The organism is Vibrio sp. S9_S30, assembly GCF_014694455.1.
Classification (GTDB): domain Bacteria; phylum Pseudomonadota; class Gammaproteobacteria; order Enterobacterales; family Vibrionaceae; genus Vibrio.
This window is the reverse complement of the sequence record NZ_JAAUWT010000002.1, coordinates 173,014-288,356: the sequence shown is the minus strand read 5'-3', so window position 1 is coordinate 288,356 and position 115,343 is coordinate 173,014. Positions and strand designations below refer to the sequence as shown.

Below are 115,343 nucleotides of genomic sequence, written 5' to 3'. Positions count from 1 at the left end.
ATCTGTTTATCGCTGTAATCGATTTCTTAGTGATAAAATCCCGCAAACTTTCAAAATGGTAGTGAATCATGACTCAAATACTTCAAGGTACTCAAATGCTCTTTGTCGCATTTGGCGCACTCGTCCTCGTTCCCTTACTCACTGGGCTCGACCCGAGTGTGGCCTTGTTTGGTGCTGGCGTAGGCACCCTTTTATTTCAATTTATCACTCGCCGCACCGTTCCCATTTTCCTTGCGTCTTCTTTCGCATTTATTGCCCCTATCATGTATGGCGTACAAACATGGGGGGTAGCGTCCACAATGGGTGGGCTTATGTGTGCAGGTTTGGTGTACGTGGTATTAGGGGCGGTGATCAAATGGCGGGGTGTGGGAATAGTCCATCACCTGCTCCCCCCTGTTGTTGTTGGTCCGGTTATTATGGTGATTGGTTTAGGGCTGGCACCTGTCGCCGTCAACATGGCGTTAGGTAAAACGGGAGATGGTGCGGTTCAACTTGTCGATGGTAATACCGCCCTTATTGTCGCTTCTGCATCGCTAGCAACCACCATTGCAATAAGCGTGTTTGCCAAAGGCTTCTTAAAGTTACTGCCTATTTTTGGTGGTATCGCTGTTGGGTATTCACTCAGCTTATTCTACGGAATCGTCGACTTTACCTCAGTAGCCCAAGCGAGCTGGCTGTCCCTCCCTAACTTCACCACACCGGAGTTCAACATCAACGCGATTCTCTTTATGATCCCTGTTGCCATTGCTCCAGCCGTTGAACACGTAGGTGACATGCTGGCCATTTCCAATGTAACTGGAAAAGATTACCTCAAAAAACCTGGGCTTCACCGCACGATTGCAGGGGACGGAGTTGCCACGATGGCTGCTTCTATGGTTGGCGCGCCACCGAACACAACCTACAGCGAAGTCACTGGCGCAGTGATGCTGACCAAAGCTTACAACCCTGTCATTATGACTTGGGCGGCGGTAACCGCCATTGTGCTTGCGCTGGTAGGGAAACTTGGCTCGCTGCTCCAAACCATCCCTGCCCCTGTCATGGGTGGCATTATGATTTTACTGTTCGGCTCCATTGCCACAGTAGGGTTGAATACACTGATTAAAAATCATGTCGACCTCCACAAATCCCGTAATCTCGTGATTGTCGCGGTGACGTTAGTCTTTGGTATTGGCGGCATGGCGTTTGGGGTTGGCGAGTTCAGCCTACAAGGCGTGAGCTTATGTGGCATCGTAGCCATAGCACTCAATCTCATCTTACCCAAAGACATGGGTGAATCCCATGTTGTGGATAATGCTCAGATGGAAGAAAGTTTGGAAGAGCCCAACAAATAGCCAAAGCCATCCGACTGAACAAGAAAAGGAGGCGCACGCCTCCTTTTCTTTCAGTGATTCACTGTAAATAACCTCTGCTGAGGTTAATCGAGCTCATGTGCTTTTATTTGGTTCCGAAAATCTTATCACCTGCATCACCAAGCCCAGGGACGATGTAGCCCTTATCGTTTAATTTCTCATCAATAGCAGCCGTATACAGCTCCACATCTGGATGCGATTTCTTCAATGCTTCAATACCTTCTGGGGCGGCAACCAGCACCAGAACCTTAATGGCTTTACAGCCTTTCTCTTTTAAAAGATCAATGGTGGCAATCATCGAGCCGCCGGTTGCTAGCATTGGGTCTACTACCAAAGCAATACGCTCATCGATATTTGAAGTCAATTTGTTGAAGTACGGTACGGGTTCGAGTGTTTCTTCATCGCGGTAGATGCCAACAACACTAATGCGTGCGCTTGGCATGTGTTCAAGCACACCATCCATCATACCTAGACCAGCACGAAGGATTGGCACAACCGTGACTTTTTTACCTTTGATTTGATCCACTTCAACTGGACCGTTCCAACCTTCAATCGTCACCCGTTCCATTTCGAAATCCGACGTCGCTTCGTAAGTAAGCAGACTACCTACCTCAGTCGCAAGCTCACGAAAACGTTTAGTGCTGATGTCACCTTCTCGCATTAAGCCCAGTTTGTGTTTAACTAATGGGTGCTTCACTTCAACAACTTTCATTCCCAACTCCAGAAATTTTTAAATAAACCTCGGGATTATACCGAACTGGTCGGAATAGTTACAGAGCTGCAGGTTTTTACTTGCGCCGCTAACTGACTGCAAAAACAATAACTACCCAGCCTTTACAGGGCTTGATTTGAGAGACAAAAACGCGAAGAAAAAAAACTGCGCAAACGTTTTCCTTTTCCTTTCAACCCCTGTTAGAATAGCGCCGTTTTTCACATCCAACCTATGACGAGGACATCCCCGTGAGTGGTAACAACTCTTCTCTAAGTTATAAAGACGCTGGTGTAGATATTGATGCTGGTAATGCTCTGGTAGACCGAATTAAAGGTGTGGTAAAGCGCACCCGTCGCCCTGAAGTCATGGGCGGTATTGGTGGCTTTGGCGCACTATGCGAATTACCAACTAAATACAATGAACCACTGCTAGTGTCTGGAACAGACGGCGTAGGCACGAAACTTCGCCTAGCATTGGATATGAAAAAACACGACACCATTGGCATCGACTTGGTTGCTATGTGTGTGAACGATCTTATCGTTCAAGGTGCTGAACCTCTTTTCTTCCTTGATTACTACGCAACAGGCAAACTGGATGTTGATACCGCAGCAAATGTCGTCGCGGGTATCGGTGAAGGGTGTATTCAAGCAGGTTGTGCGCTCATCGGTGGTGAAACGGCTGAAATGCCGGGCATGTACGAAGGTGAAGACTACGACGTGGCTGGCTTCTGTGTCGGTGTGGTCGAAAAATCGGAAGTGATCGACGGTACCAAAGTCGCGGCTGGCGATGCGCTTATTGCGGTCGGTTCTAGCGGTCCTCACTCAAACGGTTACTCCCTGATTCGTAAGATTCTAGAAGTGGCTGAAGCCGATTTAAGCGAAGAGCTAAACGGGCGTACGATTGGCGAGCAACTGCTTGAACCAACGAAAATTTACATTAAATCCGCACTGAAGATGATTGCCGAGCACGACATTCACGCGATCTCGCACATTACGGGTGGTGGTTTCTGGGAAAACATCCCACGCGTTCTTCCTGAAGGAACCAAAGCCGTTATCGATGGCAATAGCTGGGAATGGCCAGCCATCTTCTCTTGGCTACAAGAGAAAGGTAACGTGGAAACGCATGAAATGTACCGTACCTTCAACTGTGGCGTTGGTTTGATTGTCGCGCTACCGAAAGAGCAAGCTTCAGCAGCCGTTGAACTGCTGAAGGCAGAAGGCGAGAATGCTTGGATCATCGGTGAAATCGCATCAGCAGAAGCTGGTGAAGAGCAAGTAGAGATCCGCTAAACCATGAAAAATATCGTTGTCTTAATTTCCGGAAATGGCAGTAACCTACAGGCTGTGATTGATGCCTGTGAAAATGGAAGCATTGAAGGAAAAGTCAGCGCCGTTTTTTCGAACAAAGCTGACGCTTATGGACTGGAGCGGGCAAAATGCAGCGGGATTGATGCCCGCGCAGTCAGCCACAAAGATTTTGAGTCGCGTGAAGCTTTCGATTTAGCGCTCATGGGCGAAATCGACCAATACCAACCCGACTTAATTATTCTTGCGGGCTACATGCGTATTCTGAGTGAAGAATTTGTTCGTCACTATATGGGTAAGATGATCAACATCCACCCATCTCTTTTGCCGAAGTATCCTGGTTTGCACACTCATCAGCGTGCGATTGATGCTGGCGATGAGGAACACGGCACAAGCGTTCACTTTGTAACGGAAGAGCTCGATGGTGGTCCGGTTATTTTGCAAGCGAAAGTCCCTGTGTTTGAAAATGACACGGCAGATGCTTTGGCAGAGCGCGTTCAAACTCAAGAACACCGAATTTATCCGCTGGTTGCACAGTGGTTTGTCACAAACAGGCTCACCATGCAAGACGGCAAAGCGGTTTTGGATGGGCATATCTTAGGCGAGAATGGCTACGCGGAAGAATAATCAGCGTACCTGTTCGATAAGAAAGTGTGTGATACCAGCCATGCTGGATATAAAAAAGGTGACCACTCGGTCACCTTTTTTTATTTTAACAATGCATCATTCTAGGGGTTCCGTCGGAGCTTGGCATTTGGGTTTCGCTTCGGCGTATGCGACGTGCTCAAGCTCAGCATGATTTCCATCTATGCTTTCACCAAAATGGAAAATATTGAATTCTCCCGGTTTCATACGATGCCATGCCTCATTGTCGGTTAAAGGCTGAGTCGCAATAACGGATACAATATCGTTTGGTGTGGTTTCTTTCTGAAAATCGATGGTCACATCTTCATCGATAAGGCTTGCTTTACCAAACGGTGCACGTCTTGTTATCCAATACAGATGATTGGTGCAATAGGTCATCACATACTCGCCGTCACTGAGTAACATGTTAAACACACCGAGTTTTCTCAGTTCATCGCAACACTCGGCAACAAACCTAAACATGCCAACCATATCCTGCGGTGGTTCAGGATAGCGTTCTTGCAATCGATTAAGTAACCAACAAAATGATAATTCACTGTCTGTTTGACCGACGGGTCGAATGAACCCGGTTTTTAATTTGTCGTATCCACTCAACTGACCATTGTGTGCAAAGGTCCAGTAACGCCCCCATAACTCTCGAGTAAAAGGGTGAGTATTTTCTAAATTCACCCCACCTCGATTGGCTTGACGAATATGACTAATGACGGCTTTACTTTTGATCGGATAATTCTGCACCAGCTCCGCAATTTTAGACTGGCAGCTCGGGTTTGGATCTTTAAACGTCCTAAACCCTTTTCCTTCATAAAACGTGATTCCCCACCCATCTCGGTGTGGTCCCGTGTTTCCGCCTCTTTGCATCAGCCCTGTAAAACTGAAGCAAATGTCCGTTGGCACATTGGCGCTCATTCCGAGCAATTCGCACATAAATACTGGTACTCCTTTATTCCATTTCTTTTTCGATTAGCTGAATCACGATATGGATAATTTTGATATGAATTTCTTGGATTCGATCTGCGTAACCAAAGTGAGGAACTCTGATTTCAATGTCTGCTAAACCCGCCATCTTTCCTCCATCTTTACCTGTTAAGGCGATGGTTTTCATTCCTTTGGCTTTCGCAGCATCTATAGCCTTCAAAATATTGCCCGAATTACCAGACGTCGAAAGACCAAATAACACATCACCTTTTGCACCAACGGCTTCTACATAGCGCGAAAACACCGACTCATAACCGAAATCGTTACTCACACAAGAAAGATGGCTTGGATCTGAAATCGCAATACCTGGGTAACCTGGCCGATTCTCACGGTATCTTCCCGTTAATTCTTCAGCAAAATGCATGGCATCACAATGCGAGCCCCCATTTCCACACGACAATACTTTGCCTCCTTGCTTGAAAGAGTCGGCGATCAATTTGGCTGCATTTTCTATCTGTTTGATGTTTGCGTCATCACTTAAAAATGCGCTCAGTACGTCGGCAGCTTCTTGCAGTTCACTTTTTATTAGGTCTTGGTACATGGTTTTCTCTGAATAGTTGTTTGCTTTCAGGCTTCCAATGTGGAGAGCCAACCTTTTTTATACCCAAACAATCTGAGCAATGGGCGTTCCGATTACCTTTGCCCTCAGGCGTGTAGCCCTAAATTTTACCCATTATTAAATTCGTGTCGATAGTCGAGAGCAGAATCCGCTCAATTGACGTGAGAAATTGTCAGTTGAAATCAAACGAGCGGCTCACACACCGGATCACGTTCAAACCTTGAACGAATAAGAGTTTTACAACCCAGTAACATTTAAGATACAATCAAAATTAACTGGTATGACCTCTTACCTGAGTGCAACGGGCAGCGGTCAATAAAAAGGACAATCATTATGGATATCTTGCTCTCTACAATTGCGTTGGTACTGGCCGTCGGGCTAGTACTCTACCATCGAACTTCACTCGCGGTTTCGTTACTGACCCTCGGTGCCACCCTTATTGGAACCACGGTGCTCGGATGGACGGGCGGAACAACTTGGATCGTATTCATTGTATTGAGTGCCATCGTTACGATTCCAGCAGTAAGACAGTCTCTGTTCAGCGCCAAAGCCCTTAAGTTCTTCAAAAAAGTGCTTCCGACCATGTCTCAAACCGAGAAAGAAGCCTTGGATGCGGGTACCGTTTGGTGGGAAGCCGAGCTGTTTAAAGGCAAACCGGATTGGCGCCAACTTCAATCCATCGAAAAACCTGTGCTAACAAAAGAAGAACAAGCATTCTTAGATGGGCCGGTGAATGAAGTGTGTGCGATGACCAACGATCATCAGGTTACCCATGAGCTGGCGGATCTCCCCCAAGAAGTATGGCAATACCTCAAAGAGCACAAATTCTTCGCCATGATCATTAAAAAGCAATATGGCGGATTAGAATTTTCAGCCTATGCCCAATCTTTGGTGCTGCAAAAACTCACCGGTGTCTCGGGTGTACTTTCCTCCACTGTCGGTGTGCCCAACTCTTTAGGGCCCGGTGAGTTGCTTCAGCACTATGGAACCGAAGAACAAAAAAATCACTACCTACCTAGGTTAGCCTTGGGTAAAGAGATCCCTTGTTTTGCTTTGACTAGCCCAGAAGCAGGTTCGGATGCAGGATCCATCCCTGATTATGGTGTGGTTTGCAAAGGAGAGTGGGAAGGAAAAGAGGTGCTGGGCATGCGCCTAACGTGGAACAAACGCTATATTACCTTAGCACCTGTTGCGACCGTTTTGGGCTTAGCATTCAAGTTACAGGACCCTGATGGGCTATTAGGCGAAGAGCCAGATCTTGGTATAACGTGCGCTTTGATCCCTACAGATATTGATGGCGTAGAAATCGGTCGCAGGCATTTTCCATTGAATGTTCCTTTCCAAAACGGTCCAACCAAAGGCAATGATGTGTTTGTGCCGCTCGATTTCATTATCGGAGGACCTAAAATGGCGGGGCAAGGCTGGCGTATGCTGGTTGAGTGCTTAAGTGTTGGACGCGGTATCACTTTGCCTTCCAATTCAACAGGCGGCATCAAAACCGCAGCCTTGGCGACAGGGGCCTACGCTCGAATTCGCCGCCAATTTAAGCAACCTATTGGTCACATGGAAGGGATCGAAGAGCCTTTAGCTCGCCTTGCTGGTAATGCTTACGTTATGGATGCGGCAAGTAGCTTAACGGTAGCCGGTATCGATATAGGTCAAAAGCCATCCGTTATATCAGCAATTGTTAAGTACCACTGTACCCACCGCGGTCAAAAAAGCATTATCGACGCCATGGATATTGTCGGTGGCAAAGGCATCTGCTTAGGTCCGTCGAATTTTTTAGCTCGCGGATATCAAGGTTCGCCTATCGCTGTGACGGTGGAAGGTGCAAACATTTTGACACGTTCGATGATCATTTACGGTCAGGGGGCAATTCGTTGTCATCCTTATGTATTAAAAGAAATGAGTGCTGCTCATTCAGATCAGCCAGACGCATTAGCTAAGTTTGATAAAGCGATCATGGGACACATTCATTTTACTATGAGCAATTTTGTTCGCAGCTTTTGGTTGGGTTTAACCGATGGCAGGGGCTCGGATAGCCCAACCAGTGATGTTACGCGTCGCTATTATCAGCAACTTAACCGCTACAGTGCAAACATGGCATTGTTATCCGATATTTCCATGGCGGTTCTAGGCGGGTCATTAAAACGAAAAGAACGCCTAAGCGCACGGTTAGGCGATATTCTAAGCCAACTGTATTTAGCAAGCGCGACCTTAAAGCGCTTTGAAAACGATGGAAAGAAAATGGAAGATTTACCATTGCTGGAATGGGGAATGCGAGACTGCTTACTTCAAGCAGAAACGGCAATTGATGAGTTTCTAGCAAACTTCCCAAGTCCTTGGATAGGAGGGATAATTCGAGTCATCATCCTGCCATTTGGCCGAATCCGAAAAGCGCCTTCCGACAGTTTGGATCATAAAGTGGCAGCGATTCTTCAAACACCGAGTGAAACGCGTTCTAGAATCGGGCGCAATCAATATTTATTGCCCACAAAAAATAACCCTGCTGGTAAATTAGAGTATGCGTTGGAAATAATTTTGAAATCAGAACCTTTATTTAATAAAGTTTGTGGAGCTATTGGGAAGAGGAAACCATTTACGCAACTGGATAAAATAGCCAATATCGGTATTGAAAATAATATTCTTTCTCACGAAGAAGCTAACTTATTAATACTGGCAGAGCAGCTAAGGCTAGAAACCATTAACGTAGATGATTTTGACTTCAATGCACTTGCTGCTACCCCACAAATGTCGTCCAAAATAGGCGAGATTGCTTAGTTCAGTACCCCATCCTATTTAAGTAAGTATTAGGGGGAATAAAATCGACCTAATACTTACCCAATACCCTTCTAATCAATTACTTAGCTCCCTTCAAAAAATCTCAAACTTAAGATAACCGCCTCTGTCTCAAAAATAGTACAGACAAGGAATGGAGATCTTCCTCCAAATAATGAACAATACGCTTGACGAATCGAAAGTCTCATCACAGTGCGAATTCTAAACCATTCGATTTGGTCACCAATGTACTGAGATGAATAAAAGTACTGAGATGAATAATTAAAGTACTTAGATGAATAAAAAGTAGTTTATAGGGAATTATATTCACTATCTTCTTCGTTAAAGGAAAGCGAGTTGTAGATTTTAGTGTTTCTTAATTTCATCAAGAATAAATATCTAAATAAGTAAAACCTTAATTTAAATCTAATTAAAAACGTACGTTGTTTATTTATTTCATTAGCTCTCAGAGGGAAGAGAATAATGCTAAGAACTCCATTAATGCTGTCCACCGTAATATTAGGTGTGAGCATCCAGACACCCGTAAACGCAACAACAAACGCAACGACAAGCGCAACTGAAGCGGCGAAAGCGTGTATTGTTAGCCGTGAAACCGGAGCAAAATACTGTTTAGAAGCTGGTCAACGCTCTGGCTACTCTTTGCCATCTTACATCCGTGGTCATGATGTTGATGTCATTGCACCTGAAGGTTTAGGTGTAATGCTCAGCGACTGGGATAACCTTTCCTACAACCGATTAGCGGTATTTGAACGCCATACTCACAACGAAGCGATGGAAAACGTTTTAGCTCGTAATGGGCAGTACCTCGACTTTTCTAACCCTCGCTCAATGCGAGTAATCAGTACTGAAAGACCAGACGAAGCATGTATCGTTAGTCGTCAAACTGGCGCAGAATATTGCTTGAAGGCCGGCCAACGCTCTGGCTACTCTCTGCCTTACTACATTCGTGGACATGAAGTGGATGTCATTGCACCCGAAGGCTTAGCCGTCATGCTGAGTGACTGGGACAACTTGTCTTACAACCGTTTAGCGGTATTCACTAAAGATACGAATAACGAAGATTTAGAGAATGTTCTTGCGTATAACCGTCAAATCCTTGACTTCTCGCGCCCTCGTTCAATGCGTGTGTTGTCTCATGCTACCGTCCCAACGAATAAGCAATTGATTCAAGATTTTGACGATTTTGCTGATCAATATGACAAAGTCTCTTGGGGACTGGTTGAATTTGATAATAATGGTCAGCCTGTTACTGAAGATGACAAAAGCACTTTTGTAGAAGGTCGTGAAATTTTATTCCAAGTAAAATGGACAGAACGCACTCTGCGCAGCCTACTGAGCAATGCAAGCTTCGAAACGCTAAAAGCCAGTATTGGTGTTGACAGAATTCGCGAGCTTGTTGATGAGTACTGCCCTGCCAGACTTGAAGTGGGTACACACGCCACATATCGCCATGTTACTGCCGGAAATACGTCCGAACTTGACTCAGCCAACTACCACTGTCCGCGTGGCACCTCGATTTATGTTGACGGAACAAGATATCCGTTATACTTCGCTCGTAGCCAGGCTTCAACCGTTATCATTGAAAGCTTCTTGCCTACCATTCCTGGTGCAACCTACGAGTTGAATGTGGTTTACCAAAAGCGCAATTACAGCCCTAGAGTAAATCCTGATCAAGCATTCCGTGAGCTCGTTGCAAAAATAGCTGGTAATATCCAAAGTGTGTCTGTATCTGGTCTTGCTGACATTGAACATGATAGCCACACATCGTACCTACCAGTTATACCAATGGTTAATGGTTTAGATGGTGCCTATACACTGACTCAAGTGTTTAACCATTCTGATACCGGTATTGGGCAAGATGGCAGTGCTGTGGGTTACACCTTCACCTTGCCATCGGATTCTTTTTCAATATCGGTTCAAGACGACGATAATCTACTTGAGGACAATAACGGCTCCAATAATGTTGAAGGCTCACAGTCTTTGGATAGAACTGAACAAGGTTTAGCCGTTGAATTTGGGGCGTTCAATAAAGGGGCATACGTTCACTCTCGTGGATACCAAAACGTCGTTAACCTAACAACAGGTCAACAAGGTCGTGTCTACCAGATTCGCATCGCAAACAACTATGACCCTGCAACAGGACGAGTAGCTTGGGGAACAACTCACTGGGCATTCACCAATGATATGATCGTCAAAAAAGGGGATACCATTGAGCTTACTGGTTCATTTACCGCTGGCGGAAATGTAACTTTCGATAAGCTTTACGCTTCAAGCGAAGCTATTGGTGACGGATTCAAGTCTGCCAAGATCACATTCAAAGCCGACCGCTTCTTCACACCTATTAGCCTAGAAGATACAGGTCACCCAGACTCTTGGGGTATCTTGGTAACAAAAGTCGAGTCTAATGAAATTCAGGCAAACCCTTATGAAATGGCATGCCAAATGTTCTACCCGAATGATCCTGAACGTCAGAAAGCGTGTTTGACGTCTACGGGTGAACCTACTGTTCCGGTTGATTCATGTAATTTAAGTATTGATGAAAACTTAGGAAACTTTGTGGTCAACAAGCAGGGTTACCGTGCACAAAATGAACCGTTCCGTTACGTTCCGCAAAATATCTTCGACAGCAGAAATTACTATTCTGTGGGTAAAGGCGGTATCGCAACACTGAACCTTGCATCCAATGGTGTTTCCTCTGGTTGTGATATTCAGGGCAAGACGTTATCTCTTGATGAGTTCACAGGGAATAACTGGAACTATCAACGCTTCGCAGAGCAAGGTTTGACGAAAGTCCTTCTTGCATGTGAGCAGGGCAACGAAACTGTGCTTAACTGGGAAACATTGGAAACAGCGTACCCTGATAACTTATTGATCACTAACCATAAGATCAGTAAAACATTTAACGATGACAAGTATGCTGGCTGTAAACTTCGTGCTATCCGTTTTGTAGACAGAACGCATAAGATCCCATCTTACCAACAAGGTTACAGTGCTATCAGCGATGGCTTCGATATCCGTAACCTAAAACTGGACTAAATAAAACAGTTCAATGAGAAACGGGCTCAATCGAGCCCGTTTTTTTTATTCTAATCTCTCACTAACCTTTAGGTGGCATGGAAAGCTGCATCTCTGGCACTTGCTCTTTCTTCATCCTAATTTTTCGGACGACGAACCAAACAACAATCCCTAAGATAATGGCAATGAGGTTTCCAATCATAATGATCATCATACCTTTAAATCGCTCATCTTCTCTCTCTTGCGCACGAATGGCTTGTTCTTCTAACATACGCTTCTCTTCTTGAGCTTGCTTAAATGCTTGCACAGACGCTTCTACATCCACTTTTTCGACCACACTGAAAGACTGTTCCGCAAAGTAGAAAGTTAACTCTCTACCGGTGGCGGCTTCTGTCGTATAAGCCATGCCTGACCAAGTATGTTTACCTGGCATCGCTGCATTAGGTAAGCCAAAGTACACTTTCAAGCCATCCTCTTCCGCTTGACCTTGCGTAATCATTTCTTTGCCTTCTGGCGTGGTTTGATTAATGCTAACAGCAATAGAGCCTGGTTTAATGGTCCCCTCTTCTCCCTTTATCGTAATGGAATGGCTCATTGATTCGCTTCGCGCTTGCACAAATTCAGCGGACAATGGGGTCGGGTACACCAAAATAGTCTGTTCAATAGAGCGAAGGAAGATGCCATTCCCAGACGTAATACGCGCTCGATATTTTCCTGGCTCAATCTGAATAGGCAGCTCTACTGTAAAAACACCATCCCCGGGATATTCATCCAGCCTTTGCCCATCATCCTCGAACTCCCCCATCACTTGAGGGGTAGGTCGGGCGTCCGAGCTGAGTGATTCTTCATTGGCAACATACTTGGTAAAGGTCACTTTAAGGTTTACCCTGTCCAAAAAATCCCTTAGTACCAATGGCTTATTATTGTATTTGAGTTGAGCCGTAAATTTTATGCTTTCGCCCATGTAAAGGCGCTGAGGGAAACGATCCACATCAAGCTTGAGATTTGAAAGAATTTTGATGTTATTGCTAGGGTGCACTTGACCGACAGCTTGCCATGGTCCGGGCATTGGGTTATCAATTGAAATGATGTCCATTCCTGACTCTTCATACCAACGCACATTTTCAGGATGGTTCCAAGCGTAGTACTTCTGACCGTCCGGTCTTACAAGCACCACTGACTGGCTATTTAGCTTGCGATAAACGATAAAAGAGACTTGCGAAATAGACGGATCGACCCTAAAACGGTTATCTAAGAGTCGAATTGAAGATTCTGATTCTTCGCTGCTTACACCAGCTGTAAACACCAACAACAAGGGAACCAAAATCCGCCACATACACTCTCCTATTGACGCCAGAGGCAAGCGCCAGTTTTTTCTACAATATCAAGACGCGCACCGTGCGCTTCTACTTCATCGGCTGATGCGCGAATAACTTTAAGTGACTTTCTGCCCGTTGCCACACGCTTAATCGCTTCACCAGTGCCATCGCTGTTCTGGTCTCCACTATTAAACTTAAGCGTCGTTTGACCACCAGTCATTAACAGATAGACATCTGCTAGGATTTCGGCATCAAGTAATGCGCCGTGGAGCGTACGATGAGAGTTATCGATACCGTATCGCTCACAGAGCACATCAAGGTTATTCCGTTTACCCGGGAAGATCTTCTTCGCCATGGCAAGGGTATCGGTGACTTTACAGTATTGTTCCGTTTTTCCGATAGATGGGTCGAGCATCTTGAATTCATGATCCATGAAGCCAACATCGAAGGGGGCATTATGGGCCACCAGCTCGGCGCCATTAATAAATTCTAGAAATTCTTTATGGACGTCTCGATATTCCGGTTTATCAACCAAAAACTCATCCGTAATACCATGAACCAATATAGCATCCGGCTGGATTAACATGTCTGGTTTCAAGTAAACATGAAAATGTCGACCAGTGAGCTTACGATTCATGATCTCTACCGCACCGATTTCAATGATGCGATGCCCCATGTAATGAGGTCCGGTTTCTCGGTTCATACCGGTTGTTTCGGTATCGAGCACCACGATTCTCTGGTGCGCAGAATTGTTGCTGGTATTCATAAGGATATATGTCAGACTATGTTCAATAAATTCATTTCGCAATAATAACTAATAGTATCAAATCATGGCGAAACAAGTTGAAGTTTTCACGGATGGCTCGTGCTTAGGCAATCCAGGTCCTGGTGGTTACGGCATTGTGCTCAGATACAAACAAACGGAAAAAAATCTTTCTAAAGGCTACCGCCTCACCACAAATAACCGCATGGAAATGATGGCAGCGGTGGTTGCATTGAAGTCACTAAAAGAACCCTGTCGCGTTATTTTGACGACAGACAGCCAATATGTCAGACAAGGTATCACACAGTGGATCCACAACTGGAAAAAGAGAGGTTGGAAAACGGCCGACAAAAAACCGGTGAAAAACGCCGATTTGTGGCAAGAACTCGATAAAGAAACCGCTCGTCATGATGTCGATTGGCGCTGGGTGAAAGGTCACGCAGGTCATAGAGAAAATGAAATATGCGACGAATTGGCTCGCACTGCCGCAGAAGCACCAACGGAAGAAGATACGGGTTACCAACCTAGCTAAACCTTGGCTAATTAATACCCAAGAACCTATCTCAAGAATCCGGTTATATCGATTTAACCGACCTCGAGAGACCAAGCTTCAACATGAGGTGAATTCATCGCTCAAGAAGACTTGGTCTCCCGAGAAGACACGCCATAATTTACTCCTATTGGCGATAAATTACGCTTGAATCGCCAATGAGGTCTGATGGGTTTAAGTGGGTAAGTGCGTTTTCGAGCGACAATAAAATACAGGCTCCCAAATGGGTTCACCAAATTGCCCAAGGCGTTCTCTGTCCAAGTCCATAAAGGTTGATAACGCTCAAACGGCAATAGTGCGTAACTGTCCAAATGAACTACCTGATAGTTCAATAGCCCTAGCCAGTCTCGGATTCGATTTGGAGTGAACATTCTTCCGCTCCATGGCAGGTTGTTCTTTCTCCACGGCATCAAACTCGATAACCCTGTGGCACTGATAGGATTAAACCCTGTTAAGAGCAGATACCCGTCATCAATCATGACTCTGTCTATTTCACGCAGCAGCCGGTGAGGATCATTGCAGTAATCCAGTTGATGCGCCATTAATACCGCGTCAAAACTCTTCTCGATAAAAGGCAAGTCATACGCATCAGCGATAACGTTATGAAGCGGGTTTTCAATATCCAGTAAAACTTGGTGTTGTATGTTGCAGTTAGAGCTACTTAACTCACAGCTTAGCCCACCGAGCTTCAACATATGGTAACCAAACAGCTTTGGACACCATTCATCTAACCTCATTTGGATCGTTTCTGACACCCACTGACCATTTTTGAGCTGTTCCCAAGAATGTGGCTGTTCTAATTTGCGTGATGTGCGAGCTGGCTTCATAATAATCCGTATAAATATCTGGGGACTGGAGTTCCAAATATGTTAACCATCAAAAGCATACCTGCATTTAGCGACAATTACATCTGGCTCATCCAAAATAACGATCAGCGTTGTGCGGTTGTCGACCCAGGTGATGCATCTCCCGTATTGGAGCATTTACATGCTCATGGGCTTGAACTAGAAGCGATTCTCATTACGCACCACCACGGCGATCACATTGGGGGAGTGTCAGACCTCATAAGAGCGTTTCCAAACTGCAAGGTCGTCGGACCCGCACATGAACCCATCCCTACCCTAACAACACCAGTTGAAGAGGGGGATCAAATCGATCTATTTGGGGAAGCGTTTCTCGTTTTAAGCTTACCTGGTCACACTTTAGGGCATATTGGCTACGTCGGCGATGGTAAATTGTTCTGTGGTGACGTTTTGTTCGCGGCGGGATGTGGTCGAGTCTTTGAAGGCACCTTTGCTCAAATGTTTGAATCACTTAATAAACTGTCTGATCTGGCTCAAGAAACCGAAGTGTACTGTGCCCATGAATATACTTCTGCCAACGTTTCTTTTGCACTCGCCATCGAACCTGATAGCCCTGAACTCCATATCTATCGCGATGAAGTCAATCGCCTAAGAGCGCAAAACTTGCCAACTGTCCCTACCACAATAAGCCAAGAAAAGCGTACAAATCCGTTTCTTCGCTATCACGAAGAAAGTGTGATCAAGGCAGTGTCTCATCGCACTCAAGATGCGTCACCGCTTGCAGTTTTTTCGGCACTTCGTGAGTGGAAGAACGAATTTTAACGATTTGATGCTTGTCACCTAGATAGAGAGGCAAGTATTATCAGCAGCCAATTAATAAAAAGGCTGCATCAATGAGAGTACAGTACAGTTGGGTGTTGGCGTTATTTTTGACGGGCTGTCAGCTAACGTCGTCTGAAACACCCAATCAAACGCCATCGGAAAGTAACCCAAAAAAGGCGAAGGTTACCTCTACCTCTACACCGTCGGTAAACAAACCATCAAGCACCATCACAGTACAAGAAACTCCGGCAGTCACTCCTCAAAATCAGCTGGATGTTTGGCAAAGAATCGCCATGCAGCTTAAAATGCCAATACCCGATCATAAGACCATAGACTACTACCGAACATGGTATCTGAAGCACCCTAGGCATTTGCAAACTGTCGCCAAAAGAGCAGAGCCATTTTTATTCCTCATAACAGAAAAAATCGAAGAACGCGGCTTGCCTTTGGAGCTCGCTCTCTTACCTGTAGTAGAAAGCTCATTCGACCCATTCGCCTACTCTCATGGCAGCGCAGCAGGTCTATGGCAGTTTGTTCCTAATACAGGAAAAATGTACGGGCTAGAACAAAACTATTGGTACGATGGCAGACGTGACGTTATCGCTGCTACCGATGCTGCGTTAGACTACTTAGAAAACTTGAATCGACGCTTTGAAGGTAACTGGAACCATGCCATTGCCGCATACAACAGTGGCGGCGGCAGGGTATCGAGAGCCATTCGGCAAAACAAAAAAGCCAACAAACCTATCGACTTCTTTTCGTTATCTCTGCCTAAGGAAACCAGTAGTTACGTCCCTAAACTGCTCGCCCTAGCAGACATCGTCGCGAACCAAGAAAAATACGGTATCAATATTCCAGCTATTGCTAATCAGCCAGTCTTGGCTCAGGTAGACCCTAAAGAACAGTTGGATCTTGCTATTGCAGCCAAATACGCTGGATTGACGGTCGAAGAGCTTCAAAGCTATAACCCAGCTTACAATCAGTGGGCTACGGCTCCATCAGGACCATACCATTTATTGATTCCTATAGAAAAAGTGGGGCAGTTCAACCAACAAATAGCGCAAAATCGCGGTCAAGGTATGAAGTTGGTTCGCCACCAAGTGAAGGCAGGTGACACGTTAAGCGTGCTTGCCAAAAAGTACAGTACGACGACAAAAGTGATTCAAACGGCGAACGAGCTCTCAAGTAGCAGCATTTGGGTTGGTCAAAACCTGATGATTCCTACGTCGACAAAAGACGACACCATTTACACACTTAGTGCTGACAACCGATTAGCAAAAACGCAATCTAAAGCTCGTGGAAAATACAAATTCACCCATACAGTCGTGTCAGGCGATAATCTCTGGTCGATAGCCAAAAAGCACAAAGTTTCCCATCAATCCCTCGCAAAATGGAATGGTATGGGACCGCGTGATACGTTACGTATTGGTCAAAATCTGGTGGTTTGGAAAAACGCCAATGACGGCGCAATCATCCGCCCAGTTTTCTATAAGGTACGCTCTGGTGACACCATCAGTGGTATTGCTTCTAAGTTCAAAGTAAAGATGGGCGATATCATGAAATGGAATGATTTAAATAAATCCAAATACTTGCAACCGGGTCAAAAGTTAAAGTTGTATGTTGACGTAACGAAGGTAAGTGTATGACACCCTCTAAAAATTCATTGGTTATGTTGGTCGATATTTTCCGTTCACCAACGCAGTGCTTTGCTGCTCTTTACCAAAAAGGGATCTGGGGATGGCAACCTTTCATCGTTCTGCTGATTACGCCCTTCCTGTTTTGGGGAGCTTACTTTGATATCGTCGACTTTGAATGGTTGAAGTCAGAGCTCATCGCCACCATGACCATCCCGCAGGATCAGCACGTCTTACTAAACAGTAATACACTTTTAGCGGGTGAGGTGTTATTAGACATCACTGGCCGAGTATTTGCAGTCTTGCTGTTAGGTTTTTGGTTTACCTTGGCAACAAATCAGAGCCAGTACAAAATGGGGTATTGGAAGTGGGTTGCCGCAAGCTGTGTGATGCTTTTCCCTGCAGTTTTAGGGGATCTCGCAAGCTACGTCAGCCTTTTAGTCAATCACGGACACATAGTGAGTTACGCCGCAGACCTTAACAGTTTAAATGGTTTGATCAAGTTGTCGCCTGATCATAACTGGTATTTCTTTACCAGCACCTTTCCGTTATTGCTGCCTTGGTACATTGTGCTCGGGTATGCCGCTCTAGGCGCTTGGACCGAGTTCGATAGAGGACAGGCACTTGTTATAGCCATTCTTCCATGGCTATTGTTCTTTACCATGCTCATCGGCATTGCTGCCTTTAATTAACCTAAACGTAACCTGCATTGGGTTGTGATCTGAGGCGTCTGAAATAGGCGTCTCTGCTGTTTCGAGTACCAATCCTCGATAATACACATGATCTAACGGCCAACCTGTAATGAACTCAAACCGACTATCTGGTGAAAACTTCGCTTCAACCATTTCCAACGCGGTCATTCTTTCGTTCAATTTCAGTGTACGTTCTTCGCTCCAAGTGTTGAAATCGCCAGCAATGATCATGGGGCCTGCATGCGACTCCACCACCGCTTTTAAAGCGTCGATCTGCGCTTCAAACTCCGTTGTGCCTATTGTGAAATTAACCGCATGAATATTCACGACCGCAAGTGTTTGACCGTTAGACAAAGGATAAGTAGAGTACAAAGCTGATTTCGGCAATCTTAGCCAAGGCTCCATTTGAGTATAAGCACACGCTTTTAAGGGAAAATCAGGGGTCAGGGTCATCACACCAGCACTGCTATCGAAATACTTAAATGCACTCACGTGGCTACTTGCCCAACGATACTTCGACAACCACTTAAGAAGCCCTGTGTTCAGGTTAGCTTCTTGCAATAGTACTAAGTCCGTATTGGCTGAGAAGTTATTGAGCGCCTCAGACCAGCCTTCTCGACCCTGTTTGTATATGTTCCACACCAGTAGACGAATTCTCTCATCGGAATCAAGCGATGCCGCCGCCATATTGGTAGAGCAAGATGAGTCGGTACGTTGGTTTGTCGCATCAAGAGAAATCAGTACTGGTTTTTCCGGTATAGTGAACAAAACAACATAGATGCCCACGAGGCAAAAGCATCCCACGACCACACTGAGTAACCACTTTCTCATATCTTCTCCTAAAGCCCATAGCGACGGAATCGAGTCCCTAAAAAATTATTTGGACGATATACCTAGGAAAATCTTTGATATCACGCCTCACTGATCCCCGCAACAAAAATGGAGCCTAAGCTCCATTTCTTTAATTCTGGTTTTGTTTTTGGTTTAGATTGCGTCTTCGTCTTCTTCACCAGTACGAATACGTACAACGCGCTCAACATCCGTGATGAAAATTTTACCGTCACCGATTTTTCCAGTATGCGCAGTCTCAATGATGGTATCAACACACTGATCCGCGACATCTTCAGAAACCACTATCTCAAGCTTCACTTTAGGCAGAAAATCAACCATATACTCCGCGCCACGGTACAACTCGGTGTGGCCTTTTTGACGACCAAATCCCTTTACCTCTGACACCGTCATGCCTGTGATGCCAACTTCAGCAAGAGCTTCACGAACGTCATCCAATTTGAATGGCTTAATGATTGCTTCTATTTTTTTCATTGTCTTCCCTTCACGTATTCGTTTGCAGATCATTATACCCAAGTGAATTCAAGATGCTACGTTCTGCCGCCAGCGCTAATGGTCAGTTATTCAGAATGTGGTCCTAAGCCGCATCCATCTTCTGCATCAACCCCCAAGCAGCAAATAGGAATAAGCCTATGTTTGCAAGCATGAGAATAAAGTCTTGGAATAGTAATCCACTGCCATCAAATGACAGCACACCAGAAAACAAAGTTAGCGAAGGAATAAAAAAGAGAACCGGTAAGTAGCCCCAAGTTCTTTGACGCCAAAGCCCTGCAACGGCAAGCAATCCACTAATATAGGTTAATGCCATTATGGTCGCCGGAATAAGCTTGAGTACAGTTTGAGAAAGAGCTTGAGTTAGAATAGGTGAATGAAAAGCTAAATAACCAATAAGAATCAGCGCTACGATGCGTTCTGTCGAAATGCGCTTTTTCCCTGACGAATTCACGTTCATGGCAACACTCCTTGTTGTCCGTTATTGTCTTTTGATAGTAACCTTCACGTCCATATAGTTTGATACCATCTCATTTTAGTCTAGTTCGAAATGAGCTCGTTACAATAGAAAGAATGAATATAACGACTTTCCATTGCCTTAATTTATTTATACCTTGTCTTCTATTAATAAAAATAAAATACCCAGTATTGAAGTCAGTACTGGGTATAAGATCACACTATTGTGCTCAAATTTCATTTTAGGCTCGAATAGTAAGCAGCCAAATTATCAATATCCTCATCACTGAGTGCCATAGCTTGTGCCGACATAACCGCTGCCAAGCCGCCGGTGCGCTGATTCGCCTTGTACGCTTTAAGTGCACTGACTAAATATTTCTCATTTTGACCTTTCAAATTCGGATAACCATCAATCGCGGCAATACCACCCGCACCATGACAAGCAGCACACACTGCCGCTTTGGCTTTCCCAGCATTCGCATCGCCTGCAACACTGACTCCACTGAACACCATCATAAGGACCATTGCACATCCTATTGTTACATTTCTCATTGCTTCACCTATATTTATTAGGGTTATAGTTCCCATTAATTGTGGCATATTTTTGGATTAACGGCTCCAAACAAGCTCACAATCCAAAGCTTTATACTCTTGTGTAACAAATAGATTGGCTATCGCAGCAACTTTATCATCGTACATGACTATTGGCATTTGCCTGCGCTTCCAACTTGGCACACCATATTCCTGAAATAACTTTTTGAGTTTTCGGCTGCCTTTTCTGCCTGCGGGTTTGGCGCTGAGCCCTTGGGGACAGAAATGTACCATCACTTTTTCTGATGGGAGCGGTTGGCGCAATAATAGCGGGGATCCTGAAGCGGTTTTACCCAGCGAGGTATTTTGACCGCCAATATTCAGTGTTAATTCACCAAGGTCATAGGGAAGGTGCAATGTTTTCCCTACGCTCAGTTCTTCACGCCAATCTGAAAGATCGTGCTCGGAAGGTGCTAGATAAAGGCGATTATCATATCGACGTATCTCTCCTGATGGTAAAGAGAAACTTGGATTGGCATCTTGTTGGCTGCACGCCACATCTTGCCAGATGACTTGTAACTGCTTTCTAGAAGGCATTTTACTCCCAGACGACGCAAGCCACATTCGGATCAGTTGCGCTCTGGCTAATTCACTGTGCTCCTCAAGCATAGAAATGCTTAAGCTACCATCGTTAAACAAAGCATCAGATAGGCTCTGACTAAGTAGCTCTTCTAGGAGATGTTGTTGTTCAGCACACAATTGGGCACTTCGCTGAACAGATTTTTCAAATCCTGGCCAACGCCTAGACAGTTCAGGGACAACTTGATGGCGCAGAAAGTTGCGATCAAACTGAGTATCATCGTTACTTTCGTCATGATTCCAATTCAGCTTATGGTTAAGAGCATATTGTTCAATATCATGTCGAGAAACGTCCAGCAGAGGACGCAAAATTTCTCCCTCTCCAAATGAAGCAATAGTGGGCATGCCGGATAACCCTTTGGGACCACTTCCTCGTTTTAATGCCAGTAAAAATGTTTCTGTTTGATCGCTCATATGCTGACCAGTTAACAGCACATCGTTATTGCCAATATGTTGACCAAGAACGTTATATCTTGCTTCGCGAGCGAGCTCTTCAAGGCTCCTACCCGTTCCAATGTCTAACACGACTTTTTCAGAGAAAAAAGGAACGTCGGCTTGTTCACACCAAGTCTGACAGTTTTTTTGCCAAATATCGGCATTGCGACTCAAGCCATGATGAATATGAACGGCTTTGGTTTTGATAGGGTGAGACTTAGCCATCTGGCTAAGTAAGTGCAGCAATACGCGTGAATCCACCCCACCACTAAAGGCAAGAACAATCGTCGTCTCAGGAGAAATATGTTTCAGTATTTTCTGATTAAATGTATTTTGCAACACGTTTGTTCCAATAAAAAAGCGAGCCTGATGCTCGCTTTATTCTACCTTAATCTGCTTACTAGCAGTAACCTTAGCTTATTAGCAGTAACCATAACTCATCAAACGTTGGAAACGACGCTCAAGCAAGGTTTCTTCATCAAGGTGATCAAGCTCTTCAAGTTGCTTAACAAGCATCGCCTTCATGTTTTCAGCCATTTGCAACTTGTCACGATGCGCACCGCCTAAAGGCTCTTCAATGATCTCATCAATCAATTTCAGCTCTTTAAGTCGAGGAGCAACCAGCCCCATTGCTTCCGCTGCTTGAGGGGCTTTATCTGAGTCGCGCCACAAGATGGATGCACAACCTTCTGGAGAGATAACGGAATACGTCGAATATTGAAGCATATTAACGTAGTCACCAACACCAATTGCCAGTGCACCACCAGAACCACCTTCACCAACTACATTACAAATAATGGGTACTTTAAGACCAGACATCACTTTTAGGTTTTTCGCGATCGCTTCAGATTGCCCACGCTCTTCTGCACCGACACCTGGGTAAGCGCCAGCGGTATCAATGAACGTGATGATTGGCATTTTGAAGCGCTCAGCTGTTTCCATCAGGCGAAGCGCCTTACGATAACCTTCAGGCTTTGGCATACCGAAGTTACGGATCACTTTTTCTTTTGTCTCACGCCCTTTCTGATGACCAATGATCATCACTGGACGCCCCTCTAAACGAGCGATACCCCCAACGATGGCTTTATCGTCTGCGTAAGTGCGGTCACCCGCAAGCTCATCGAATTCTGTAAATACGTTCTCCACATAATCTAATGTGTAAGGGCGCTGAGGGTGACGAGCTAGCTGAGCTACCTGCCACGCACCTAGATCGCTGAAGATTTTCTTTTTCAGTTCTAAACTTTTGTCTTCTAGTTGTTTGATTTCTTTATCTAGATCAACCGATGCATCCCCGCCATGACGAGATACGTCACGTAATGCTTCAATTTTTGCTTCCAGTTCAGCGATAGGCTTTTCAAATTCAAGAAAGTTTAGGCTCATCTATGAATCCTTATTGGTCAACTGCGCACCATTTCGCAGCTGAATTAGTTAAATTCGAGTTCTACCTGGTTTTGACCAAGCAGCTCCTTTAAATCGTCTAGTAATGTATCGGTTGGCGTTACTCGCCACTCCACGCCCAGTGCTAAACGTGCTCGCGCATCGCTGCGCTGATAATATACATTAACTGGCACTGTTCCCGCTCGGTGCGGCTCCAATATTAGGTTGAAGCGTTCAAAGAAATGTTCATCAATTTGTTGCTCTTGTATAGAAACGGACAAACTACGAGCGTATTTTTCACGCGCATTCCCGAGATCCATAACCTCGCGCGCGGACATTTTAAGCCCACCGTTAAAGTCATCAAAGCTGACCTGTCCGGAAACGACCAAAATTTTATCTTTTTCAAGCAGTTCTGCATATCTTTCGAGCGTATCTGAGAACAACATCACTTCCATGCGCCCGGAACGATCATCCAGTGTCATAAGACCGATGCGCGTACCACGTTTGGTTGTCATCACTCTCGCTGCAATCACCAACCCTGAAATGGTCACCGATTGATCGCGACGAGTCGGCTGTGCATCTTTTAGTCGACAACTGGTGTACTTACCGAGTTCCTTCAAATAGGCGTTAATTGGGTGTCCGGTCAAATAAAGCCCTAAGGTTTCACGCTCCCCCTCTAACCATACTTTTTCTGGCCATGGTGGGACTTGAGTGTATTTTGTTTCAACATCTTCCGGTGCATCCGTTAGAACACCAAACATATCCACCTGACCAAACGATTCCGCTTGATGATGCTGACTTGCGGCTTTCACAGCATCATCAAGTGATGCCATCATGGCCGCTCTATGAGGACCGAGTCTATCTAATGCCCCTGCATATATTAGCTTTTCAATAACACGTTTATTGACTTTTTTAAGGTCGATTCGAGCACAAAAATCGAAAAGATCTTTGAAGTACCCCCCTTTTTCACGCGCTTCAATGATATTTTCAATCGGGCCTTCACCCACACCTTTGATGGCACCAATACCATAAACAATGGCACCCGTTTCATCGACATTGAACCGATAGAGACCCGAATTGATATCCGGCGGTAATAGCGTCAGCTTCATCCTTAAACATTCATCGACCAAACCGACCACTTTTTCCGTGTTATCCATATCGGCAGTCATTACTGCGGCCATGAATTCCGCAGGATAGTGTTTTTTCAACCAAAGCGTCTGGTAAGAAACCAATGCATAAGCAGCCGAGTGCGATTTGTTGAAGCCGTAGCCTGCGAATTTCTCTACCAAATCAAAGATCTTCATGGCCAGTTCGCCATCGACGCCATTTTTTATGGCGCCTTCTTCGAAAATAGCACGCTGTTTTGCCATTTCTTCTGGTTTTTTCTTACCCATTGCTCGACGAAGCATGTCGGCACCACCCAGCGTGTAACCCGCTAAAATCTGGGCAATCTGCATGACCTGCTCTTGATACAGAATGATGCCGTAAGTCGGTTCCAGCGTCTCTTTCAACGTTTCGTGCTGCCAGGTTTCATCAGGGTAAGAGATGGCTTCACGCCCATGTTTACGATCGATGAAGTTATCAACCATGCCCGATTGAAGTGGCCCTGGGCGGAACAAAGCAACTAGTGCGATAATGTCTTCAAAGCAGTCTGGCTGGAGTCGCTTGATCAAATCTTTCATACCACGAGATTCAAGCTGGAAAACCGCGGTCGTTTCAGAGTTTTGAAGCAGTTTGAATGAAGGTTGATCATCCAACGGTATCGATTCTATCCGAACTTTCTCTTTGCCTTCACGTTCCAACCTTGGATTGATTAAGCCCAGCGCCCAATCAATGATGGTGAGCGTTCTCAGCCCCAAGAAGTCAAATTTAACCAGACCGGCTGTTTCTACGTCGTTCTTGTCAAACTGAGTGACTGGGAAGTTGCCCTCTGCATCACAGTAGATAGGCGCAAAATCGGTAATGGTCGTCGGTGAAATCACCACACCACCAGCATGCTTACCCGCATTTCGAGTACAACCTTCTAAAATACGGCACATGTCGATGAGTTCTTTGACTTCTTCATCGGCTTCATAAATTTCGGGAAGTTGGGGCTCTGCAACAAACGCTTTCTCTAACGTCATCCCAGGATCGGGCGGAACCAGTTTTGATATACGGTCAACAAACCCATATGGATGACCAAGCACACGCCCCACATCTCGAATCACCGCTTTCGCTGCCATGGTACCAAACGTAATGATCTGTGATACTGCATCACGACCGTACATTTCCGCAACATGATCAATGACTTGGTCTCGCTTATCCATGCAGAAATCAATATCGAAATCGGGCATGGATACACGTTCTGGGTTAAGGAAACGCTCGAATAGCAAATCGTATTCCAATGGATCAAGATCGGTAATATCGAGGGCGTAAGCAACTAACGAGCCTGCACCAGAGCCTCGTCCTGGTCCAACGGGGACATCATTGTCTTTCGACCATTGGATGAACTCCATAACGATAAGGAAATACCCTGGGAAGCCCATTTTGTTAATAACGTCGAGTTCAACCTCCAAGCGTTCGTCGTATTCTGGTCGACGTTTTAAGCGCTCCTCTTCATTGGGGAAGAGAAAGGCCAGTCTCCGCTCTAAGCCTTCTTGCGATTTTTTAACGAGAAAATCTTCGATCGCCATGCCTTCAGTAGGGAAATTGGGCAAAAAGTATTCCCCTAGACGCACGGTAACATTACAACGTTTGGCTATTTCAACACTGTTTTCTAACGCTTCAGGTATGTCTGAAAACAACTCGCACATTTCCGCTTCACTACGAAGGTACTGCTGTGGGCTGTAGTTTTTGGGTCTTCGAGGATCTTCAAGCGTAAAACCATCGTGAATAGCGACGCGAATTTCGTGCGCATCGAACTGCTCTTCAGCAATGAATACCACCTCGTTGGTCGCAACAACAGGCAGATCCGCTTGCTCAGCAAGTTCTAAAGCAAAATGCAGATAGCTTTCTTCGTCAGGTCGACCTGTACGGGTGAGTTCGAGATAGAAACGATCCGGAAAATGAGTTTGATAAAACTCAACACATTCAGATGCAAGAGCCGCGTTGCCTTTCAGTAAAGCTCGACCAATTTCACCAACGCGCCCCCCCGATAATACAATAAGACCTTCACTGTATTTGGCCAGCCATTCTTTGGCGATAACAGGTTGATGCTGAATGTGACCACGTTGGTAGGCATCGGAAATCAACAAAGTTAGATTTTTATACCCAACGTTATCTGTTGCCAATACCGTCATCTTTGTGAGTTCATCACCAAACTCATCCGACTGCATTGTAAAATCTGCCCCGATGATAGGCTTTATGCCATGACTATGTGCCGCATTATAAAACTTCACTAAACCGCAAAGGTTAGTAAAATCTGTCAGCGCCATCGCTGGCATCCCGTATTCAGCCACTTTTTTGACAATGTGTGGCACTTTTGAAAGACCATCGACCATGGAGAAGTCGCTGTGAATACGTAGGTGTATAAATTTCGGGTCAGACATCAAATTGATCCTGAAAGTGTGGTTAGTTCTTATAGGGTCTCTCGACCTAATGACGTTCTATGATACTTGAAACCAAAGACAAGAGAAGCTATTCGATCCCAAGTGCGCGTTTTACAGGCTTAAAGCTCTTTCTGTGCTCCGCTATCACACCGTGTTTTTCGATGGCTTCAAAGTGCGCTTTTGTTGGATACCCTTTGTGATTCGCAAAACCAAATTCTGGATGCAGTTTGTCTAACGCCTCCATTTCAGCATCGCGGACTACCTTCGCAATAATAGAAGCGGCACTGATTTCCGCCACTCTTAAATCCCCTTTTACGACAGCTAAAGCATCCATCGACAGTTCAGGGAGACGATTTCCATCAATAAGAACGAAGTCAGGTTGCAGTTCAAGCCCAACAATAGCACGCTGCATCGCAACCATGGTGGCTTGCAAAATATTAAGCTCATCGATTTCTTCTGGTGAGCATCGACCTACCGCCCAAGCCAAAGCCTTTTCTTTGATTTCAGGGAAAAGCGCTAGGCGTTTTTTTTCAGACAACTTTTTCGAATCCGTCAGCCCTTCAATAGGGTTGTTTGGGTCTAAAATAACGGCAGCGGTCACAACATCTCCAACCAATGGACCTCGACCAACTTCGTCTACGCCCGCAAAAATCCGATAACCTGAAGGGTATTCAAATGGAGGAAAATCTGAAGTGGCTTTCTTAGGCATGATTATTTCCCAATTAAATTAAGAACAGCAGTAGCGGCTTGTTGATCGGCACCTTTTTTAATCCATTGGTGCATCTCGGTAAATTCGTCGATTAACGCCTGGTTGTTTCCAAATAATATTTGTTCAACTTCAGGGTATAAAAAGTCTGGGTGACACTCATCAAGAATGAACTCTTTCACCAGTTCTTTACCCGCCAAAATATTCGGTAGAGAAATAAATTCCGTGATGGCCAGTTTCTTGACTATCCAACCCGTCAATCGATTCACTTTATAACCCACAACCATCGGGCGTTTCAGTAACATGCATTCCAAACTTACCGTACCCGAAGCGAGCAACACCGCATCGGAAGCAGTAATCACATTCCGAGCTGTATCTTTTACGATAACAAAATTGAGATCAGGAGCAGTTGCTTTCCATATCTGCTCAAATTGCTCTTTTCGCTTCGAATTTACAGCAGCGACAACAAACCCCACATTGGGATGCTTTTGGTTAAGGCGTTTACACGTTTCGATAAACGGCTGCGCGATCAACCCTACTTCCCCGCTGCGGCTACCAGGCAGTACCGCTAACCACGTTTTACCCTGTTCGAGATTAAGATACTCCCTAGCCTCTTTTTTGTCAGGCTGAAGGGGGATCGAGTCAGCAAGCGTATGCCCTACAAATTCGCAGGCGACGTTGTATTTGTCGTAAAACGCTTTCTCGAACGGCAGAAAAGCCAAAACCAAATCCGTTGCGGCATCAATTTTAAAAATGCGCTTTGGACGCCAAGCCCATACGGATGGGCTAACATAGTGGACGGTTTTAATGCCCACTTTCTTAAGGCTTAACTCTAACCTCAAGTTAAAGTCGGGGGCATCTATACCAATAAACACATCAGGTGGGGTTTGCGTAAAATACTTCACGAGTTCCGCTTTTACTTTCAAAAGTCGAGGTAGCCGCCCTAAAACCTCTACAAGCCCCATCACTGCTAACTCTTCCATTTCAAACAGAGAATCACAGCCCAACGCCTTCATTTTTGGCCCACCTATCCCAACAAACTCGGCATCAGGATATTTCCTTTTCACCGCTTCAATAAGACCAGCGCCTAATGTATCACCAGATAATTCACCAGCAACGATGCCAATTCTTAGCGGACCAGTATCTGAAGTCATATTTCACCCAAAGCCAAAATTACATAACCTGAACTCGGGAGAAGAGATGAGCGGATCCATAAAAAGACATGCAGATTCTCAATTGAAGCATTCCAATATGCCGAGTTCAGGTTACATACGTAAAAAATACAAAAAGATCGCCGAAAACAGCGATCCTTTCAAAGGTTAACTCAACCAACGCCAATCAGTGCAACCCTATCGGATAATCCCGCGTTGCGATTTTCCTAAGAAATCCAAAAATTGCTGTACCGACTCAAACTCACTCGCTTCTTTTGCAATCTCTGTTTTCGCTTCTTCAAGTGTCAAACCATTACGATACAAGGACTTGTATGCCCTTCGAATGGCATGGATTTCTTTTTTCTCAAACCCTCGGCGTTTAAGACCTTCGATGTTGATACCAAAAGGTTTACAGTGGTTACCTTGCGCCATCACAAAGGGCGGTACGTCTTGCACCACAATGGATCCACCACCAACAAAGCAGTGCGCGCCCAAGGTGCAGAATTGATGGACCGGAGAAAGTGCCGTTAAGATCACGTAGTCTTCAACCGTTACGTGCCCCGCTAATGTCGCATTATTACCAAGAATAACGTTATCACCGACAATGCAATCGTGAGCAATATGGGCGTTGACACAGAATAGGTTATCGCTACCCACCCGAGTTTCTCCCTTATCTTGCACCGTACCACGGTGCATTTGTACGCTTTCACGAATGACGTTGCGATCCCCAACAATCAGGCGAGTATCTTCACCGCTGTATTTCTTGTCCTGACATTCTTCCCCCAGTATTGCATAAGGAAAAATCCGGTTTTCATGACCAATGATTGTTGGCCCTTTGATGACAACGTGAGACATGATTTCGTTGTTGTCGCCAATGTCGATATCACCTGAAATATAGGTGAATGGTCCTACCGTTGTACCAGCGCCAATGCGAACATTGCCTTCAATAACTGCACTAGGATGAATAGAGGCAGAGTCATGAATCATATTAAAACTCTCTACGAGCACATTTCAGCTCAGCAGAACACACCACCTTGCCATCCACCGTTGCTTTACCGTTGAACGCCGCAATTCCACGACGCTCTTTTAAAAATTCAACTTCGATCAACATTTGATCGCCCGGTATCACAGGGGCGCGAAATTTAGCACCATCAACACTCGCAAAGTAATACAGCTCGTTTTCTGCCGGAGCACCAAATGTTTTAAATGCAAGAAGCCCGGTTGCCTGGGCCATTGCCTCAAGAATTAATACACCTGGAAATACCGGTAATTGTGGGAAATGACCGGTGAACTGAGGTTCGTTCACTGACACATTTTTCAAACCTACTAGGTATTTACCTTCTTCGTAGTCAGTAACACGATCAATCATCAGGAAAGGGTAGCGATGTGGAAGAAGTGTTTGAATCTCCGTGATGTCCATCGTTTTCTTTTCAGTAGTCAAAGTCATATTCCTATCAATTTTTAAATTCAATTCATCGTTAGATAAACGAATGAAAGCCCGCAGTGCGCAGGCTTTAAGTTAAACGTTTCGTGTCAGGATTTTAGCTCTTTCTCGACAGATTTCAGTCTTCTGTCTAATTCTGCAATCTTGTGTACACGTGGCACCATTTTACGCCATTCCTTATTGGGTTGCACAGGGACCCCTGACGAGTACACACCTTTTTCTTTGATGTCTCTCATTACCATGGCCATACCTGTGACAAAAACTTGGTCAGCAATAGTGATATGACCGTTGATCACCGAACCGCCACCAATCTGGCAATATTTACCAATGTGCGTGCTGCCTGCGACAACGGTTGCACCAGCTATCGCTGTGCCGTAGCCAATATAGACGTTATGTGCAATTTGGATCTGATTATCCAAAACAACATTGCCTTCTATTACCGTATCGTCCAGTGTACCACGGTCAATGGTGGTACATGCTCCGATCTCTACACGATCGCCGATACGAACACCACCAACTTGAGGTATCTTTATCCATTCGCCTTTGTAGTTAGCGTTGCCAAATCCATCGGATCCAATAACCGTATTCGCTTGAATCAAACAATCGGATCCGATAGTCACACCGTGATACACACTAACATTAGACCAAAGTTTGGTGTTTGAGCCAATCGAGGAGTTTTTACCAACGAAACATCCTGCTCCAATCACTGCGTTGTCTCCTAGAGACACGCCAGATTCAATCACCGCATAGGCTCCAACAGAGACGTTTTCACCTAACGAAGCCGATTCGTCAATAACCGCTGTTTTATGAATATTAGAGGCCGGTGAAGGTGTGGTATCGAGCACTTGGGCAATGCGAGCGTAGGCTACATATGGATCGTCTACAACGATCGAATTACCCGAGTAATACTCCAAATCAATCTCTCGAAGTAAAATGGCATCCGCTTTACATTCACTGAGTGATTTTCGATACTTGGAACTAGAAAGGAAAGAAAGCTGACCTTGACCAGCTTTGTCCACGGCAGCAAACTCGGAAACGACAATGGTGCCGTCTCCGCGTAACTCACCACCTGCAATTTTCGCGATTTCTGCAAGGGTTAATGTTGTCATATATTCTTATTTAAGTTGTTCAATTACTTTTTTTGATAGATTCAATTCAGGTTTTGCATACTGAAGTGCTGTTGCGTCAATCACCACATCAAACCCTTCTTTTTCTGCCACTTTAGCAATGGTATCTTGAATCAGTTTCAGTAGTTTTTGTCTTTCTTCCGCTTCACGCTTTTGACCACTTTGCTCAAGTGATTGCGCTTTAATTTTATACTCTGCCTGCAATTGACTGATTTCAATCTGCAGTTTGCGGAGACCATCTTCACCTAACAGCTCCCCATCACGGCGACCTTGCTCAATTTTCGTTTTTAGCTTTGCTTCAAGTGATTGTAGCTCCGCATTTTGGTCTTTAAATTCTGCCTGAAGCATTTGTAACACGGATTCACGCTGAGGGAGAGCCTGGAAAATCTGTGCGGTATTCACGTAACCTACTTTTTGAGCCGCTTCCGCTGCATGAGCAAAAAAGGAAGTCCCTAGTACGGCTAGGCTAAGTGCAGCTGCTTTTAACGTTGTTTTCAAAATTCTCTCCTAAATATTAGAATGTATGACCGATGGTAAAGGTAAAGACTTCATCTTTATCCCCTTCGTACATTTTGACTGGCTTCGCAAGTGAGAAGACCAATGGTCCCATAGGTGACATCCATTGTAAGGCGACACCTGCAGACATACGATAATTTGTCGGGTCGGAGTAATCATAGTAATAAGAACCACCCGCACTGACACCTGTGTCTGGATCAAGGTAGTCAAATTCTGTATCCCACACACTTGCCACATCAATAAATGCACTGGTGCGTATTTGACTACGTGCTTCATCTGATGCAAATGGAGTTGGGAAGATCAGTTCCATACTCGCAAGTGCAATCGCATTCCCCCCGACAGCGTCGTCGGTCACTGTATACTGAGAATTATTACCACCCGTTTGGTTTTCATTGTACACAGCCTTAGGACCTGCGCTGTTAGAACGGAATCCACGTAACGAGCTAAAGCCGCCAGCGTAGAAGTTTTCATAAAATGGGAACAAGTTATCATTGTCATCATTCTTACCGTAACCATTTCCATAACCTAACCGACCACGCAATAACAGAGTAAACTCATGCTTCTTTGTCAGCGGGAAGTACTGCCTCACATCGTATTGGAGTTTAAAGTACTGAACATCTGACCCTGGTACCGTCATTTTGAAAAATGCGCGTTGGTGGTTACCTGCTGTCGGGAAGAAACCTCTGTTCAGGTTGTTTCGCGTCCAAGACAAAGAAAAATCAAAGTCGTCCACGTTTAGGCTTCGATCATTTTCATCCAAATTGTCTTTTTGCGCTTGTAAAAACTTTTCAATTTGTACGTATTCATCTAGGTTGGAAATTCGGTTGTGCGTGTAACCGGCACCAATCTCAAAAAAGTTCAGTTCGTCAAATGGGAAACCCCAAGTTAAACGTGTTCCGTAACTTTCGTTGGTGTAGTCAACAATCCCCGCCTCCGATGCTTCGAACTGATTGTAGAAAATCTTACCGCCCAAACTTACCCCATCAAGGTTCCAGTATGGATCACGGTATTCAAGACTCACGTTCTTACGAAATTTGTTCGTCGAAGCGTTAATACCCACTCGGTTTCCACTACCAATAAAGTTATCTTGCTGCAAACCAAGCTGGAAACTGATTCCCGATTCTGTACCGTAGCCAACCCCGAAGTTAATGCTCCCTGAGTTTGCCTCTTTCACGTTGTAGACTAAATCAACTTGATCTTCTGTGCCTGGTACTCGGACCGTTTGAACATCGACCGCTTCAAAAAAGCCCAAACGATTCAAACGACTTTTACCCGTATCAATGGCTTTTGAGTTTAACCAACTGCCTTCCATTTGACGCATTTCACGGCGCAGTACTTCATCACGTGTTGCGTTGTTACCTGTAAATCGGATATCGCGAACATAAATTCGTTTGCCAGCCTCCACATTCACAACAAGGGAAACTCGCTTATTTTCATCGTCAAACTCAGGAATGGTTCTGACTTGAGGATAGGCATAGCCTGACTCACCCAAAATACGTTTGACGTTTTCTTCAAGTGATGTCACCGCGCTACCGTCATAAATATCACCAACAGCAAAGGGAACCATTTCATTGAATTCGGTTTCCCTGTCGATGAGATCACCTCGAAACGTCAGAGACTCAACGGCATAAGGCTCACCTTCATCCAGTGTCAGGGTGATATAAACGCCTTTCTTATCGGGTGAAATTGAAACCTGCGTATCAGAGACTTGGAACTTCAAGTAGCCTTGATTGAGATAAAACGTACGAAGCGCCTCTAAGTCCCCAGCCAGTACCTGCTTTTGGTATTTCTCATCCGCTAAGAAATTCCACCAAGGCACGTCCACTCTTAGATTAAAGCGAGAACGCAGATCTTCATCATTAAATACCGAGTTACCGATGAAGTTAATTTGCTGAATTTTCGCTGAAACACCCTCAGTGAACACAAACTTTAAGTCGGAACGATTCCGCGGCAACGGTGTGACAACGGCTTTTACTTCCGCGTTGTATTTACCCACGCTGTAGTAAAAATCTTCTAACCCTTTTTCTATATTGCTTAGCGTGGTTCGATCCAGTGCTTCACCAATACGAATCCCGGAAGCATCAAGGTTTTCTTTGAGTTGCTCCTCTTTAATGGCTTTGTTACCAGAGAACGAGATATTCGCAATGGTTGGCCGCTCTTTGACCTCGATAACCAGTACATTTTTGTCTTTAAGCACTCGGACATTTTCATAATTCCCAGAGCCGTATAAGGATTTGATGATCTTCGCCACATCTTGCTGATCAACCGTATCACCAATACGAATAGGCATTTTGAGGAGTGCAGCCCCCAACGCTACGCGCTGTAGACCTTCAATTTTGATGTCTTCTACGACAAATTTTTCTGCACCATTCACCACTGCGCTCGATAGCAACAGAGAGGTGAGCAATAAATGCTTGATCGCCATATCTATTCTGATTATTCCTTGCAACTTCTTATTCTTTGCCATCTTCTACCAATCAGGTGATATCAAAGGCGAGTAAAATCATTAAACAATGCAACTACCATAAGAGAGAATATGATCGCGCCTCCCAAACGATAACCGACTTCTTGAATCTTTTCTGGCACAGGACGACGGATAATCGCTTCTACCGCAAAAAATAGCAAATGACCACCATCTAAAATAGGTAATGGCATTAAGTTAATAATACCTAGATTGATACTGATTAACGCAAGAAAACCTAGGAAATACACCAAACCATAATCAGCGGTTGTACCTGCGCCTTTAGCAATGGATATCGGACCACTAAGGTTTTCTATTCCAACGTCTCCAACCACCAATTTCTTCAATAAACTGAAGGTCAAAGAAATCACTTGTCCGGTTTTCTCTACAGCTTTACCTACGGATTCAACAACACCATATTGTAGGTCAAAGCGATAATCTGCTGGCCATTCACCTATTTCTGGTGCAATGCCTGCAAACCCTTTGGTTGTTCCATTTTTGGCGTCCCTAGACTCAGGTACCAGCTCTAACTGAACATCAATACCGTTACGATCCACCAACACTTTAATGGGCTGATTTGGGTTTGCCTGAATGGCATCGACCATTTGTTGCCATGCCGATACGACCTGACCATTGATCTCTAAAAGCTGATCGCCCACTTCAAATCCAGCTTTATCTGCAGCTCCACCATCGCCCACATGTGCAATTTTAGTTGTCGTATCTGGACGAAATGGCGTGAAGCCCAATGTTCTCATTGGCGATTCGGTTTCGGGGTTAAAACGCCACTCGCGTAAATCAAGCGTATACGTTTGTTCCAATCCCACACCACCTTCAGGTGCCACCGTCATCGTCATTTGATCATCACCAATATGGGCGATAAGCTGCATGTTAACGGATTCCCAATCTGCGGTTTTGATTCCTCCGACAGACTTTAGTTCCATGCCACTTTTAATTCCAGCTTGCGCAATGATGGAATTGGGGGCTATTTCTCCCATTACAGGCTTAATTGCAGGGACACCGATAATAAAAACAACCCAATAGGCAAACAGGGCAAAAATAAAGTTAAATGCCGGACCCGCCCCTACTATTGCACTCCTTTGCCACAGCGATTTGCTATCAAAGGCTTGTTCTTTTTCTTCTTCCTTGAGCGAATCAACTCGTCCGTCAAGCATTTTGACATAACCGCCAAGTGGGATAATTGATAGGCTGTACTCTGTTCCATCCTGACCAATTTTGCTCCAGATAGACTTACCAAACCCTATCGAAAACTTATGAACCTTTACTCCACAGCGTCGCGCTACCCAGAAGTGCCCATATTCATGTACAGCAACCAACACCCCAAGGGCGACGATAAACGATACTAAATTCCACAAAATACCCGTCATATTGTTCGCTTACCTACATATTCATACGCAAAAGTACGCGCCATTCTATCCAGCTCTAATAAGCTTTCCAAGCAATCTACTTCAAGGTTTTGCTGCAGACCACATAGCTTAGATAAAACCTGGTCGTTGACAGCAGCTATATCCGTAAATTTAATTCTGCTTTTCAAAAACGCATCCACCGCTATTTCATTTGCCGCATTTAAACCAGTTGTGGCATGTTGCCCCGTATAACAAGCTTCTATGGCTAATTTAAGGCAGGGGTAACGCTCAAAATCGGGCTCTAGAAACGTCAGTTCACCCACTTTAGTAAAATCGAGAGGCTGCACACCTGCGCAAATCCGTTCAGGGTAAGACATGGAGTAAGCAATGGGCGTCGCCATATCGGGTTCGCCCATCTGGGCCAATACAGAACCATCACAATACTGCACCATAGAATGAATAACCGACTGAGGATGTATCACCACTTTAAGCTGTTCGCGCGCGGTGTTGAATAACCACCTAGCTTCAATGTATTCGAGACCTTTGTTCATCATGGTAGCCGAATCAACCGAAATTTTTGGTCCCATAGACCAATTTGGATGCGCAATAGCTTCTTTGGGGGTGACGTTAGCGAGCGTCGCGATATCGGAATAACGGAAAGGACCACCAGAACCAGTAAGCAAAATAGATGAAATGCCCGACTCCGCAAGATTGCATTTTCCTAGTCGAACTTGAACCTCTTTAGGGAGGCACTGAAATATTGCATTATGCTCGCTGTCTACGGGCAACAACTGCGCACCGTACTTCTCCACAGCATCAACAAAAAGCTGACCAGACATGACCAGCGCCTCTTTGTTGGCGAGTAATACCTTCTTACCCGCTTGAATCGCTGACATCGTAGGAATTAATCCAGCCGCTCCAACGATTGCCGCCATGACCATATCCACTTCATTCATTGAAGAAACAGCACAGAGACCTTCATTTCCACTTAGCACTGTCACTTTTTCATTAGAAGCGGACAGTTTCTCTCGGAGCATTTTCGCTGCGTTTTCATTCGCCATAACCGCGTACGAGGGACGCCAAAGAGTGCATAGTTCATGCATTTTTGAAACGTTGCTACCCGCTGCCAAAGCGAATACGTTGAACTTCTCGGAGTTTTGGGCGATGACCTTTAAGGTACTTTCGCCAATTGAACCTGTTGCTCCAAGAATGGTTATATTTTGCATTATAGAAAACCGTTATACAGAACATGAAAAGGCAAGTTTCCTTGCCTTTTAACTACGCTAAAGCGTGAAATAGAGTAAGGCAAAAACAGGAAAAGCGGCCGTCAAACTGTCAATCCTATCTAGCACACCACCATGCCCCGGAATAATATTGCCACTATCTTTAATGCCTGAAACCCGCTTAAACATGCTTTCTACGAGGTCACCTAACACTGAAATAACAACTGTAGTAAAAGTGATGAATATCATTGTGGCATGACTTGGGAAGGTGAGTTCAAACCAGTTTGCCGCACCCCACCCAATGATCAATGCGGTAATAATACCGCCAACTAAACCTTCAATGGTTTTATTTGGGCTTACATTCGGAGCCATCTTACGTTTTCCAAACGTTTTACCTGCAAAATAGGCTCCACTATCAGCAGCCCAAACTAAAAAGCAAACAAACAGTACAAGCTTGGCTCCATAGTAAGGATCGGAATCATAGCCAACACTTCGCAAAAGGATAATGGATGTTAAAAATGGAATCAGTGTCAGTAGACCAAATACATGCCTCAGAGCCTTAGAACCTTGCCACATCGCTGATGATTTCGGGAACGTCATTGCCATCCCACTGGAGGTCAACCACCATATTCCTGCGGCGATCAGAATCAGGGTATGACCACCCGGCACCGTCTGCAAAGCAGTTGTTTCAAACGGCAAAAAATAAAATAAACTCGCAAGCACAGAGAGAGAAGGAATCAATGCTTTAAGGCGGTTTGGTGTTTCAATAAATTGAGTCCACTCCCAAAAGCCAATTACTACAATTGCTGCAATCGCTGCAATAAATAGCGGTATAGAGAGCTCAAAAATCCCTAATACAACTAATGGAGCCAGAATCAGCGCGGTTATAATTCTTTGTTTCAAGCTGATGATCCTTTGTTAGCTATTCATAATTTCTTGAATCTGCTCGCCTGTGCAACCAAAACGGCGCTCACGATTAACAAACCAAGCCACAGCATCTGCTAAGCTTTGTTCATTAAAATCTGGCCAGTGCTGATCAATAAAATACATTTCAGCGTATGCCATCTGCCATAAAACAAAATTACTGATCCGGCATTCACCACTGGTGCGGATGAGTAAGTCAACTTCAGGCAGGTCAGACATTGTCAAATGAGAGGTTACCAAATCTTCATTGATTTCAGCTGGGTCTAGAACACCCTCTTTGGCTTCAGTCGCGATTTTTTGAATAGCTTGGGTGATATCCCATTTCCCACCATAATTGGCCGCCACATTAACAACCATACCTTCGTTGTCTTTTGTCAGGCTTTCTGCTTCTGCAATTTTTTTTTGCAATCGTTGATTAAATCGGCTGATATCACCTATCACTCTTAATCTAAGATTATTCTTGTGCAGGCGCTTTACCTCTTTGGACAAAACCGTAATAAACAGCTCCATCAACAAACTAACCTCCTCTGCCGGACGACGCCAGTTTTCACTACTGAAGGCAAATAGAGTGACAGCTTTGATTCCTAATCGAGAAGCGGCTGAAATGGTTTTTCTCACTGAATCTACCCCTGCTTTATGACCAAAAACGCGAGGCTTACCTTGCTTTTTTGCCCATCGGCCATTGCCGTCCATAATGATCGCGATATGTTTAGGGAATGCGTCTGGATAGACTTGAGTGTTCAGCATAGGAAGTTCATTGAATCTAATGGGGTTGAGATAATAGCATAAAAAAAGCGCTGTGCTGTGAGCACAGCGCTTCGAAAAAGAAAAGTGTAAGTGATATTACACTTCCATCAACTCTTTTTCTTTTGCGGCAAGAACATCATCAACATTCTTAACGGCAGCATCAGTTAGCTTTTGAATTTCATCTTGTGCTTTATGATCTTCATCTTCTGAGATTTCTTTCTCTTTCAGAAGGGCTTTAAGTTCACTGTTTGCATCACGACGGATGTTACGAATAGCAACGCGACCACCTTCCGCTTCAGCACGAACGATTTTTACCAAGTCTTTACGGCGTTCTTCCGTTAGTGGTGGAAGAGGAACACGGATTACGGAACCGGCAGACATTGGGTTCAGACCAAGATCCGATTGCATGATCGCTTTTTCTACTTTTTGTGTTAGCTCTTTATCAAAAACGGTAATAGCAAGCGTACGAGAATCCTCAGCAATCACGTTTGCAATCTGGTTGAGAGGTGTTGGCGCACCGTAGTATTCTACGCTGATGTTAGACAGCAAGCTTGGGTGAGCGCGACCTGTACGTACTTTCGATAGGTTGTTCTTTAGCGCTTCAACGCTTTTATCCATGCGCTCTTGTGCATCTTTTTTGATTTCGTTAATCACAATTTCACCTTAATATTTCTTAATAAGAGTGTTTTTGGCTGCCAATGATTAGATTTCGCTGATTAGCGTACCTTCGGCTTCACCCATTACCACGCGACGTAGAGCGCCTGGCTTGTTCATATTGAATACACGGATCGGCATTTTGTGGTCACGTGCCAGTGTAAATGCCGCTAAGTCCATTACTTTCAGTTCTTTTTCAAGAACTTCACTAAACGATAGGTCATCATACAGCTCTGCTTCAGGGTTTGCCACTGGATCCGCAGTAAATACGCCATCAACTTTAGTCGCTTTAAGAACAACATCCGCTTCAATTTCAATACCGCGCAAACAGGCAGCAGAATCGGTAGTAAAAAATGGGTTACCCGTTCCCGCCGAAAATATCACGACGCGACCTTGGCGTAGTTCACGAATAGCATCTGCCCAATTGTAATCGTCGCATACACCTTTCAAAGGAATCGCCGACATTACGCGCGCATTGACGTACGCACGGTGAAGAGCATCACGCAGCGCAAGACCATTCATTACTGTCGCTAGCATTCCCATATGGTCACCAACAACGCGGTTCATACCAGCTTCAGCTAATCCTGCACCACGGAACAAGTTACCACCACCGATGACCACACCCACTTGAACACCCAGTTCAACCAGTTCTTTTACTTCTTGAGCCATACGGTCTAGTACCGCAGGGTCAATACCAAAACCTTCTTCACCTTGAAGAGCTTCACCACTCAGTTTTAACAGAATACGTTGATACGCTGGCTTAGGGTTAGTTGTCATGGAGTCTACCTTCCAAATGAGAGTTGTTGATTAACAGTCATGAATACAAATTGCATTTACGTTGATTCCAACGTGCATTCATGACGATTCTTCACTCACTGAGTTCGTTTATAACTTAGTATTTTGTTCGTAAAAAGACCGCAGCCTTGGCCACGGTCTTTTTTTATACAATACGCTAAGGATTAACCTTTTTGTACCGCAGCTACTTCGTCAGCGAAGCTCATTTCTTCCGCTTTCTCGATACCTTCACCCACTTCTAAACGTACGAAGTTAGTTACTGTAGCGCCTTTCTCTTTAAGAACTTCGCCTACCGATTTCTTAGGTTCCATAACGAAAGCCTGACCAGTCAAAGAGATGTCGCCAGTGAATTTCTTCATGCGACCAACAACCATCTTCTCAGCGATTTCCGCAGGCTTGCCTTCGTTCATTGCGATTTCAACTTGAACGGCTTTCTCTTTCTCAACTACGTCTGCAGGTACGTCTTCTGGGTTAACGTACTCTGGGCGAGAAGCCGCTACGTGCATTGCAACGTGCTTAAGAGTTTCAGCATCGCCTTCACCTGCAACAACAACACCAATTTTCTCACCGTGACGGTAAGAAGCCAGTGCAACGCCTTCAACGTATTGAACACGACGGATGTTGATGTTTTCGCCGATTTTAGCGACTAGAGCAACACGAGTTTCCTCGAATTGAGCTTGTAGTTCTTCTGCAGTAGCTTTAGAAGCAAGAGCTGCCTCAGCAACGTCGTTTGCAAACGATGTGAAGTTAGCATCTTTAGCAACGAAGTCAGTCTGACAGTTCACTTCAAGAAGAACAGCAAAGCCGTCAGTTTCTTTGATAATGATTGCGCCTTCAGCCGCTACGTTACCTGCTTTCTTAGCAGCTTTAGCAGCACCTGATTTACGCATATTTTCGATTGCTAGTTCGATATCGCCGTCAGTTTCAACAAGCGCTTTCTTGCATTCCATCATACCTGCGCCAGTACGGTCGCGCAGTTCTTTTACTAGAGCAGCAGTAACAGCCATTCTCTATTCCTCAGTTGATTCTGGATATGGTAAAAATCAGGGGCTCGATAACGGCCCCCGATTGTAACTATAACTTAGCTTATATTTAACTTTTTTTGCCTATTACAGCTCGTTAATCTATAGGGCTAAGTGTGACTCAGAGCCGTTATTATTCCGCTTCTTCTACGAAACCGTCTTTTTCAGCAACTGCAGCAGCTACGTCTTGGTTACGACCTTCGGTTACAGCAGAAGCTGCAGCGTTTAGGTAAAGTTGAACTGCACGGATTGCGTCATCGTTACCTGGGATAATGAAGTCAACACCGTCTGGGTCAGAGTTAGTATCAACAACTGCGTATACAGGGATACCTAGGTTGTTTGCTTCGCGAACGGCGATGTGCTCGTGATCAGCGTCGATAACGAATAGTGCGTCAGGTAGACCGCCCATGTCTTTGATACCACCAAGCGATTTCTCTAGCTTCTCCATTTCACGAGTACGCATTAGAGCTTCTTTCTTAGTTAGTTTGTCGAAAGTACCGTCTTGAGCTTGTGCTTCAAGTTCTTTCAGACGCTTGATTGACTGACGAACAGTTTTGTAGTTCGTTAGCATGCCACCCAACCAACGGTTGTTTACGTAGTATTGGTTGCTAGCGATAGCCGCTTCTTTTACCGCTTCAGATGCAGCGCGCTTAGTACCTACAAAAAGAACTTTACCTTTCTTCTCGCCAACTTTGCCTAGCTCAGCTAGTGCATCGTTGAACATTGGTACCGTTTTTTCTAGGTTGATGATATGAACTCTGTTACGAGCACCGAAGATGAATGGCTTCATCTTTGGGTTCCAGTAACGAGTTTGGTGACCAAAGTGAACACCAGCTTTAAGCATATCGCGCATTGATACAGTTGCCATTTTAAATTCCTCTATGGGGTTAGGCCTCCACATACCCCATGCGTCCGACTCAACTTCTTCAATAAAAGTAAGTGAGCACCCCGGATCATGTGTCGGTATGTGTGTGATTTAAAGAAAATATAATTGGACCCAAAAACCGCTTCGCCAAATGGAGATAACTGTTCTTAATTCCGGCGCGCTTTATACCATAAAAAACACTATTTTGGCTAGCAGAAATTTGATTGCCTATCCTTTTGAAAGTAACCATGAGGTCTATGCCCACCAACCTTTGAGCCAAAATTAAACGTTGAATGAAGTGCAATGAACATCACTTCCCCTGCTGTAAACCCAGCGCAACGACCTTTGCGTGTCGGACAACCCACTGATAGAATGCAGCGATTGCATTAATAAGTTCGAGAAAGACGATGTCTATTAAAATTAAAACCGCAGAAGAAATCGAGAAAATGCGCGCTGCCTGCAAATTGGCTTCGAGTGTTTTGGAAATGATAGAGCCACACGTCAAACCCGGTATCACAACCGAAGAAATTGACCGTATTTGTCACGATTACATTCTGGAAAACAATGCGTATCCAGCGCCACTGGATTACCACGGTTTCCCAAAATCTATCTGTACTTCAATTAATCACATTGTCTGCCACGGGATCCCTGCATCAAAAGATGAAATCGGCTCTACGGGTAAGAGCAAGCCAGCCATTTTGAAGGACGGTGATGTCATTAACATCGATGTCACAGTTATTATCCCAGAAGATAAAGATGCCGACTTAAGCGTGAGACCTAAAGGATACCACGGCGATACCTCAAGAATGTTCTATGTGGGCGAAGTTTCAGCCGCCGACAAGCGTTTATGTACTGTGACTCAAGAAGCCCTTTATGTTGCTATGCGCAAAGTAAAACCCGGTACAACGGTTGGTGAACTTGGTACGGCGATCGATAAGTTTATAAAAGACAACAACAAGAAAAATCCTCGTATGAAATACTCCATTGTGAAGGATTTCTGCGGGCACGGTATTGGCAGCGAGTTCCATGAAGAGCCTCAGGTGGTTCACTATAAGAACACCGACAACCGCAAACTGAAAGAAGGCATGTGCTTTACCATTGAACCTATGATTAATGCAGGTAAATTTGGATGCAGTGTTGACTCGGAGGATGACTGGACGGTTTACACTGGCGACGGCAAAAACTCCGCACAATGGGAACACACCATTCTAGTAACAAAGGACGGTTGTGAAGTTCTTACCCTACGAAGTGATGAGAGCATTCCTCGACACATGGTGAACAAATAACTCAAATCCCAGCATCGCTGGGATTTTTCTTTTGCAGAATTCGAAAACTTAAGTATCAATTGTTAAAGTTAAACCATAACAGTTAGCACGGAACGCTTGGATGACATTTCAATCCCCTTTATCGCTTAAAGATTCTGCCATGAATCTTGACAATCTACGCCATGAGCTGGAGCGTTTTTCCAGAGACCAAAAAGAAGAGTTTCTATCGCACCACCCTGTCACTGACCTGGTTCTCGGTCGCAGCGAATATATGGACATGCTGCTTACTCGCCTTTGGGAGTACTATGGTTTCGATCACATAGAGAAACTCAGCCTCGTCGCCGTTGGCGGATATGGTCGTGGCGAATTACACCCGCTTTCCGATATCGATATTCTGATTTTGAACGGCTCTCCACTTCAGGATGAAGTAAAAACGAAAGTCAGTGAATTCATTACACTGCTTTGGGATTTACGATTGGAAGTCGGTCACAGCGTAAGAACCGTAGCCGAATGTGAAGAAGTAGGGAAAGGCGACTTAACTGTTGCCACAAACCTGCAAGAGGCAAGGCTAATTTGCGGCTGTGAAGACGCATTCCACCGCTTAAAGATGCTTATTCATTCCGAAACCTTTTGGCCTAGCGAAGTCTTCTATCAAGCGAAAATTCAAGAGCAGAAACAACGGCACGCACGCTTTCACGATACCACCTATAACCTAGAGCCCGATATCAAATCGAGCCCCGGCGGGCTTCGTGACATCCATACGCTAAGCTGGGTGGCTAGGCGTCACTTTGGTGCGACTTCGTTATTCGAAATGAGCCGCTACGGATTTCTCACCGACGCTGAATATCGTGAACTATTAGAGTGTCAAGATTACCTATGGCGAGTGCGTTTTGCATTGCACATAGAGCTGAAACGCTACGATAACCGTTTAACGTTTGCTCACCAACTCCAAGTTGCTGAACATCTAGGATTTACGGGGGAAGGCAATAAACCCATCGAAATGATGATGAAAGAGTTCTACCGCACATTAAGGCGCGTAGCGGAGCTCAACAAAATGCTGCTCAAGCTTTTTGACCAAGCGATCATCAACAAAGGCGAGCAGCTTCCCGCAGACATTCTGGATGCCGATTTTCAACGCCGAGGTCCCCTCATCGAAGCCCGAAAACCCGCATTATTTCAAGCTCGCCCTGAAACTATTCTGGATATGTTTTTGCACATTGCGAATGATTCCTCCATTGAAGGCGTCGCCCCCGCAACCATGCGCCAGCTTCGAACCGCTCGCCGCCGATTGAACAAGTTTTTGCATACTATTCCCGAAGCGCGTGAAAAGTTCATGGACTTAGTCCGCCATCCGAATGCTTTACATAAAGCGTTCAGTTTAATGCATCGGTTAGGCGTGATGTCAGCTTATTTGCCACAGTGGAGCCAAATTGTTGGGCAAATGCAGTTCGATTTGTTCCACGTCTATACGGTAGACGAGCACAGTATGCGGTTACTCAAGCATATCCACACCTTTAGTTTTGCCAAAAACCACGCGAAACACCCTATTTGCTGCGAAGTGTATCCGCGAATACAGAAAAAGGAATTGCTGATCATTGCGGCTATTTTTCACGACATAGGGAAAGGGCGTGGAGGCGATCACTCTGAAATTGGTGCAGTAGAAGCGTACGATTTTTGCATTGAACACGGATTGTCGAAACCGGAATCCAAGCTGGTTTCTTGGCTGGTCAAGCACCATCTATTGATGTCTGTCACTGCTCAAAGACGCGATATCTATGACCCTGAAGTGGTCACAGGATTTGCAAAAAAAGTTCGCGACGAAGAGTACCTAGAGTTTTTGGTATGTCTAACGGTTGCAGACATTTGTGCAACCAACCCCGAACTTTGGAACAGTTGGAAGCGGACACTGCTTGCTGAATTGTTCTACTCTTCCCAGCGAGCGCTTCGTCGCGGTTTAGAAAACCCTGTCGATGTCCGAGACCGAATCCGTCATAACCAACATTTAGCGTCTGCTATGTTAAGAAAAGAAGGCTTCACCGCCCGAGAAATTGAGGTGTTATGGCAACGTTTCAAGGCAGACTACTTCCTTCGCCACACCCATAAACAAATCGCTTGGCACGGAGAGCATCTTCTGAGGTTAGAATCTAAAGAACAACCGTTGGTATTACTGAGTAAAGAAGCCACTCGTGGCGGTACAGAAGTGTTCATTTATTCAAAAGATCTCCCTAACCTTTTTGCCAACGTCGTTGGCGAGCTCGACAGACGTAACTTTAGTGTTCATGACGCGCAAATTATGACAAGCAAAGATGGTTACGCTCTAGACACATTTATTGTATTAGACCACCATGGTGAGTTAATAGATGAAAATCGGCACGCCAATATGGTTCGTCATTTAGAAAATATCCTCAGCGAAAACGACGTGGCGAACTCAAAAGCTCGCCGGACGCCAAAGCAACTGATGCATTTTAATGTCAAAACCCGTGTCGATTTTATTCCCACCAAAACACGAAAGCGCACATTGATGGAATTTGTCGCCTTAGACACACCGGGTTTATTGGCGAACGTTGGTGCCACCTTTGCTGAATTGGGAATAAACCTTCACGCGGCTAAAATCATCACCATAGGTGAGCGAGCAGAAGACTTATTTATTCTCACCTCACCCAATGGCGGTCCTTTAAGTGAAGAAGAGCAAAACGAGTTAAAAACCAAGTTGATAGAAAGCGTGAGTGAGCTTCAGCATCACTAACTAAAGCGATAAAAGGGCGAGATTTGGTTTATCGCGATCTCGCCCACACTCTCTACCCAAACGTCTGTCTGACCTATCAATAGCTGCTAAGGTTGAACAGGACTCAATCAGTTTATTCATTCTCTAGCTTGATGAATATTGAACTGATTTACTATTCATTGGCTATCACGAGGTGCTCTATGTATCCAAACCTCACTGGATTAGGTATTCAAGATCCAAAACAGATCGAACGTTACTCTCTTCGACAAGAATCGCAAAAAGATATACTTAAGATCTATTTTAAAAAGCAAAAGGGCGAGCTTTTTGCTAAAAGCGTTAAGTTCAAATACCCAAGACAGCGTAAAAATGTGTTGATCGACAGTGGGAGTCATCAATACAAAGAAGTAACCGAAATAAATCGCAACTTAACGCTCGTGATTGATGAGTTGAATACCATCACTAAGCCTGAAAAATTGGTTGAAGTGGATGTGAAAGAGAAAATCTTATCCGATCTTCGTCACTTAGAGAAAGTGGTCTCAAGCAAAATCGCTGAAATCGAAGCCGATCTCGATAAGCTAAAGTAAACGACAAATGCATGTCAAATAAATGCATGTCAAATAATAGTCAACAAAAGATAAGAGGGATTGCTGCCCTCTTATCTTTTTATGCACTGCTTGTAGAGTGCAGAACGGCTGTACAAACAAATCAAACGAACAGCTCAGTCCAACCAAACTCCGCTAATAACCTTTCCCAAACATCATCAAACTTTGCCTTTAACACCAGTTTTTCCTTGGTATAGGGATGAACAAACGACAACTCGGACGCATGAAGAAGCAGGCGATGCGCATCATAATGATCTCGAAATAGGCGGTTATGTTTGCCGTCGCCGTGGGATGTATCGCCCACGATCGGATGTCTTAAGTGCGCCATATGACGGCGCAGCTGATGCTTCCGACCTGTTTTAGGTTTCATTTCTACTAGCCCATAACGAGTGGTTGGAAAACGCCCAGTCGAAAGCGGAATGGCTACTTTGCCAAGTGGTCGATAAACCGTGATCGCCTCTTTGGCTTCTTTGTTTTTATCTGCAAATTTATCCGCAATTTTGTCCAGTTCTTCTTTCAGAGGGTAATCCAGCGTGTCGCCCTGCTCTATCCATCCTCGGACTATGGCGTGATAGGTTTTTTGCATTTCATGATTTGCAAACATCGGCATCATTTCAGACGCCACATCACTAGACAGCGCAAACACCAACACACCAGAAGTCGGTCTATCGAGTCGATGCAATGGAAACACATGCTGTCCAATTTGATCTCGTAGTGTTTGCATCACAAATTGGGTTTCGTGTTTATCTAACCAAGAGCGGTGAACCAACATTCCTGCTGGTTTATTGACAGCAACCAAATATTCATCTTGAAATAAAATCTCTAGCACGATGCAAATGCCTCATCAATGTCAGAAATAACCGTTAACACTTTTATTTTTGATGCGTCTTCTTTCCAAACCTCCTCGAAATACGGTAAAAGCTGTACCGTAGAAGGTAAAGGTTGATTAGAGGCAATCATAGCCTCGAACCGAGTAACGAATACCCACTGCAACCACTGCTGTGGCTCCAATGTGTCGTAGGCGAAAGGTTGCTGGCTGGCGAGCGTCTCAGTCGAAGGAGGCATCGAATCCCAAAGGTTTTCTTGTTGCAGAGCGGATTTAAGATTCTCGATAAGGATCGATATTCGAGCAGTATTCATCTATTTCGTTTCAAATGGCCTTGAAAATTGCCCATAGAGTACCATCTATTGGCTAAAGACATACAGGATAACAAGTCAGTCCATGGACACCATTCATACCCTTACCCAGCTTCTCAACAACAGTCATTGTGAGTACCAAGTTTTCGATTTAGGTCGCCGCATTACTAAAATCGAGCCCAGCACATTTGCGAAAGCGGAATTGGGACAGCAAGCCTACCCTTTCCCAATGCAGCGCAAGGCCCATATTGCGATAGCCTACTGGAATGAATCGAAACAGCCTTGGATTTGGTTTTTGAAGTTTGAATTGGATGAACGAGGGCTACTCAAACAGGCTGATGTAGGTCATTTCATTAAATACGTTATTGAAGCCATGGGAACACGGTTGGGAGGGGATCTGAGTGAAGAGCAACAGGAAAAGCTTTCTAACAATCCCTACACCTTCAAGCCTTCAGAAGACAAAATGGCGGTTTTTCACAGCCAAGTCCGAGCCAAACTGTCAATGCCAACAAGCCAATACTATGAACATGCGCAGCACTACTTCTCGGGTGGATTAGGCTGGAATAACTGGCAAACAATTGGATTACAAGGCATCGCAGACATCTGCGCTCGGCTTGGGACGGGTCAAAATGGGGTGATGCTTAAAAAAGCGCTTCACCAGTTACCTAGCGAACCCCTTTATGCCTTGTTGGGTGTACTTGAGCACTGCGAGCTTCCTGATAACCTTGGAAAAGCTTTACAGGAAAAAGCGCAGTCTGAATGCCAGTCGGACACGCCAGACTTATTTCTAATATCGGCCCTCGTGAGATCGCTGGCTGGGTCTTCAGACTCACTTGGCTTAGTTGTCGACTGTATTTTGCAAAGCCCTAGGTTAAGCCATCAAGAGGTGTTGGTGGGGATTGCGGGAAGAAGTTGGTCTTCATTAGCGAATACAGAAAGAGCCAGTCTTTTTTTGCTAAGGCTAGCACAAACCGGAAATCAAAATCTGTTCAATCAACTATTTGCTGATCTCGTCATGTTGCCTGAACTTCGAATGGTCTTGCTGCCTTTACTTCACAATGCACCCTCTCAAGAATTGGCAACCGCATTACTGAAGCTTCAGCAAAGCACACGTTCTCAATAAGCAGAGCTAAAGGATGAAATAATGATAGGGAATCTGTTCGCAATCATATTGGTGACTCTTTTTTGCTTGTTGTTCTGGCAACAACGCAGACAGTCTGAACTGGCAAAACAGATGGTTGCCCATCGCTGTAAGCAACTAGAGATACAAATGCTGTCTGTTTCTTTCAAAGGGCACAAGTTTCGCCATAAAACAGGCAAATTTGGCTGGCACACCATTTACCAGTTTGAATTCTCGGCACTGGGGGACGACTGCTACATTGGAGAACTCACTATGGTGGGCTTTCATGCAAGCCATTTTGAGATCCCGCCCTATAGGATGTAACGCCGCAGTATACCCATTCTCACCAAGACTCGAACTTTACCTTGAAACAAAGAAAAGCCCCGATACTCGCGTATCGGGGCTGTAGTCTTACTCGCAGCAATCCGGCTACTAATAGTGCTCCATGCATCAAATCCTTGATAGTATGCTGTGTTCCTTCAGCTTAGTCCTTTCATCGCCATCCTAGCGGTGTCCATGATCTTATCCTGATCTGCTAATCTTCCTGATTAGCGCACTCACTTGTTCCCTGAGCGGTGTCCCTTACATCATCCTGATGTTCGTTCCCTGCCTCTTCCTCGAGGTGTCCATTGTCTTTCCTTTGTCGTCATCTTCCTGATAACGATTGCGTCCATTCAATGTCCTTTCGCTCCATGCTGATCATTCATCCTGAATAATCAAATCTTCTTCCTGAAGATAACCGAGTCCTTGGTTGTGTCCTGTTCCGTGTCAGAATCCTTCCGACAGAGAACAGATTACGACTATCTCTTTTTAGAACAACTTAGCTATCTCACATTTCTTTATGAGAAGAAATATCATTAAATTAATTATCAATTCATAACAATATGTTAACAAAAAATAAGGATAATACTCTATTATAAATAGTAAGCATTTCCTACACCTCTTGTAAGAGATCTCTTACAAACTAACAAGCAAATCACTCAACCACCTTCATTACACTTGCGGTAAATAACCAGTGCTGGCGCACACTTCTTGGAACCGATACTATAAGCGCATAATCATTCAGGTCTGTTGACCTATATGCCCAGTGCAATTTAAGGATCTCAAAATGAAAACTCAGGACATTACAGCGGAATTGGAAGCCGCTATTCAGTCTCTGGCAGACCAAGGCAAAGACCCTACTGTCGCTTTAGTGAAAGCGAGAATGAAAACACCAGTTCCTATGCCTGCTATTATTGCTGCGATGAAAAGCTGGAAATCTTCATCTCACGTTCCAAAAGTTGAAGTTGGGATCAGTGAACCGTCTAGCGATGATCGCGTTGCTATATTAGAGGCGCAGATCGTTACGTTTTCTAAGCAAATTGACGATCTGACGATACGAATTGAAAAATTAGAGAGCCAATCATCATGAAAATCTGGGTAGACGCCGATGCCTGTCCCAAGGTCATCCGAGACACACTCATACGCGCCGCAGAAAGAACAGGCATCACCACGACTTTCGTTGCTAACCACACGATACCTTTACCAAAGCGAAACAATATTCATGCCCTACAAGTGCCTAGCGGCTTTGACATAGCTGACGATGAAATTGTAAAAAGAGTGGAAGCGCAGGATCTCGTTATCACGTCTGATATCCCTCTCGCCGATGAAGTCATCAGCAAACATGCCGTGGCTTTAAGCCCAAGAGGAGAGCTGTTTACGAAAGACACCATAAAAGCCAGGCTGAATATTCGCGATTTTATGGACACAATGCGCTCTAGCGGAGTACAAACTGGCGGTCCAGCAGCACTCTCGCAGACAGAGAGAAGAGAATTCGCTAACCACTTGGACCGATTTCTAGCCAAACACCGCTAATGTTATTGATTGAGACCACTCCATAGCCATGGCTAGGTTATTTAAGGCTTCACTCCATATGATACTGTCCATATGGCACTAAGAGTATTGAACCACCCAAACCTTGCGACGTTCCTCTGCATAGGCGATACCAACTGCGCTAAAGTGCAAACAAATAAAAACGCCACGCAACTGCGTGGCGGGTTCTTAAACCAATTTATCGATTAATCTTTAAAGTCCCAAGAAAGATTACTGACTAACAAGCAATCATCACACTTAAAATCGAATACACCATGAACGGGCTCATCCAACTTCCAATCGCCTTCACATTTAGGGCACTTTCTGGACAGCTCTTCTTCTTTACTTTTGCCACCCACACGATAGATATATAGGTAGGTAGGGATCCCGCTTACCACGTTAATTCGGCGGCATAAATCCCATCCTCGGCGAAACAGTAAACTTTTACTCGATGAAATTTCGTAAAGAGACGGGTGTTCGACGACAGAACCATTCATTTGCAGCTGGTCGCACGCACTCCAATCTTCCTGCCATTTGATGATTTGCTTTTGATCGCCATTCGCGACAGCAGGCAATCGGTACAAAGGAACGGGTTGGAAATGTTCACCACACCGAATGGGCGAACACGTATGCAGATAACTGGTATAAAGAATTTGCCATTCACGCTCACCGCACCCGTCACTAGGATCAGAGTTCATGTCCTCACCTATCACTTTCACCTTTGGCTGAAGTAGCCCCGACTCTGCCAACATACTCATGGCATGCTTGACTTGAGGGCTGAAAAAATCCGGGTGCAAACTATTGGGTTCGGGGCAAACGACGCGGGCGGTAAAAATCGCACCATCCATGGAAACGGGGAGTTCTCGACCTAATACTTGCCCGTTGTATCGTAGACAATCGAGCACATAATTCACCGCTCTCTCTACTTCCCCCATGGATGTATCGCGATACACTTCAAATGACAGTTCAGTAATGTACATCTATGTCACCTTAACTGCACATCAGGCGTCAATTGCACCAAAAATTCTTCGACAGATGAAGCCAACACGTCTCTCTTATCCGTTCCTAAACGCTCAAAAATGACTTCGCCCGTTAGATTGCAGATTGAAATAACATCCATTTCCGCATCGGTAGAGCCAATGAATACCGTTGGCTTGAGCTTTAACCTGCGTTGCGTCACCAAATGACCAAGAATATTCTCTTGCAACCTCAGGAAATCCTCTTCACTCCACACTTGAAGCAAAGTTAAAGGTTTATCATCCCAAAATGCTTCCATGTCACCACAGAACTGACAGCTATAGAAGGCTTTTATGTCGTCATGAATCGTCAGCTCAATACCACTTTCAACATTGCTAAAATCTGCCCACTCTTCTCGGTAAACAGGTTGCCACTCAACAATCTCGTCGCTTTGCTTTTCAATACAAGGAGAAGGAATGCCCGTCAGTTCTTTACTTTTTGGAAAACTGGCGTGCGTCTCTTGCCAAGAAGATACGAAGGATTCGCTGAACGACTTTAAAGCACGTGCAACATTTTGAGACATTGATTGCTCCTAGATACTCACTGTCTCAGTCATAGACTGATGACAGAATTAAAGGGATTAAGTAAACTCCGAGGTATTCTAATCGATCTTTTAGAGCAAGTATGAGCAAATATTCGAACGCCGAAGAACTGGCTGGTTTAACTCTTGGACAAAAAACAGAATACAGCAGCCAATATGACCCTTCTCTATTACAAGGCGTTCCTCGTAGCCTAAACCGTAATGATATCCAATTAACAGATGACCTGCCTTTTACTGGGGTTGATATCTGGACATTATACGAGCTCTCTTGGCTCAACGAAAATGGGCTTCCACAAGTTGCAATAGGTGAGGTGGTACTTCCTGCCACCAGCCCAAACCTGATTGAATCCAAATCGTTCAAGCTGTATTTGAACAGCTTTAACCAAACTCGATTCAGTCATTGGGACGATGTCAAGAAAGCCCTACTGAAAGATTTGTCTGAGTGTGCAGGTGAACCCGTGGACGTCATCATCAACCCTGTCACGTTTTATGATGACCAACCTATCGTTAGTTTCCGTGGCGAATGCATCGACGGTCAAGACATTAAGATTGAACATTATGAGTTTGACCCCACATTACTTCAGGGCTCGGTCTCTGACGAACATGTATCTGAAACCTTAGTCAGCAACCTGCTCAAATCAAACTGCTTAATCACCAATCAACCCGATTGGGGCAGTGTATCCATTCAGTACACAGGGAATAAAATTAACCGTGAATCTCTGTTACGCTACCTTATCTCTTTCCGTGAACACAATGAGTTTCACGAGCAATGCGTTGAACGCATTTTTACAGACATTCAAAAATACTGCACCCCAACCTCATTAACGGTGTTTGCCAGATACACAAGACGCGGCGGATTAGATATCAACCCTTATCGTTCGACAGAACAATCGAGACCGAACAACAACCTGCGCCTAGCAAGACAATAGAAGCGATTTAAGCCTGGAGTACAAAGGAATGAAATTTTTTGGTTGGTCGGGGCTGCTTTTTGCCATATTGCTGCAAAGCCAGACCGCATTGGCAAAGCTCTACACATCGCCGGTTCTCAATGAAGCCGCCAATTTGGTTGAAGTCGACCCGAAAAAATCCAAGAAAATCGCCACCAAGTTTCTCAGCCAACGCAAGTTGACTGACGCCTCCCCTAAGGGACCGTCAGCCATCCCCAGAGAAGAGACCGACAACTCTTTACGTACGCCCAGCAGCAGTATTGATGCTCTACAAATTCTCGCGAAAGTGGAAATTTCACTAGGCGATCCTCGCAACGCATTTTTACACTTGGAAAATGCGGAAAGGCTCGCCAACAACTATGATCTACCACTGATAGCTCTTGAAACTCTGCTTTTAAGAGCGGAGCTTCTCTGGCTGCAAACTGGAGACATAAAAAAAGCATTGCCTATCATCCAGAAAGTCGAGCAAGAACTTCTCCAGCCACATACCACCTCAAGCCTTATTACCGACCTCCAATTTAGATTGGCGATGCTCAAAGGTGAAATCGCTTCCCTTGAAGGGGACCGTGTTGATGCCGAGTTGGAATATAAAACCGCATTCGAAATCCTAACCAAAATGACGCGGATCGACACGGTCATTAATTACCATATCGAGTTAGGTAAACACTATTTACGTTACAAATCGTACGATTTAGCGTTAACAGAATTACTTACCGGATACTGGATGGCAATAGAAAAAGATAGAAGCCGAGAATTAGCAAAAGCAAACTATCAACTTGCCCAGTTATTTAAGCAGCGTCAAGTTCTTGACAAAGCTCTAGAACACCTAGCTCGCTCTGCAGATTTCTACCGAAATTATGAACAATCGAAGATTTTAGGCGATGTAATTAAACAAATGGCGGATATATATTTCTTGCAAGGAAAGTATAATCTCGCATTAGTACGTTATTTTAACGTACTCGATAATGAATACTTAGCACGAGACATTCACGATGCGATTGAATTAAGATTAAGCATCGCTGACACTTATTTACAGTTATTTAACTTTACGTTATCAGAACGATATTTAGACCAAGCAAAAAACTTAGTCAATTACACTCAAATAAAACCACTTAAAGCGCGTTCTTTATTACTCACTGCCAGTTTGGCACTGCAACAAGAACAAACTTCAACAGCGTTAAATAATGCAAGAGACGCACTCTCAATTGGTCAAGATTTATCCGACGATCTTATTTTATTGCAATCCTATCGAGTGCTATCGGCTGCATATGAACAAAACGGCGATTTCATAGAAGCATTAAATGCACTCAAGAAGTCTTCTATTCTTAACGCCAACCAGCAAAGAAGGTTGAATGAAATCAATGAAGATGTGTTAAAGCAGCAAAAGGACATCATTGAGCAATCTTTACATTACAAAGGGCTGGAAGAAGAGCTCAAAATAGCGCAACAAGAATTTAGAAAATTCCAAAATACAGCGTTTGGTTTATTTGTCATCACCGTGCTATTGGTACTATTTGTTTTAAGACGTGGTTATGTAATAGACAAATTAAAAGGCGAAGTGAAAGCACTTAGACTCGATTTGTATACTCACGCTCGTTCTGGGCTTCAAAATTTGAGACTACTCAATAAAAAACTACAGAATTCATTGGCTCGCAGTAGCGCGACTTTCGAACAATGGCAGTTAGGTGAGCTAATCAGTGAACCTTTCAGTGACCGACTACGCTTCGTGATGTTTGACTTATCCTTTTTGCGTAGCACATACCTTGAGCTAGGCTACCAAGCAGGACTAGAGCTTGAGAGATCTTTCGGAGACTTTATAAAATCAAAAGTCAGCAGACCAGCCCGTCTTTATCATTTTTCAGATGCCATGTTTCTTTATGTTGAGCCTAATACTAAGACTGCAACCGAACCGCAACAAATGTTCGATAAGATTTGCAGCTGGATCTCAGAATTTGAGCCGGAGAGAAAAATATCGCGCAAAGTTCACGTAGGTATGGCAGATTATCCCTTCTTACCTAGAGCATATACAGCGATTAACGATCAGGAGTTAATAGATATATTACTGCTGTCAACAAACCTTGCTCGTGGAATAGAAAAAAATAGCGACGAAAGCCAATGGGTCTATTTACGAGCGATTGAAAATGCTCCAGCGGCAAGTTTTGCGACCGATAATATTCGACTTGCATGTAAGCAAGCATTAAACCAAGGGTTAATAAAAGTCCAATCATCATGCCAAAATGAGGATGACATCAAAAAATTGACACTATCCGAGTGATAAGTGAGCACTTAACTCCTGATTAAAGTGACCTTATTTCGTTTTTTGTTATTATCATTAAACTGTTTTCGCCATCGCGGTTTATTGGCATCTGCATTTTATGAATGATTTGGATACTCTTGAGCAAGAGTTGAAAGAAGAATTACATGATTTAAAGTGTAAATTAGATCATGCACGTCTTTCACATCGAGATTCTCTTTTTAAATTTAAAAGAGAACAAAACGTTCTTAAGCGCATAGTTGCTAATCTTAGTGATGCATGCAAAGGTAATAACCAAGATCTTGATAAAAGTTTGTCGCTATTAAAACAGGATCTAGAACATCAACAAGATGTCACAAAGTTAATACCTAAGCTGGTCGTCATAGAGAGAATGCTGAAGCAAAACACGGTGACCATGGAAAAAAAGACAATTCACTTAGACGAGCGAATTAAACATAGCGGGGAAACGTTGCAGCGTATTCCTGGTCTACCTGCTCAATTAAAACGCGATCTCCGAAACTTACTTCATTTCCCTAGCCGAAAATTGACGCAAGAAATTGATCAAGCGATTCGCCTTTTGGGTATATACGAGCGCGCCACAAAAATCATGGCGTCAAATTCTCGTAATAACCTCAATTTAGAAAAAGTCGTCGATCAGGAAATTTTTGACCGCCTCTCAGAAGAACTGCAAAACCTGATCACTGAGCTCGATTTTGATGGCGAATCCGGTGAATTATTAACCGACATCAGAGCTAAGCTTCTCATTGGTGTGCCACCGAATGAATTGTTTGAATTAATACTTCAGATTTTAAAGCTGGTCATTCAAGGCACTCATTTTGAGCGTAAAACCTCTGAGCAGTTTTTAGATCAAGTTAATAGCTCTCTGAATACGGTAATCAAGAACACATCGCAAAACATCGAACAAAGCCTCTCTTACTCTGAACATAGAAAGATGATGCATTTCGAAATCAACGATTTGGTCTCACAGGGCAAAAGTAATTTGGAATCCGATTTAGATGCCAAGGCACTCAAACTCGCCATTGCCCCTCTTTTGGATAAGATAGGTTCGCTCACTGAGCGCCTACAGCATATTGAAAAGCGTGAACAAGCTCTAACAGAAAGGCTCAGCTATAGTCATAATCAACTGGAAGCACTTCAAGAAGTGACTCAAGACTATCGACGCCGATTACAAGATCAAGCACAAAGGCTTCTCCTTGACCCTCTCACTAAAGTGTACAACAGAGCAGCACTCACGGATAAACTCGAGCTGGAGTATCGACGCTGGATTCGCGCACAACACTCTTTCCGAATTTTACTGCTTGATATCGATAACTTTAAAACGCTGAATGAGAGTTTTGGGTACAGTGCTGGCGACAAAGCGTTAAAAATCATCGCTCGTACCATTAAAAAAGCGGTGAGAGACACCGACATCGTGGCACGATTCTCTGGTGAAGAGTTCCTCATTCTACTTCCAGATCAAGTTGACTCAGAAACTCACACAGTGACACAAAAGATTCAAGCGCATATATCCAAGTTGCCGTTTAAGTTTAGAGACCAAAGTATCACCATTACCGCCTCTGCAGTTTGTGCAGCCTTCAGTGACACTGATACCCCAGAAGAAGTGCTTGAAAGGCTGCAGATCGGGCTCAAAAATGCCAAGAGAACAGGTCCGAATCAACTCATTTGGCTATAACCTCCTTTCCCTTCACCTTTTCATTAGAAAACATGTCCCTACAGACAAGTCCGTCCCCATAAATTGACCGACGGTTTCATTTTATCATCGCCAGTGTGATTACGGCTTGGGCTCAGACATATGAGCCTAAGTGAATGACTTGCTGCTTTACTGACGACTTCGAAATAACGACAGTACCCGCTGGTTTTGTTCGGGCAGATGCCTCAATTTGTTGATTTATCCCTTAAAAGTAAGTGGCGAAACCCTAAATTCCTGTGTAAGGTGAAATGATAGGGTAGAGAAATGAACAAAAACAATGACTTTCTACCCCAAGGAGGAGCCTATGATTACTCATATCAGCCCTGCAGGCAGCATGGACTTGCTGTCTCAGATTGAAGTAGAACGTCTAAAAAAAACTGCCTCTAGTGAGCTTTATCAGCTCTATAGAAATTGTAGCCTTGCGGTTCTCAACTCCGGCAGTCATACCGATAACTCTGAAGAACTACTTAACCGATACAAATCCTTCGACGTCAACGTTATGCGTCGCGAACGTGGCATTAAGCTTGAACTCAACAATCCGCCTGACCATGCATTCGTAGACGGCACCATCATTACCGGCATTCAAGAACATCTTTTTTCCGTGTTGAGAGACATTGTTTATGTCAACATGCATTTAGCCGACAGCCAAAGACTCAACCTAACCAATGCCACCCACATTACTAATCTCGTATTCGGCATTTTGCGTAACGCTGGTGCGCTTCATCCGGGAATCGATCCAAACCTTGTTGTTTGTTGGGGAGGCCATTCAATTAACCCCATTGAATACCAATACACTCGAGAAGTCGGGCACGAGCTTGGTCTACGGGAACTGAATATTTGTACGGGGTGTGGTCCGGGGGCAATGGAAGGTCCGATGAAAGGGGCTGCTATCGGACATGCAAAGCAGCGCTACAACGAACAACGCTACATAGGCTTAACGGAGCCATCCATTATTGCGGCAGAACCACCCAACCCAATCGTGAATGAGCTCATTATCATGCCTGATATCGAAAAACGTTTAGAAGCGTTTGTGCGAATGGCACATGGTATTGTTATTTTCCCTGGGGGCGCTGGCACCGCAGAGGAACTCTTGTACATTCTCGGCATTATGCTTCACCCTGACAATGTTGATCAGCCGATGCCGATTGTATTAACTGGACCTAAAGAAAGTGAAGCTTACTTCCGATCCATTGATAAATTCATAGGAGATACGCTGGGAGAAGAAGCACAAAGCCGCTACAACATTGTTATTGGCGATCCTGAAAAAGCGGCGAAAATCATCAAAGAATCCATGCTAACAGTACGGGAACATCGCAAGGTAACAGGGGATTCTTACAGTTATAATTGGTCTTTAAAAATCGAGCCTGAATTCCAACTCCCATTTGAACCAACACACGAAAACATGGCGAATCTCGATCTGCACCTAAATCAAAAACCTGAAATATTAGCCGCTAAGTTACGTCAAGCGTTTTCTGGAATTGTTGCAGGTAATGTTAAAGCGGAAGGCATTCGGGAAATCAAACGTAAAGGTCCTTTCGTTATCAATGGCGACCCCACGCTCATGAAAAAAATGGATCGCCTACTCAGCGATTTTGTTGAGCAACAGCGAATGAAATTACCGGGGTCCGAATACATTCCTTGCTACAAAATTGCGCTGTAGGATCAGTAGGCACGCCTCCGATTCCAGTCATCACGTTGTGATTCACATACACGTTTTGATTCACATACACTTTTTATTTACATACACTAAGGGGCATTACGCCCCTTTTTCTTTAGAATTCAAAAATGTCGATTCATCTAGTCATCATTGATGCTCTGAACCTCATTCGTCGCGTACATTCGGCGCAGCCTGATCCAACAGACATCTCGCGGACCATAGAAACTACCGGTCGGACACTGAATCGAATCTTATCGGAATCTACCCCTACGCATATTATTGCGGTCTTCGATCACCATGAACAAGACAGGGGCTGGCGAGCTGAAGTGCTTCCCTCTTATAAAGAAAACCGAAAGCCCATGCCTGACCCTTTATTGAAAGGATTAGATGCTATTCAAGAGGCTTGGTGGAAGCTCGGCATCGATTCATTATTGTCCGATGGAGATGAAGCTGATGATTTAGTTGCAACACTAGCCTGTAAAGTCGCGAGCCATGGTGAAAAAGTCACCATAGTATCGACAGACAAAGGCTACTGCCAGCTACTCTCACCCACCCTACAAATTCGAGATTATTTTCAGCACCGCTGGCTTGATGCCCCATTCATCGAAAAAGAATTCGGTGTAAAACCGGAGCAACTCGCTGACTATTGGGGGTTGGTGGGCGTCAGTTCTAGCCAAATTCCAGGGATCCCAGGTGTGGGACCAAAAGCGGCGAAAGACATCCTTACCACTTATCCTGACATCGAAACCGCCTATGCATCTGACGATCTTCCCGCTAAATATCGAAAAAAGTTTAACGAACACATCGACTCGGCGAGAGCTTGTAAAAAAATTTCGGCATTAAAAATCGACATGGAACTTGGTTTTAACTTACAAGATATTCGATACTCCGGTTCTAACCAACCGTCATAAAATGGAATAAAAAAACGCTCCAATTGGAGCGTCTTCTGGAAAGTAGGACTTGTACTGCAAGCCCATTCATTGAGCTTAATGAGGGGATATATTCGACAAGCACTGAATGTGAACGGTGATCTCTTCTCTGTCATGGTACAGATGCTTAGCTTGCAGTTTGAACTTCACTTTATTGTCAATCAGGAAAGCTTTTAGGTTCTCGATATCTTGAAGTACTTCGTCGTATCGACCTTTCATCGGCAGCTTCAAGTTAAAGATGGTTTCTTTTGCCCAACCTTTAATGAGCCACTCCCCCATAAGTTGTGCAACGCGCGATGGTTTTTCAATCATGTCACACACCAACCAAGTTACGTTTTTACGCGGCGGTTCGAACTTAAATCCATCTTCCGTATGATGTTTAACCTGCCCTGTATCCATCAAGCTTTGTGCCATCATGCCATTATCAATCGCATGCACAAACATAGAGCGTTTCACAAGTTGATAAGTCCACCCCCCCGGACAAGCACCTAAATCGGTCGCCCACATACCAGAAGCCAAACGTGTGTCCCATTCCTCTTTAGGAATGAAAACATGAAATGCTTCTTCCAATTTCAATGTGGAACGGCTTGGCGCGTCAGATGGAAATTTAAGACGAGGGATCCCCATAAAGAATGTTGAGTTGTTGTCGGATAACGAATAACCAACATAGCAGTGACCCGGTGCGACAAAACACGCATGCAAAACCGGTTTTCTAGGGCTGTCTTTATGGTAAAGAATTCCTTTACCACGTAGGGCTTGCCTTAATGGTACGGTAAACTTGCGGCAAAACTTCAGAAGCTCTTTTGCTTCATTCGTATCGGGTGTTTCCACACGAAGATCGCCGCAACGAGGAAATGCTTCAATCTCCGATAGCCCATCAAGAATGGGGGAGATTCGATCATCCTGTGGCAACGCTTTACATTCTGTGGCAACCGCGAAGATCTGACGTGCAAAGATCAGTGAGTTAAAGTCCAGCTCCTGAGCCAGTTTCGCACCCTCGCCTTCCTGGTAGCACTCAAACAACACATACCCTGTATTCTTTTGCACTCTCGGGAAACCGTACACTTCTAGTTGAGCAGCACGATCCTGAATCTCACCTGCACACTCTTTTTCGAAACCTTGGCGGCAGTAGAGCATTAAGTGTTTCACGACTTCACCTCTTTCATTCTAAATGCAGCCATAGTGAAGCAAACCCAGCCCACAATAAACAGTAAGCCACCAAATGGCGTAATAGGTCCAAACCATTTGATTCCGGTTAATGCAAGCGCATAAAGGCTGCCACTAAAGCAAAAGATGCCGATAATAAAGCAAATCGCCGCGTTTCGCAGTCCTTTTTCTGTTTTCTCGCCGACTTTTATCTGCATCAAAATACCAATCAAGACTAACGCCAAGGTATGTACAAATTGGTATTGCACACCCGTCTCAAACACGCCAATCAGGTAATCAGACAACATCGCCTTTAAACCATGTGCTGCAAATGCACCTAACATCACGGCCGTCGCGCCAAAGACACCAGCAACCATTAAAACATGCTTACTTTTCACAGCTCCCCCCTAACTTCACAACAGCCCCTTATAAAGGTCACCAAATGTTCAACGGCTAAATCGATATTGCCCTCTTGAGTGTAACCAGAGCGTTTTCTGGGCTTGAAACTGTGGTCACCATCGGGGATAAATTGGAGTTCGACAGCATCTGAAAAATGAAACTCGGCGCACTCTTCTTTTTTCCCAAACGTGTCTCTTTCTCCTTGAAGGATAAGGCATGGTTTATTGATTTGTGCGAGATGATCTCCTTTATATTTCTCAGGCTTTCCTGGCGGATGAAAAGGGAAACCAAGGCAAGCGATGCCCTGAATGTGAGGCGATTCTGATAACAAGCTCGCCATCCTTCCTCCCATTGATTTTCCACCGATGACAAGGCTCTCACCAGCGTATTGCTCAATCATGTCTTTAAAGGCTTCAAGCAATTTCGGTGCACTATCGGGGGGACGCTTTTTTCCATCCTCCGAACGCTTTAGCATATAAGGAAAATTAAAACGAACGACACGAATGCCATGCTCTGCAATCCCTTTGGCGACTCGAACCATAAATTCGTGATCCATTCCTGCGCCAGCACCATGGGCAAAAAGAAACGTCTGATCGCCTTCACCATTAACTATTACTTGGCTCATTAAATGAAATCCTCCTGCTCTTTCGCCGCCGTTGCCAGCATCCAGTCTCTGAATGTTGCTATTCGACCCGTATCTGCCTGTTGTTCATGACAGACCACATAGAAAGCATTTTTACTGATCAATACCTCATCAAATGGGCAGACCAATCGACCTGCATCAATTTCGGGTTGCGCCAGTACATTGTTTCCCAATGCGACGCCCTGCCCATGCACAGCCGCTTGCAGCACCATTGTTGAATGACTAAAGATCGGACCGTGATTAACGTTCACACCTTCAATACCGTGAATGCGAGTAAATTGTTTCCAATCTTTTCTAGATGTATCATGCAATAACGTATGCCGTGTTAAATCCACAAGAGATTCTAATGGTTTTGTCCCCAACAACAGCTGAGGTGAGCATACCGGAACCAAATATTCTTGATACAGCTTATCCGCCCGAAGACCAGACCAATTGCCTCGTCCATAATAGATGGCCACATCCACATCGTCGGTGAGAGAACCTTCATCCATATCCACTGCCTTAATGCGTACATCGATGTCTGGCTCTTGTGCATTAAAGTCGGCAAGCCTTGGCACGAGCCATTGAATCGCAAAACTTGGTGGCAGACTGATGGTTAACGCCCCTTTTTCACTGCGCTCAAGCACTTTGTCGGTTGCTTCAGAAAGCGACGTAAAGATATCTTTGATGTCCAAAAAGTAGCTTTGCCCTTCTTCGGTGAAAAGCAAAGAACGGTTACGGCGACGGAATAATTTCAACCCAAGATAATCTTCTAGGGTTTTGATCTGATGGCTGACGGCTGCTTGCGTAACAAACAATTCTTCAGCAGCTCGTGTAAAACTTAAGTGTCTGGCTGCAGCTTCAAACACACGTAGAGAATTCAAGGGGGGAAGGCGTCTGGACATAATTCACCAAATCATACTTAGCATTAGTTTTTTTTATCCGAAACATTATAAATTGTTGATTGCCGATGAGCCAGAGAAAATCTATATTTCGTCTCGTAACGCTAAGCCTGAACGGCTTGATTATCCTTGATAATCAATTGGTTTGGTTGTTACGATGTTGTGTTTGCATAAACTCGAAATTCGAGTTGGTAGAGTTATCTACCATAATGTCTTAGCGCTCAGCGCATAGATCATACTTCCTGTATTATTTTGACCTGTCTGTCAATTTTTCAACACCGCCTAAATAGCGGTGTTTTTTTATGCCTTCTGCTTATTTATCAAAGAGGTCATTATACCAACATCAAAGTACAAGCTCACGAATACGATGCTTGACGTACCACTTCACAAATCAAAATCTTCAAGACCTAAAAAGCCCCCAATGGCACAGGACACAACCACCACCAACCCCTTTTGCCCATATCATGCAAACGGCGAACCGACAAAGCAAACCGGAGCACAATAGCCGCTAACGGATAAACAATATTAACCAGTGGAATGAATGCCGCTAAAAGGCTGACCAAACAGTTTATCCGTGCAAACATCCCGTAATCTTTACGGCGTGAGCGACTTGAGAAGTCGAAAGAGGTTTTCCATGCCTTTGAAAATTCATTCATAACCAACCTTATGATTTTAATATTTTTATTTTAAGAAGGTCACAAATGATCATTATATGGCATAAAAAAACCACTCTTAAGAGTGGTTTTTTGTCTGGGGTAACGCAATTATGGATATAAATTAAGGACGGTACACCTTAACATTCTGATAACCTTGCTCTTGAAGATAAAGCGCCTGCAATCGGCTCATTACGCCTCGATCGCAGTACAGCAAATACGTTTTCGTTTGGTCTAAATCTCCAAATTTAGTTCCTAGCTTAAAGAAAGGAATATGAGCAACCTCAACCCCCTCTATCTCTAGTGGGTTTGCATCCTCTTCTTCCGCACTGCGAATATCAAGCACCACAGCATTTTGGTCAACGTCTTCAACTTGTTCAACTTCTGGTGCTTGTTCAAGGCTTTCTTTCGCAATATCACGAATATCCATTACACGAGAATCATAAACGACCTTCTCTAGAATAGAGAAATCAAACTTCTCTTCTTCCATTTCAAGCTTTTCTTTAACAGCTTTGACGGTTGGCTTTTTCGAAATCACACCACAATATTCAGGCATGGTTTTTGCGAAATCTTCCGTACCAATATCACGAGCAAGATCGATAATGTCTTCCTTATCCCAGTTGATAAGAGGGCGCAGAATCAGTGTATCTGTCACGGCATCGATATGTCTTAAGTTGGTCAGAGTCTGGCTAGACACTTGCCCTAGCGCTTCCCCCGTTACCAGTGCTTGAATACCAAACTTTTCGGCAATCATTCCTCCCGCACGCATAAACATGCGTTTCAGAACCACACCCATTTGGCCGTCATCGACTTTTTCCAAAATCTCAGCAACGACGGGTTCAAAATCCACAGAAATGAATTTTACTTTCGCCGACGAACCGTATTTTTCCCACAAGTAGTGCGCGACTTGCTTAACACCAATCTCATGTGCGGGGCCACCGAGATTAAAGAAACAGTAATGCGTTTTAGAACCACGCTTGATATGCAGGTAACTTGAAACACCTGAATCGAAACCACCAGAAATTAGGCTGAGCACGTCTTCTTGCGTGCCCAGCGGAAAACCGCCCAAACCTTTATGACGCGCCAATACCTGATTGAGCTTTTCGTTTGCCACTTCAATTTTTACGGTAACGTCAGGTTTGCTGAGTTTAACACGAGCGCTTTCCACCGCTTGGTTCAATCCGCCACCCACATAGCGCTCAAGCTCAATAGAAGTAAAGTCATGCTTCCCGCGGCGTTTAGCACGAACAACAAAGGTTTTGCCTTCTAACTTGTCGCGGTTGAGTTCGAGCACTTGCTCATAGATATCGTGCATGTCTTCGAAATCTGATTGCAGTACTTCCAAAACATGATGAATACCCGGAGTTTGAGTCAGGATTGCTAATACCTTATCGTAGTGTTCGTCACTGTTGGCGGTCACTTCAATGTGATCACGGCGATTAAACACCGCCACATTTTCTGTGTGCTTTTGAATAACAATGCGAATATTACATTCCAGAATTCGAGTAAAGCGCTTACGAACAGAATCACTTTTAACAAAAATTTCTGGATGGGGTTTAACAATAAACTTCATGACTTTCTTCACTGTGTTAGAAAAAGGATTGCCTTGGGCAATTCTGAGGCGCGCGATTATACCCGAGATAACCCCACAAAAAAAGGTGAGCTCATTTTGAACTCACCTTCACGGCATCAGTATTATCATTTACTGCTGGGCAGACACTTCATCGCTCAAGCGCGGTTTACCTTGCATAATATTGATTTCAACCCGACGGTTTTCCATTCTGCCTTCCCGCGTATCATTGCTCACGAGAGGTTCCGTGTCTGCCATTCCGCGAACACGTAAGCGAACACGCTCAAACCCTTTTACTTTTTCCATCTCATGAGCAACGGATACCGCTCTTTGAGAAGACAAGTCCCAATTTGAACGATACAGTTCTGAATCTAACGGTTGATTGTCTGTATGACCAGAAACCCGAACAATACCCGGAACATCTTTGACCAATTCCGCCACTTGACGTACTAAAGGACGGAATTTAGGCTGCAAGAAAGCTGAACCTTCAGGAAATGCCCCTTTTTCACGAATGCGAATGACAATCTGCTGACCAAGGTTTTCCACTTCTACCGCACCTTCATCGATTTCTTTTTCCAACGCCTTTTTAATGCTCTCGACAATGGTTTCCATTTCCTGGGATTGGGATTCGGCTTGCTGTTGCTGTTGCTCTGACTCATTATTTTGATTCATCTTTGTCGATGTATCAGGCGACTTACCGCCCGTTAGCTTACCCACTTCTCGCTTTGTACCACCAGCACGATCCGACTCCCCTTCATGAAACTCTAAGGTTTTCTGCGTCATATCAATGGTTTGCTGCATGATTACATCAATCGGAGTGGGCTCTGGGCGGCCAGGACGAAACTCTTGAGCAATCACACTGGTGCCTTTAGGGATATCTTTCACTTCCAACTGATTTTGAACACCAAACGCAAATTTCATTGAGCCTGCAATCTGCTTAAACTTCAGCACATCCATTTCAGAAAACGAAAGCAGAAGTACGAAGAAGCACATCAACAGCGACATCAAATCAGCGAATGTACCCATCCATAATGGGAGCCCCGGGGGGGGACATTTGCACTCTTCTTCTTCCATCTCAGTTCACCTTACTCGCCATCCACATCGAGAACTCGCTTACTTTCATTCAGATAGTTCTTCAAATAGCTGTCGATAACACGAGGGTTTTGACCGTCTTGGATCGCTAGCACGCCATCCATGACCAAACGGCGGTTCAGTTTTTCCTGTTCACGTCGAAGAGATAGTTTGTCGGCAATAGGGAAAAACACCATATTAGAAAGAATAGCACCGTATAGCGTCGTAAGAAGTGCAACCGCCATGGCAGGTCCGATAGATTTGGGATCATCCATGTTGGAAAGCATGGCAACCAACCCAACCAACGTGCCTATCATTCCCATGGCGGGCGCAACGTCACCAAAAGCCGTAAATACAGCCTTTCCTTGCTCGTGGCGCTCATCGGTTAACGAAATGTCTTTTTGAAGTGTCGCACGAACCACATCCGCATCATGACCATCAACGAGTAAGTCGATGCCTTTTTGCATAAAGGAGCTGGTGATTTCCATTTCTTCTAGTGCCAGAAAGCCACCTTTACGTGCAGCATCCGCCATTTCAACGACCTTCGCAATCAAGTCTTCTGGCTCATCCGCTTTGAACATGAAAGCTTTACCTGCAATTTTGGCGGCACCAAAAAACTGCCCCATGGTAAACTTCATTAATACAACGAAGGTTGAGCCACCAACCACAATAAGAATGGAAGTCACATCGATAAAGATACCAATGCCTCCCCCCAACACCATCGCCATGATGACGAATGCAAAACCGCCAATCAATCCAATTAACGTTGCTAAATCCACAAAGCACCCCTCATGCTAAAAATTCTATTGTGCGCTTAACCCAAACTATCGGCAGTAACTAAGTATTGTTTAGAGCTTTTCCTGATACTAAGCACAAATTTTCCTTTAACTTTAAGAGAGTATACTCAAGTAACCTCAAGATGCTAGGTTCTGCGAAAACAGCGGGAGAATATAACCAAGCTATGTACACCCTCATCCCATTCACATTGTAGCTAATCTCTATGTCTTGTGGCGTTGTTATACTGAATCGTACAGAAAAGAGTCACTCTCATCATTTGAGACTATTTGTTAATAACGAATCGAGGATAAAAACTGATATACTGCACTTTTGTTAAATTTTATCTTGCGCGAGTTTGACCAGCAGCAGTCGCTGAGTTAACTTGCGTGCAACGTTTTAGCAGCAGAAATCGTATGGCAAGCAAAAAACCCGAAAACATGACTTTTGAAGAGTCGCTAACAGAATTAGATTCTATTGTTGAGCAATTAGAAAGCGGCGATCTCGCACTGGAAGATGCGTTGAAAAAGTTCGAACGTGGAATACACCTTGCTCGTTCCGGTCAAGGAAAGTTATCTGAAGCTGAACAACGCGTTGCCATTCTGACTCAAGATGACGATCAAGCTAAACTTTCGCCATTTGAATCAAATTCTGAAGATTAATTTATGTCCGCACCTTTAACGCCTTATCAAGACCGCAGCAACACCCAGTTGAACGCTTGGCTTGACACTCTCCCTTATCAAGAGTTACCCCTTATACAGGCTATGCGCCATGGCTTAACGCTTGGTGGAAAGCGCGCTCGCCCTTATCTCGTATACATTACTGGTGAAATGCTGGGGTGTACACTAGAAGAACTGGATACACCAGCCTGCGCAGTCGAGTGCATTCACGCCTACTCTTTGATTCATGATGACTTACCCGCAATGGACGATGACGAACTTCGTCGCGGTCAACCAACTTGTCACATCAAATTTGATGAAGCGACCGCCATTTTAACGGGTGACGCCCTACAGACCTTAGCGTTTACTATTCTTGCAGAAGGAAAACTCAGTTCTGACGGAGAACGTAACCGAATAAAAATGGTTCAAACGCTGGCTAAAGCCTCTGGCGTAGGCGGGATGTGTATGGGTCAAGCGCTCGATCTTGCCGCAGAAAACCGCATCGTGTCGCTCAAGGAACTTGAAACCATCCACCTGAATAAAACAGCGGCATTGATTAAAAGCGCCATAAAAATGGGCGCAATGGCGGCTGGAGAGAAAGGGCTGACTGTCCTTCCTCAATTGGAAAGATACGCAGACTTAATCGGTCTGGCTTTCCAAGTACAAGACGATATTTTAGATATCATCAGTGATACTGAAACATTAGGGAAACCTCAAGGTTCAGATCAAGAATTAAACAAGAGTACTTACCCTTCCTTGTTGGGTCTGGAAGGTGCTCAGAAGAAAGCTCAAGAGCTGCTCACTGAAGCATTAGGCACATTAGAGGCCATACCTTACAATACGCAGTTACTTGAAGAGTTCGCCCGTTATGTGGTCGAGCGCAAAAACTAAACTATAAGCGCTGAATTTTATGACTCTCGATATTTCAAAATATCCTACTTTAGCACTAGCTGATACACCTGATGAGTTGCGCCTCCTTCCAAAGGAGAGCCTGCCGACCCTCTGTGATGAATTAAGAACGTACCTTCTTAATTCCGTCAGCCAATCAAGTGGGCACTTGGCATCCGGCTTAGGCACAGTGGAACTAACAGTAGCTCTACACTATGTCTACAACACCCCATTTGATCAGTTGATCTGGGATGTAGGTCACCAAGCCTACCCGCATAAGATCTTGACTGGTCGCCGCGAAAAACTGCCAACCATTCGCCAAAAAGGCGGGCTACACCCTTTCCCATGGCGAGGCGAAAGCGAGTACGACGTATTGTCCGTCGGGCATTCCTCAACCTCTATCAGCGCTGCGCTGGGCATATCGATTGCCGCAGAAAGAGAAGGTAAAGACAGACGTGTTGTGAGTGTTATCGGCGATGGTGCCATTACCGCGGGTATGGCTTTTGAAGCGATGAATCACGCTGGTGATGTGCATACCGATATGTTGGTCATTCTGAACGACAACGAAATGTCCATTTCCGAGAACGTCGGAGCACTGAACAATCATTTAGCTCAATTATTGTCTGGCAACCTGTATACCTCTATTCGTGAAGGTGGTAAAAAAGTACTCTCTGGCTTGCCTCCAATTAAAGAGCTGGTGCGCAGAACCGAAGAACACCTCAAAGGCATGGTCGTACCAGGCACATTATTTGAGGAGCTTGGCTTTAACTACATTGGCCCTGTCGATGGTCACGATGTGAATGAGTTGGTTAAGACGCTGAAAAATATGCGTAGCCTGAAAGGACCGCAGTTCCTGCACATTATGACCAAGAAAGGCAAAGGACACGAGCCAGCTGAGAAAGATCCGATTGGATACCACGCGGTACAAAAGCAATTCCTGAATCCAGACAACAAGCCAAAAACCAAAGCTTCGACGCCGACCTTCTCCAATATTTTTGGTGATTTCCTTTGTGACATGGCCGCCCAAGATCCGAAACTCATGGCAATCACACCCGCAATGCGTGAAGGATCTGGCATGGTTCGCTTCTCGAAGGAATTCCCTAAACAATATTTTGATGTCGCGATAGCGGAACAACACGCAGTAACGCTAGCAAGTGGCATGGCCATCGCAGGTCAAAACCCAATCGTCGCGATTTACTCCACGTTCTTGCAACGTGGTTACGACCAATTGATTCATGATGTCGCCATCATGGATTTGCCTGTCTTGTTCGCCATTGACCGCGCAGGGCTAGTCGGTGCAGATGGTCAGACCCACCAAGGCGCATTTGATCTCAGCTTTATGCGCTGCATCCCCAACATGGTCATTATGGCTCCAAGTGACGAAAATGAATGCCGTCAAATGTTGTACACCGGACACAAACATACGGGACCATCTGCCGTTCGTTACCCTCGTGGTAGCGGTTGTGGCACGGCTATTCAAAAAGAGATGGTTGCACTTGAAATCGGGAAAGGTCGTATTGTCCGCCAACGCCAAACTGATCCTCAAGAAAATCAGCCCAAAATCGCCATATTAAGCTTCGGTACGTTCTTGCCTAACGCACTTTCAGCAGCAGAAGCGTTAAACGCCACAGTGGCGGATATGCGATTTGTGAAGCCATTAGACGAAGCCTTAATTTCAGAACTGGCGTCAACACACGACGTACTGGTAACGGTAGAAGAGAACGTTATCGCGGGAGGTGCCGGTGCTGGTGTGATTGAATATCTCATGATCAGTAAGCAAATCGTGCCAGTATTAAACCTTGGATTGCCTGACCAATTTGTCGCACAAGGAACGCAAGAAGAGATGCACGCCGAGCTTGGTTTAGACGCCACAGGTATTGAGTTAGCAATAAATCAATATCTGAATAAATAAGCTCACAGAAAAAGGCATAAGCCTGTTTTAACCGAATAAAAAAGCCGAACTGAGTTCGGCTTTTTTATTTAAGATGATCTTCTTCGCTATTTCACTTTTGGCGCATCGTATCCATTCGGTTCATCGCTATAAATACATACGTTGTATTTATCGACCAATCCGTTTTCTGCCATGCAATGTGTTTCGAAAAACTCTTGTATTTCAAATCGCTGACAGTGTGCTTCAAACGCTTCATTGCTTGCCCAAGTTTCGTTGAAAACAATGGGATAAGACTCACCCTCAGCAAATGAGCTAGAGATGTGACGTGTGACGATATATTGCAAACATCCATCCTCTCTTAATGTATTGGGTTCGAGTGATTTTAAGACGTCGAACAATTCATCCAGTTTCCCTTCTTTTGGTAAAAACTGAGCGATGCAATACACCTTTTTAGACATAAATAAATACCTTTTTTAACGACTCCATTATATTGGCCAGCCAGCATACCTACCTACTAGCCATAATGAAATAGCCGCCATGACGCCTGCTGCTATATCGTCCAACATGATGCCTAATCCACCATGAATGCGTTTATCGAGCCAGCTAATCGGCCACGGTTTAACCATGTCAAAAAAGCGAAAAAGGATGAACCCAGTGAGGATCCATTTCCAGTCAAATATGGGAATATCGAATAGTGGGACGATGACCATCGTGATCCAAAAACCAGCAAACTCATCCCACACAATGGAGCCGTGATCGTGCACTCCCATATCATCTGATGTCACTTGACAAATCTTAATGCCGATAATGCACGAGCCAAGGACTGCAATCATGTAAAGTGGCAACGGCAACTGCACCAATAAAAGATAAAATGGAACCGCCGCCAGTGTTCCCATAGTACCTGGCATAATGGGAGCCAACCCACTACCAAAACCGGTTGCAAGTAGGTGCCAAGGGTTTCTTAGCGAAATAAGAGATAAAGGAGACGACATTATGAATAAACCTTGAAATGATCATAGCCAGACAATGCCCAGTCCAGCTTTTTTCCTTGCTGTTCTAATACCAGCTCATCACCAGAACGAATCTGACCAATACAGGTCGCCGTTGTACCAGAATAGGACAGTAAGGTGTCCATTTGCCCTTTATGCTCTTCAGGTACACAGAAGCACAACTCGTACTCTTCACCACTGGTCAGCGCTAATTGAATTGCTTCAATATCGTCTGAGCAATACGCTTTTAGTTCATCTGATAAAGGGATATTGTCGACATCAATGATCGCACCAACATTAGACGCGTCCATAATATGGCGAAGATCAGATATCAACCCATCCGAGATATCCAAACAAGCTGACGCCACCTCTCTTAAGGCTTGTCCCACAACCAAGCGAGGCGTGGCAAGATAGTGGCGTTTTTCCAGCTCTTCGGCGTAGGGTTTAGAACGTTTAGCGTCATCAAGCACAACCTGTAAACCAGCCGCACTGTCGCCCAACGTACCCGTTACGTAAATCCAATCACCCACTTTTGCGCCATCACGTCGCATCGCTTTGCCTTCAGGTACGAAGCCTTGAACCGTCAACGTAATACTCAAAGGGCCTTTCGTGGTATCCCCGCCAATTAACTGAATGTTGAAATAGTTTGCTAGTTCAAAGAATGACTCACTAAATGGCGCTAACCACATTTCATCGGGCTCTGGCAACGTAAGCGCAAGGGATACCCACGCAGGCGACGCCCCCATAGCGGCCAAATCACTCAAGTTTGCCGCCAATGCTTTATGAGCAACCCATGCTGGGTTGGCATGTTCTAGAAAATGCGTACCCGCCACGAGCGTATCAGTACTAATGGCAATTTGAACATTTTCAGGAGAGGTAACCAAAGCGCTGTCATCGCCCAAGGAAAGCTGGACATCTTTGCGCTGGGTTTGTCGGTTTACGAAATAGGTGGTAATTAGGTTAAATTCACCTGCCATAGCTGACTCTTTCATGTTGTTATTTATGTTAATTATACCCAAGTTTGCATGACTTGCTCAAAGCAGTTTAAGACCTAGAGCACGAAAAGAAAAAGGTCAGCTAATGAGCTGACCTTTTTGTATTTATTCACGATTACTTTTTGCGAACATGCGGTGCGGCTTTATCAAGCACACCATTCACAAACTTGTGGCTATCTTCCGCAGCAAACACTTTTGCGAGCTCAATAGCCTCGTTAATCACGACTTTGTAAGGAACATCCTCGCGACGCGTCATTTCATACATCGCAAGACGAAGCAAAGCCAGCTCCATCATGTCCAAATCTTGCATAGGGCGAGACAAATAAGGACGCAGTTTGCTGTCTAACTCGGTGTGGCTAAGCACAACACCCGTTAGCAGGTCACGGAAGTAAGCGACGTCAGTTTCTGGTGCAGACAGAGAAGGCTCATTTGCGTGATGCTCTTCCTCATCATACTTGCCTCCAGACAGGAATTGCTGTTCTATAGTAGCAACATTCTCTTTGGTAATCTGCCACGAATATATGGCTTGTAATGCAAATTGACGTGCGTTACGACGTGCGGCTGGTTTCACACTGGCCCCCATTAGGAATCAATTTCTAAAAGAACGTTGATCATTTCTAGCGCGCTGAGTGCAGCCTCTGCACCTTTATTACCAGCCTTGGTTCCTGCGCGCTCGATAGCTTGATCGATGGTGTCAACAGTAAGGACGCCAAACGCAACTGGAAGACTGTATTCCAGAGACACTTGAGCCAACCCTTTGTTGCATTCACTACAAACATAGTCAAAGTGAGGCGTACCGCCACGAATCACTGAACCTAACGACACAATCGCGTCGAATTTTCCAGTTTTCGCAACGCGCTGAGCCACTAAAGGCAACTCAACCGCACCAGGGCAGCGCACAACAGTAATGTTGTCTTCGCTAACTTGTCCATAACGCTTTAAAGTATCGATTGCACCAGATAGCAGGCTTTCGTTAATAAAACTGTTAAAACGAGAAATAACGATAGCAATTTTTGCATTTGGCGCAGGGAGAACGCCCTCGATCACTTTCATAAAGCTTTCCTTTAACTATGTTCATCAAGTGAGAATCGCCGGATTCTAGCACAAAAGTGTGAGAGATATCTAATGGAAATTGAGCAATATCACCGTTCTGGAGTCGATAGAACAAGCACTTCCACGCTTGATCTTTAAAAGCGGACGACCATTTCACTGCGCTATAAATGAAGCATGCCATTCACGGTAAAAAGCACTTGAATAGGGCAGCAAAATACGCCTAGTCACAAACGTACTCAACAACGTTGAGACCGAAACCTGACAAAGAGTGATAACGCTTCTTGCTCGACGACAACAGACGCATATCGCTGATACCTAGATCGGCGAGGATCTGAGAACCGACGCCGACACGGCGCGAAGTGCCCTGCTTTTTCGCCATTTTAGGGGCATTGCCGCTGTCTTGTTGTTCAAACGTCTTCACTTTGTGAATGATGAATTCAGGCGACTCTTCGTTCCCCAGAATTACCAGTACACCACCTTCATCGCTAATACGCCTCATGGCTTTGTCGAGCGTCCAGCTACGTTCAGCACTGCGGTCACTTCGAAGCACATCCGTAAAAATATCTTGCAAGTGCACACGCACCAATGGGGCTTCTTCTTTGAGATCGCCTTTTTTCAGTGCGTAGTGGATTTGACTATCGATAGTGTCGCGGTAAGTGACTAATTCAAACTCGCCGAATTCGGTTGGCAGCTTACATTGCGCCACACGCTCGATCGTCGTTTCCGTGTTATTTCGGAATTCAATCAGGTCAGAAATAGTACCCAGTTTAATGTCGTGTTTTTCCGCAAACACTTCCAGATCAGGGCGACGCGCCATGGTGCCGTCGTCATTCAAAATCTCGACAATCACGCCTGCGGGCTCCAAACCAGCCAAACGCGCTAAATCACAACCTGCTTCGGTATGCCCTGCTCTGGTTAGCACCCCGCCATCTTGGGCAGTCAGTGGAAAAATATGCCCCGGTTGAACTAAGTCCGCTGCTTTGGCATCTTTCGCTACAGCCGCTTGCACCGTCAACGCTCGATCAGCGGCGGAAATCCCCGTTGTCACGCCTTCTGCCGCTTCAATAGAAACGGTAAACGCAGTGGAATACTGAGCATTATTGTCTTGAACCATTGGTGGTAAACCAAGATGCTCGCATCGCTCTTTTGTCATGGTTAAGCAAATAAGACCACGCCCATGCATTGCCATGAAGTTAATGGCTTCAGGTGTCACATGCTCCGCGGCCATGATGATATCGCCTTCGTTTTCACGATCCTCGTCATCCATTAGGATAACCATTTTACCCAAACGAATATCTTCAATGATTTCTTGAGGCGTACTAATAGACATAATGCTGTTCCCGTTAGTTAGGCAAAACCGTTTTGTTGTAAGAATTCCATGGTCAGGCTGGATTCAGGCTCTTTGTTTGTGGAATGGGCTTGCGCAGAACCCTGAAGCAAGTGCTCCATGTATCTTGCTAAGACATCGACTTCCAAGTTTACTTTTCGACCCACTTGGAAATCGTTGATGGTGGTTTCTGAAGAGGTATGTGGCACTATTGTCAATTTGAAGGCATTTTTGCGAAGTGCATTCACCGTGAGGCTAATGCCATCAACGGTAATCGAGCCTTTTTCCGCCACATATTTTCCAATTTCTGAAGGCATCTGAACCCAAAACTCGACTGATCGTCCAACCTGATTGCGTTCAACAATTTCGCCAACCCCATCCACATGCCCCGACACAATGTGTCCGCCGAAACGCGTGGTGGGCAGCATGGCTTTTTCCAAATTCACTTTGTCACCCACTTGATATTGAGTGAATCCCGTTTTGTTCAAGGTTTCCAGCGACAGGTCGGCTGTATAGCTGTTATCGTTAAATTCAATGACCGTCAAACATACACCATTGGTGGCAATGCTATCTCCTAAATGAACGTCAGACATATCCAACTTGCTAGCCTCAACCGTAACGCTAACATCTTCACCTTTGGGCGTAATCGCGGTTAGAGTACCCACCGCTTCTATAATTCCTGTAAACATAATTTCTTCTATGAGTTTTTTAGAATGTTAGCCGTAATACGGATATCCGGTCCCACCATGCGTACATCTTTGATATCGAGTTCTATCGCTTCTTCCATCGCATTCAGCCCTAAAATGTGCACTAACCCCCGACCATCGCTCCCCATTAATTTAGGGGCAAGGTAAACTATGAGTTCGTCAACCAATTCTAATTGAATCAAACTGGCGGCCAATGTCGCCCCTGCTTCCACCCATAGTTTTTGCACTTGATGGATAGCAGACAGTTGTTTGATTACAACAGGCAGGTCAATCTGTCCCTTTTTATCCAACACAAAAAGCTCAGAATCGGGTGAAACGACCTCGACTTTTCCGCCAGTTTTGAACAACGCAAGGTCAGAATGGAGCTTTTTCTGCCGATCCAATATGACACGCAAAGGTTGCCGGAGCGCATTTTCAGGATAAATAGACTGAATGGAAGCTGACAGTTCAGACCACCGTACGTTGAGTGAAGCATTGTCATCCATGACCGTTTTACTGGTGGATAACACCGCACACGCCTGAGCTCGGTACGCTTGTACATCCTTTCTGGCTTGCGCTGAGGTTATCCATTTACTTTCGCCGTTGCCCAGCGCTGTTTGTCCGTCCAAACTGGCGGCTAATTTCAACTGCACAAAAGGTTTACCCGTCTTCATACGCTGATTGAAATCAACATTCAGGGCGATCGCCTCCGACTCCAATACGCCAACCTCAACCTCAACCCCCGCGTCTCGTAACTTTTTAATGCCTCGTCCTGAGACCAATGGGTTGGGATCTTGTGTCGCACAGACCACACGAGCTACGCCCGCATTGCTCAACGCATCGGCACAGGGGGGTGTTTTTCCATGATGTGAGCAAGGTTCAAGAGTCACATAAGCTGTCGCACCATTGGCTTTTTTCCCAGCCTCTTTTAATGCGTTGACCTCAGCGTGCGCTTCACCTGATTTGCGGTGGTAGCCTTGCCCAACCATTCGATCGTCTTTCACGATCACACACCCCACATTTGGATTGGGAGACGTTGTAAAACGACCTTTCTTAGCTAAGGCGATGGCTTGCGCCATATAATAAGCATCTTGGGGGGACAATGGCATTAATCTTCTAATTTAGCGATTTCTTCGCCAAACTCTCTGATATCTTCAAAACTGCGGTAAACCGATGCAAAGCGAATGTACGCTACTTTGTCGAGGTCTTTTAGCTGATCCATCACAAGGTTGCCCACCATTTCGCTGGGCACTTCCCGTTCACCAGTGGCACGCAACTGGGACTTAATCGTACTTATTGCGAGCTCAATGGCATCGGCGGCCACTGGGCGTTTTTCCAACGCTCTCTGAAATCCACCGACCATTTTATCTTCATTAAACGGTTCACGATTTCCGTTGGATTTAATGACTTTTGGCATGACAAGCTCTGCGCTTTCAAATGTAGTGAATCGCTCACTGCACGCCAAGCATTGACGGCGACGACGAACTTGATGCCCATCTGCAACCAGACGAGAATCAATGACTTTAGTGTCATTTTCTGAACAAAATGGACAATGCATATCACCTCCAAAAATTTATCCTAGTCTACCGGAATATAAGGGGATGAGAAAAGCAAAAAGGGCTCACACGGAGCCCTTATCAACGCTTAAACGGCTTTTTTGTTAACTACGCGGCAATTTATTAGCTACGCGGTAATTTGTTAGCTACGCGGTAAAATTTGTTAACTACGCAATAAATAGTTGGCTTTCCCCACCCATTTGTAACTGGTTAATTCTTCTAACCCCATAGGACCTCGAGCATGAAGCTTTTGAGTTGAAACCGCCACTTCTGCACCTAAACCAAATTCGGCACCATCGGTAAATCGGGTCGATGCATTAACGTATACCGCAGCAGAATCTACCGAGTTAATGAAACGTTCAGTATTCACTAAATCATTCGACATGATCGCATCGGAATGACTCGCATTGTGGACTCGCATGTGATGTATCGCTTCATCGAGATCGCTGACGACTTTCACACCCAAAGTAAAACTCAGCCACTCCGTGTCAAAGTCTCCCTCTTTCGCGTCTCGCAAGTCTTTCGCATCCGCTAGAAAAACTTTGGCTTTCGGTTCTGCAACCAATGCGACTTTTTCGGACATTTTTTCTACCAATTTAGGTAAGAACTCCGCAGCAACCGCTTCATGCACAAGCAAAGTATCCAAAGCGTTGCATGCCGATGGACGCTGAACTTTCGCATTTTCAACAACGTCTAATGCGCGATCCAAATCAGCGCTTTCATCCACAAAAATATGGCTGATACCAAATCCACCAATAATGACTGGAATAGTGCTGTTCTCTTTACACATTTTATGCAAACCCGCACCACCTCGTGGAATGATCATATCGACGTACTGGTCAAGTTTGAGCAATTGAGACACCAATTCACGATCAGGTTGCTCAATATATTGAACAGATGCTGCTGGTAACTGCGCTTTTTCTAACGCCGATTGAATCACTTTGACTAATTCCATATTGGAGAAAAAGGTTTCTTTACCACCACGTAAAATACTGGCATTACCGGTCTTCACACATAACGCTGCAATATCAATGGTTACATTCGGGCGAGCTTCATATATCACGCCTACTACACCCAGTGGCACACGGCGTTTCGTCAGAAACATGCCATTTTCAAGCACCTTGCTGTCTAACTCACTGCCAACAGGGTCGGTTAGACCAATCACATTACGTACATCACTAGCAATACCTGCCAACCTTTCTTTTGTCAGCAATAGGCGGTCGAGCAACGCTTCTGTAAGACCAGCTTCGCGTCCTAGCTCTATATCTTTGGCGTTAGCTTCAAGAATGACTTGTTCATTGGCTTCAAGCTCATCAGCAATAATAGCCAGCGCTTGGTTTTTCTGGGCAGTGGATGCAGTGGCAAGGTAAAAAGCCGCGTCTTTCGCCGCTTTTCCCATATTTGTTAAATCCATGACTTTTCTCCTCAATTCTACTCTTGAATCACAACAAGATCGTCTCGGTGAATGACTTCTGCACCGTACTCATAACCAAGAATCGCGCTGATATCTTTGCTGTGTTTTCCAATAATTTTTTCTAAATCACCACTTGAGTAGCTGGTTATGCCTTTTGCAATAAGCTGACCTTGGGGTGTGGTGACACGCGCCACTTCGCCTCTTGCAAACGAACCGCTAACCTGAACAACCCCTTTAGCCAACAAACTGCTTCCTCGAGTAATCACGGCGTTTACCGCTCCTTCATCGATGACAATATCGCCAGATGCTGCTGGTCCAGCTAGGATCCAACGTTTGCGATTTTCGAGGGACTCTTCTAGCGGTAAGAAACGAGTACCTTGTGGGTGTTCACTTAAGGCATCAAAAATGACATTTTGCCCGCTGCCTGCGGCAATAATCACTTCTATGCCTGCTCTTCTCGCAATGTCGGCAGCTTGCAGTTTGGTTGCCATCCCACCCGTACCCAATGCAGTTCCGCTGCCACCAGCGATGTTACGCAGCGTGTCATCAATGGTCTTCACCTCTTTTATCAACTCCGCATTCGGATCTTTGCGAGGGTCAGCAGTAAACAGCCCTGGCTGATCGGTCAAAAGCAGTAATTTGTCGGCGCTGCACAAAATGCCAACCAGTGCTGAGAGGTTATCGTTATCACCTACTTTGATCTCTGATGTCGCCACTGCGTCATTTTCATTCACAATAGGAATAATGTTGTTGTCGACTAGCGCGTTCACGGTATCTCTTGCGTTGAGAAAACGCTCTCTGTCTTCAAGATCGGCACGAGTAAGGAGAATTTGACCGATTTTCAAACCAAATAGATCAAACAACGATTCCCATATTTGGATCAATCGACTCTGCCCAACCGCCGCAAGCAACTGCTTGCTCGACATGTTGTTGGGCAAGGAGGGGTAGCCTAAGTGCTGTCTGCCTGCTGCAATTGCACCAGATGAAACTAAAACAACCGCATGACCTTGCTTTTTAAGCTCATAACACTGTCTTACCAACTCAACCATGTGGGGTCGGTTGATCTCCAAAGTGCCGCCGGTAAGCACACTGGTTCCTAACTTTACAACGATGGTTTGAGTTTGGGAGGCTATCCCGTTTTTTTGATTCATTGTCATTATCAATTTGGTTATAAACAAACTAAGAACAGATGTTGTAACAATGAAGTGAGGTTTTAACAAGAAGAAAAGGCGCAGAAATGCGCCTTTTTATGCACTGAGTACCCGAGTTACACCAAGCTTTCGGGTGGTAATGCGAGAATTAACTAACTTCTACTGACTCATTATGCAACTCATAATTAATTTCAAATCGATCTGAGAGTGCTTTTTTTAATTTTTTATCAAAGTCTTCCATTGTTCTGGTGACCTCATCTTGAGCCTTCTTAGGTATGACCTTGGGTTCCCAATTCCCTTCAACATTGTAAAGCCCCAAACTGTAATTAGCGACATAGCCTTCATCTTGCTTATCGAACTCTAACCACCACCCCCAAAACTCTCTTTCTTCCGGTGACTTTTTGTCACTAACACAAACAGATAAGCAATCAAACAAGTAATGACCTTCCTGTGACTCCTTCTCTCGCAAGTATGGACCAACGGCCTTTAATGCCGACAACAAACGAAAGTGTGTGGGATTCGCAGTATTTCCAGCCATATTGAATCTCCATTTCAATTATTAGATTTATAAGAACTTAGTTTTATAAGATACGCGTCGTGAGAAATTCAGTGTCGACACCTATATTCGACAGTGATAAAGCGCAGGATTATCTCTGCCTAACCTATTAATCATTAACTAAAATGAATCAAAAGTCATTATTTTAGTTCATCTTTTAGCCATTGAAGTGCTAATAATAGGGATTCTTCATACCCTTTCGAAATTGACTTAGAGGACACTTTCTTTGCTTTGCCTCCATGACTGAATATTGAGACCAATTTGTTGTCTGAATAGGGAGAAATAGGATCCCCTTCCAATCCAAGAGCAAGGATAGGCACTTGCGTTCTTCGGTTCGTTAAAAAACCTTGCGTTTTAAGTGACCAAGCACGCATTTGAGCGGCTAAACTGTGCACATCTACTACTTCTTTACCCAAGCGGGATGAAAGCATATCTAGGTACATTTTTGGCATTTTCAGCAGTTTTTCTGTCGAAGTCAGAACATCGTGAACAGGAGCCCCCAAAGCAACGCATGCTTTTATTCTATCTTGTTCTAAAAAGCTCAAACGAATCGCCACATTTCCACCAAAACGGAAACCAAGTAACCCAACTTTAAAGTGATCGACCCATGGAAGACGGGGCAGCTCATCGAGAATAGCTTTATGCAAACAGCTTGAGTCCTCCGTTAGATCCCAATGGCTGCTGTGACCAATGGAAGGCATATCTAAAGTGAGCATGGCGATCTCATTAGGAGCGAAATAATCTCTAAACAGACGCCACATATCCGATTGCAAGCTATCGAGCCCGCCACTGACAATAACCACGGGCAATTGCCTTTCGGTATGCGGAAGGTGTAAGTGAGCTTTAATTTTTTTCTTACCAAAAGGGACTTCGACGTTCTTGGTAACAAAAGAACTGTGTTCCATCGCTAAGTCGTAAGCTTTGTGCACCAAAATCTGAGCCTGAATGGAAAGATTATCCCCTTTAATATGTGGGTAACCCGCAATGCTAAAACACAAACTGGCTCTAAAGTAGGCATCACTGGCTTCATCTCCCTTCAATTTCTCTGCTTTTCTTTGATTCAACATCCCTTGGTGAATCCACTCGTACGTCCAGTTGCCAGAATGATACCCCATGACTGTATCCAGCCATTCATCATGAGTCCGGGAATGAGTTGAAGAGGCGATTCTTGCAAGCACTTCTTCTATTTCCAATGGCTCGATCCCTTGCCATATCCATTGCATGCGTCTGATCGTTCGATACCAAGACCCACCTTGCTTTTCTCTTTGCTCATCCAAGTAACTCTCGTTGCTTGGCATATAACGGACAAGCGCAGACGTTTCTTTCGCTTGACGATGATTTTGAAACAATTCTTCTGAAAGGTTTTTGCTGATTTGCTCTTCAGGCATGGACATAAGACAAGGATCTTTTTCAGTATGGTATAAGGGATTTCTATCCCTAATAGTAATAAAAAAAATGACCCTATACAGAGTCATTTTAAAAATTTGGGTGTTTACTTAAGCATTTACGCTAAGTGAAGTCTTTATTTGTTGATTGGATTGACAAATGTTAACGTCATGTCCCATGGCTGCTCAATCCAAGTATCTTGTGGAATATCAACAATATAATCATCAACCAAATCCACACCAGCAGGCTTAGCACAAACCGTAATCAACTTCGCTTTTGGATACATTTCTCTAATCTGGCGAGCGGTATCACCGCTGTCCGCCAAATCATCAACAATCAAGAATCCCTCACCATCACCTTCTGGCGCTTTTAAAACGGACATATCACGCTGATGATCATGGTCGTAACTCGAAATACAAACCGTGTCAACGTAACGAATACCCAGTTCACGAGCCAAAATAGCCGCTGGAACCAAACCACCACGGCTCACGCCAATGATGCCTTTCCATTGCTCCGCAGGCATTTGACGCTCAGCAAGCTGACGACAGTACATCTGCATATTGTCCCAGGTGATGATAAATTTATTACTCATAATTGTTATAACCTGTATCGGCTTGGTCTTAGCCTGCGCTAAGAACGAATTTAATGGTGAAAATGGCTGCCATAACCCAGACACTTAGGGACACATCTTGCACTTTACCGCTCAATGCCTTGATCGCGGCATAGGCGATAAAACCCAAAGCAATACCATCAGCAATAGAGAAAGTAAGTGGCATCAAAAGACACGTTACGACAACAGGAGCGGCTTCCGTTAAATCGTGCCAGTCGATACTAACTAAACCAGAGAGCATCAATATCGCAACATAAAATAACGCACCTGCTGTCGCATAAGCGGGAATCATTCCAGCTAATGGCGAGAAGAATAAAGCAAGTAGGAATAAAATGCCAACCACAACCGCAGTCAAACCAGTTCGACCGCCAGCAGCGACACCGGAAACACTTTCGATGTAAGAAGTCGTATTCGATGTCCCCAGCAGAGCACCAACCGACGTTGCTGTTGAATCCGCAAGTAACGCTCGGTTTAAGCGAGGGATCTTGCCATCTTCCTGAATAAGATCGGCTTTTTGTGCAACCCCAACCAATGTACCTGCGGTGTCAAACAAATCCACAAATAGAAAAGCAAAGACAACGGAAATCATGCCGATTTCAAACACAGCAGAGAAATCCAATTGCATAAAGGTTGGTGCAATGCTTGGCGGCCATGAAGCCACTCCACCCCAAGTAACATCACCAAATGCTAAACCAAGACCAGTCACAGCTAAAATCGCAATCATGACTGCGCCTTTTACACCTTTATGAACCAGTGCAATGGTCAAAAAGAAGCCAAGAGATGCAAGCACTGCTGGAAGAGAGGTGATTTGCCCTAAAGAGACAAACGTGGCTGGGTTATCAACAACAATGCCCGCATTTTTCAAACCGATGAAAGCCAGAAACAAACCAATACCTGCCGAAATGCCCGTTCGCAATGACATCGGTATAGAGTGGATGATCCATTCGCGGATTTTAAAGATACTCAGTAATATAAATAGAACACCAGAAACAAACACCGCAGCTAATGCCACCTGCCAAGTATGCCCCATCCCCAATACAACAGAATAAGTAAAGAAGGCATTTAACCCCATACCTGGTGCTTGAGCGATTGGGTAATTTGCCACCAAGCCCATGATGAAACACCCAACGGCAGCCGCTAAGCATGTCGCTACGAACACCGACCCACGATCCATTCCGGCATCTGACAAAATCGCTGGGTTAACAAAAATGATGTAAGCCATGGTGAGAAAAGTGGTCACCCCAGCAATGATCTCCGTGCGCACACTGGTGTTGTGCTCACTCAGTTTAAATAGCCTTTCGAGCATAATCGAATCCCTAAAAAATGTGTAAAATAAACGTTTGCGTAATCGATTGGCGCGAATTATAAAGATATCAAATATCAAATTCTAGTTAGAATTAATACTCTCGAATATCCATACACTCAATGAAGGCTAGCTACGCTACCTTTTACATGCATATCAATCACTTAATCCTTTAAAACGTCTCTATACCTAGTTGGCATAGAGTTCATCATTGTAGGTTTAAAATTGAGCACATAGTTGGACAAAGAACACATTTCCCAGAAATTTGCGATTGGTAGTATTTAAAAATGGGAAGGTTATGAAATTACAAGCTTATATTAGGCAAAAGTCACAAAATGAACATTTTGCAGACATAAAAAAACGCCACTCAAGTTGAGTGGCGGTAGAATTTTGTTATCCCGACAGCAAAAACAGGGATGGTAAATTAATTCCAATTTTAGGGGTGAACAATTTGTTCAGTCGTGCATTTGGTTATGACTAGTAACCAAAGCTGGTTGGGTATGCGAAGTTGCTCGTGTAAATAGACGGTACATTCCAGAACATCGCAGACGGTAAACCTTTCATAGCTATCACCTTTAAATCAATTAAACACAATTTGATTCTCGGTTCCTTGGAGGCGATAAACGGACTCATCCTTTGAGCATTTTCTCTTCATTACTGAAGTTGGTTGCCAATATACCAGAAAGAAAAATAATTACAACATTTAAATCGATTCAGCTCACAGTAATCCCTCTAAATTGCGCCAAATCAACCATTTCATGTAATTAAATTACAAAAATATCAAATAATGACATACCACCAATGAAACTCATTTAGTACTTGCTTTCTGTAATAAGGTAAGACTAGTCGAACCAATGGCAATCTGCTTTTTACACCGCCAATTATTGGTTACGCCCCTAAGAAAGATTAGATTGAGAATTGCTACGTAAACCTGAATGGGAAATGGTATTCTAAGCGCATCGTCACAGAGTTGTTCAGGATGAAATATGGTCATTACCAATAACTGACACGATATCTGCTCAGTTATCATCAACCTTCAAGAAATGTCATCCTGTCAGCCCAACAAAACAATAAAGGAGTTTTCCGTGTCTGAGTTCCCTTCTGAAATCAGCCAATTATCCCCTGCTATACTTTGGCAGTTTTTCGATAAAATTTGTTCCATTCCTCACCCTTCAAAACACGAGGAAGAACTTGCTCAATACATTATGAATTGGGCAACCGAGCAAGGCTTGGATGTACGCCGCGATCCAACAGGTAACGTGTTTATCAAAAAACCTGCCACACCGGGAATGGAAAATAGAAAAGGGGTCGTGCTTCAAGCGCACATCGATATGGTTCCTCAAAAAAATGAAGATACGGACCATGATTTCACAAAAGATCCTATCCAACCCTACATTGATGGTGAATGGGTAACAGCAAAAGGCACGACATTAGGTTCAGACAACGGTATTGGTATGGCTTCTTGCTTGGCTGTGCTTGCTTCAGACGACATTAAGCACGGTCCAATTCAAGTTTTACTGACGGTAGATGAAGAAGCAGGCATGACTGGCGCATTCGGTTTAGAAGCTGGCTGGCTGGAAGGTGATATCCTTCTCAACACAGATTCTGAGCAGGAAGGTGAAGTTTACATGGGCTGTGCGGGGGGTATTGATGGTGCAATGACATTCCCTATCCAGCGCGAAAACATACCGGAAGGTTACGTAACTCGAATACTGACTCTGAAAGGCTTGAAAGGTGGTCACTCTGGTTGTGATATTCACACAGGTCGTGGCAATGCGAACAAGTTATTTGCCCGTTTCCTTGCGAGCCACGCACGAGAATTAGACCTGCGCCTTATCGATTTTCGTGGTGGGAGCCTTCGTAACGCGATTCCAAGAGAAGCGTTTGCGACAATCGCAGTGCCTGCTGAAAATCAAGAAAAACTAGCCGATCTTTTCAATGCTTATACTGAACTGCTCACATCTGAATTAGGCAAGACTGAAACCAGTATCGTCTCTTTTAATGAAGAAACAGAGAATGCTGGAAAAGTGTTCGCGCTGGCGGATCAATTCCGATTCATCTCTGCTCTAAACGCTGCACCAAATGGTGTTATCCGTATGAGCGATGAAATAGAAGGTGTGGTAGAAACGTCTTTGAATGTTGGCGTCATCACAACAGAAGAAGATAAGGTGACTGTACTGTGTTTGATCCGTTCTTTGATCGATTCTGGTCGAGAGCAAGTCGAGAGCACACTTCGTTCAATCGCAGAATTGGCTGGGGCAGATGTATCTTTCTCTGGCGCTTACCCTGGTTGGAAGCCAGACGCAGATTCGGAAATCATGGCGATCTTCCGTGACATGTATGAAGGCATCTACGGACATAAGCCGAATATCATGGTGATTCATGCCGGTTTAGAGTGCGGTTTGTTCAAAGAGCCTTACCCAGATATGGATATGGTGTCTTTCGGTCCGACAATCAAATTCCCTCACTCTCCAGATGAGAAAGTGAAAATTGATACCGTTGCTCTATACTGGGAGCAAATGGTCGCGCTACTGGAAGCAATTCCAGAAAAGAAATAGCGTCGAGAAAAAGCAAAGGCTGGCAATGTGCCAGCCTTTTTTGTTCATATCTTCAAGTCACCTCAAGAAACCGAGGGTCACTTAGGTATGATAGCAAGCTCGATTACTCTTCGTCAGCGATGTATTTCTTCTCTTCCGCTGCTTTTTTCGCTTTTTCTGCGGCAAGCTTTTCTGCAACGACCAAAGCAGCCGCTTCGCGTTCACTTCGTTTTTCAGCTTTACGATCATTGCGTTTCGCTTGGTTTTCTACAAACTCAGCCAGCGCTTTTTCCGCCCACTCGTTCGCTAACACTTCGGACTCAAATCCGGTTTCGCGCTTCGATACAACCGTACGACGCGATGTTACTTGGCGAGTGATCTCTGCTGTCCAACTATTGCGCTTCTCAGACACACGGATAGCAAATTTTCTGTTTTTCGACATTTCTATATTCCTAAGGGATTTGTAAAGGGATATAGCCATCCCTTGGCAAGCGCGGTATTAGAGCATAAAGTGACATAAATTGCTCTACATTTTCAGCACCAATATTTCGAAAAAAACCGCCAGAGCGTTCACTCTGGCGGTTTCGGAAAACTGAGAATCAGTTGCTAGCGAAAACTCAATTAACCGACATTCTTACGTGCATTTTGGAACATCCGCATCCAAGCCCCATTCTCACCCCAACCTTCTGGCGACCAAGAGTTAGCCACGGTACGGAATACACGCTCTGGATGAGGCATCATGATCGTTACACGACCATCCGATGTCGTCAGACCCGTAATTGCATTTGGCGAACCGTTCGGGTTGTTCGGATACTGTTGCGTTGGGTTACCGTTGTTGTCAACGTAACGCAACGCTATCGTGCCTGAATTTTCAATGGCATTCAGATGCTCATTGTCACGAACTTCAACACGACCTTCACCGTGAGAAACCGCAATTGGCATACGGGAACCTTCCATGCCATCGAAGAAGACAGAGTCAGACTTCTGAACTTCCACCAAACTGAAACGCGCTTCAAAACGCTCCGATTCGTTACGAACAAATCGAGGCCACAAATCGGCACCTGGAATCAGTTCTTTTAAGTTTGAAAGCATCTGACATCCATTACACACACCTAAAGAGAACGTATCTTCCCGCTTAAAGAAACCTTCAAATTGACTGCGAGCCTCTTCATTAAACAAGATTGACTTAGCCCAGCCTTCCCCAGCACCCAGCACATCACCGTAAGAGAAACCACCACAAGCCACTAAGCCGTTGTATTCTTCTAAGACGACTTGCCCTGTTAGAATATCGCTCATGTGGATATCGGTTGCTTCAAAACCAGCGCGATCAAAAGCGGCTGCCATTTCAACATGCGAGTTCACACCTTGCTCGCGCAAGATAGCCATCTTAGGCTTAGCCCCTTTGTTTACCATAGAAGCAGCAATGTACGGTGCTGCAATGTCTTCGTTCACGTCGTAACTTAATTTAACGTTCAGACCTGGATCAGAGTTGTCTTTCTTCGCTGCAAACTCTTGATCGGCACATGCAGGGTTATCACGTAGCCCTTGCATCTTGTGAGTGGTTTCAGCCCAAATAGTACGAAGTTCTATGCGTGAACGCTCAAGCACAACCGCATCACCGGAAGCGATAATAAAGTGATCGGAATCCTCTACGCGACCAATAACGTGAGAACATGTTTCTAAACCATTGGCTGCCAGGGTAGACAATACCGTATCCAAGTCGTCGTTTTTGACCTGAATTACAGCGCCTAACTCTTCGTTGAATAGTACAGCGAGGGTATCATCACCTAGATCTGCGATGTTAGCGCGTACACCACAGTGGCCCGCAAACGCCATTTCCGCTAGAGTGACAAACAAACCACCGTCGCCTTTATCATGATACGCCACCAGCTTGTCTTCACGGACAAGGTTTTGCATCGCATCAAAGAAGCCTTTCAATTGCTCTGCGTTGTCTACGTCCGCGGGCTTGTCGCCCAATTGCTTGTAAACCTGCGCCAATGCCGTAGCACCTAAACGGTTCTTACCGTTGCCAAGGTCAACAAGTACCAGTGAAGATTCACCTTTGTCAGTACGTAGTTGAGGAGTCACCGTCTTACGAACGTCTTCCACACGACCAAATGCCGTAATAACCAGTGACAGGGGTGAAGTCACTTCTTTGTCTTCACCATTGTCATTCCACTTGGTTTTCATCGACATGGAGTCTTTACCAACAGGAATGGTTAGACCCAATGCCGGACAAAGTTCCTCACCCACGGCTTTCACGGCTTCATACAAACCAGCATCTTCCCCTGGGTGACCCGCTGGAGACATCCAGTTCGCCGAAAGTTTGATACGTTTAATGTCACCAATGTCGGTCGCTGCAATATTGGTTAAAGACTCGCCTACCGCCAAACGCGCCGATGCACCAAAATCCAGAAGTGCAACTGGCGTACGCTCCCCCATCGACATGGCTTCACCATGGTAAGAGTCGTAGCTCGCCGCAGTAACGGCACAGTTTGCCACTGGCACCTGCCAAGGTCCTACCATTTGGTCACGAGCAACCAAGCCCGTTACTGAACGGTCACCAATGGTGATAAGGAATGTTTTTTCTGCCACAGTAGGTAGACGAAGAACCCGATCGACTGCTTCGTTTAGCTCAATGCCTTCACGGCAAATTGCTGGACTTTCTACTTTCAACGTTTGCGCTTCACGATGCATTTTAGGTGTTTTGCCAAGCAGAATATCCATTGGCATATCGATTGGTGTGTTGTCGAAGTGAGAATCTTCCAGTGTTAGATGGCGCTCCTCTGTTGCCACACCCACGATTGCGTAAGGCGCGCGCTCACGCTTACAAATCGCTTCGAATGTCGCCATATTTTCCGGCGCAACCGCCATAACATAACGCTCTTGAGATTCATTACACCAAATTTCAAGTGGGCTCATGCTCAATTCGTCATTTGGCACATCACGTAACTGGAATTTACCCCCACGCTCACCATCATCACAAAGCTCAGGAAGCGCATTGGAAATACCGCCTGCGCCCACATCATGGATAAATGCGATTGGGTTGTCGTTACCCAGTTGCCAACAACGATCGATCACTTCCTGACAGCGACGCTCCATTTCTGGGTTTTCGCGCTGTACCGAAGCGAAATCTAGGTCTTCAGCCGATTGACCAGAAGCCATAGAAGAAGCCGCACCACCGCCAAGACCAATGTTCATAGCAGGACCACCCAGTACGATAAGCTTCGCTCCGACAGGGATCTCTTTCTTCTGAACGTGCTCATCACGAATGTTACCCATACCACCGGCAATCATGATTGGCTTGTGGTAACCGCGTATTTCTTCACCAGCATGAGACGTGACTTTTTCTTCGTAGGTACGGAAGTAACCTAGTAAGTTAGGACGACCAAATTCGTTGTTGAACGCTGCACCACCGAGTGGACCTTCTAGCATAATGTCGAGTGCGGTAACGATACGACCTGGCTTACCAAAATCGGTTTCCCAAGGTTGCTCGTAACCCGGAATACGAAGATTCGATGTTGTAAAACCCACCAAACCCGCTTTCGGCTTGCCACCGATACCCGTTGCGCCTTCATCACGGATTTCACCACCAGAACCAGTAGAAGCACCTGGCCACGGAGAAATCGCCGTTGGGTGGTTGTGTGTTTCCACCTTCATCAAAATATGGGTATCTTCATGATGGTAGTTGTATTGGCGAGACTCTGGATCTGGGAAGAAACGACCGACTTTAGACCCCGTCATGACCGCTGCATTATCTTTATAAGCAGACAAAACATGGTCAGGCGTCGTTTCAAATGTGTTTTTGATCATCTTAAACAGAGATTTTTCTTGAGCAACACCATCAATCGTCCAATCTGCATTAAAGATCTTGTGACGACAGTGCTCAGAGTTCGCTTGTGCAAACATCATCAATTCAATGTCGTTCGGGTTACGACCAAGCTTAGTGAAGTTTTCGACCAAGTAGTCAATTTCGTCCTCAGCCAGTGCAAGACCCAGTGAAACGTTTGCCTCCTCAAGTGCAGCACGACCGCCCGCTAAGATGTCAACGTCAGCAACAGGTGCAGGCTCAGCAACAGTAAACAATGCAGATGCCGCATCAAGATCTGTGAACACCGATTCCATCATACGATCGTGAATCAAGGCTTTAACGGCTTGAGTTTGCTCTTCAGAAAGTGTTTCCGAGGTTTCGATATAATAAGCTGTACCACGCTCCAGACGCTTCACTTTGTCTAGACCACAATTAATAGCAATATCGGTGGATTTGGAAGACCACGGAGAGATAGTACCCGGACGTGGAGTCGCGAGAAGTAGAAGACCTTCAGGCTCGTGCTCTTCGATCGTCGGACCGTAAGTCAGCAATTTTTCTAGTTTGCCTAATTCAGACGCATCTAGATCTGCTGTTAGGTCAGCAAAGTGCATAAACTCAGCGTAAATACCTGTTACTGGCAGGCTTTGTTCACGACAAAGTTCAAGTAATTTGTTAACACGAAACTCAGAAAGAGCTGGGGAGCCACGCAAAATTCTCATGTGCTTAGGTCTCTTATGCAGTTAGTTAAGGTGATATTGCAATAAATTCAAAGAGTTACAAGCCACCCTGAAACCTATACCAATTTCACCTCGCATTTGCGGGCGTATTATAGAGGAAAAAATCTGTGACGTAACCACAAATAGCAACCGTTTGCGCTTTTTTTAACACATCAATTCATTGCATCGCCAAAAAGCGAAGCTACGTGCTAGAAACCTAATGTTTTGAGGTCATTTGGAGCCAAGGTTTGTTGCTTTTCTTCTCTTACCATCTCGTGCTTTTTTACTCTTTTTTTTATTGCCGCTTTGCCCTAGTGGCCTGCTTTGATATAAAGAGAGCTGAATTCCGGTATGAGTAAACTGTTTTGAGTATTATTTCCCCATTCGTTTGGCTCAGAAGATTCGCTTTTATCTATTTGATAAGCGTTGTGTTATCTGGCTGCCAGATAGAGTCTAACCCAAAAAGTGAACTCGAGCAGATCAGAGAAAGGGGTACGCTAAGAGTCGGCACACTGAATAATCAGCTCTCTTACTATATTGGTCCCGATGGTCCAACTGGGCTCGATTTTGAGCTGGCAAAGCGATTTGCTGACGAACTGGGTGTCAAATTGGAAATGAAACCCGCTTATCGTTTAGCGGAGTTATTCCCCGCATTAGAACGTGGCGAGATTGATATGATTGCCGCAGGTCTCAGCCAAACCCCAGAAAGGTTGAAGTTGTTTAGAGCGGGGCCGGCATACTACTACGTGTCTCAGCAAGTGGTGTACAAAAAGGGTTCCTGGCGACCACGTAACGTTGATCAATTGATTGAGAAGCAAATCCCAATTGTGGTGGTGAAAGATTCTCACTTTGAACGCACATTAAAAGCGCTGCAAAAAGAAAAGCCCGGCTTGATTTACCGAGATGAAAGCAATGCGGATGTAAACGACCTGCTTCAAAAGGTCTATAACGGTGAGCTGGCACTGACAATGGCAGATTCTGTCGAGTTATCACTTTCTCAACGTCTCTACCCTTCTTTGGCACTGGCGTTTGAGCTAACGGAAGATCAACCCATTTCTTGGTACATGCGGCGCAGCGATGATGAAAGCCTGTATGCACTTCTGATTGAATTTTTTGGATTACTTAAGCAGTCTGGAGACTTAGCCCGATTAGAAGAGAAGTATTTGGGACACGTAGAAAGTTTTGACTTTGTCGATACCCGAGCCTTTATTCGAGCATTGGATAGTAAACTACCAAAATGGGAAGCATTGTTTAAAAAGCACTCAAACGAGTTCGACTGGCGCTTGATCGCCGCTTTGGCCTACCAGGAATCCCACTGGAATCCATTGGCAAAATCACCAACGGGGGTTCGGGGTATGATGATGTTGACCCTACCCACGGCCAAAAGTGTTGGGGTAAAAAACCGACTCGATCCCGATCAATCCGTGCGTGGTGGCGTCGAATACTTAAGGCGCATTGTGGGTCGAGTTCCAGATTCCATTTCGGAACATGAAAAAATTTGGTTTGCTCTGGCTTCCTACAATATAGGCTACGGTCATATGATGGATGCGCGCCGTTTAACCAAGCGCCAAGGTGGCGATCCAGACTCTTGGGCGGATGTGAAAGATCGTCTACCACTGCTACGTAAAAAGGAATTCTATAGTAAAACACGTTACGGCTATGCGCGGGGCGACGAGGCTAGGAACTACGTAGAAAACATTCGTCGCTATTACCAATCGATCATTGGTCACATCGATAAACGGCGCATTGCAAGTGAAGAGATCAACATTAATGATCTTCAAGTCATTGATGTCCCACTCTCTTCCGCTCAACCCTCGGTTTCAGGATCAGAAGCAACATTAGGTGCGGATTCGAACGAGCAACAAAGCAAACCGTCAGAAGAAAAAGAGAGCGAAAAACCAGAAGAAGCGAAGAAATAATGCCTGAAAGCAATTCACTTTCTTGAATGCCACAGGGCTCTGGTCACTCTAGAGCCCCATTTTGACTTTCTCAGGGTCGAATGTATTCTTAGAAGCAATACTTCTTTCCTCAACGATTAAGCGCCTTAACCCTTTTTCTATTCAGGCTTTTTTGTAAAATATCACACGACTTGAAAAACCGAGCAATCGCCCTTACATTAAACAATGATGACATTCATTGCTGTCATGTCATCAACTCGTCACAATCGAGTCTTATAATTTGGTTTCGTAGTAAGAGAAAACTTAGTTTCGTCATATAAAGAAAACTCGGTTTCGCTATAAACGAAAACTCTCTGTTCACTAAAGATGTCGCTTTTAGCAAAGATATCATTTTTAGCCAAAAGCATCGCTAGTAAAAAGAAAGCTAGTATTGGTGAAAGGAGTATTGGGCGGTGCCAGAAAAAAATAACAGCGCCGTTATTGTTAGCTTGGTAGAGGAGAGAAGATATGTTCTCCAAAAGAAAGTCGTCTAAGCGACTGCTACAAAAAGCTGTTTCTTCCAATCGTCGTAAGCGCATGCTTGCTAATAACAAGAAAAAAGTTATTTGGCGTAGCAAGGCTTTTGCTCTTTGCTTAGAGCCTTGATATTGAAGATACAGTTGTTTCTAAACGGCAAACATCACCCTTGATGTTTGCCATCAGATTTCCCTTCTTTTAACGCTTTCTTTTCTTTCCGTCGACGTTTAAAAAAACTCTGTAGCTGCTCTCTACACTCTTGCTCAAGTAACCCTGACTCTATTGTCGCATAGTGATACGACGCTTGGCTTTCAAACAAGTTTAGTACTGTGCCAGCTGCGCCCGCTTTCAAATCTGGCGCACCGTATACAACTCTTTTCACTCGGCTATGGAGCAGTGCCCCTGCGCACATAGGGCAAGGCTCTAACGTGACGTACAAAGTAGTATCGAGCAGTCGGTAGTTTCCCAATTCGTTACCCGCTTTACGCAGTACTTGCACTTCCGCATGTGCCGTTGCGTCATGTTGCCCTATCGAACGATTCCAGCCTTCGGCAATCACATCGCCATCTTTTACCAATACAGCACCAACAGGGACTTCACCTTCCCGTTCAGCTTGCTGAGCGAGCTCGATAGCTCGTCGCATAAATTGTTCATCTTGTTCACTAAAAGACACGTTTTCTCTCTAGGCTCATTAATGTTGCAATTCGAATGATATGTGGGGCACAAGCGCGGATTATATAAGCTCGGATGCCCGCAAGCGAGTTTAAACAACACTTAACGATACGCTTTTAATACGCAGACAAACGGTCGGTCAAAAAGTCGATGAGTAAACGCACTTTAGAAGATAAATATCGATTATTAGGGTACAGCGCCCAAATCCCCTCTTTGGTATCACGAAAATCGGTAAGCAATTCCACCAGTTCTCCGGTTGCCATATAGGGGTGAACGTAGTAATCGGGCAATTGAACGATGCCGATCCCTTTGAGCGCCGAATCGATCAATACGCGCCCGCTGTCGCACTTCATTCGCCCTTCAACCGATAGCTGCCTTTTATGACCATTTTCAATAAATCGCCAGTAGGGGTGGTTTCCGATTAAGCATTGATGCTGGGAAAGCTCAATTAAAGATCGAGGTTCACCAAATTGCTCTAGGTAAGCTGGGCTGGCGCATACGTGCATTTGGCGAACGCCTAACCGCTTGGCTATGTAGGTAGAGTCGCCTAAATGCCCAAGGCGAATAGCCAAATCAAAACCGTGCTCCAACATGTCCAACTTCTGGTTAGAAAGGTGGAAGTCCAATTCAACTTCGGGGTATTCGACCAAAAATTCATTCAACAAAGGGGCTAGCATCTGCTCCCCATACGTTACCGGAGCCGTTAGTTTGATTTTCCCTTTAAGGGTGGTTTGAAGTTCGGTCACGGCTTCTTCTGCAAACTCAAGCCCATCCACCAAATGACGACAATGTTGATAATACACTTTTCCGGCATCGGTCAACGTAACTCTACGCGTGGTTCTTAAGAGAAGCTTTATGGCCAAACGCTTTTCTAAACGCGCAATTTTTCGGCTCACTTGTGCGACTGATGTTGATAATTTTTGAGCTGAAAGTGTAAAGCTTTCTTGCTCCGCCACAGCGACAAACTCTGTGACCCCTTCCCATTGGTCCATTTTGAGTGCCTCAATACAAAATTTGATTATTACAAATATGTAATAGTAATTTTCATTTTACCCAGATTATCAATTCAAATAAATCAATTAAGATCCAGACCATACCTCGCCAACACACTCTATAAGCTAGGATGTTCTCTGAGTTAGAGATATTCTCACGTCAACCTATTGGCGACCATCGTGATTACTTAAGGGTACAAACATGTCTGAACAATTTATTAAATCGCGCGCAGCCGTCGCGTGGGGACCAAATCAACCACTGTCTATTGAAGAAGTTGATGTCATGCTGCCAAAAGCGGGCGAAGTTCTGGTGAAAATTGTTGCGACTGGTGTTTGCCACACCGACGCATTTACTTTGTCAGGCGACGATCCCGAAGGCATCTTCCCCTCTATTTTGGGTCACGAAGGCGGTGGGATTGTTGAAATGGTTGGGGAAGGCGTCACCAGCGTTGAAGTGGGTGACCACGTCATCCCTCTTTATACCGCAGAGTGTGGCGAATGTAAGTTCTGTACGTCGGGAAAAACAAACTTGTGCCAAGCGGTTCGAGAAACTCAAGGGAAAGGTTTGATGCCTGATGGCACGACCCGTTTTTATAAAGACGGTGAGCCTATATTCCATTACATGGGGTGTTCGACATTTTCGGAATACACCGTGTTGCCTGAAATTTCTCTAGCAAAAGTGAATGCTGACGCCCCGCTCGAAGAAGTCTGTTTACTGGGCTGTGGCGTCACCACAGGTATGGGGGCCGTGCTCAACACCGCAAAAGTGCAAAAAGGCGATACGGTTGCGATCTTCGGGCTGGGTGGCATTGGTCTATCCGCCATCATTGGTGCCACCATGGCTGGCGCAAGCCGCATCATTGGTATAGATATCAATGAAAGTAAATTTGACCTCGCCAAGAAACTGGGTGCAACAGATTGCATTAACCCTCAGCACCACGACAAACCGATTCAAGAAGTCATTGTCGAAATGACTGATGGTGGCGTCGATTTTTCATTCGAATGCATTGGCAACGTCAACGTTATGCGCTCTGCACTTGAGTGTTGCCATAAAGGTTGGGGAGAATCCGTCATCATTGGTGTTGCTGGCGCAGGCCAAGAGATCGCTACTCGCCCATTCCAATTAGTGACAGGGCGTGTATGGCGTGGCAGTGCATTTGGTGGTGTGAAAGGTCGCTCGGAATTACCGGGCATTGTAGAGCGATACATGGCTGGTGAATTTGGCTTGCAAGAATTCATCACCCACACAATGGGGCTGGATGACATCAACAACGCCTTTGATCTCATGCATAAAGGTGAAAGTATCCGCTCTGTCGTTCATTTCGATAAGTAATTATTCTTTAACCTAGCAGAGCGGTATGCCGCTCTGTTTCTCATTGGGAACCTCCATACATGGCTATTACTGAAATCAGCGCCGTAAAAGTCCATGGCGGCTGGCACAAACAATTTACCCATCAGTCCGACACTGTCCATTGTGAAATGCGATTCGCCATTTTTTTACCTCCACAAGCCCAATCTGAGCCAGTACCAGTCCTGTACTGGTTATCTGGGTTGACGTGCACCGACGAAAACTTCATGCAAAAAGCCGCCGCATTTCGGCAAGCGGCAGAACTTGGCATTGCCATTGTCGCGCCAGACACCAGCCCTAGAGGCGAAGGCGTACCAGACGACCCTGAAGAGGCTTACGACTTTGGGTTGGGTGCGGGGTTTTACCTTAATGCGACGCAAGAGCCTTGGTGTTCGCACTACCATATGTACGATTATGTGGTGAAAGAGCTTCCTGCATTAATTGAAGCCAATTTCCAGGTCAACACAAGAAAGTCCATTGCAGGGCACAGCATGGGTGGACACGGCGCACTCAGCATTGGGTTAAAGAATGGTGGCTCTTACCGATCCATTTCTGCGTTCAGCCCAATTACCAACCCTATGAATTGCCCCTGGGGCATCAAAGCATTCACCCTATACTTAGGAGACGATAAAGCCAACTGGTCGCGCTACGACAGCTGCGAATTGCTGAGCACAGCAGAAAACGTACCGCCGATTCTGATAGATCAAGGGAGTGCGGATTCCTTCCTTGAAGAACAGCTAAAACCGGATGCGTTTCAAGGCATCGCCAAGCGGCACGACAATATCGTTTTTAGAATGCAAGATGGCTATGACCACAGCTACTTCTTCATACAAAGCTTCATCGAAGAACACATAGCATTTCACGCTCGCTACCTTAAATAGTGTTCATCCAAAGCGTTTATAAAAAGAAAACCCAGCAATAAGCTGGGTTTCCAATGTTTACGACGCTAAAAATTACATCGTATACGTGTAAGGCGCTTGAATACCAAGAGGTATCCCTAATGCCCAATAGGCTAGTAAGAAGATTGTCCACCCGATCAGCATCGCGATGGAGAACGGCATCATTAGAGAAGCCAACGTACCAATACCCGTTGATTTCACGTAACGCTGGCAGTAAACCACCACAAGTGGGAAGAACACCATAAGCGGTGAAATAATGTTGGAGACGGAGTCCCCCACACGATACGCCGCCTGAGATAACTCAGGAGAAATCCCCACCGCCATCAGCATTGGCACCAAAATAGGACCAATTAACGCCCACTTAGCGGATGCCGACCCCACCAGCAAGTTGACAAATGCGGTTAGGAGAATCATACCGACGATGGTGGCTTGCCCTGGTAATTCAAGCGCCTTTAACCCTTCAGCACCGTAAAGCGCAAGCATGGTACCAATATTGGACTGACCAAATGCCGCCAAGAACTGCGCGCAGAAAAACGACATCACAATGTAAGCGCCCATCGTCGCCATGGTATCGGACATGGCTTTAATCACGTCGTTACTGCTTTTGAACGTACCAGCCACACGACCATAAACAATGCCGGGGATAATAAATAGGATGAAAATCAACGGCACGATCGATTTCATTACAGGCGCAGAGAATGCGGTTAATTCACCTTCAGGTGAGCGCAATGCTGAGTTTTCCGGAATAAGGGCAAGAACCAACAAAGCAATCCCCGCCAACATCGCCCAACCAGCATAACGGAAGGCTTTCGATTCTGTTGCAGAAAACGACCCCAAATCGGGTGCTTCTTCCGCATCTTCATCAACAGGAGTATTGGCTAAACGAGGCTCAATGATTTTCTCGGTAACATACCAACCAATCGCAACAATGATGACAGACGAGAACCCAGTAAAGAAGATATTCGCTAACGGATTCACCACGTAGCTTTCATCCAAGACTTGTGCTGCCGTTTGGGTAAAGCCAGCCAGCAAAGGATCGATACCCGACGGAATAAAGTTCGCAGAAAAGCCGCCAGACACACCTGCAAATGCCGCAGCGATACCTGCGAGAGGATGACGTCCCGCTGCATGGAAAATAATACCGCCCAGTGGAATCACAAGTACGTAGCCTGCATCGGCAGCGGTGTGAGACACAATCGCAACCAAAATAAGCATCGGTGTTAATAGCTTCGCTGGCGTGAAATTCAGCATCTTCTTTAAGCCAGTGGTAATGAAGCCCGAAGAGTCCGCAACACCTACTCCCAGCATCGCCACTAACACAATACCCAGAGGGGCAAAACTCGTGAACGTTGTCACCATATTCGCAAGGAAACTCGCAAGCGCTTCACCGGTGAGTAGGTTGCTGATTTCCAGTGCTTCGCCAGTGCGAGGGTTCATCAGATCAAAGGAAACATTAGAAAGTAATGCCGATGACACCCAAACAATCACTAGCGCCCAAAAAAACAAGATTGCTGGATCAGGGATCTTGTTACCAGCGCGTTCGATAAAATTCAAAAATCGGTCCATTCCCGACGGTTGGGATGGTTGAACCTGCTTAACAGCTTGGTTACTCATGGGTAACTCCATATATCAGATGTTGTTTTCAACGAGCTATTTATTTCGTTCTATATCACTCACTTCTCGATAAAGTATTCTATTAGAACTGCATTATAAAAGCACAAAAAACCAAACAATTTCATAATCTCAGACAATTATTTTCAGTTTATTTACAAATAAACAACAAACCACAACCAACCTTGTAACTGGCACAAAATAAAAGCGCTACAGGAACGTTAACTCTTTTGTAGTGCGGTGATGTTTGAGTTTCGAACATTTACTTGGTGAATTTTTGCACTAGGGGCGAAGGGTTCTAATCAAACTCGTTGTAGCTGGACAGCATCGTTTTAAGTGACACTTTTTGAGAGGTATTCATTCGATCTTTCCATTCCCCTTCAACCGTGATGATTTTCAGCGCAGAAGAAAGGGAACCTGTCGGTTGTGTTACCGTCCACGTTAGCGTGTAGCCGCCACTTTTTACTTCCGTTCCCGACTGGATACGACTAAAAATAAGGGTGCCATGGGCACCGCTCACCGATCGCTGGCGGAAGAATTCCAATTTCGACTCTGCTAAATACAACGCTTCTAAACTGCGTATCGCATGTTCAGACTTGTGCTCCATAAAGGTTTGTAATTTCACAAGCCCAAGGACGCCAACACCGAAAATCAGAAAGGCGATCATCACCTCAATCAAACTAAAACCTTGGGATTTATTAGAAGTCATTCCAAGATCCTTTCGCCCATCTTAGCTTACGGATTTGAGAGAGAGGCGTTGATAAGTTATCTCTGTTATACATAAAATCCATACTGCTGTTAAACATGGCTGTGAACCCAGGGGCATCCATAACATAGCCTCCTGAAGGAACAAACGCACCAGTTTGATAATAAATGATTTTGTCTAAAGAAATAGAATCACTTCCGGATGCAAGCCCACTGTTTATAGGGGAGTTTTTGTGGGATTCTGTTGTATTCCATTCTTCTACGGTGGGTTTATAGTGGGTATTTAAGTGATAAAACATCCCTGGAAAAGTGTATGCTGCACGCGTAGAGAAAATCCCATTCTCTATCACTATTACGGCACTCTTTACTTTGGTCGCACTGCTAAATGCACTGTCTATAGATAAAAAATCTGTTGACGATAGCTCGCACGAACCCGTAATCCAGATAAGTGATTTCCCATCATTGATTCCATTGACAATCGTTGTTCCACACTTTTCAGAGGTACTGGATGTTTTGTGAAACAGCGGGTCATTTTTTATCTGCTTCCAGTTTTTCCGAGAAACACCAAATACATCCTCAAACAGGTCCCCTACATTTTCTTTATATTCAATATCTTGCTTAGTAGCACCTAATTCCCAACGTTCAATACCATCTCCTTTTGCTTTGGTGAAATTGGTGGTTAAGTGAGTCGCTGCACATGTTTGACCAGACGGAAATGTGGAGTAAGGTTTATTGGAATCATCAAAGCCATTATTTTTTAACGCAGAGTTTTCATATGGAGCAACGAGCCCGAGTGTTCCTTGAAACTGGATGATTTTACAGTTCCATTTGTCAGCGGATTTCTTTGTCCCGGGATCGGCGGTGAATTTGTAGTCTCCACGAAAAATCAAGTTCGAAGTACTACGAATTGCACCCTGTGATTTAGACGAGAAAAACGCAATCTCTTTTTTTACGACTGTCTTTCCTGATGTTGCGACCAATATAGATTCATTGCTCGCGTCTTTCATCAAAGAGCTTAATGATAGGTCATTGCAATCGACCATCAGGTTATTTGGGATAGAGCTAAGTTTTCTGATGTTCATGCTCGCAAAGCCGCACTCCAGCCCCCCTTCCGCTACCCAATGTTCTTGCCGACTTTTCACTTCATTTTGTGCACGTTTGATTTGGAAGAAAACCTGTTTATATGACCCCATCACCAAAATTAGCGCGGCTAACAAGATAAAACTCGTGATCGTCAGCGTAATATAGCCTTCAGAACGTCGGATCATTTCCAGTTCCTTTGTTTGAACGACGTATTGAGCGTGATGGAATCCGTCGAATTCTTAAGAGATCCGGTCATAGAAAGGGTGATAAATGCCGAACTGACTGATGAGCCAAGGGGGGTCGACGTCACCGTAAAATCCGTGATTTTTACCTGATTTTCGTCCAACATTTTGAAATATCGATTGCAAGATGCTTGAGCACCAATTGCGGCGGAGCGAGTCGTACAAATCTTAATATTGTTATCTTCGTGCTTAAAAAAGACATGCTCGTACTTATCGCTTTTATTCAGATACACATACCCCAAAGAATTAGGCGTTGTTATCAACACGTCGTTCGCACCAGACACAATAGCAGCAATCTTTTCACTGCCGTTGTACCCTGCTCTAAGCGCATCTTCTTTTATGTACTTAAGGGTATCCGACATACTTTGCAAAACCAGAAGGTCGAGAGAACGTTGCGTTGCCGACTTTTGTGCTGTCAAATAAACCGAACCAATAGACATGATCGCCAACATGCTCAGCGCCGAGGCAATCAGTAACTCAACCAATGACGTCCCCAACTGGCGCGATGGGCTAACATTCTTTGAAGCCATGAGTATTCCCTCTACTGCCACACACTCTCACTCGACCATTAGTAAAATGAGTGATGACCGAACCGCCATCCGACATATCTTCCTTGTAACTAAACTTAAAGCTGCCACCTTGGATTCGCCCGTTCACCCCTTCCACTTTAAACGGTGAAGCATGGTTACTATTAAGGTGAATCGTCTTGAATGGAGCGCCCGATATCGACTGAACGAGAGCACCAGATACCGCGTTCGTTTCACGTAAATCAATGGTCCAATCACCATTTTTGGACGCACCGGAAACGGTCACATGAACCCAGAGGTCTTGGTTTCTCATCACCGCTTCTGATCGCGCTTCAATCAAGAAAGCTTGAAGTTCATTGGATAAGCGGGTAATTCGGTTGCCATCGGTCAGTGATTTATAGCTTGGGGCAAAGGCACCAAGCAAAATAGACAGCAGAGCCAGAGTGATCAAAAGCTCAATGAGTGTAAAGCCGCGAGCCATCTTCCAAATTCCTCTGAAACTTCATTTATGCATCTAAATTCACTTGCGGAGATGCTAGCACCAACGAAGAATAGCGCTGCGAAAATGAAGGAAGATATGGAAATGATTCGAAAAAATAGCTGCAATAAACGCAAGATCACATCAAAAGGAATGACCTTGCTCGAAGTTCTGATTGCGGTATCTATCATTGCCATATTCGCCGCGGTGGTTTACCCCTCGTTAAACGACTACGTGTACAAAGGGCATCGCAAGCAAGCCATGGCGGATATGATTCGTATCCAACTGACCATGGAGCAGACGTACAACAATGGTTATTCTTGGAGCAACCTAGTCTCTGGCTCGACTTGCACCATTTGCGATACCTCAGCGGATAGGTATGCCTTTGCGATCACATCAGCGTCGGTTTACACCATCACCGCGACCCCAAAACCCGATAAAGGTCAAAACAGTGATTCCTGTGGCACACTCACAATCAAAGCATATGGGACCAATACCCCTGCGATGTGTTGGTAACAAAAAAGCCCACCTAAAATAGGTGGGCTTCTTCTGAACGGGTTTCTACTGTAATAACTGCGAATTACTTCGCCACCATCACCATAGCAGGGCGAATGACTCGACCATTTAACTCATAACCTTTCTGCATCACCAGCATCACGCTGTTCGATTCGTGGTCTGGACTTTCCTGAATCGACATAGCCTGATGGTATTCAGGGTTGAACGCCTCACCTTCAGGGTTGATCTCTTTAAGACCAAACTTAGATACCACATCCACAAACGTTTTGTGTGTGAGTTCGACCCCTTCAAGGAATGGCTTAATCACTTCATTTTCTGCATCGGCTGCCTGAATAGCACGCTCCAAGTTATCGATAACTGGAAGCAATTCTTCAGAAAATTTGTTTAGCGCATACTTACGAGCTTTATCGATTTCCTGTTCACTGCGACGACGCATATTTTCAACGTCCGCTTTTGCACGAAGTACCGATTCTTGCTGCTCTTTCACTTTAGCTTCACTTGAAAGCAAAGCTGCTTCAAGTTGAGCGATTTTTGCTTCAGTTTCATCTTGAACCGATTCTTCGTTCCAATCGATATCCGCGTCAGAACCTACCGCATCAACTTCTTCTGCCGTTTCCTGTTGCTTTAGCTCTTCTTCGTTAATCTTGTTTTCTTCGTTGCTCATGATATCTCCAGAATTCAGAATTCAACTACTTATGCGATAATATGCTCACAATTTTGAGACAAAAAACCTCGCATAGTTCTTCAACTTGCCTTTATTATGGGGATGAAGATTTGCGTTTCAAGCACAATAACCTCAGACAACGGATTTTCTCTATGCCAAAGCCTTTTGAAGTGATCGCAATTATAGGCAAACCCCGCGACAGCAAAGCCATTCAAACTCACAAAGAGTTGTACCATTGGCTCATTAAAGAAGGCTATTCCGTCGTCATTGATGATCGGTTACAAGATATCCTGATCGACATAGACCGATCGCATTTCACCAGTTTAGTGGACATAGGCAAAAAAGCGGATCTCGCCATTGTTGTTGGTGGCGATGGCAATATGCTTGGTGCAGCCAGAGTCTTGTCTCGGTTCGACATTTCCGTTATTGGCGTTAACCGTGGCAACCTTGGGTTTCTCACCGATCTCAATCCAGAGGAGTTTGAAAAAGCCCTCTCGAAAGTGCTTATCGGCGAATACTTAGAGGAAAACCGATTCCTACTGGAAGCGGAAGTGCACAGGCACGGACAAGTAAAAAGCCATAATGCCGCCCTTAACGAAGCGGTACTGCACCCAGGGCAGATCGCACACATGATTGAGTTCGAAGTGTACATTAACGATCGATTTGCTTTCTCGCAACGATCAGACGGATTGATCGTGTCCACCCCAACAGGCTCTACTGCGTATTCGCTTTCTGGTGGCGGGCCTATTTTGTCACCAAGCTTGAACGCCATTTCCTTAGTGCCCATGTTCCCGCACACGCTTTCTAGCCGCCCATTAGTAGTCGATGGCGATCGTCGCATCAAATTGCTTGTTTCACCGGATAATCGTGGCACCCAAGAGATAAGTTGTGATGGACAAATTTCATTGCCCGTCTCCCCCGGGGATGAAGTCCATATTTATCAAAGCCCGAATGTCCTCAAACTGATTCACCCAGAAGACTACAGTTACTACCACGTGCTAAGAAATAAACTGGGGTGGTCTAGCAAACTGTTCTAATAGACTTAGATAACGCTCACAAAAAAATCGACTTAACAAAAAAAATCACCTGCCCAACTTTACTGTATAAAGAAACAGTATATACTGATTTTACATACAGTATTGTTCAGTTATACAGGTAAATAAAAATGCTGGCTCATCTAAGTGTTAATAATTTTGCGATTGTGAAGTCTTTACAGCTAGAACTTGCCAAAGGCATGACAACCATAACCGGCGAGACAGGTGCAGGTAAATCCATTGCTATTGATGCTCTGGGCTTATGTTTGGGGGATCGCGCCGAAGCAAGCTCTGTTCGTCAAGGCGAAGAAAAAACAGACATCTCTGCCTCGTTCTTACTGGACAACAATATCAACGCAACGCGTTGGCTAGAAGATAACGATTTGATGGATGGCTGCGAATGCATTCTAAGACGCGTTATTACGAAAGAAGGCCGTTCAAGAGCCTTCATTAACGGCAGCCCAGTGCCAGCTTCGCAGCTTAAAGCGCTTGGGCAGCTCCTCATTAATATTCACGGCCAGCACGCCCATCACCAGTTGATGAAGAATGACTACCAGCTTTCTATGCTGGATCAGTACGCCGGCCACGTGAACTTACTGAATAAAACCAAAAGCTACTACCAAACTTGGCGCCAGTCAGACAATCACCTCAAACAACTGATGCAAAACAGCCAAGAGAACCTCGCTCAGAAGCAGCTTCTTGAATATCAAATCAAAGAACTCAACGATCTCGCCATTGGTGAAGAAGAATTTGCAGAACTAGAGCAAGAACATAAACGCTTGGCTAACAGCGGTGAATTGGCATCCACCTGCCAACAAGCCATAGAGCTGATTTATGAAGGTGAGGACGTGAATGCTCTAGGTATTCTTCAAACGGTTAGCCACTCGTTGCTTCAGCTTGCTGAGTTAGACTCCAAACTGTCAAGCTTACCCGATATGATTTCGGAAGCCATGATTCAGCTGGAAGAAGCAAACAGTGAGCTGCGCCATTACCTTGATGGTATCGATGTGGATCCTGCTCGCATGATTTACGTTGAAGAGCGTTTCTCAAAAGTTATGTCTATGGCACGCAAGCACCACGTGATGCCAAGTGAGCTGTATCAACACCACCAAGATTTACTCAAACAAATTGAAGCACTGGATTGTTCCGACGAAAAAATGGACGCACTGGCGGCAGAAGTAAAAGAAAAACGTCTGACGTTCTTAGCCACCGCCGAAAAACTGAATAAATCTCGACAACGTTACGCCAAAGAACTCAATAAGCTTATATCCCAAAGCATGAATGAACTCAGCATGGAAAAAGCCAAGTTCTGCATCGATGTGGTACGTGATGAAAATAATGCGTCGCCACTTGGTATCGATCAAGTCACTTTCTTAGTATCAACCAACCCAGGTCAACCCATGCAACCTATCGCAAAAGTAGCCTCTGGTGGTGAGCTTTCACGTATTTCTTTGGCCATTCAAGTCATCACCGCGCAAAAAGTGGACACCCCAAGTCTGATTTTTGATGAGGTTGATGTTGGCATTAGTGGTCCTACTGCCGCCGTAGTAGGAAAAATGCTGCGTAAGCTTGGAGAATCTACACAAGTACTTTGCGTAACTCACTTACCGCAAGTTGCTGGATGCGGTCATCAACAATTGTTTGTCGCCAAAAGCACCAAAGGCGGCAAAACAGAAACGCAAATGCACTGCTTAGATCAAGACCAACGAGTGGCCGAATTAGCACGTTTGCTGGGTGGCAGCCAAATAACAGATAGCACGCTGGCCAATGCTAAAGAACTCTTGTTTGCAGCTTAAGTGAAGCCTTCATTCCTAAACGTAATTCCACTCTCAAAATGTTATTCACCTCACAGCGCAGATCTCCCCTGCGCTGTTTGTCTTTTTAACCGTGCAACTTATCGCTATAACTATGGTCATAAGGTTTCACCACGGCGGATTTATGGTGTTAAACATTCGAGAATGCCAATGGATGGCATGAGAAACTTTTTACTTCTCGCTCTAGAGTGATTATCATCTCGCCCGAGAACTTGAACTTGGTAATAAAGAACAGAAAGCCTATGCAATTTAAAAAGTGGATTGTTGCAGTACCATTAGCGCTCGTGATGTTAACGGGCTGCTCGGTTGCAGAAAAACTGGTTTATCGTATCGACATCAATCAGGGAAATTACATTGAGCAAAACTCGGTAGACCGACTCAAGTTTGGTATGTCTAAAGAACAAGTTCGTTTTGTTTTAGGTTCACCAATGCTGGTTGAAAATGGCTACCCAAATACGTGGTATTACATTTATCACCACACAAAAGGGCACAACGACTCCATACAGAAAAACCTCTTTGTTCGTTTCGATGACAACGAACGATTGGTCAAAGTAGAAGGTGACTTCCCCGCCAGTGAAAACTTCTTCGAAGGCGTCTACTGAACCGTATTTAAGTTCACCTAATATCAAAAAGGCTCGCCAATCGCGAGCCTTTACTGTTTCAAACGTAATACCTATTTCCGCTATTAAGCCTATTTCGTGCCGCTCTCAGCTGATGATTTATTTCGCCTTTTCAGCTTCAGCTTGTTTCTTAGCTTGCTCTGCTCTTTTCCGACGAATCTCTTTAGGATCAGCCAAAAGCGGTCGGTATATTTCGATACGGTCCCTGTCTAGCACCGTCGCATTTAGCTTTACATTACGGCTAAAAATGCCGACTTTGTTTTTTGCTAAATCGATTTCGGGGTAAATATCCAACACCCCCGACTGCTCAATGATTTCTTGAACCGTCATCTCAGCTTCTACTGCTAAGGTTATCACTCGCTGCTCTTGCGGCAACGCATAAACCACTTCTACGTGAATCATGCTGGGTACACTACTCATTTACACGTATACCTGCTTAGCGCGCTGCGTAAAAGCATTCACCATATTACTAGTAAGCTCATTAAAAACCTTACCAAACGCCATTTCAACAAGCTTACTGGTGAATTCAAATTCTAATTTCAACTCAACCTTACATGCTGTTTCATCCAGCGGCGTAAATTCCCACCCACCTTGAAGCTGTTTAAATGGACCATCCACCAACTGCATCAAAATTTTTCGCCCTTCTTCAAGCTGATTGGCCGTCGTAAACGTTTTGCTGATGCCCGCTTTCGATACATCGACGGATGCCACCATGCTCGATTCAGAATTTTCAAGAATTCGAGAACCAGAACAACCCGGTAAAAAACTGGGGTAGCTGGCTACATCATTGACTAGGCTATACATCTGTTCAGCGCTATACGGCACGAGGGCGCTGCGGGTTACTTGCGGCATATCGGATTCACTTAAACAAAACATTAAAACGGAGGAAACGTACTCTTATGTTACTTCACGTCATCCACCTATGAAAGTTTTCTTGAATCAGATCCATACAACACACTGGCTACTAGGCTAATAAACGACAAAGACTCACTTATTTAAGCACATTATCCACCCCATTTTATTCATGAGGTTTTCGTTTAAAAAACAATCTGCAATGACCTATGCACCTAGCATCTTTAGAGGACTTGGGTATATAATGCGGGTCTTATGGCAAAGAAAAATTCAAAACCCAAAGCAGGTAGCAATACCATTGCTCAAAACAAACGAGCTCGCCACGAATATTTCATCGACGACGAAATCGAAGCTGGTCTAGAACTTCAGGGATGGGAAGTTAAATCTCTGCGTCAAGGCAAAGCCAATATCGCCGAAAGCTATGTATATATCCGCGATGGTGAGGCATTTATTAGTGGCGTGACTATCACCCCGCTACAACAAGCCTGTACTCATACCGTTGCAAACCCTACTCGCGTGCGTAAGCTGCTGATGTCTCGTCGTGAAATCGACAACCTATTTGGCAGAATAAACCGCGAAGGTATGACCTTAGTTGCCACCGCTATGTATTGGTCCCGTTCTTGGGTCAAATTAAAAGTAGGGGTCGCTAAGGGTAAGAAACTGCACGATAAGCGTACTGATATAAAAGAAAAAGATTGGGCTCGCGATAAAGCTCGCGTTATGAAGAGCAATTTGCGCTAATCTTGACCACTTGAGTTGCACGGTGCTAGACAGCCTAAGGTTTTCTGGTACTATGCAACCTACACTTTGGGGCTGATTTAGGATTCGACGGGAATACTGCAGTCTGAGGTGCATGCCGTGGGGCGGTTTGCCACGTAAAAAGCCGCAAAAAAATAGTCGCAAACGACGAAAACTACGCACTAGCAGCTTAATACCCTGCTCAGAGCCTCTTTGCCCTAGCTTCCGCTTGTAAGACGGGGAATTACAAAGAGTCAAACCCAAACTAGCTAGCGTGGCTTCTCCCGCCTGAGAGGAAAAGCGCGAATTCTAATTCAGGATAGTCATTTACTAGCGTGTCGGTTCGCAGGTGGATGGTGAAATTAAAGATCGACTAAGCATGTAGTGCCAATGATGAATGATTTTCGGACGCGGGTTCAACTCCCGCCAGCTCCACCAAACGTTTGGAAAGCCCGCTAGCTCATAGAGTTAGCGGGCTTTTTGTTGAGCATTTTACTTTTTCCGCCTCTCATTAAGCGCTTGCTTGAAGGTTACATCCAGCACAATGTCAGATTGCTCTTGTTCCGGCTCTTTCTTCTTCCAAATGCTTTTTAGCTGTGAAACCACGAGGTTTATACTCTCGCAATATTTGGGGTAGTCTTTTAAAAATTTAAGACCCGCCGCCGCGTAGACCAAAGGGTTATTGAAGAGCTCGACGATAATTTCTAAAGAGCCCTCACGCACTTCTTTCACGGCAACCAAAAGTGAAGGTGAACTTGCTGACTCTTCATCGAAGATCTCTTTTAACAGAACCTCAATATAGGTAACACCCGTTAAAACAGCATCCAACGTCGATGAAGACCGGATTCCTAAGGTGACCAAATCGTTCATGTTATTGAATACACTCAGCGATGCTAAGTTATCTTCATAAGGCAGATCTAAACGGAGGTAAGTTCACCTAAACACACCGCTACTGGCGCGCCCTGCCTACTTGTCTCAAGTACTGATACACTAGGAATAGCCCTAGGGGTTGCTGCCTTTTTAAAGGGAATCAGCCACGGTTTTTAGGGCATCTCGCATCCACTTGTGTAAGGCATCTTGCTTATGAATTGAATGCCAAAACTGGTCGACTTGAAAGTCATGCATATCAAAAGGTAGGCTAGTCTGGTGAAAGTCGTAGTGGGGTGAAAGCTTACCGAGTAGCCTTGTGGGCAAGGTGATAATCAGATCGGTATTGGCGACAATATCGGGCGCTAAAGAAAAGTGTGGAATCGCACTAATCACCGTTCGGCTCCGCCCCAGCCTAGTCAACTTTCTGTCTATTGACGTTTCTGCAATACCATTCGTTGAAATGATCACATGCTGGGCATGGCTGTAACTTTCAAGTGTCAGAGGCGCTTGGCTAAGCGGGTGATTGTTGCACATGATCACCGCGTAGTTGTCACTGAATAGCCTCTGCTTGTAGACATAGTCGACGCAATTGTTGGTGGAGTACAGCAGTAAGTCGGCATGCTTTTCTAAGTATTCATGAATGGGGATGTCGGCGTTGTAATGCATCGACTCCACTCGGAGTTTCGGGGCTTCTTTCCGGACTTTCTCTAGTAACGCTGGAATCAGCATCATGATTTCAAAATCCAAAGCCCCAATAGTAAACACCCCTTCTGCACTTGCTGGCTCAAAGGGCACTTGATTGAGCAACCCTCGGATTTGCCGGTTTACTGGAACCAATGCCACTTCCAGCGCTTTCGCTTTAGCGGTAAGTTCGTACCTCGTCCCCACTCTTACCAACAATGGATCGTGAAACAGCTCTCGTAGTCGGTTAAGCGTCCGACTAACGGCTGGTTGGCTCATTCCGAGTACTTTGGCTGCTTCACTCACGTGTTTGAGCTCAAGCAGTTTTTCCAAAATAGGCAGCAAGTTAAGATCTATTTTTCTTAGGTTTAAATGTTGCTCGACCATAAAGTTCTTCTTTTGTTTTATTCAGTATACGCATAACGGTTATACCAACCGTGCATTGGAGCATTATTTTGAGTTTCTTTAGCATGGCTTTCGAAATAAGGAGAAAAATATGCAACTAAAACCATTAAGATCACTTGCTCCACTTTATCTTGCTCTTATTAGCACAGGAGCAATGGCTCATCACCATAATCAAGAGATTTATTTCCCCGATGTAGGACAAGTGAAAGCGGAATATGTTTCGCCGTCTATCACTCAATCTATTCAGCCAGGGCAAAAGATAGATAATTTGTTTGAACTTCAGTTCGACAATGAAAAAGCTACGATTCAAAAGCTTGGGAACAACACTTACTGGGTGGGAGTGAATTACTACAACACCACGGTTGTGGTAGACAAAAAAGCCGGAGTCATGCTTATTGACCCGTTGGGTGCCGACCGTGTTGCGACAGTATTAAAAGCGGTCAAGCAAATAACTAATAAACCGATAACCGCAATGGTTTATTCACATTACCATTTGGACCACGTTGAAGGGGCCTCGGCCATTCAGGATTACGTGGACAAGAACCAGTCAGAAAAGTTAGAAATTTACGCTAGTCAGGCGGTGTACGACAAAATCATGCACCACACCACAAGAAACGACAACGGTGAAATAGAAGCCAAGATTCCATTACCAACGAAGGTGCAACAGTACAAACGTGGCAAAACCATTAAGTTTGGTGACCAACGTGTGCGCTTCATTGCGCCCAAAGGGCATGGTCATACACCAGATAACACCATGATTTGGATACAAAACGATAAGGTCATGCATTTTGCAGACATGATTAACCCAGACCAACTGCCCTTCTACAATTTTGCTGGTGCCGAAAACTTCCATGGCTATGAAGAAGACCTTAGATTCTTATTGAAGAAAGGAGAGCGCGGTCACTGGAAATACGTAAACGGTGGTCACGGTAACATCGGTTCACCCGAAGATGTAAGAAAGCTTTTGGAGTATATCGAAGATCTGAGAACCGAAGTAGGTAAACAACTCAACATCGCCCCTTATCAACCCCAGCTAGCAGATGGTAACCACTTTATCTGGGTGAAACGCTGGCAAGATTCTATTTCAGCCGGTGTGCGAGAAGCATTAGAACCCAAATATGGTCACATGTATGGTTTCAATTCAGGTGCTGTTGAAACCCACGCCATCAAAGTTCTGTTCGATATGATCGACCACTAAGAATTCGTCTATTTAAACTCCGCTCTGGATTAAGAAAAACGGTACCAAATATTGAATGAAACACACTCAGTTTTACGATATTTCTAGCCTGTATTTTTTGCTAGTAGTGAGACGAGTCTATTGCAAGTAGATTCAATAAAGCTAGCGACAGAAGCAGCAGCTAGAAAGGTATTCTGTTCTCCAGAGCTGAGATTATTTAATTTCGGCTTACTCTCCACCTTATATTTTGGTAAGCCGATCTTTTGTGTTGTATTTGTAACCGAGTTTTATTCCCACACAAATTCCTATTACTACCCGAATAACCAAACCTCACAAAGCTTTTATCTTGGCACCTAAAAATTAACTAGTTCGTTTTAAGAGTATTGAAGTAGAAGATATTTTTGAAAATGAGAGCCAACAAAATGTTGGCTCTATGGTAAGTAAATAGAACGAATTATGCATTACAAGTTAACATGAACGTACCAATGCTGCTGCCATCGACTTCAACAGTAATTGGTGCGGTGAAACCGGTTAAGTTACATGTCACGTTTAACCCATAAGTCCCATCGTTATTGTCCGTGGTTGCTGCAGAGGCAAACACTGAGCTGGCTGATGCAATGGCGACTGAATGCCCGCCATGCCCAACATTGCTGCCATCGGATTGTTTCAGAACCACTGTGATTTGCCCTGTACCTCCATTGGGTACAGTCACACCAGAGGTCATCTCCACGTTCCCGGCATCCACTTGAGTAAAGGCAACACTCACGGTATTCGTTAGGTTATCTCCCCCCACATTTGCAGTAATAACGTAGCTGGTGGCCGTCGTACCATTCACGGTCGCGGTGTAGGTACCGTCACCATTGTCAACCACGCTATACGTTATACTGGAAGGAGAAGACGTCAGTACTAACGTACCGCCACTTTGGCTGTAATCAGAGCCGTCTGATTTTTTCAACGTCACCGTTAACTGCAATGCGCTGCCTAACTTGGTCGCAGAGCTGTTCACTGTGATGGTCGACTGGGCTAAGTCTGGCCCCGCAGAAGTGAAAGTAACGGACTGTGCTGCTGCCAAATCCGTACTATTCAGTTTCGGCGTGATGGTGACTGAACCTGCGGTTGTGGATGTAAATGCTTCGGTAAACACACCTCCACCTTGATTCGTTACACCTGAGCCATTCACAGTACCTGTTGTAGCAAAGCTCACTGTTCCACTTGTAGGCACAAAAGGCTGTCCCGCGTAATCTTTTAGAGTAACCGTGGCAATCACTTCGCTTGAACCATCCGCAGCAACGCTATTGGTGCTTAAGGTAAGAGTTGTTTGGCTCACATCTAACGCTGGCACAAAATCAATTGAAGCCGTATCCGCAATGGCATTACCGTCAATGCTTCCTGATATCACAATATCACTGGCAACCGATGAAGACACAACCGCCGTATAGGTGCCATCACCATGGGATTGAATGTTATCAATCGTCACTCCACTTGCAGGAGAGGCGCTGAGGGTTAGAGTGCCTGTATTACTGCCTCGTGAATTCCCATATTGGTCTTTTTCTTGAACCGTAATGGTAACAGTGTCGATGCCATTGGCGTTTGCCGATGCCGAAGAACTCGACAATTCGGTTTGCGCATAATCGACAGGTTCATCTGTAGTACAGAAGGTGTCTGTGCTTCTAAGTGCCATATCTACGGTGGCGGTTTGTGAACTACTGCCAACAAACGGAGTAGAAAGCCGACCACTGTACCAACGGTTATTGTCTCTGAGGTAAGCACTTGCGTAGTAATTAACGCCTTCAACAATCTTATCTAGCGTCGCATTACCATTCTCATTGCTGTTTCCTCTCATATACTGCGAATAGCTTTCGTCGTATGCCCAATAGCGGCTTAATGGCGCTGGTTTCTGCTTGATGACCGTTCGGTTACTGTCCAAGCAAACGAGTCGTGTATGCAAGGTTTGATTCACTGTCGGGCAAAGAGAGAGATCCGGAAATTGAAGTGACGTCAGGGAGTCAGACGCGGTAAATTCTAATCGACTACGAGCATTGCTGCCGTAGTAATACAATTTATACTGCGCATTTTCCGTTAAATTCTGCAAATCTAACTCGCCATTAGACACCTGCCCTTGCTGGATATACGAGTAACCTTCATACAAGTAGTAACGCCCACTGGTTGCGCTTGCTGTTTTGGTTGTGTCCGTCGGGCAAACCAGCTCCACACTTGGTTTCAGGTTTATTCTTGGAGGGTTCTTAATGTTTAGGTGTGCTGTGAAGGACTTTGACGCATCGTTCGTTTCACCAAAACAAAAATCCTCAAGCTTAACGCCTTTTTCTCCACTTCCAACCGCGATACTTTGCCCATCCACTTCTATGGAAGCCAACAGGCTATTTCCGCTGCTATCCAACAAATCGAACGTACCTGCGAAGGCTGGGACTCTTTGAATGTTCAATTTATCTAGATCATTTCCCCACCCTGATCGCTTATAAGCCCAACCACCATCTTTACGAGCATAAGAAAGACGCAACCTCTGATTATTGGGTTGCCCATCTTTGTCCAATACATCGACATCGAGCTTACATCGGTTTGTTCCATACCAATCAAGGTTGTAATAAGACAAGTGCGTTATCTTTTTCACCACACTAAACGTATTGGCATTTTCAGCGGTGATCAGCGCTTCCCCTTCATAGGACCATTTCGCTGTGTTCTCGTTGTAGCTCCATAATGGGATGGATCCATCTTCCAACTTTAGAGGTTGAGATGTGTTCGGGTGAACCGTGCTTTTCGGCACTTCAAAGTTTAGGCTTATTCCGTCCCCACCGAACTGAGAAACTTGATTCCCTAAGCTGTCTTTGATTTCGATAGCAACAAAGCCTGCACTGATAAAACTAAATTCAGAATCGTTATTTAAGTCTGAGGGTGTTGCCCCATCAATACCGCTAACTTCCAGTCCACCTGGGAAAGCAAACAAAGGATTGTTCGAGCTATCAGAAAGGCTTTTGGGATCAGCAGAGACCAGCATTGCGGATGCTTTCACCGCGCCCGTTGGTTCAAATGGATTCCCATGACTATCAAAAAATTCGGTATTCGCTGGTATATCTATGGAAATCTGAGCATTATCAAGAATTTGCCCTGATAACGTGGATATCGATTTGATCGGAGTACTGATCACCACTTGTTGGGTCACCACGTTCTCATTCAGCGGCACGGTTTCTTCAGCAAACGCACCAGCAAAGTCAGGGGCGGTCGATTTAGGCAATACTTCCACTCGATTTTGCAAAGAGGTGTCTGAAGACAAAAGATCATACGTCGCCGCATTGGAGAAAAAGCCCTCTCCCGAAACAACCATACTCAAAATAACGGACGATTCGTCTACTTTTTTCAGGTTCTCGGATTTTAATGTCAGGGGTAAAAAGCCTGAAGATGGAATTTTTATATCACCAGAAACAAAACTAGCGCCATCCTTGTACCCCGCCACAACAATACCGTCAGAATCAATGATTGAAATGTCTACGTTGCTATCTTGCCCTTCGATTTGGAATTGCGCATCAACATTTAGCCCACCAACAGACTCTTGGTTAGCACCATTGCTCACAACGAGTTGAATGGGCAACCCACTGGTAATCGGCAAGCTGACTTGAACAGGGGCGGCACTATTACTAGCGTTGTTTGAATCATCATCAAAAATACAACCAGTCAGCAGCACCGAACTTCCCAAACACGCCACCGCCAACCGAGAAAGTTTAAACCTTACAACTCCCTGCATTGCATTTACTTTGTTATCCATACCTAACCTTTATTTAGTTTTTGACTATCTGTAATTTAACCCTCGAAGGTTAGTTCAGTGATAACTAATAAAAAAATCACAATTGGTATTTTTGCGACTCATATCAAATGGTTATGAAAGAAAGAAATGTATCAAAATATCAATAACAAGATTGTAACCGTCTTGCTTATCTTTAATTGCGGATTTAATCATCAATCAGCTCTTCAGCATGAATTCAAATCGCTCGCCGATTGAGTAAAAAGGCAAATCAAGAAAGTTTGAGTAATTGACGTGATTTCCCTATCCTGAGACTTCCGCACGATATGACGATCATTCAATTCCCAAAGTGAATATACCTATGGTTTCTAAAAACAAATTGGTTCGTTTTAAGAGTATTGAAGTAGACGATATTTTTGAAAAAGAGAGCATTCTGCTCAAACAAGTTCAATCGGGGGAGCTCTCTCAGGTACTGATGCTTTGGCAAGCGAAAACCGCCACGCTGGTGTTGCCATCTGGCAAGAAATGGGCCGCATCTGAAGAATTGGAATCGGAGCTAAACAACTTAGGATGGCGGCTTATGTCACGCAAAACGGGGGGCGCACCCGTTCCGCAAGTTCCGGGTATCATCAACCTCTCGCACCTCTATCAATGGGAAAAAGGCGTTCCCTATGACATTCAGAAATCGTATCAAAATTTGTGCTTTATTCTGACGCAGTTTTTTCACGCTCTGGGCGTTAAGGTTGATATACATGCCACGCCCCACTCCTACTGCGATGGCGACTACAACCTAAACATTAACGGGAAGAAGGTGGTTGGTACGGCGCAACGAGTATTGCTCAAAAAAGACGGCGGTCGAGTGGTGCTTTCTCAAGCATGCATTCTCGTTGATGCGGTGATGGAAAACCTTGTCGCCCCAGTTAACCTTTGCAACAAGCTATGTGGTCATAGCGGATTCATTGAGCCCGATGCCCATACCTCTTTGTTTGAACATATAAAAGAACGCCCAACGGTTGATGCTCTATTCCAACAGTTGACCGAAGCGTTTTTGAAGCACGCCGCCTCATGACAATGCGACTTATCGTGATACAACTCATAGCAATAAATTCGCTTGAGTAGGCAAGACCATCACTGATACTCAAGTCACCTGATTTTCCCCAAGCCACCTCATTCTCCCCAGGCCACCTCAAAGTTCTTGGGCATAACAAAAGTCTAAATTTGTAGAGTGGCTCAATTTATTTATGGCTATGAATCACCATATTAGAACAATATGATACCGTACATATCAACTCGTATACTTGCGCGGTGTTGGCTCCTAACACTTACGCTGTGAATACCGCACAGACAATAATTCCATACATAAAAGGAATATCTAAATGGCTTGGACACTCAACGACTTAGTGCCTGTACTTTCTAATCATGAAGGTTGGACAGTCGAAAACAACGAATCCTCTCAATCTATTGTCATCCGAAACGAAGACGGCATAGAAGCATACCTTGCTGTTGCAGGCGAGCAAATCATTGTCGAGGTGCTGCTATTTGCACAATCGTCAGTGCACGATGTCAATGGCTTAAACGAT

106 protein-coding genes and 1 other RNA gene (1 of these 107 running past the window's edge) are annotated in these 115,343 nt (G+C 44.8%); 37 read left to right on the top strand and 70 right to left on the bottom strand.

What is annotated here, in order from left to right; all coding sequences use genetic code 11:
• The first annotated feature begins 68 nt into the window (after positions 1-68).
• On the top strand, positions 69-1,331 hold the full coding sequence (locus tag HC752_RS03530; RefSeq protein WP_190333739.1) for a uracil-xanthine permease family protein: 1,263 nt from the start codon (positions 69-71) through the stop codon (positions 1,329-1,331).
• A 103-nt stretch (positions 1,332-1,434) separates the two neighbouring features.
• Here the strand turns inward: HC752_RS03530 and upp are convergent, their stop codons facing one another.
• A complete protein-coding gene (gene upp / locus HC752_RS03525) occupies positions 1,435-2,061 on the bottom strand; it encodes a uracil phosphoribosyltransferase (protein ID WP_190333738.1) in 627 nt (208 codons plus the stop codon).
• Between the two features lie 248 nt (positions 2,062-2,309).
• Between upp and purM the strand changes: the two genes are divergently transcribed.
• Entirely contained in the window at positions 2,310-3,350 is a 1,041-nt protein-coding gene (purM, locus tag HC752_RS03520; RefSeq protein ID WP_190333737.1) for a phosphoribosylformylglycinamidine cyclo-ligase, read from the top strand.
• A gap of 3 nt (positions 3,351-3,353) precedes the next feature.
• Positions 3,354-3,992 (top strand): phosphoribosylglycinamide formyltransferase, encoded by a 639-nt coding sequence (gene purN / locus HC752_RS03515; protein WP_190333736.1) that lies wholly within the window; start codon positions 3,354-3,356, stop codon positions 3,990-3,992.
• Positions 3,993-4,088: 96 nt separating this feature from the next.
• Here the strand turns inward: purN and HC752_RS03510 are convergent, their stop codons facing one another.
• Positions 4,089-4,934 carry a class II glutamine amidotransferase gene (locus tag HC752_RS03510; protein WP_190333735.1) on the bottom strand — a complete coding sequence of 282 codons (846 nt, stop codon included), beginning with the start codon at positions 4,932-4,934 and terminating at the stop codon, positions 4,089-4,091.
• 16 nt (positions 4,935-4,950) lie between these two features.
• On the bottom strand, positions 4,951-5,526 hold the full coding sequence (gene lpcA / locus HC752_RS03505) for a D-sedoheptulose 7-phosphate isomerase (protein WP_190333734.1): 576 nt from the start codon (positions 5,524-5,526) through the stop codon (positions 4,951-4,953).
• 351 nt (positions 5,527-5,877) lie between these two features.
• Between lpcA and fadE the strand changes: the two genes are divergently transcribed.
• Both fadE and HC752_RS03495 read left to right on the top strand, forming a co-directional pair.
• A complete protein-coding gene (gene fadE / locus HC752_RS03500; protein ID WP_190333733.1) occupies positions 5,878-8,325 on the top strand; it encodes an acyl-CoA dehydrogenase FadE in 2,448 nt (815 codons plus the stop codon).
• A 480-nt stretch (positions 8,326-8,805) separates the two neighbouring features.
• A complete protein-coding gene (locus tag HC752_RS03495; RefSeq protein WP_190333732.1) occupies positions 8,806-11,379 on the top strand; it encodes a hemolysin in 2,574 nt (857 codons plus the stop codon).
• A gap of 61 nt (positions 11,380-11,440) precedes the next feature.
• On the opposite strand, the gene HC752_RS03490 is transcribed toward HC752_RS03495, so the two are convergent.
• Positions 11,441-12,694, bottom strand: coding sequence for a TIGR03503 family protein (locus tag HC752_RS03490; RefSeq protein ID WP_190333731.1), 1,254 nt, complete (start codon positions 12,692-12,694; stop codon positions 11,441-11,443).
• Positions 12,695-12,702: 8 nt separating this feature from the next.
• Entirely contained in the window at positions 12,703-13,443 is a 741-nt protein-coding gene (gene dnaQ / locus HC752_RS03485) for a DNA polymerase III subunit epsilon (protein WP_190333730.1), read from the bottom strand.
• Between the two features lie 64 nt (positions 13,444-13,507).
• On the opposite strand from dnaQ, the gene rnhA reads away from it, so the two are divergent.
• Positions 13,508-13,972 carry a ribonuclease HI gene (gene rnhA, locus HC752_RS03480; protein WP_190333729.1) on the top strand — a complete coding sequence of 155 codons (465 nt, stop codon included), beginning with the start codon at positions 13,508-13,510 and terminating at the stop codon, positions 13,970-13,972.
• A 101-nt stretch (positions 13,973-14,073) separates the two neighbouring features.
• On the opposite strand, the gene HC752_RS03475 is transcribed toward rnhA, so the two are convergent.
• The gene (locus tag HC752_RS03475) at positions 14,074-14,817 is read right to left on the bottom strand and encodes a class I SAM-dependent methyltransferase (RefSeq protein WP_190333728.1); all 744 of its coding nucleotides are present in this window, start codon (positions 14,815-14,817) and stop codon (positions 14,074-14,076) included.
• 39 nt (positions 14,818-14,856) lie between these two features.
• Here HC752_RS03475 and gloB point away from each other — a divergent pair, with 39 nt between their 5' ends.
• The 3 genes from gloB to HC752_RS03460 all read left to right on the top strand — a co-directional run bounded on the left by gloB (position 14,857) and on the right by HC752_RS03460 (position 17,941).
• Positions 14,857-15,615 (top strand): hydroxyacylglutathione hydrolase, encoded by a 759-nt coding sequence (gene gloB, locus HC752_RS03470; RefSeq protein WP_190333727.1) that lies wholly within the window; start codon positions 14,857-14,859, stop codon positions 15,613-15,615.
• 71 nt (positions 15,616-15,686) lie between these two features.
• Positions 15,687-17,261 (top strand): LysM peptidoglycan-binding domain-containing protein, encoded by a 1,575-nt coding sequence (locus HC752_RS03465; RefSeq protein ID WP_190333726.1) that lies wholly within the window; start codon positions 15,687-15,689, stop codon positions 17,259-17,261.
• Positions 17,258-17,941, top strand: a complete 684-nt coding sequence (locus HC752_RS03460; RefSeq protein WP_190333725.1) for a YIP1 family protein — start codon at positions 17,258-17,260, stop codon at positions 17,939-17,941. The genes HC752_RS03465 and HC752_RS03460 overlap by 4 nt, the downstream gene beginning before the upstream one ends.
• Here HC752_RS03460 and HC752_RS03455 read toward each other — a convergent pair.
• The 22 genes from HC752_RS03455 to rpsB form a co-directional block, all read right to left on the bottom strand.
• On the bottom strand, positions 17,897-18,772 hold the full coding sequence (locus HC752_RS03455) for an endonuclease/exonuclease/phosphatase family protein (protein ID WP_190333724.1): 876 nt from the start codon (positions 18,770-18,772) through the stop codon (positions 17,897-17,899). The two genes, HC752_RS03460 and HC752_RS03455, sit on opposite strands and share 45 nt — an antisense overlap.
• A gap of 153 nt (positions 18,773-18,925) precedes the next feature.
• Entirely contained in the window at positions 18,926-19,264 is a 339-nt protein-coding gene (glnB, locus tag HC752_RS03450) for a nitrogen regulatory protein P-II (protein ID WP_190333723.1), read from the bottom strand.
• A 103-nt stretch (positions 19,265-19,367) separates the two neighbouring features.
• A complete protein-coding gene (locus tag HC752_RS03445; RefSeq protein ID WP_190333722.1) occupies positions 19,368-19,742 on the bottom strand; it encodes a hypothetical protein in 375 nt (124 codons plus the stop codon).
• 233 nt (positions 19,743-19,975) lie between these two features.
• A complete protein-coding gene (locus HC752_RS03440) occupies positions 19,976-20,290 on the bottom strand; it encodes a c-type cytochrome (RefSeq protein ID WP_194717271.1) in 315 nt (104 codons plus the stop codon).
• 57 nt (positions 20,291-20,347) lie between these two features.
• The gene (gene tilS, locus HC752_RS03435) at positions 20,348-21,685 is read right to left on the bottom strand and encodes a tRNA lysidine(34) synthetase TilS (RefSeq protein ID WP_190333721.1); all 1,338 of its coding nucleotides are present in this window, start codon (positions 21,683-21,685) and stop codon (positions 20,348-20,350) included.
• A 78-nt stretch (positions 21,686-21,763) separates the two neighbouring features.
• A complete protein-coding gene (gene accA / locus HC752_RS03430; RefSeq protein ID WP_190333720.1) occupies positions 21,764-22,723 on the bottom strand; it encodes an acetyl-CoA carboxylase carboxyl transferase subunit alpha in 960 nt (319 codons plus the stop codon).
• Between the two features lie 44 nt (positions 22,724-22,767).
• Positions 22,768-26,247 carry a DNA polymerase III subunit alpha gene (gene dnaE / locus HC752_RS03425; protein ID WP_190333719.1) on the bottom strand — a complete coding sequence of 1,160 codons (3,480 nt, stop codon included), beginning with the start codon at positions 26,245-26,247 and terminating at the stop codon, positions 22,768-22,770.
• A gap of 88 nt (positions 26,248-26,335) precedes the next feature.
• Positions 26,336-26,956 carry a ribonuclease HII gene (gene rnhB, locus HC752_RS03420; RefSeq protein ID WP_190333718.1) on the bottom strand — a complete coding sequence of 207 codons (621 nt, stop codon included), beginning with the start codon at positions 26,954-26,956 and terminating at the stop codon, positions 26,336-26,338.
• A 2-nt stretch (positions 26,957-26,958) separates the two neighbouring features.
• Entirely contained in the window at positions 26,959-28,107 is a 1,149-nt protein-coding gene (gene lpxB / locus HC752_RS03415) for a lipid-A-disaccharide synthase (RefSeq protein ID WP_190333717.1), read from the bottom strand.
• Between the two features lie 195 nt (positions 28,108-28,302).
• Positions 28,303-29,091 (bottom strand): acyl-ACP--UDP-N-acetylglucosamine O-acyltransferase, encoded by a 789-nt coding sequence (gene lpxA / locus HC752_RS03410; RefSeq protein ID WP_190333716.1) that lies wholly within the window; start codon positions 29,089-29,091, stop codon positions 28,303-28,305.
• 1 nt (position 29,092) lies between these two features.
• A complete protein-coding gene (fabZ, locus tag HC752_RS03405; protein ID WP_190333856.1) occupies positions 29,093-29,524 on the bottom strand; it encodes a 3-hydroxyacyl-ACP dehydratase FabZ in 432 nt (143 codons plus the stop codon).
• A gap of 113 nt (positions 29,525-29,637) precedes the next feature.
• A complete protein-coding gene (lpxD, locus tag HC752_RS03400; protein ID WP_190333715.1) occupies positions 29,638-30,657 on the bottom strand; it encodes a UDP-3-O-(3-hydroxymyristoyl)glucosamine N-acyltransferase in 1,020 nt (339 codons plus the stop codon).
• 6 nt (positions 30,658-30,663) lie between these two features.
• Complete coding sequence (locus HC752_RS03395; RefSeq protein ID WP_190333714.1) at positions 30,664-31,173, bottom strand: OmpH family outer membrane protein; 510 nt, start codon at positions 31,171-31,173, stop codon at positions 30,664-30,666.
• 16 nt (positions 31,174-31,189) lie between these two features.
• The gene (bamA, locus tag HC752_RS03390; RefSeq protein ID WP_190333713.1) at positions 31,190-33,616 is read right to left on the bottom strand and encodes an outer membrane protein assembly factor BamA; all 2,427 of its coding nucleotides are present in this window, start codon (positions 33,614-33,616) and stop codon (positions 31,190-31,192) included.
• Positions 33,617-33,678: 62 nt separating this feature from the next.
• Positions 33,679-35,037, bottom strand: coding sequence for a sigma E protease regulator RseP (gene rseP / locus HC752_RS03385; protein ID WP_190333712.1), 1,359 nt, complete (start codon positions 35,035-35,037; stop codon positions 33,679-33,681).
• The gene (ispC, locus tag HC752_RS03380) at positions 35,034-36,242 is read right to left on the bottom strand and encodes a 1-deoxy-D-xylulose-5-phosphate reductoisomerase (RefSeq protein WP_190333711.1); all 1,209 of its coding nucleotides are present in this window, start codon (positions 36,240-36,242) and stop codon (positions 35,034-35,036) included. The genes rseP and ispC overlap by 4 nt, the downstream gene beginning before the upstream one ends.
• A 57-nt stretch (positions 36,243-36,299) precedes the next feature.
• A complete protein-coding gene (locus HC752_RS03375; protein ID WP_190333710.1) occupies positions 36,300-37,142 on the bottom strand; it encodes a phosphatidate cytidylyltransferase in 843 nt (280 codons plus the stop codon).
• Positions 37,143-37,157: 15 nt separating this feature from the next.
• Entirely contained in the window at positions 37,158-37,910 is a 753-nt protein-coding gene (locus HC752_RS03370; protein ID WP_190333709.1) for an isoprenyl transferase, read from the bottom strand.
• A gap of 96 nt (positions 37,911-38,006) precedes the next feature.
• Positions 38,007-38,564, bottom strand: coding sequence for a ribosome recycling factor (gene frr / locus HC752_RS03365; protein WP_190333708.1), 558 nt, complete (start codon positions 38,562-38,564; stop codon positions 38,007-38,009).
• 48 nt (positions 38,565-38,612) lie between these two features.
• A complete protein-coding gene (gene pyrH / locus HC752_RS03360; protein ID WP_190333707.1) occupies positions 38,613-39,341 on the bottom strand; it encodes a UMP kinase in 729 nt (242 codons plus the stop codon).
• 182 nt (positions 39,342-39,523) lie between these two features.
• A complete protein-coding gene (gene tsf, locus HC752_RS03355; protein WP_190333706.1) occupies positions 39,524-40,366 on the bottom strand; it encodes a translation elongation factor Ts in 843 nt (280 codons plus the stop codon).
• Positions 40,367-40,514: 148 nt separating this feature from the next.
• A complete protein-coding gene (gene rpsB / locus HC752_RS03350; protein WP_190333705.1) occupies positions 40,515-41,249 on the bottom strand; it encodes a 30S ribosomal protein S2 in 735 nt (244 codons plus the stop codon).
• Positions 41,250-41,653: 404 nt separating this feature from the next.
• Here rpsB and map point away from each other — a divergent pair, with 404 nt between their 5' ends.
• From map to HC752_RS03335, 3 genes are all read left to right on the top strand, one after another.
• Positions 41,654-42,532, top strand: coding sequence for a type I methionyl aminopeptidase (gene map / locus HC752_RS03345; protein WP_190333704.1), 879 nt, complete (start codon positions 41,654-41,656; stop codon positions 42,530-42,532).
• 100 nt (positions 42,533-42,632) lie between these two features.
• A complete protein-coding gene (glnD, locus tag HC752_RS03340) occupies positions 42,633-45,257 on the top strand; it encodes a bifunctional uridylyltransferase/uridylyl-removing protein GlnD (RefSeq protein ID WP_190333703.1) in 2,625 nt (874 codons plus the stop codon).
• Positions 45,258-45,436: 179 nt separating this feature from the next.
• Positions 45,437-45,820 (top strand): DUF3461 family protein, encoded by a 384-nt coding sequence (locus HC752_RS03335; protein ID WP_190333702.1) that lies wholly within the window; start codon positions 45,437-45,439, stop codon positions 45,818-45,820.
• A 121-nt stretch (positions 45,821-45,941) separates the two neighbouring features.
• On the opposite strand, the gene truC is transcribed toward HC752_RS03335, so the two are convergent.
• Together truC and HC752_RS03325 are read right to left on the bottom strand one after the other, a co-directional pair.
• Positions 45,942-46,676: a tRNA pseudouridine(65) synthase TruC gene (gene truC / locus HC752_RS03330; protein ID WP_190333855.1), complete on the bottom strand. Its 735-nt coding sequence runs from the start codon at positions 46,674-46,676 to the stop codon at positions 45,942-45,944.
• The gene (locus HC752_RS03325; protein ID WP_190333700.1) at positions 46,661-46,978 is read right to left on the bottom strand and encodes a YqcC family protein; all 318 of its coding nucleotides are present in this window, start codon (positions 46,976-46,978) and stop codon (positions 46,661-46,663) included. The genes truC and HC752_RS03325 overlap by 16 nt, the downstream gene beginning before the upstream one ends.
• 82 nt (positions 46,979-47,060) lie before the next feature.
• On the opposite strand from HC752_RS03325, the gene HC752_RS03320 reads away from it, so the two are divergent.
• The 4 genes from HC752_RS03320 to HC752_RS03305 all read left to right on the top strand — a co-directional run bounded on the left by HC752_RS03320 (position 47,061) and on the right by HC752_RS03305 (position 49,949).
• Positions 47,061-48,098, top strand: a complete 1,038-nt coding sequence (locus HC752_RS03320; RefSeq protein WP_190333698.1) for a DUF3549 family protein — start codon at positions 47,061-47,063, stop codon at positions 48,096-48,098.
• Positions 48,099-48,119: 21 nt separating this feature from the next.
• Positions 48,120-48,419 carry a DUF3301 domain-containing protein gene (locus HC752_RS03315; RefSeq protein WP_190333696.1) on the top strand — a complete coding sequence of 100 codons (300 nt, stop codon included), beginning with the start codon at positions 48,120-48,122 and terminating at the stop codon, positions 48,417-48,419.
• Positions 48,420-49,203: 784 nt separating this feature from the next.
• A complete protein-coding gene (locus tag HC752_RS03310; protein ID WP_190333694.1) occupies positions 49,204-49,506 on the top strand; it encodes a hypothetical protein in 303 nt (100 codons plus the stop codon).
• Positions 49,503-49,949 carry a YaiI/YqxD family protein gene (locus tag HC752_RS03305; protein WP_190333692.1) on the top strand — a complete coding sequence of 149 codons (447 nt, stop codon included), beginning with the start codon at positions 49,503-49,505 and terminating at the stop codon, positions 49,947-49,949. Before HC752_RS03310 ends, HC752_RS03305 begins: the two co-directional genes overlap by 4 nt.
• Positions 49,950-50,152: 203 nt before the next feature.
• Here the strand turns inward: HC752_RS03305 and HC752_RS03300 are convergent, their stop codons facing one another.
• Together HC752_RS03300 and syd are read right to left on the bottom strand one after the other, a co-directional pair.
• A complete protein-coding gene (locus HC752_RS03300) occupies positions 50,153-50,926 on the bottom strand; it encodes a Zn-ribbon-containing protein (protein ID WP_190333690.1) in 774 nt (257 codons plus the stop codon).
• A gap of 5 nt (positions 50,927-50,931) precedes the next feature.
• Complete coding sequence (syd, locus tag HC752_RS03295; RefSeq protein WP_190333688.1) at positions 50,932-51,486, bottom strand: SecY-interacting protein; 555 nt, start codon at positions 51,484-51,486, stop codon at positions 50,932-50,934.
• A gap of 101 nt (positions 51,487-51,587) precedes the next feature.
• Between syd and queF the strand changes: the two genes are divergently transcribed.
• The 5 genes from queF to xni all read left to right on the top strand — a co-directional run bounded on the left by queF (position 51,588) and on the right by xni (position 58,984).
• Positions 51,588-52,433 carry an NADPH-dependent 7-cyano-7-deazaguanine reductase QueF gene (gene queF, locus HC752_RS03290; protein WP_190333686.1) on the top strand — a complete coding sequence of 282 codons (846 nt, stop codon included), beginning with the start codon at positions 51,588-51,590 and terminating at the stop codon, positions 52,431-52,433.
• 28 nt (positions 52,434-52,461) lie between these two features.
• A complete protein-coding gene (locus tag HC752_RS03285) occupies positions 52,462-54,726 on the top strand; it encodes a tetratricopeptide repeat protein (RefSeq protein WP_190333684.1) in 2,265 nt (754 codons plus the stop codon).
• Positions 54,727-54,826: 100 nt separating this feature from the next.
• A complete protein-coding gene (locus HC752_RS03280; protein ID WP_446751418.1) occupies positions 54,827-56,398 on the top strand; it encodes a GGDEF domain-containing protein in 1,572 nt (523 codons plus the stop codon).
• A 322-nt stretch (positions 56,399-56,720) separates the two neighbouring features.
• Entirely contained in the window at positions 56,721-58,076 is a 1,356-nt protein-coding gene (ppnN, locus tag HC752_RS03275) for a nucleotide 5'-monophosphate nucleosidase PpnN (RefSeq protein ID WP_190333682.1), read from the top strand.
• A gap of 125 nt (positions 58,077-58,201) precedes the next feature.
• Positions 58,202-58,984, top strand: a complete 783-nt coding sequence (gene xni / locus HC752_RS03270; protein WP_190333681.1) for a flap endonuclease Xni — start codon at positions 58,202-58,204, stop codon at positions 58,982-58,984.
• A gap of 75 nt (positions 58,985-59,059) precedes the next feature.
• On the opposite strand, the gene rlmM is transcribed toward xni, so the two are convergent.
• The 8 genes from rlmM to pomA form a co-directional block, all read right to left on the bottom strand.
• Positions 59,060-60,151, bottom strand: coding sequence for a 23S rRNA (cytidine(2498)-2'-O)-methyltransferase RlmM (gene rlmM / locus HC752_RS03265; protein ID WP_190333679.1), 1,092 nt, complete (start codon positions 60,149-60,151; stop codon positions 59,060-59,062).
• Positions 60,148-60,546, bottom strand: a complete 399-nt coding sequence (locus HC752_RS03260) for a DUF423 domain-containing protein (RefSeq protein WP_190333677.1) — start codon at positions 60,544-60,546, stop codon at positions 60,148-60,150. The genes rlmM and HC752_RS03260 overlap by 4 nt, the downstream gene beginning before the upstream one ends.
• Positions 60,543-61,172 carry an alpha/beta family hydrolase gene (locus HC752_RS03255; RefSeq protein WP_190333675.1) on the bottom strand — a complete coding sequence of 210 codons (630 nt, stop codon included), beginning with the start codon at positions 61,170-61,172 and terminating at the stop codon, positions 60,543-60,545. The genes HC752_RS03260 and HC752_RS03255 overlap by 4 nt, the downstream gene beginning before the upstream one ends.
• Positions 61,172-62,074, bottom strand: a complete 903-nt coding sequence (locus HC752_RS03250; protein WP_190333673.1) for a transcriptional regulator GcvA — start codon at positions 62,072-62,074, stop codon at positions 61,172-61,174. Before HC752_RS03250 ends, HC752_RS03255 begins: the two co-directional genes overlap by 1 nt.
• Positions 62,075-62,478: 404 nt before the next feature.
• Entirely contained in the window at positions 62,479-62,727 is a 249-nt protein-coding gene (locus HC752_RS03245; protein ID WP_190333671.1) for a DUF805 domain-containing protein, read from the bottom strand.
• 121 nt (positions 62,728-62,848) lie between these two features.
• Positions 62,849-64,297 carry a tRNA uracil 4-sulfurtransferase ThiI gene (gene thiI / locus HC752_RS03240; RefSeq protein WP_190333669.1) on the bottom strand — a complete coding sequence of 483 codons (1,449 nt, stop codon included), beginning with the start codon at positions 64,295-64,297 and terminating at the stop codon, positions 62,849-62,851.
• A 129-nt stretch (positions 64,298-64,426) separates the two neighbouring features.
• Positions 64,427-65,368 carry a flagellar motor protein MotB gene (locus HC752_RS03235; protein WP_190333667.1) on the bottom strand — a complete coding sequence of 314 codons (942 nt, stop codon included), beginning with the start codon at positions 65,366-65,368 and terminating at the stop codon, positions 64,427-64,429.
• A gap of 11 nt (positions 65,369-65,379) precedes the next feature.
• Complete coding sequence (gene pomA, locus HC752_RS03230) at positions 65,380-66,144, bottom strand: flagellar motor protein PomA (RefSeq protein WP_190333665.1); 765 nt, start codon at positions 66,142-66,144, stop codon at positions 65,380-65,382.
• Positions 66,145-66,555: 411 nt separating this feature from the next.
• Here pomA and xseB point away from each other — a divergent pair, with 411 nt between their 5' ends.
• The 3 genes from xseB to dxs are packed head-to-tail and all read left to right on the top strand — an operon-like array spanning position 66,556 to position 69,598.
• A complete protein-coding gene (xseB, locus tag HC752_RS03225; RefSeq protein ID WP_190333663.1) occupies positions 66,556-66,801 on the top strand; it encodes an exodeoxyribonuclease VII small subunit in 246 nt (81 codons plus the stop codon).
• Between the two features lie 3 nt (positions 66,802-66,804).
• A complete protein-coding gene (gene ispA / locus HC752_RS03220; RefSeq protein ID WP_190333661.1) occupies positions 66,805-67,689 on the top strand; it encodes a (2E,6E)-farnesyl diphosphate synthase in 885 nt (294 codons plus the stop codon).
• 19 nt (positions 67,690-67,708) lie between these two features.
• The gene (gene dxs, locus HC752_RS03215) at positions 67,709-69,598 is read left to right on the top strand and encodes a 1-deoxy-D-xylulose-5-phosphate synthase (protein WP_190333659.1); all 1,890 of its coding nucleotides are present in this window, start codon (positions 67,709-67,711) and stop codon (positions 69,596-69,598) included.
• Between the two features lie 86 nt (positions 69,599-69,684).
• Here dxs and HC752_RS03210 read toward each other — a convergent pair whose 3' ends face one another.
• From HC752_RS03210 to HC752_RS03140, 15 genes are all read right to left on the bottom strand, one after another.
• Positions 69,685-70,035, bottom strand: coding sequence for a putative quinol monooxygenase (locus HC752_RS03210; protein ID WP_190333657.1), 351 nt, complete (start codon positions 70,033-70,035; stop codon positions 69,685-69,687).
• Between the two features lie 27 nt (positions 70,036-70,062).
• A complete protein-coding gene (gene pgpA, locus HC752_RS03205) occupies positions 70,063-70,569 on the bottom strand; it encodes a phosphatidylglycerophosphatase A (protein WP_190333655.1) in 507 nt (168 codons plus the stop codon).
• Positions 70,569-71,543, bottom strand: coding sequence for a thiamine-phosphate kinase (gene thiL / locus HC752_RS03200; protein WP_190333653.1), 975 nt, complete (start codon positions 71,541-71,543; stop codon positions 70,569-70,571). The genes pgpA and thiL overlap by 1 nt, the downstream gene beginning before the upstream one ends.
• Positions 71,544-71,676: 133 nt before the next feature.
• Positions 71,677-72,144, bottom strand: coding sequence for a transcription antitermination factor NusB (gene nusB, locus HC752_RS03195; RefSeq protein WP_190333650.1), 468 nt, complete (start codon positions 72,142-72,144; stop codon positions 71,677-71,679).
• Entirely contained in the window at positions 72,144-72,614 is a 471-nt protein-coding gene (ribH, locus tag HC752_RS03190) for a 6,7-dimethyl-8-ribityllumazine synthase (RefSeq protein WP_190333648.1), read from the bottom strand. Before ribH ends, nusB begins: the two co-directional genes overlap by 1 nt.
• Before the next feature lie 220 nt (positions 72,615-72,834).
• Positions 72,835-73,944 (bottom strand): bifunctional 3,4-dihydroxy-2-butanone-4-phosphate synthase/GTP cyclohydrolase II, encoded by a 1,110-nt coding sequence (ribBA, locus tag HC752_RS03185; protein ID WP_190333646.1) that lies wholly within the window; start codon positions 73,942-73,944, stop codon positions 72,835-72,837.
• Between the two features lie 17 nt (positions 73,945-73,961).
• The gene (locus HC752_RS03180; RefSeq protein ID WP_190333644.1) at positions 73,962-74,630 is read right to left on the bottom strand and encodes a riboflavin synthase; all 669 of its coding nucleotides are present in this window, start codon (positions 74,628-74,630) and stop codon (positions 73,962-73,964) included.
• Positions 74,631-74,638: 8 nt separating this feature from the next.
• On the bottom strand, positions 74,639-75,736 hold the full coding sequence (gene ribD / locus HC752_RS03175) for a bifunctional diaminohydroxyphosphoribosylaminopyrimidine deaminase/5-amino-6-(5-phosphoribosylamino)uracil reductase RibD (protein ID WP_190333642.1): 1,098 nt from the start codon (positions 75,734-75,736) through the stop codon (positions 74,639-74,641).
• Entirely contained in the window at positions 75,736-76,185 is a 450-nt protein-coding gene (gene nrdR, locus HC752_RS03170) for a transcriptional regulator NrdR (RefSeq protein ID WP_190333640.1), read from the bottom strand. The genes ribD and nrdR overlap by 1 nt, the downstream gene beginning before the upstream one ends.
• A 161-nt stretch (positions 76,186-76,346) precedes the next feature.
• A complete protein-coding gene (locus tag HC752_RS03165) occupies positions 76,347-77,597 on the bottom strand; it encodes a glutamate-5-semialdehyde dehydrogenase (RefSeq protein WP_190333638.1) in 1,251 nt (416 codons plus the stop codon).
• Between the two features lie 17 nt (positions 77,598-77,614).
• A complete protein-coding gene (gene proB, locus HC752_RS03160) occupies positions 77,615-78,754 on the bottom strand; it encodes a glutamate 5-kinase (RefSeq protein WP_190333636.1) in 1,140 nt (379 codons plus the stop codon).
• A 142-nt stretch (positions 78,755-78,896) separates the two neighbouring features.
• On the bottom strand, positions 78,897-79,286 hold the full coding sequence (crl, locus tag HC752_RS03155; RefSeq protein ID WP_190333635.1) for a sigma factor-binding protein Crl: 390 nt from the start codon (positions 79,284-79,286) through the stop codon (positions 78,897-78,899).
• A gap of 158 nt (positions 79,287-79,444) precedes the next feature.
• Positions 79,445-80,692 carry an esterase FrsA gene (frsA, locus tag HC752_RS03150; RefSeq protein ID WP_190333853.1) on the bottom strand — a complete coding sequence of 416 codons (1,248 nt, stop codon included), beginning with the start codon at positions 80,690-80,692 and terminating at the stop codon, positions 79,445-79,447.
• 134 nt (positions 80,693-80,826) lie between these two features.
• Positions 80,827-81,282 (bottom strand): xanthine phosphoribosyltransferase, encoded by a 456-nt coding sequence (gene gpt / locus HC752_RS03145; protein WP_190333633.1) that lies wholly within the window; start codon positions 81,280-81,282, stop codon positions 80,827-80,829.
• Positions 81,283-81,310: 28 nt separating this feature from the next.
• Positions 81,311-82,606 carry an NCS2 family permease gene (locus tag HC752_RS03140; RefSeq protein WP_190333631.1) on the bottom strand — a complete coding sequence of 432 codons (1,296 nt, stop codon included), beginning with the start codon at positions 82,604-82,606 and terminating at the stop codon, positions 81,311-81,313.
• Positions 82,607-83,688: 1,082 nt separating this feature from the next.
• Between HC752_RS03140 and HC752_RS03135 the strand changes: the two genes are divergently transcribed.
• Positions 83,689-85,161, top strand: a complete 1,473-nt coding sequence (locus HC752_RS03135) for a beta-Ala-His dipeptidase (RefSeq protein WP_190333629.1) — start codon at positions 83,689-83,691, stop codon at positions 85,159-85,161.
• A 103-nt stretch (positions 85,162-85,264) separates the two neighbouring features.
• Here the strand turns inward: HC752_RS03135 and HC752_RS03130 are convergent, their stop codons facing one another.
• Together HC752_RS03130 and purL are read right to left on the bottom strand one after the other, a co-directional pair.
• On the bottom strand, positions 85,265-85,582 hold the full coding sequence (locus HC752_RS03130; protein ID WP_190333628.1) for a DUF3622 domain-containing protein: 318 nt from the start codon (positions 85,580-85,582) through the stop codon (positions 85,265-85,267).
• A 179-nt stretch (positions 85,583-85,761) separates the two neighbouring features.
• Positions 85,762-89,670, bottom strand: coding sequence for a phosphoribosylformylglycinamidine synthase (purL, locus tag HC752_RS03125; RefSeq protein ID WP_190333626.1), 3,909 nt, complete (start codon positions 89,668-89,670; stop codon positions 85,762-85,764).
• Between the two features lie 368 nt (positions 89,671-90,038).
• On the opposite strand from purL, the gene mltF reads away from it, so the two are divergent.
• Complete coding sequence (gene mltF, locus HC752_RS03120; RefSeq protein WP_190333852.1) at positions 90,039-91,586, top strand: membrane-bound lytic murein transglycosylase MltF; 1,548 nt, start codon at positions 90,039-90,041, stop codon at positions 91,584-91,586.
• A 658-nt stretch (positions 91,587-92,244) separates the two neighbouring features.
• Here the strand turns inward: mltF and tadA are convergent.
• On the bottom strand, positions 92,245-92,754 hold the full coding sequence (gene tadA / locus HC752_RS03115) for a tRNA adenosine(34) deaminase TadA (protein WP_190333625.1): 510 nt from the start codon (positions 92,752-92,754) through the stop codon (positions 92,245-92,247).
• A 115-nt stretch (positions 92,755-92,869) separates the two neighbouring features.
• Positions 92,870-93,745 carry a LysR substrate-binding domain-containing protein gene (locus HC752_RS03110; protein WP_190333623.1) on the bottom strand — a complete coding sequence of 292 codons (876 nt, stop codon included), beginning with the start codon at positions 93,743-93,745 and terminating at the stop codon, positions 92,870-92,872.
• Positions 93,746-93,947: 202 nt separating this feature from the next.
• On the opposite strand from HC752_RS03110, the gene HC752_RS03105 reads away from it, so the two are divergent.
• Both HC752_RS03105 and fghA read left to right on the top strand, forming a co-directional pair.
• On the top strand, positions 93,948-95,078 hold the full coding sequence (locus HC752_RS03105) for an S-(hydroxymethyl)glutathione dehydrogenase/class III alcohol dehydrogenase (RefSeq protein WP_190333621.1): 1,131 nt from the start codon (positions 93,948-93,950) through the stop codon (positions 95,076-95,078).
• Positions 95,079-95,137: 59 nt separating this feature from the next.
• The gene (gene fghA / locus HC752_RS03100; RefSeq protein WP_190333619.1) at positions 95,138-95,974 is read left to right on the top strand and encodes an S-formylglutathione hydrolase; all 837 of its coding nucleotides are present in this window, start codon (positions 95,138-95,140) and stop codon (positions 95,972-95,974) included.
• 72 nt (positions 95,975-96,046) lie between these two features.
• Here the strand turns inward: fghA and HC752_RS03095 are convergent, their stop codons facing one another.
• The 5 genes from HC752_RS03095 to HC752_RS03075 form a co-directional block, all read right to left on the bottom strand.
• Positions 96,047-97,606, bottom strand: a complete 1,560-nt coding sequence (locus HC752_RS03095) for an AbgT family transporter (RefSeq protein ID WP_190333617.1) — start codon at positions 97,604-97,606, stop codon at positions 96,047-96,049.
• A 295-nt stretch (positions 97,607-97,901) separates the two neighbouring features.
• Complete coding sequence (locus HC752_RS03090; protein WP_190333615.1) at positions 97,902-98,312, bottom strand: type IV pilus modification PilV family protein; 411 nt, start codon at positions 98,310-98,312, stop codon at positions 97,902-97,904.
• Positions 98,302-99,576, bottom strand: coding sequence for a hypothetical protein (locus HC752_RS03085; RefSeq protein ID WP_190333614.1), 1,275 nt, complete (start codon positions 99,574-99,576; stop codon positions 98,302-98,304). The genes HC752_RS03090 and HC752_RS03085 overlap by 11 nt, the downstream gene beginning before the upstream one ends.
• Positions 99,573-100,163 carry a PilW family protein gene (locus HC752_RS03080; RefSeq protein ID WP_190333613.1) on the bottom strand — a complete coding sequence of 197 codons (591 nt, stop codon included), beginning with the start codon at positions 100,161-100,163 and terminating at the stop codon, positions 99,573-99,575. Before HC752_RS03080 ends, HC752_RS03085 begins: the two co-directional genes overlap by 4 nt.
• A complete protein-coding gene (locus HC752_RS03075) occupies positions 100,144-100,641 on the bottom strand; it encodes a GspH/FimT family pseudopilin (RefSeq protein ID WP_190333851.1) in 498 nt (165 codons plus the stop codon). Before HC752_RS03075 ends, HC752_RS03080 begins: the two co-directional genes overlap by 20 nt.
• A 102-nt stretch (positions 100,642-100,743) precedes the next feature.
• Between HC752_RS03075 and HC752_RS03070 the strand changes: the two genes are divergently transcribed.
• Entirely contained in the window at positions 100,744-101,154 is a 411-nt protein-coding gene (locus HC752_RS03070) for a type IV pilin protein (protein WP_190333611.1), read from the top strand.
• Positions 101,155-101,218: 64 nt separating this feature from the next.
• Here HC752_RS03070 and grpE read toward each other — a convergent pair whose 3' ends face one another.
• Positions 101,219-101,818, bottom strand: a complete 600-nt coding sequence (gene grpE, locus HC752_RS03065) for a nucleotide exchange factor GrpE (protein ID WP_190333609.1) — start codon at positions 101,816-101,818, stop codon at positions 101,219-101,221.
• A 152-nt stretch (positions 101,819-101,970) separates the two neighbouring features.
• Here grpE and nadK point away from each other — a divergent pair, with 152 nt between their 5' ends.
• From nadK to bamE, 3 genes are all read left to right on the top strand, one after another.
• Entirely contained in the window at positions 101,971-102,855 is an 885-nt protein-coding gene (nadK, locus tag HC752_RS03060; RefSeq protein WP_190333607.1) for an NAD(+) kinase, read from the top strand.
• Between the two features lie 128 nt (positions 102,856-102,983).
• Positions 102,984-104,648, top strand: coding sequence for a DNA repair protein RecN (gene recN / locus HC752_RS03055; protein WP_190333605.1), 1,665 nt, complete (start codon positions 102,984-102,986; stop codon positions 104,646-104,648).
• Positions 104,649-104,908: 260 nt separating this feature from the next.
• Positions 104,909-105,268, top strand: a complete 360-nt coding sequence (gene bamE, locus HC752_RS03050; protein ID WP_190333603.1) for an outer membrane protein assembly factor BamE — start codon at positions 104,909-104,911, stop codon at positions 105,266-105,268.
• A gap of 117 nt (positions 105,269-105,385) precedes the next feature.
• Here bamE and HC752_RS03045 read toward each other — a convergent pair whose 3' ends face one another.
• Both HC752_RS03045 and HC752_RS03040 read right to left on the bottom strand, forming a co-directional pair.
• Positions 105,386-105,706 (bottom strand): RnfH family protein, encoded by a 321-nt coding sequence (locus tag HC752_RS03045; protein WP_190333602.1) that lies wholly within the window; start codon positions 105,704-105,706, stop codon positions 105,386-105,388.
• Positions 105,707-106,138 (bottom strand): SRPBCC family protein, encoded by a 432-nt coding sequence (locus tag HC752_RS03040; protein ID WP_202987880.1) that lies wholly within the window; start codon positions 106,136-106,138, stop codon positions 105,707-105,709.
• A gap of 255 nt (positions 106,139-106,393) precedes the next feature.
• Here HC752_RS03040 and smpB point away from each other — a divergent pair, with 255 nt between their 5' ends.
• Positions 106,394-106,879: an SsrA-binding protein SmpB gene (gene smpB / locus HC752_RS03035; protein WP_190333600.1), complete on the top strand. Its 486-nt coding sequence runs from the start codon at positions 106,394-106,396 to the stop codon at positions 106,877-106,879.
• Between the two features lie 68 nt (positions 106,880-106,947).
• Positions 106,948-107,314: a transfer-messenger RNA gene (gene ssrA, locus HC752_RS03030) on the top strand.
• Positions 107,315-107,368: 54 nt separating this feature from the next.
• Here ssrA and HC752_RS03025 read toward each other — a convergent pair.
• Both HC752_RS03025 and HC752_RS03020 read right to left on the bottom strand, forming a co-directional pair.
• On the bottom strand, positions 107,369-107,746 hold the full coding sequence (locus HC752_RS03025; RefSeq protein ID WP_190333599.1) for a hypothetical protein: 378 nt from the start codon (positions 107,744-107,746) through the stop codon (positions 107,369-107,371).
• 150 nt (positions 107,747-107,896) lie between these two features.
• Entirely contained in the window at positions 107,897-108,814 is a 918-nt protein-coding gene (locus tag HC752_RS03020; protein WP_190333598.1) for a LysR family transcriptional regulator, read from the bottom strand.
• Between the two features lie 109 nt (positions 108,815-108,923).
• Between HC752_RS03020 and HC752_RS03015 the strand changes: the two genes are divergently transcribed.
• Positions 108,924-110,030 (top strand): MBL fold metallo-hydrolase, encoded by a 1,107-nt coding sequence (locus HC752_RS03015; protein ID WP_190333597.1) that lies wholly within the window; start codon positions 108,924-108,926, stop codon positions 110,028-110,030.
• Positions 110,031-110,463: 433 nt separating this feature from the next.
• Here the strand turns inward: HC752_RS03015 and HC752_RS03010 are convergent, their stop codons facing one another.
• Entirely contained in the window at positions 110,464-113,787 is a 3,324-nt protein-coding gene (locus HC752_RS03010; protein ID WP_190333596.1) for an Ig-like domain-containing protein, read from the bottom strand.
• 337 nt (positions 113,788-114,124) lie between these two features.
• Between HC752_RS03010 and HC752_RS03005 the strand changes: the two genes are divergently transcribed.
• Both HC752_RS03005 and HC752_RS03000 read left to right on the top strand, forming a co-directional pair.
• Positions 114,125-114,832, top strand: a complete 708-nt coding sequence (locus HC752_RS03005; RefSeq protein WP_190333595.1) for a lipoate--protein ligase family protein — start codon at positions 114,125-114,127, stop codon at positions 114,830-114,832.
• 307 nt (positions 114,833-115,139) lie between these two features.
• Positions 115,140-115,343, top strand: the 5' portion of a protein-coding gene (locus HC752_RS03000) for a DUF2170 family protein (protein WP_190333594.1). Its footprint extends 198 nt past the window's final position; 204 of the gene's 402 nt are visible here — the first part of the coding sequence; it begins with the start codon at positions 115,140-115,142; the stop codon falls past the right edge of the window.

Bases quoted from the DNA above. Each gene is read 5' to 3' on its own strand.
- HC752_RS03530 (WP_190333739.1), top strand. From the start codon at position 69: ATGACTCAAATACTTCAAGGTACTCAAATGCTCTTTGTCGCATTTGGC.
- upp (WP_190333738.1), bottom strand. From the start codon at position 2,061: ATGAAAGTTGTTGAAGTGAAGCACCCATTAGTTAAACACAAACTGGGC.
- purN (WP_190333736.1), top strand. From the start codon at position 3,354: ATGAAAAATATCGTTGTCTTAATTTCCGGAAATGGCAGTAACCTACAG.
- HC752_RS03510 (WP_190333735.1), bottom strand. From the start codon at position 4,934: ATGTGCGAATTGCTCGGAATGAGCGCCAATGTGCCAACGGACATTTGC.
- lpcA (WP_190333734.1), bottom strand. From the start codon at position 5,526: ATGTACCAAGACCTAATAAAAAGTGAACTGCAAGAAGCTGCCGACGTA.
- fadE (WP_190333733.1), top strand. From the start codon at position 5,878: ATGGATATCTTGCTCTCTACAATTGCGTTGGTACTGGCCGTCGGGCTA.
- HC752_RS03495 (WP_190333732.1), top strand. From the start codon at position 8,806: ATGCTAAGAACTCCATTAATGCTGTCCACCGTAATATTAGGTGTGAGC.
- HC752_RS03490 (WP_190333731.1), bottom strand. From the start codon at position 12,694: ATGTGGCGGATTTTGGTTCCCTTGTTGTTGGTGTTTACAGCTGGTGTA.
- dnaQ (WP_190333730.1), bottom strand. From the start codon at position 13,443: ATGAATACCAGCAACAATTCTGCGCACCAGAGAATCGTGGTGCTCGAT.
- rnhA (WP_190333729.1), top strand. From the start codon at position 13,508: ATGGCGAAACAAGTTGAAGTTTTCACGGATGGCTCGTGCTTAGGCAAT.
- HC752_RS03475 (WP_190333728.1), bottom strand. From the start codon at position 14,817: ATGAAGCCAGCTCGCACATCACGCAAATTAGAACAGCCACATTCTTGG.
- gloB (WP_190333727.1), top strand. From the start codon at position 14,857: ATGTTAACCATCAAAAGCATACCTGCATTTAGCGACAATTACATCTGG.
- HC752_RS03465 (WP_190333726.1), top strand. From the start codon at position 15,687: ATGAGAGTACAGTACAGTTGGGTGTTGGCGTTATTTTTGACGGGCTGT.
- HC752_RS03460 (WP_190333725.1), top strand. From the start codon at position 17,258: ATGACACCCTCTAAAAATTCATTGGTTATGTTGGTCGATATTTTCCGT.
- HC752_RS03455 (WP_190333724.1), bottom strand. From the start codon at position 18,772: ATGAGAAAGTGGTTACTCAGTGTGGTCGTGGGATGCTTTTGCCTCGTG.
- glnB (WP_190333723.1), bottom strand. From the start codon at position 19,264: ATGAAAAAAATAGAAGCAATCATTAAGCCATTCAAATTGGATGACGTT.
- HC752_RS03445 (WP_190333722.1), bottom strand. From the start codon at position 19,742: ATGAACGTGAATTCGTCAGGGAAAAAGCGCATTTCGACAGAACGCATC.
- HC752_RS03440 (WP_194717271.1), bottom strand. From the start codon at position 20,290: ATGAGAAATGTAACAATAGGATGTGCAATGGTCCTTATGATGGTGTTC.
- accA (WP_190333720.1), bottom strand. From the start codon at position 22,723: ATGAGCCTAAACTTTCTTGAATTTGAAAAGCCTATCGCTGAACTGGAA.
- dnaE (WP_190333719.1), bottom strand. From the start codon at position 26,247: ATGTCTGACCCGAAATTTATACACCTACGTATTCACAGCGACTTCTCC.
- rnhB (WP_190333718.1), bottom strand. From the start codon at position 26,956: ATGCCTAAGAAAGCCACTTCAGATTTTCCTCCATTTGAATACCCTTCA.
- lpxB (WP_190333717.1), bottom strand. From the start codon at position 28,107: ATGACTTCAGATACTGGTCCGCTAAGAATTGGCATCGTTGCTGGTGAA.
- lpxA (WP_190333716.1), bottom strand. From the start codon at position 29,091: ATGATTCATGACTCTGCCTCTATTCATCCTAGTGCAGTTATTGAAGGC.
- fabZ (WP_190333856.1), bottom strand. From the start codon at position 29,524: ATGGACATCACGGAGATTCAAACACTTCTTCCACATCGCTACCCTTTC.
- lpxD (WP_190333715.1), bottom strand. From the start codon at position 30,657: ATGACAACATTAACCCTTGCAGAAATCGCGAAAATTGCAGGTGGTGAG.
- bamA (WP_190333713.1), bottom strand. From the start codon at position 33,616: ATGGCGATCAAGCATTTATTGCTCACCTCTCTGTTGCTATCGAGCGCA.
- rseP (WP_190333712.1), bottom strand. From the start codon at position 35,037: ATGACGGGTATTTTGTGGAATTTAGTATCGTTTATCGTCGCCCTTGGG.
- ispC (WP_190333711.1), bottom strand. From the start codon at position 36,242: ATGCAAAATATAACCATTCTTGGAGCAACAGGTTCAATTGGCGAAAGT.
- HC752_RS03370 (WP_190333709.1), bottom strand. From the start codon at position 37,910: ATGCTGAACACTCAAGTCTATCCAGACGCATTCCCTAAACATATCGCG.
- pyrH (WP_190333707.1), bottom strand. From the start codon at position 39,341: ATGACAACTAACCCTAAGCCAGCGTATCAACGTATTCTGTTAAAACTG.
- tsf (WP_190333706.1), bottom strand. From the start codon at position 40,366: ATGGCTGTTACTGCTGCTCTAGTAAAAGAACTGCGCGACCGTACTGGC.
- rpsB (WP_190333705.1), bottom strand. From the start codon at position 41,249: ATGGCAACTGTATCAATGCGCGATATGCTTAAAGCTGGTGTTCACTTT.
- map (WP_190333704.1), top strand. From the start codon at position 41,654: ATGTCTATTAAAATTAAAACCGCAGAAGAAATCGAGAAAATGCGCGCT.
- glnD (WP_190333703.1), top strand. From the start codon at position 42,633: ATGACATTTCAATCCCCTTTATCGCTTAAAGATTCTGCCATGAATCTT.
- HC752_RS03335 (WP_190333702.1), top strand. From the start codon at position 45,437: ATGTATCCAAACCTCACTGGATTAGGTATTCAAGATCCAAAACAGATC.
- HC752_RS03325 (WP_190333700.1), bottom strand. From the start codon at position 46,978: ATGAATACTGCTCGAATATCGATCCTTATCGAGAATCTTAAATCCGCT.
- HC752_RS03320 (WP_190333698.1), top strand. From the start codon at position 47,061: ATGGACACCATTCATACCCTTACCCAGCTTCTCAACAACAGTCATTGT.
- HC752_RS03315 (WP_190333696.1), top strand. From the start codon at position 48,120: ATGATAGGGAATCTGTTCGCAATCATATTGGTGACTCTTTTTTGCTTG.
- HC752_RS03310 (WP_190333694.1), top strand. From the start codon at position 49,204: ATGAAAACTCAGGACATTACAGCGGAATTGGAAGCCGCTATTCAGTCT.
- HC752_RS03305 (WP_190333692.1), top strand. From the start codon at position 49,503: ATGAAAATCTGGGTAGACGCCGATGCCTGTCCCAAGGTCATCCGAGAC.
- HC752_RS03300 (WP_190333690.1), bottom strand. From the start codon at position 50,926: ATGTACATTACTGAACTGTCATTTGAAGTGTATCGCGATACATCCATG.
- syd (WP_190333688.1), bottom strand. From the start codon at position 51,486: ATGTCTCAAAATGTTGCACGTGCTTTAAAGTCGTTCAGCGAATCCTTC.
- queF (WP_190333686.1), top strand. From the start codon at position 51,588: ATGAGCAAATATTCGAACGCCGAAGAACTGGCTGGTTTAACTCTTGGA.
- HC752_RS03285 (WP_190333684.1), top strand. From the start codon at position 52,462: ATGAAATTTTTTGGTTGGTCGGGGCTGCTTTTTGCCATATTGCTGCAA.
- HC752_RS03280 (WP_446751418.1), top strand. From the start codon at position 54,827: ATGAATGATTTGGATACTCTTGAGCAAGAGTTGAAAGAAGAATTACAT.
- ppnN (WP_190333682.1), top strand. From the start codon at position 56,721: ATGATTACTCATATCAGCCCTGCAGGCAGCATGGACTTGCTGTCTCAG.
- xni (WP_190333681.1), top strand. From the start codon at position 58,202: ATGTCGATTCATCTAGTCATCATTGATGCTCTGAACCTCATTCGTCGC.
- HC752_RS03255 (WP_190333675.1), bottom strand. From the start codon at position 61,172: ATGAGCCAAGTAATAGTTAATGGTGAAGGCGATCAGACGTTTCTTTTT.
- HC752_RS03250 (WP_190333673.1), bottom strand. From the start codon at position 62,074: ATGTCCAGACGCCTTCCCCCCTTGAATTCTCTACGTGTGTTTGAAGCT.
- HC752_RS03245 (WP_190333671.1), bottom strand. From the start codon at position 62,727: ATGAATGAATTTTCAAAGGCATGGAAAACCTCTTTCGACTTCTCAAGT.
- thiI (WP_190333669.1), bottom strand. From the start codon at position 64,297: ATGAAGTTTATTGTTAAACCCCATCCAGAAATTTTTGTTAAAAGTGAT.
- HC752_RS03235 (WP_190333667.1), bottom strand. From the start codon at position 65,368: ATGGAAGAAGAAGAGTGCAAATGTCCCCCCCCGGGGCTCCCATTATGG.
- xseB (WP_190333663.1), top strand. From the start codon at position 66,556: ATGGCAAGCAAAAAACCCGAAAACATGACTTTTGAAGAGTCGCTAACA.
- ispA (WP_190333661.1), top strand. From the start codon at position 66,805: ATGTCCGCACCTTTAACGCCTTATCAAGACCGCAGCAACACCCAGTTG.
- dxs (WP_190333659.1), top strand. From the start codon at position 67,709: ATGACTCTCGATATTTCAAAATATCCTACTTTAGCACTAGCTGATACA.
- HC752_RS03210 (WP_190333657.1), bottom strand. From the start codon at position 70,035: ATGTCTAAAAAGGTGTATTGCATCGCTCAGTTTTTACCAAAAGAAGGG.
- pgpA (WP_190333655.1), bottom strand. From the start codon at position 70,569: ATGTCGTCTCCTTTATCTCTTATTTCGCTAAGAAACCCTTGGCACCTA.
- thiL (WP_190333653.1), bottom strand. From the start codon at position 71,543: ATGGCAGGTGAATTTAACCTAATTACCACCTATTTCGTAAACCGACAA.
- nusB (WP_190333650.1), bottom strand. From the start codon at position 72,144: ATGGGGGCCAGTGTGAAACCAGCCGCACGTCGTAACGCACGTCAATTT.
- ribH (WP_190333648.1), bottom strand. From the start codon at position 72,614: ATGAAAGTGATCGAGGGCGTTCTCCCTGCGCCAAATGCAAAAATTGCT.
- ribBA (WP_190333646.1), bottom strand. From the start codon at position 73,944: ATGTCTATTAGTACGCCTCAAGAAATCATTGAAGATATTCGTTTGGGT.
- HC752_RS03180 (WP_190333644.1), bottom strand. From the start codon at position 74,630: ATGTTTACAGGAATTATAGAAGCGGTGGGTACTCTAACCGCGATTACG.
- ribD (WP_190333642.1), bottom strand. From the start codon at position 75,736: ATGCCATTGTCCCCCCAAGATGCTTATTATATGGCGCAAGCCATCGCC.
- nrdR (WP_190333640.1), bottom strand. From the start codon at position 76,185: ATGCATTGTCCATTTTGTTCAGAAAATGACACTAAAGTCATTGATTCT.
- HC752_RS03165 (WP_190333638.1), bottom strand. From the start codon at position 77,597: ATGGATTTAACAAATATGGGAAAAGCGGCGAAAGACGCGGCTTTTTAC.
- proB (WP_190333636.1), bottom strand. From the start codon at position 78,754: ATGACAATGAATCAAAAAAACGGGATAGCCTCCCAAACTCAAACCATC.
- crl (WP_190333635.1), bottom strand. From the start codon at position 79,286: ATGGCTGGAAATACTGCGAATCCCACACACTTTCGTTTGTTGTCGGCA.
- frsA (WP_190333853.1), bottom strand. From the start codon at position 80,692: ATGCCTGAAGAGCAAATCAGCAAAAACCTTTCAGAAGAATTGTTTCAA.
- gpt (WP_190333633.1), bottom strand. From the start codon at position 81,282: ATGAGTAATAAATTTATCATCACCTGGGACAATATGCAGATGTACTGT.
- HC752_RS03140 (WP_190333631.1), bottom strand. From the start codon at position 82,606: ATGCTCGAAAGGCTATTTAAACTGAGTGAGCACAACACCAGTGTGCGC.
- HC752_RS03130 (WP_190333628.1), bottom strand. From the start codon at position 85,582: ATGTCGAAAAACAGAAAATTTGCTATCCGTGTGTCTGAGAAGCGCAAT.
- purL (WP_190333626.1), bottom strand. From the start codon at position 89,670: ATGAGAATTTTGCGTGGCTCCCCAGCTCTTTCTGAGTTTCGTGTTAAC.
- HC752_RS03110 (WP_190333623.1), bottom strand. From the start codon at position 93,745: ATGGACCAATGGGAAGGGGTCACAGAGTTTGTCGCTGTGGCGGAGCAA.
- HC752_RS03105 (WP_190333621.1), top strand. From the start codon at position 93,948: ATGTCTGAACAATTTATTAAATCGCGCGCAGCCGTCGCGTGGGGACCA.
- fghA (WP_190333619.1), top strand. From the start codon at position 95,138: ATGGCTATTACTGAAATCAGCGCCGTAAAAGTCCATGGCGGCTGGCAC.
- HC752_RS03095 (WP_190333617.1), bottom strand. From the start codon at position 97,606: ATGAGTAACCAAGCTGTTAAGCAGGTTCAACCATCCCAACCGTCGGGA.
- HC752_RS03090 (WP_190333615.1), bottom strand. From the start codon at position 98,312: ATGACTTCTAATAAATCCCAAGGTTTTAGTTTGATTGAGGTGATGATC.
- HC752_RS03085 (WP_190333614.1), bottom strand. From the start codon at position 99,576: ATGATCCGACGTTCTGAAGGCTATATTACGCTGACGATCACGAGTTTT.
- HC752_RS03080 (WP_190333613.1), bottom strand. From the start codon at position 100,163: ATGGCTTCAAAGAATGTTAGCCCATCGCGCCAGTTGGGGACGTCATTG.
- HC752_RS03075 (WP_190333851.1), bottom strand. From the start codon at position 100,641: ATGGCTCGCGGCTTTACACTCATTGAGCTTTTGATCACTCTGGCTCTG.
- HC752_RS03070 (WP_190333611.1), top strand. From the start codon at position 100,744: ATGATTCGAAAAAATAGCTGCAATAAACGCAAGATCACATCAAAAGGA.
- grpE (WP_190333609.1), bottom strand. From the start codon at position 101,818: ATGAGCAACGAAGAAAACAAGATTAACGAAGAAGAGCTAAAGCAACAG.
- nadK (WP_190333607.1), top strand. From the start codon at position 101,971: ATGCCAAAGCCTTTTGAAGTGATCGCAATTATAGGCAAACCCCGCGAC.
- recN (WP_190333605.1), top strand. From the start codon at position 102,984: ATGCTGGCTCATCTAAGTGTTAATAATTTTGCGATTGTGAAGTCTTTA.
- bamE (WP_190333603.1), top strand. From the start codon at position 104,909: ATGCAATTTAAAAAGTGGATTGTTGCAGTACCATTAGCGCTCGTGATG.
- HC752_RS03045 (WP_190333602.1), bottom strand. From the start codon at position 105,706: ATGAGTAGTGTACCCAGCATGATTCACGTAGAAGTGGTTTATGCGTTG.
- HC752_RS03040 (WP_202987880.1), bottom strand. From the start codon at position 106,138: ATGCCGCAAGTAACCCGCAGCGCCCTCGTGCCGTATAGCGCTGAACAG.
- smpB (WP_190333600.1), top strand. From the start codon at position 106,394: ATGGCAAAGAAAAATTCAAAACCCAAAGCAGGTAGCAATACCATTGCT.
- HC752_RS03025 (WP_190333599.1), bottom strand. From the start codon at position 107,746: ATGAACGATTTGGTCACCTTAGGAATCCGGTCTTCATCGACGTTGGAT.
- HC752_RS03020 (WP_190333598.1), bottom strand. From the start codon at position 108,814: ATGGTCGAGCAACATTTAAACCTAAGAAAAATAGATCTTAACTTGCTG.
- HC752_RS03015 (WP_190333597.1), top strand. From the start codon at position 108,924: ATGCAACTAAAACCATTAAGATCACTTGCTCCACTTTATCTTGCTCTT.
- HC752_RS03010 (WP_190333596.1), bottom strand. From the start codon at position 113,787: ATGGATAACAAAGTAAATGCAATGCAGGGAGTTGTAAGGTTTAAACTT.
- HC752_RS03005 (WP_190333595.1), top strand. From the start codon at position 114,125: ATGGTTTCTAAAAACAAATTGGTTCGTTTTAAGAGTATTGAAGTAGAC.